Source organism: Diplocloster hominis (genome assembly GCF_032380655.1).
GTDB classification, from domain to species: domain Bacteria; phylum Bacillota; class Clostridia; order Lachnospirales; family Lachnospiraceae; genus Diplocloster; species Diplocloster hominis.
Genome location: NZ_JAWDIY010000008.1, coordinates 57,672 through 173,014, shown reverse-complemented (window position 1 = coordinate 173,014; position 115,343 = coordinate 57,672). Strand labels below are relative to the sequence as shown.

Below are 115,343 nucleotides of genomic sequence, written 5' to 3'. Positions count from 1 at the left end.
CGCTTCCACATGCTACCAGGGATAAGGTCATAACAGCTGCTAATAATAAACTGACTATTTTCTTTTTCATTCTTAACTGAATCCTCCTGATCTTTTTTTTGATCTTTTAAGGGGCCTGCAGGACTTCCTTTATCATGGTCTAAGGTTATCATAGGGCAGAGTAACTTTTCTACATTAGATATAGTAACTTTTTTGGTTTTGTGAATATTTTGTGTACGAGCTATATAGAAATTATAAGCGTGTTATCACTTTTCTTATATCAAAGGAGCTCCGCTCACACAGCTTAGCGTATTTTTCAAATAAAAACAAACTCAATGCGTAAGAAAACAAACAACTATCTATTTCATACATGTTATAATTAAATGAAATAGAAGTGTAAAATGACGGACATTTTATGTATTTAGATTACATTTCTGATCAGGGGTGAAGTTATGTTAAAAGTATTTTTAGTGGAAGACGAATTCGTAATCCGGGAAGGAATTAAAAACAACATTGACTGGAAATCCCATGGATATGACTTCTGTGGGGAAGCCAGCGACGGGGAACTGGCCTTTCCAATGATACAGAAGCTGAAACCGGATATTGTAATCACTGATATCCGCATGCCCTTTATGGATGGTTTAGTTTTAAGTAAACTGATCAAAAAGGAACTGCCCTACACGGAGATCATCATTCTGACCGGGTACGAGGAATTCGAGTACGCAAAGGAAGGAATCAAGATCGGCATCGCACAGTATCTAACCAAACCGATCAACGGAGAAGATCTTTTAAAAGAAGTCGACACTCTGGCTGCCAAAATAGAAGAAAAGCGCCAGGAGCGGAAAATCAGGGAAATGTATATGAAGGAAATGGAAGAGAACTTTCTCAAAGACAGAAAGGATCTGTTTCATTTTCTGGTTACAGGTTCCAAGTCCGCAGGCGAATTGCTGGAGATTGCAGACAAATTGGATATCGATCTGTCTTCCCTGTGGTATAATATCGTTTTGTTTAAGACACAGTCTCTGAAACATGGTCACAGCGAGTATTCCGACAGCCTGGTGGAAATCGAGCAGAAACTGGAAAAGCTGGAGGATGAGGCGCATCTGCTGATCTTTGACCGGAATCTGGAGGGAAAGGCGCTCTTATTCAAAGCGGATTCGAAGCCGGAGCTGGAAAGATTACAGAACGATTCTCTTTCCAAACTCAAGGACATATTGGAAAAATATGAAAATGTCCGCTATTTTGGAGGGATCGGGGAGCCGGTGAACCGGCTGAGGGAACTGCCCGCTTCCTTCGAAAGTGCGAGTCACGCGTTCGCGCACCGTTATCTGGTACAGGAAAGCTGCATCTTGGACCTCAGGGATATCGAGCGGCGGGTTTATCTGGAAAAAGAAGAATTCAGCATCTGCAATGTGGATCCGAGACAGATAGACAGAAGCAAAATCAGGGAATTTCTCAAATCCGGAGACAGAGAGGAAGCCATTTATTTTGTGGAAGAATTTTACAAAGGACTTGGCTCCAGCCTTATGAAATCGAATATATTCAGGCAATACATTACCATGGACGCTTACTTTTGTGTTGTCGATTTCCTGGAAGGGCTGCAGATACCGAAGGATGAGATCACCCCTTTCGATTCGAGATATTTACACAACCTGGAAAGCACTGTGGACTATGTGTCGAAGATCATCAAAAAGGCGCTGGAGCTGCGGGATAAAAGCGCCAGCAACCGATACGGCGATATTGTCTCGGAGGTGACGAAGTACATAGAGGAGCATTACGGCGAAGAAGAACTCTCCCTAAACCTGCTGGCCTCGCAGGTAAACTTTTCTCCCAACCATCTGAGTACGATCTTCAGCCAGCAGACCGGCCAGACCTTTACCAAGTACCTGACCGACTACAGAATGAGCAAGGCAAAAGAACTGCTTCGGTGCACCGGCAAAAGAAGCAGTGAAATCGGGATGGAAGTCGGCTACAAGGACCCACATTATTTTTCATATCTGTTCAAGAAAACACAGGGAATGACTCCGACCCAGTACCGGGGCGATAAAACACCCGAAGGAGACGTGTAAATGTTGAATCGGATCAAACAGTTTTATAATAATTCGACTCTCGCTACCAAGATCAGATATTCTTACCTGGTGCTGCTGGTCCCTATCGTTCTGTTTTTAATCTTTTGTTTCTATAATCTATGGTCCCTTAACCGCAATTATGAAAATATGATCAATTCAACATCCGTTGCCAGTGAGTTCAGTCTGGATTTCAAGAAAGATTTTGATTATGAAACCTATCTGTTAATCGTCGAGAACAAAACCATCGGGGAATCCAATCTGAACGGGATGCTGGACGAGGCCAACCGAATCGTGAACGGATTGGAGGAGCTGACAAACCTGCCGGAAAATGTCAACCGGCTGAACAGTGCTAAAAAATATCTGACAAATCTGAATATCTATACCGACCGAATTATGCAGAACCTGAGAGAGGGCAACAAATACGAGGAAAATATTGAGATCTGGGAAAATGATGTGCAAATCGTCACCTCCCTGCTCCGGGAAACTATTTTTGAATATATCTATTATGAAATCAGGGATATTCAGCGTTCACGCGAGGAGTACCAGAATTTCTTTATGTCTATGATCCGGTTCTCCATATTTGTATCCGCAGGTATTATCCTGCTGATCACCTTTCTGTCTTATTATATTCCGCTGAGCATCACACGCCCCATCAGGACGCTGATCGATGTGACCGACCAGGTGGCGAAGGGGGATCTCTCCGTGCGTTCGGACGTCAGGACCGGTGTGGAAGCCAGCGCGCTAAGCGATTCCCTGAACACCATGATCGATAAGATCAATGAGCTGCTGAACCAGGTGACAAAGGAACAGATCCGTATCCGAAAAGCGGAATTCCAGCTTCTGCAGTCACAGATCAACCCTCATTTCCTATACAACACTCTGGACGCTATCGTATGGCTGGCGGAAGCCGGTGAACAAAAGAAGGTCGTCAGCATGGTGGGCAGTCTGTCCGAGTTCTTCCGCACATCACTGAATCAGGGAAAGGACATCATCCCGATAAAAGAAGAGCTGCAGCATGTAAGAAGTTATCTCGAAATACAGCAGGTCCGCTACCAGGACATTTTAAAATATGAAATTCATGTACCGGAAGAACTGGATTCCCGCCTGATTCCCAAGATCACCATCCAACCGCTGGTGGAAAACGCTCTGTACCACGGCATCAAAAACAAACGTGGGTTTGGCCGTATCGTAATCAGAGGAAGTATGTCTGAAGATTTCTTCACGATACAAATCGAAGATAATGGGATCGGAATCAGCCCGGAACGTCTGCGGCAGCTCCAGGATGGCATACGGCGCAAGATAGCCACCGCAAACGATATCTATGGGCTGTATAACGTGAATGAGCGCATCCGGCTGAATTTCGGGGAGGACTACGGGATTTCCATACAGAGTACCTACAGGGAAGGGACTGTCGTCAGTATTCGGCTTCCTTATGAGGATGAGGACGAAACCGCTGTTCACCCGCATCAAGTATAAGATTTTCCCGGAATACGTACAATCCTATTGAATAAAAAAACAAACTTAAATAAGAGAATATTCAACTTATTTCCATTTCACTGAAAAATTCCAACTTTTGTGTGAGTTATCTGCATGGATTTACTGTCTGATCAGATTTAAGATAGAAACATCAAAAGAATAAATCTTTGAAACTCATAACAAAAGGAGGATTTTTAATGAAAAGGAAAATTTTAGCAGCTATGATGGCGGCGGCCATGGTAATCAGTTTGACAGCCTGCGGTTCGAAGACAGAGGAAGCGGCAGCCGATCCGGCTCCGGCGAAGACACAGGCTCCGGCAGCTCCGACAGCGGAAGCCCCGGCTGATGATGCAGGCGCAGCGGACGCGGCAGCTCCGGCGGCAGACTCCGGGGAACTGATTAAGGTTGGTATCATTAACAATGATCCGAATGAATCCGGATACCGGACCGCTAACGATAAGGACATGAAGGAAATGTTCACCGAAGCGAATGGGTATGAAGCCTCTTTTGCTTACAGCCTTAAAAATGACGAACAGATTACGGCGGCACAGAAGTTCATTCAGGACGGTGTGGATTATCTTCTTCTGTCCGCTGCGGACACCGCAGGTTGGGATTCGGTTCTGAAGGATGCACAGGACGAAGGAATCCGGGTGATCCTGTTTGACCGTACGATCGATGCGGACCCCAGCCTTTACGAAGCTTCCATTGTCTCCGATATGGCCAAAGAGGGACAGACGGCGGTCGACTGGCTGAAAGGGCAGGGATTCAGCGAGTATAATATCATCCACCTTCAGGGAGTTATGGGTTCCGCGGCGCAGCAGGGACGTACCGGCGCTCTGGATAAAGCAGTCAAAAATGACGGTTGGAAGCTGGTTACACAGCAGACCGCAGAGTGGAACGCGGAAAAGGCTCAGCAGATCGTTCAGTCCGTGATTGATTCCGGAGAATCCTTTAATGTCGTTTACGCAGAAAATGACGATATGGCCAAAGGTGCAGTAGCCGCTCTGGATAAAGCGAATATTTCCCATGGTGTCGGCAAAGACGTCATAATTATGGGATTTGACTGCAACAAATGGGCTTTGGAAGAACTGCTGAACCAGAATTGGAACTACGACGGACAGTGTAACCCGTTCCAGGCTTCCTACATAGATGAGATCATCAAAACCATCCAGGGCGGCGGAACGATCTCCGAAAAAACGATCATCATGGATGAGAAAGGATTCGACGCTTCTACCATTACTCAGGACGATGTAGATAAATACGGGATCTAAATCCTTAAAAGCTGGGCTACCATAAAGTACATAGTAAGCTTTAGTTAAGTTCATGGTTAAGAAAGTGATATAAGCGCGGCGCAGCGTAAACGAAGATTCGACGCTTGCTCTGCGCTTATTTTAAAAAAGAATTGAAGGGGTGAATACACGTTTGAATGAGAAACCCATACTGGAAATGAGAAATATTTACAAGAGTTTTCCCGGCGTACGCGCTTTACAGGGAGTGGATTTTACACTGCGGGAAGGGGAGATCCATGCGCTGATGGGCGAGAACGGTGCGGGAAAGTCGACCTTGATTAAAGTTCTGACCGGGGTTTACGGAAAAGATGAAGGCCAGATTTTCCTGAACGGAACGGATAAGGCGGCAGTCATACGTTCTCCGCAGGATGCCCAGAAGCTGGGGATCAGCACTGTCTATCAGGAAATTACCCTCTGTCCGAATCTTTCGGTCGCTGAGAATATGTACATAGGCAGAACCCACAGTCTGTATCAGAACTGGAAAAAAATCAATGCGGATGCGGATAAGATGCTTGCGGCGCTCGACATCCCCGCCAAAGCGGCACAGCAGCTGGCCAGCTGTTCGATTGCGGTCCAGCAGATGGTCGCCATCGCGCGGGCCGTGGATATGGACTGCAGAGTGCTGATCCTGGATGAGCCCACTTCTTCCCTGGATGAACAGGAGGTGGAGAAACTTTTCGTCCTGATGCGTGATCTGCGCGCCAGAGGCGTTGGAATTATCTTTGTCACCCATTTCCTGGATCAGGTGTATGAGGTGTGCGACAGGATTACGGTTCTGCGTGACGGAAAGCTGGTAGGCGAATATAAAATCAAGGATCTTCCCCGGGTTCAGTTGGTTTCCAAGATGCTGGGCAAAGAGCTGGACGATATGTCGGATATCCGGGGCGGACATGAGGATTATGAGGCGGATGATACATCGGTTCCTGTGTTTGAGGCAAACGGCCTGGTAAGCAACGCCGGAATCAAACCGTTTGATTTTACGATCCGGAAAGGTGAAGTGAACGGCTTCACCGGATTGCTGGGTTCCGGCCGCAGCGAATGCGTCCGCGCGATCTTCGGCGCAGACAGGGTACTGGGCGGAACGGTAAAGAAAAACGGCAAAACCATAAAGATATCGAAACCCATCGACGCCATGAGAAGCGGAATCGCTTACCTGCCGGAAGACCGCAAGGTGGACGGTATCATAGGCGATCTGTCGGTGAGGGAGAATATTATATTAGCTCTTCAGGTGCTTAAGGGATTCTTCAAGCCCTTTACCAGGGCAGAGGCCAACAAATTCGCGGACGATTATATCAAGCTTTTGGGGATCAAGACAGCCTCCGCCGACACACCGGTCAAGTCCCTGTCCGGCGGTAATCAGCAAAAGGTCATTCTGGCCCGCTGGCTGCTCACCAACCCGGAATATCTGATCCTGGATGAACCCACCCGCGGGATCGATGTGGGGACCAAAGTCGATATACAGAAATTAGTGCTGAAGCTGGCTTCCGAAGGTATGAGCATTACGTTCATCTCCTCTGAGACGGACGAGATGCTGCGAACCTGTTCACGTCTGATCGTGATGAGGGACCGCAAGGTCGTAGGTGAGTTGTCGGGCGAAGAGCTGACCCAGAATATGATTATGAGCACCATTGCCGGAGGTGAGAAAGAATAATGGGGAATCAAGAAATGAAAAAATCAAAAGTATCTGAATTTTTTGGAAGTCTGTTCAGACGGCAGATCTTTATTCCGATCGCGGCTTTGCTGCTGCTTGCCCTGTTTAATCTCATAACCGATCCCTCCTTCTTCAAGATTTCACTGGGCTATAACAGCGCGGGTGATCCTGTATTGTCCGGTTACCTGATGACGATCCTGGATTATGGTTCTGAGTTAGCGATTCTCGCCATCGGCATGACGCTGGTCACGGCTGCCACAGGAGGTCAGGATATCAGTGTGGGCGCTGCGATCGCCATCAGCGGGAGTGTGATTCTGCGGGTCCTCTGCGGCACGAATTCCAGACCGGAGACCCTTCAGGCGCCGATAATCGTGGCTTTTCTGATCAGCTGCCTGGTGGCTATGCTGTTTGGAGCGTTCAACGGGACGCTGGTGGCGTATTTTAAGATCCAGCCCATGGTGGCAACGCTCATTCTGTTTACAGCCGGGCGTTCCATCGCCGCCTGGATCAATAATAACGAGCTTCCGATCATCAGCGATCCCGCGTTTAGTTATTATGGGGGATTTATTCCTGGGATTCCGATTCCGACGCCATTTTTCATCGCAGTGGCCTGTATGATCGTAACTGCGCTCCTTCTGCGGTTTACGAATCTGGGCTTATATGTACAGGCGGTGGGTATCAATGGAAGTTCCTCCCGGTTAAATGGTCTGAATCCCGCCGTCATCAAGTTTATGACCTTTGTGATTCTCGGCCTGTGCGTGGCGGTGGCCAGTCTGATCAAGGTAAGCCGTCTGTCTTCCATCAATTATTCGGTCATCGCCAAAGATATAGAGATGGATGCCATTCTCGCCGTCGCGCTGGGCGGCAACGCGTTAAGCGGCGGTAAATTCAACATGGCCGCCTCGATCCTGGGCGCTTATGTGATTCAGTTCCTCACGACCACGCTCTATAAGTTCAATGTACAGTCCGATGCGCTCTCCGCTTACAAGGCTGTGGTGGTAATCCTGCTGGTCGTTTTAAGCGCGCCGGTGGTGAGGGATGGCCTCTCCGGCTTCTGGAAGAAATTAAAGTCAAAATCACACGGAAAGGAGGCCGCTTAATATGCCGTCATTCAAAAAGTCAACATCCGCCGGGAAACAGCCGGGCGGTAAAACGAACCGTATCACCGACACGAACCTGCTGCTGATTATTACTATCGTGGTTTTCTTTGTCATGTATATCGGCGCGATTCTGCTGCAGGGAAAGGGCTTTTTAAAACCCCAGACCTTTTTCAACATCCTGAACGCGAATGCCGCGTTGATCATAACTTCCTGTGGAATGAGCCTGGTCATGATCACCGGCGGCATCGACATCTCCGTTGGAGGCGTTGCGGCACTGGTGAGCATGTGCTGTGCTGTTTATCTGGATTTCCATGGCGGAAATGTGCTGGGCGCGGTAGCCATCGCACTGGCGATCGGTCTTGCATTTGGACTGGTACAGGGATTTCTGGTCGCCTACCTGGATATCCAGCCGTTTATCGTATCGCTGGCCGGAATGTTTTTTGCCCGGGGCATGACGACGATCGTCAATACGACCCCCTTTAATGTGGCCAACGAGCAGTTTGTCGCCGTAAAGGAAACCCGTATCCTGGTCCCCGGCGTCGGTTCCGTAAATAAACTCGGGAACTTCGTAAATGCCTATATTGAAATCGGCGTGGTGGTCGCGATATTGGTTGTAATCATACTGTTCTGTGTTCTTCGATGGGCAAAGCTGGGCCGCAGCTTTTACGCGGTCGGCGGCAATAAGACAAGTGCGCTGATGCTCGGGATCAATGTGAAAAGAACAAAATTCCTCTCCCATTTGATCTGCAGCCTTCTGGCCGGTATCGGTGGGTTTGTATATTTCATGCATGTAGGCTCCGGTTCCGCCTCACACGCCAGCGGGATGGAGATGAATGCCATCGCTTCGTCCATCATCGGCGGCACCATGCTGACCGGAGGGGTAGGCAATATCATTGGTACTTTCTTTGGTGTGCTCTCCCTCAGCACCATACAGAATATAGTATCATCGGCCGGACTGGATCAGGCCTGGTGGACAGGGATCACCATCGCCGCCATGCTCTGCCTGTTCCTGATCGTCCAGAGTATCGTCATGAGCCGTAAAAAAAAGAGTTTGAAAACAAAAACGGAATAGAGCAATTGTATTCGTGATTCTGAAAAGAGGAAGCCACAAAGCATACGGCTGCCTCTTTTTAGCCGCTTTTCAGACCGTTTCTGTGTACCTGGTGGACGGTATGGGGCAGGTAATGCAAAAAATATTTATGAGGGGCTTCCGAGTGCCACAATTTTTTAGTATACTTGAAAGGGTAGAATATAGGGTTTCTGAGTGTTATCTACAGTATCTTATTTGGGTCAGTCTAAGGAAGGTTCTATTGGGGAGGGTATGATTAAGAATGAGAAAAAAGTTGACCGGATTCATAATATTATCAGCGTTGTGCCTGCTGGCAATGGGCTGTGGACAACGGAACATTTCCAAAAGTGAACCTGCAGGCATACAAGAGGAAGTGTCAAGCGACCGGATTATCGTAGGTTTTTCACAGCTCGGCGCCGAATCTGACTGGAGAACCGCAAATACGGAATCCATGCGCTCCACATTTACGGCGGAAAACGGATATGAACTGCTCTACGAAAATGCGCAGCAGAAACAGGCCAACCAGATTATGGCGGTCCGCACCTTTATCCAGCAGGATGTAGATTATATTGTGCTTGCTCCCGTGATCGAGACAGGATGGGACACTGTTCTCCAGGAAGCGAAGGATGCCGGGATTCCTGTTATCATCGTGGACCGTATGGTGGATGTATCCGATGACCGCTTATTTACCTGCTGGGTGGGCTCAGATTTTGAGTTGGAAGGGATGAAAGCCGCCGAATGGCTGAATCAGTTCGCAACGGCAAAGGGCATTGTCCCGTCCGATCTTCATATTGTAAATGTCCAGGGTACCCTCGGGGCCTCCGCTCAGATCGGGCGCACCAAAGGTCTTATGGATGCAGAAAAGACGAACGGCTGGGACCTGATGGCCCAGGCCACAGGTGATTTCACCCAGGCAAAGGGAAAGGAAGTGATGGAATCCCTTTTAAAACAATATGATAATATTAATGTCGTTTATTGTGAGAATGATAATGAAGCCTTTGGTGTTATAGAAGCAATCGAGGCCGCCGGCAAGAAGGTCGGTTCCGATATCTATGGCGGTGAGATTATGGTGATTTCTTTTGACGGTGTCAATAAGGAAGCCATGAATTATATTTTAAAAGATAAGATCACCTGCATCATAGCGTGTAATCCCCTTCAGGGTCCTCTTGTTCAGTCGGTTATAGAAACTCTGGAAGAGGGCAAAACGCCCGATAAGTTCTCCTACATCGACGAAGGAATGTACGCGCATGATGATACTGTCCCGTCTGTAATCGTTGACGGTACGGAGTATCCTGTAACCGTAGTCACCCAGGAAACGCTGGGCAAACGCGGTTATTGATAAAAAGTGTCTTCGGCACTTCAACTCCCCAGCCCCCATTCATGGGGGATTTAGGGAGTTTTTTTTATGACCGGAAAATCACTTCAATGATAATACTGAAAAGCATCAGGAATACATACGGGAAAAATCATTCTTGACTGTCTCTTTCTTAAGGCTTACAATATTACATATTACATATGTAAGCATTATCCAGGAGGTCACAGGTAGAATAATCTAAAGCGTTACCTATTTTGCAGCTTCGGCTGCCCTTCTGCCCGCAGGGCATGCATTAAGTTACTTATCAAGTATACCTTTTGGTGCACTCATGCTGCGAACCTGCTGGAAGTCACAAATTAAGGCGGCAGCAGTATAATTATATGTGCGGTAAAATGCACGCATGGAGGAAAGAATGAAAGACTTACCACGGATATCCGATGCAGAATTAGAAGTGATGAAGATCGTATGGAACTGTGCACCTATCAGCACGACGGAAGTGATCGAGCGGCTCACAGCCACCACCAAGTGGAGCCCGAAAACCATTCAGACCATGCTTCTGCGTCTGGTAAAAAAAGGCGCACTCACTTATGAAAAAAGCAGCCGTGTATTTGTATATTCTCCGGCAGTGGCCAGAGAAGATTACGTCAACCGGGAAAGCGAATCGTTTCTCAATCGCTTTTACGGCGGAACTTTACGTTCTATGGTTGTCAATTTTCTGGAAGAAGAACGTCTATCTCCGGAGGAGATCGAAGAGTTGCGGCAGCTTCTAGAACAGAACCAGACCCATACCCAGAGCGGGAAATCCGCCGCCGGCAGTAGAGAAATTAAAGGTTGAATAAGATATTCACCCATACCTATATGTGCTGGAACACGCACAAATGGAGGAAACTATGTATGTCCTGCGATTTTTTATAATGAATCTGATACTCAGTGTTCTTTTACTAGCATTTCTGGGTATCCGCCGGCTTCTGTCCCGCTATTGGACCGCCGGATACCGTTACGCCCTTTGGGTTATCCCTGCCGCTGCCCTTCTGGTTGCTCTGCTCCCCTTCCGTCTGTTCCCGGCTTCTAATGCATCAGCCATAAGAAATTCGTATCCGTCAACCGACATCGCCGCCACGTCCGCTAACCGTGATCAAAGTCCTCCTGTTAACGGCGATTGGCTTCAGGATTTTACAGAAGCACTGGAGCGCCCGGATATGGCTGGTTTGAACCAGGGTATTGCGGTCCTATGGTGCCTGGGCATGATAACCGCCCTGGTATTCTATGTACTGGCACATATACAGATAAAAAAGATCTGCCGCAATTCCCATGCCCCTGATTCCAGGATTCTAGAGCTTTTCTACGGTAGTAAAAGGGAGTTGGATATCCACCGTAACGTTACATTACTGATTTCCGGGCAGGTGTCAACACCGCTAATTTATGGCGTTATACATCCCTGCCTGATCCTACCTTCCTGTCTTGTAAATGAGGGGAGTAATAAAGATGATAATGAAGATATCCGTTTTATTCTGCTTCATGAACTGACACATTATAGAAATCATGACCTTATTTACAATCAAATCCTCTTGCTGCTCAGTCTTCCCTATTGGTTCAACCCCATGATCCATATCGTTATCCGGGAGTTTCGGTCCGACCGGGAATTATACTGCGACGCCTGCCTTTTGCATGGAATGCGGCCCAGCGACCGCTTGAAATATGGCCATACGATCCTGAATTTTGCAGCCGGAACCAGTCGCTTTCTCTATCATCCTGTCACCACAGGTTTCTCCGGAACAAAAAAACAGCTCACCCGCAGAATCAAACAGATCGCCGCTTATCGGGTACCATCCGGTCATGACCGGCTCAGGAACGTGATCTCTTTTCTGCTGATCACACTTTTCCTGGCGGCTCAGCTTCCGTTCCTAAATGCCCAGGCGGCCGGCGGTTCGGCTGAGACTTTTTCCGTCTCCATACCGCCTTCTGCCGTTGGGTTTTCCATTCCTTCAGTCCCTGCATCCAACTCTTCTTCCCTTCTGGATGTACATGACTATTTCCGGGGCCTTGACGGCTGCATGGTATTGACCGATCTCAACTCCGGTCAATACAGGATCTACAATGAAGAAAAAAGTACCCGGCGTATCTCCCCGGATTCCACTTATAAGATCTATTCCGCGCTCAACGCATTGGAATCAGGAATCATTACACCGGAACAGAATACACTGTCCTGGAATGGGCGTTCTTATCCTTTCCCGGACTGGGAAAAGGATCAATCCTTCCAAACTGCTATGCAATACAGCGTAAACTGGTACTTTCAGGCACTGGATCAGGCAGCCGGTCTGGAGAATCTGCAAAGCTTTTATCGCAAAATCGGTTACGGTAATCAGGACCTCTCCGGCGGCACCGACCGTTACTGGCTGGAATCCTCACTTGCCATTTCTCCGCTGGAGCAGACCGAATTGCTCAAATCCTTCTATATGAATGAATTCGGCTTTCAACCGGAAAATATCGCTGCTGTAAAAGAAGCTCTCAGGCTATCTTCCAGTTCCCTGAACACGTTGTCCGGAAAGACCGGAACCGCAATGGTTAATGGGGTCTATGTATCCACTTGGTTTGTCGGTTATGTGGAAACTCCTGATAACACCTGGTTCTTTGCCACGAATATTTCCAATGCTGATAACGTGGGCGGGAATACTTCCGCTAAGGTGACGCTGCAGGTGCTGGAAGATATGGATATCTATACTTCTGACTGATCTATGCGTCAAACCGGATGACGGAAACATCGTTTTATTTTAATGAAACATCGCTTTATTTTAATTTCGCTGTGAAAGCTTTTATTTAAAATATTGATGTATAATACGCGTGGCTTTGTTTTTAGCATCGGCACCGGAAATACGGCTGCCCTTCGCAGCAGTCAGACGGACTGCAAAATAGTTGGTTTCCTCTCCATTCACTGCCATTCCCACGTACCAGGCATTGGCATGATTCCCGTTTTGGCCTGTCCCGGTTTTTCCATAGATACGGATACCACACTGGTCCTCATCCTCGGTCTGCATCAGCTCCCGAAGCATCGATATGTGTTCTTCCCGGAATTCCGTATTTCCATCGAAGATTCTGGCCAGTACTTCTGTCTGTTCCCGTGCGGATATTTCCAGAGAGGATTCCAGCCAGAAGCCATTCAGTTGTTCTGTACCTCCATTTACTGACCCGTCACCTTTCCATTGGCTGATATCACAGTTGCCGTAATGAAGGGCATCCACCCATTTTTTAACCTTCTCCTGTCCAACCTGGTCAAGAAGTTTGCGGTAATACCAGACACAGGATTTCTGAAATGCTTCCTTAAGATTTAAGTCCTGATTCCAGGCAGTATTCACGTAAATGGTCCCATCATATCCCATCTTCGATTCCTCTGACTCAACTACGCCTTCTTCCAGTCCGATCAGCGTGGAAACCACCTTGAATGTAGAACATGGAGAGACACGTACCGAGGCCATCTCTTCCTGGTATATATGATATGTGTTTGTCCTGCTGTTATAAAATACGGCGCAGCCGGTTTGTCCCTCAAAACAATCACTGTAATCTTCCTTTACAATAACAGGACTTTCCGGGGCGGTACCCTCATGTTCTGTATTTTCTGTCGGCTCTGTACTCTCGTGATCGGCAGGCAGGACCCCCTTGTCCCTTTCTATCCTTTCATCAGGCACTGCAGATGAGGGGTCCTCTGCAGACGCAGCAGTCCGGCTGCATCCTCCGCAAAATGTACCAAGACAGATAGCCAAAAGTACTATTATAAAACTGGATTTATTCATAGGTATCCTCCTAATATGCCTTTTCCTCTTTTCGTGTATCTTTATATAAGCTGTAAGCTGATTAAATCAGATTGCATTTAATATATTGCATTTATTCATTTTAAAGAATCAATTATTAAACTAAATACAAAAACATACTTTATAAATCCCATTGTTTTATAGATCGCTTGCTTAATAGATATCTTGTCTATTTGTTCTCTAATTTATAACCTAATATATCTCATGCTCATAGATCTCTTGCTTTATAATACTTTTGTAATTTCTACTTAGGTTAGGATAACATTTCATCGTGGAAATTGGCTGGCTTTGCTTAAATACAGGGCATACAGAGATATCAAGTCATGCGCAATTTCAAGAAAGAACCCCCTTTTGCTTTATATATCTCTCATTTTAGATCTTTTATTTTTATTTCACTTATTTTAAATATTACAACTGTAAGTATTATAAGTCAATCCTAATCTTTCTGTTTCCAAAACATTTAACTTTTATGGTTTTCATGTTCATTTGATCCTTATCATTTCATGTTCATCTGAGGCTCTTATGGTTTCGTGTTCATCCGATCTTTATCGTTTCTAGTTCATTTGACCCTATAGTTTCATGTTCATCTGAACCTTATAATTTCTTATTCATCTGATCCTTATAATTTCTTGTTCATCTGATCCTTATAATTTCTTGTTCATCTGATCCTTATAATTTCTTGTTCATCTGATCCTTATAATTTCTTGTTCATCTGATCCTTATAATTTCATGTTCATTTGACCCTTATAATTTCATATTCGTCTGAACCTTAATTTCATATTCATCTGAACCTTAATTTCATGTTCATCTGATCCTTAATTTCATGTTCATCTGATCCTTAATTTCATATTCATCTGTACCTTATAATTTCTTGTTCATCTGATCCTTATAGTTTCATATTCATCCGGCTCTTACGGTTTCAAGTCCATCTGACTCTAATGGTCTCAATCATCTCGTCCCCAGTATAAGCCAATTATCAAACCGCATCATTTTTCATAGAAACGAATAGTGCCCGTCCACTATCATTACATAATGCATTTTCAGTGAACAGGCGCCGTAATAATCAATTCATTATATTAAAAAAAGCTTCTAACTTCCCCCAGTCAAATACCGAACCAAACTGTTCCCCCTAACACTTAGTCAGTATATCACTGCTGCTCATTCCAACGATATTCTCCCTGCTCCTACACCCAGACTCAGAGCTCCACCCGCCCCTCCAGGGCCCGCAGAAGCGTCACTTCATCAATATATTCCAGGTCGCCTCCCACCGGAACTCCGCTGGCAATGCGGCTCACCTTCACCCCGGAAGGCTTGACCAGCTTACTGATATACATCGCCGTCGTCTCTCCTTCCAGACTGGAATTGGTAGCGATGATCACTTCGCCCACATCCCCCTGGAGCCTGGCCATCAGCTCTTTTAGCTTGATATCGCTGGGACCGATCCCCAGCATCGGAGAGATAGCCCCGTGAAGCACATGGTAGACCCCGTCGTACTTACCGGTCTTCTCATAAGCCGCCAGGTCCCTGGTATTCTCCACCACCATGATCGTATGCTGATCCCGCTTCGGGTTACTGCAGATGGGGCACAGTTCCTGGTCGGTCAGCGTATAGCACTGCTTGCAGTAACGCACGTTGTTCCTGGCCTCCACCATGGTGTCGGCCAGCCGCTGTACATCCTCCACCGGCATATGAATCAGATGAAAAGCCAGCCGGCCGGCTGACTTTGCACCAATTCCCGGAAGCCGGGAGAGTTCTTCGATTAAGCGGTTAATCTGATTGCTGTATATATCCACGATATCCTCCACTCTCTCTAGAAAGGAAAACCGCCGCCCATTCCGCCCATACCACCGGTCAGCTTTGACATAGCCGCGCCGTTCGCTTCTTCTACCTGGCGGAGCGCTTCATTGGTAGCGGCTACGATCAGATCCTCCAGCATTTCGATATCTTCGGGATCCACCACTTCTTCGGCCAGTTTTACCTTAACCACTTCTCTTTTGCCGGAAATAGTCACTTCCACCGCTCCGCCGCCGGCCGCCGCGGTAAATTCCTTCGTTTCCAGTTCCTTCTGGTTCTCTTCCATCTGACGCTGCATTTTCTGTGCCTGCTTCATCAGGTTATTCATATTGCCGGGCATACCTCCGCCCGGAAATCCTCCACGTTTTGCCATATTCATGTCCTCCTTATTCTTCCTCAACGGTAATATCCATGTGGATGATTTTCTCTAAATCAACAAAGCTGTCCTCAAAGGATCGCCCTGTATCAAGCATTTTCATATCGACTTCCACTTCTTTGCCAATCCGGTTGGAAATCAAAGCTTCCAGTTCTTCTTTATGTTCTTTGGAACCTACATAGGCAGCTCCCAGTTCATTTTCAAATACAATCTGCAGTTTATTTCCGCCGCCCAAGCTCAGCCTGGCTCCCTTCAGGAATACTTTGTCAGGTCCGGAAGCCTCATTGACAATACTCCGCCAGTTGGAGACCACCTGCTTGATATCTTCAGGTATCGCCTTTGGCATTGGCGGTTTCGGCCGCTCCGCCGAGGGTGTCTGCACGCCCGGCGCTGTGTTTGGAGCTGCCGGTGCTGCTGGGACGGTAACTCCTTTTTCCAGTTTCTCTTCCACCACCCGAAGGCGGTCCAGCAAGGATTCACTGTCCCTCTCCATGGCCGGCTTGCACAGTTTAATCAATGCAATCTCTATCAATATCCTCTTCTGTGAAGCGTAGCGGATCTGATTGGACAGATCCGACAGTACCCGGATATAGCGCATCAGGGTATCGGCATCCAGTTTCTGCGCCATACCGCTCATACGGGCCAGGGATTCTTTTGACGCGTCGATGACATCCCCCGCCTGGTCTGAAGTCTTAACCAGAAGCAGGTTGCGCAGATACCAGATAAAGTCTGTGACAAACTGCCCCATTTCCCGTCCGTCCATGACCAGCGCCTCTATGGATTTCATCACTCCGGTTACATCCTGCCCGATAATCTGGTCCAGCAGGCTGCCAAACACCTCGGTATCCACAGCTCCCAGCACTTCCAGCACATTTTCATAAGTAAGCTTCTGGCCCAGATAGAAAGCAAGGCACTGATCCAAAAGGCTTAACGCGTCACGCATGGAACCGTCCGCCGCTTTGGCCACATAACGGATGGCCTTTTCCTCCACCTGGGCGCCTTCCTGTTCCATCAGATCCTTTAGCCTGGCCGATATGGTTTCTATGGATATCCGCTTAAAATCATATCTCTGGCATCTGGACAGAATGGTAATCGGTATCTTATGAACCTCCGTGGTCGCCAGGATGAAGATCACGTAGGACGGCGGTTCCTCCAGCGTCTTTAAGAGCGCATTAAACGCACCTATCGATAACATATGCACTTCATCGATGATGTATACTTTGTACTTTCCTTCCGTGGGCGAATATGCCACTTCCTCGCGGATTTCACGGATATTGTCCACACCGTTGTTGGACGCCGCGTCGATCTCGATTACGTTCATGCTGGTCCCGGAGGCGATGGCCTTACAGGAGGCGCACTCACCACAGGGACTCCCGTCAACCGGATTCTCACAGTTCACTGTCTTTGCAAGGATCTTCGCCACCGTCGTCTTCCCGGTACCTCTCGTTCCGCAGAACAGATAGGCGTGCCCGATCCTCCCGGTGCGGACCTGGTTCTTTAATGTTGTAACGATTGCGTCCTGGCCCTTCACATCCTCAAAGCTGTCGGGACGGAATTTCCGGTATAACGCAGTATAAGACATAAGTTTACTCCTGTTCTAAGCCGGCGGTCAGTCGCCGAAACTGATACCGATTCTCTTCGCTTCCTTGATAATAGACGACTGGGGATCTACCATTTTCAGTTTACCGGCCACTTCCTGCAGCGGAACTTTCTTGGTTTCCCCGTTTACCATGCCGACCATATAGCCGTATTCCTCATTCATGATCAGCTTAGCCGCAGCCGATCCAAGCCTGGTAGCCAGTACCCTGTCATAGGGGCAGGGGCTTCCGCCTCTCTGGGTATGTCCGGGAACGGTAATTCGTACCTCCGACCCTGTGGCCTCCTCGATCTTAGCTGCGATCTCATAGGAAACGGAAGGATATTTGTTTTTCTTCTGCTTCTCCCGGAATTCCTTCTTCGATAATCTGGCATCCTCCTCGGAAATAGCTCCTTCCGCCACAGCCAGGATGGTAAATCTCTTTCCGGCTTTATTTCTGGCCTCGATGGCATTTACCACCTTCTTGATATCATAGGGGATCTCCGGCAGCAGAATGATGTCCGCTCCCCCGGCGATACCGGAGTGCAGGGTCAGCCAGCCGACCTTATGACCCATGACCTCCACGATGAATACACGCCCGTGGGAAGCCGCTGTGGTATGGATACAATCGATGGCATCCGTGGCTATATTGACCGCGCTGGTGAATCCGAATGTCATGTCGGTTCCCCACAGATCATTATCGATGGTTTTGGGAAGGGTCACGACATTCAGGCCCTCCTCCCGAAGCAGGTTCGCCGTCTTATGGGTGCCGTTGCCGCCCAGAATGACCAGGCAGTCCAGCCCTAATTTGTAATAGGTGTGTTTCATTCCCTCCACTTTGTCCAGTCCGTTCTCATCCGGCACACGCATCAGCTTAAACGGCTGGCGGGAGCTGCCCAGAATCGTTCCTCCTCTGGTTAGAATACCGGAGAAATCCGAAGATCCGAGCATTCTGTATTTGCTGTAGATCAGCCCTTTATATCCGTCATCAAAGCCAAAGATTTCCACATCGTCCAGGTTGGTGCACAGCCCCTTGACTACTCCCCGCATGGCCGCGTTTAACGCCTGGCAGTCACCGCCGCTGGTTAACATACCAATTCTTTTTTTCATTGACTCACACCCTATCTTTTAGATTTTCATTGTTTGGTGAATCCTGGAACTTGTCCTCATTTATTATATATTATTTGCCTGGGATCGTAAAGGGTTAAAGTTGGAGAGCCGGTAAGGCCGGACAGGGCCGCGAGGAGAGGCGAACGGGTTTCCAAACCGCGGAGGGGACCGGACTGTTGGAGGTTAATTCTTTGGCGGTAATCAGGTAATTATCACGGATAGCTTGTATCATGTACTTTTTGATCCGGGGAAGAATGCGGAAGAAAGATGAATCCGAACACACTCCTTCTATCGGAATGTTGTCCGGATCATCTTTATACAGAATCTTTTATGGATGTGGGAGACTGCGGAAGTTTACTATTTCAGTCCTATAGTAAAGGCTTCTCCGGCCTGCTGCCAGTTGCTTTCTGTGCGGCCGCTCTTTTGGGGCCGGGGCGAGACGTAAGGTGTGAGAGTCAGCGCACTTGCTTCCGGAGAGATCAGGCCTGTGAGGCGGTCGATGTTAAACCGCCCTCCGGATTTTTCAACGTGGGATACATAGAAGGAGACCGGGTTGCCAAGATCGTCGGTTCCGTCCAGTTTCATGTCATAGTCACTGCCGCCGTCTATTTTGTAATATATTTTCTGGCCGATGGGGCTTGTGGTATAGGCGGTCAGGTCCACCTGGGTTCCGTCGGGAAGGTTGTAATGAATATCGGTAGCGATTTCATGGGTCTGTTCTGAGAGCTGTTCCCCATTTGCGTTGAATTTGAACTTCCAATTGCCGTCCAGGGTACGGGAGGCATCCTCAAGGATCAGCTCAATGTCCATATCTTGTGTTTCAAATCGGTGCCCCAGATTATAACCGGTCAGGGACTCCTGGCCGCTTCCATCTTCCAGCGGCGCGGTGATGCCGCTGCTGCTGTTTTCGATGTATTTTCCGTTTATAAAGAGGCTGCCCAGAAGGGTTAATGTCTCCATATTCAGATCTGACTGCGGCTCTGCAGTCTCTGTCGTAGATACGTAGAGGATGTCTTCCTCCAGGATTACGGAGTTGAGGGTAATCGTTACATCGCCGTTGGTCACCGAATAGTTTACGATGTTTTCATATGGCGTGAGATCCTCATTGGTTCCGAGAAGTTCCCCGATATTATAGGTTAAAGTTTTGGCGGCGGCGCGGACTTCTGTATGGAAGGGGCCTGCGCCCAGGACCAGGAGGCAGACGGCGATGCCGGCTGCTATGGCAAATCCTTTGCCTGGGAATCCTTTGCGTCCGGTATGGAGCCGGCGGCGGAATTGGCGTTTATAGTGTCTGGCTTCCTCTTCTGACAGAGGGGTGGCGCCGTACTCGTAACAGTCGGTTTCTATATCATTGAGCATTTCATAGATGTTGGGTTTCATATGCGGACTTCTCCTTTCCGTTGCGGCTGAATAATTGTCGTATTTTCTTTTTTCCTCTGGATAAACGGTTGTAGATTACTTCTTTTTTCATGCCGGTATTCCGGCTGACCTGTTCGATATCCATATCTTCTCCATAGACGTCCAGAAATAACTTTTTGTCCATTTCGTTCAGACAGTCTAACATCCGGCCAACCTCTTCCGACAGCTCCTGTTCCACGGCTGCTGCCAGTCTTTCATCTTCTCCGGAGATGACCACTTCCTCCCAGCTTAGCTGTTCCAGCTCCCGCCTGTACTTGCGCAGATAGTCGATGGATTTGTACCGGGCCACTCCGGCTGCCCAATTTTGAAAGGTATTCCTGGATTCATCGAAGTCCTGGCTGTGGTTCCAGATGCCCAGCAGTACGTCGTTCATACACTCTTCCTGCCGGTCCGGAAGTGAAAACAGCTTTCTTCGAATAACTGACCGTAGCAATCCCCCGTATTCGTCAATCACATAGAGCAGCGCTTTTTCATTGCCCCGTCTCAGTTCTTTCACAAAGTTATCCTGGTTTATTTTCATAATGATACTCCTGATGCGGTTTGTAAGCTTACAAATGATTTGTTACATTATATACTTCGATCGTATGGTGTTGGTTTCTATCATTTTAGCAGATACTTTTTAAGATTTTTTTATTTTTCCCTGCAGTTTTTCTTGTTTTTTTGGGCTATGAGTACTGAGTTCCCTATTTCGGGCAATACGTGTGATACACGAAAAATTTCAAAAACTGACCGATTCAAGTGCTCTGGACACCTGGTCGAGTTAAGGAGTATAATGGGATTACTTACCAAAATGACCATGGCAGGCTCTCCTGAAATAGAATGAACAAAAGATAAAGAAGGTGGAATTATGTACATAGCGGATCTTCATATTCATTCAAAATATTCCCGCGCTACCAGCCGGGACTGTGAACCGGAAGCTTTGGATCTGTGGAGCAGGCGCAAAGGTATCGACCTGCTGGGAACCGGAGATTTCACCCATCCGGCCTGGCGGGCGCAGTTGAAAGATAAACTTGTCCCGGCGGAAGAAGGACTGTATGTTCTAAAGGATGACTATAGGATCAGGGATGAGATTACTTCCGAAGAAAGCAAACCCCGCTTCGTGATATCCGGTGAGATCAGTTCGATCTATAAAAAGAACGGAAAAACAAGGAAGGTCCATAACCTGATCCTGCTTCCGGGACTGGAAGCCGCGGAGGCACTGTCCTGCAAGCTGGAGACCATCGGCAATATCCACTCCGACGGAAGGCCCATCCTGGGTCTGGACAGCCGGGATCTTCTGGAAATCACACTGGATATCTGTCCCGAGGCCATCTTTATACCGGCCCATATCTGGACGCCGCATTTTTCCCTGTTTGGCGCATTTTCCGGTTTCGACACCATCGAGGAATGTTTTGAGGATCTGACTCCTCATATCCATGCGCTGGAGACTGGTTTGTCCTCGGACCCTCCGATGAATTGGAGGATCTCGGCCCTGGACGGCTATCAGCTCGTCTCGAATTCCGATGCCCATTCTCCTGGGAAGCTGGGGCGCGAGGCCAATCTGCTGGATACAGAACTTGGCTACTCCCATTTGTCGCGTGCTTTGCAGCAGGGAGAGGGGCTGGCTGGGACGCTGGAATTCTTTCCGGAAGAAGGGAAATATCATCTGGACGGACACCGGAAATGCAATCTCGCGCTGAGTCCGTCGGAAACGGCGGCTTACGGCGGTAAATGTCCTGTGTGCGGCAAAAAAATTACCATAGGCGTCCTGCACAGGGTGGAAGAACTGGCTGACCGGGAGGAGGGCTTCGTATCTGAAAACGGCAGGCACTATGAAAGTCTCGTTCCGCTGTCAGAGGTGATCGCCGCCTCCACCGGTAAGTCTTCCGGCAGCGCGAAGGTGGCCGCCGAGTATAAAAGCATGCTGGGGAAGCTGGGCCCGGAATTCTCCATTCTCCGGGATATCCCGCTTAAGGATATCAGACGGGCAGCCGGGCCATGTGTGGAAGAGGGAATAAAGAGGCTGCGCTCCGGCGACGTGACGCGGATTCCGGGTTATGACGGCGAGTACGGAACGGTCATGATCGTCAGTAAGGATGAGATCGATGAGTTATACGGGCAGATCAGCCTGTTTGAGAATTATATAGATCCGGCGGGAGAGACAGCTGCGGCCCGGTCTTTGGATAACAGCGGGATACCGGCAGTATCCGAAGGCTTATCTGCCGCCGGAGAACCCTCGGGAGAATTGGCTGGTACCAGGGAAACCACGGATGGATGGATCCGCACCGATGCCTCAGCGGCAGATAAGACCGGGGCCGTCAGAAGCGGTATATCCTGCGCTGAACCCGAGAGGAACGCCGGTGAGGGCGGAACCGCTGAACAGCACAAGCTGCCGGACGGTCTAAACCAGGAGCAGTATGACGCCGTAACCGCAGCCGAACCTGTGGTAGCTGTGATCGCAGGGCCAGGTACCGGTAAGACTAAAACATTGGTTTCCCGTATCGCCTGGCTGGTAAAAGAACAGCGGGTGGACCCCTCCCGGATCACCGCTGTAACCTTTACCAATAAAGCCGCACTGGAAATGCGCACCAGGCTTGAAAAAGAACTGGGCGGCAAACGGGCGGTACGCTCTATGACGATCGGTACCTTTCACTCCATCTGCCTGAACCTGCTGAAAGACTGGAAGAAGAATGTGGTACTGGCAGACGAGTACCAGTGCAGGGATGCCGCGGAGCATGTTATCCGGCAGGCAGGCCTTAAGCTGCGGCCCGCCCAGCTTGTTCAGGATATTTCCCGTCTGAAAAATGGTCTTGTTTCTGAGCATAAGCTGCCCGATGATGTAACCGCCCGTTATCAAGAGCAGCTGGAGAGGGACGGTCTGATGGATTTTGATGATCTGCTTCTGAATGTGCTGGAAATGATAAATGCAGGCCGTAATCCGCATAACAATACCGGCTGTTATCCGGATATGAATGCCGTCGGCTATCCGATTAGCAATCCCGGTAGCCATCCGGACAGCAATATTTCCGAACCTGATATGGAACAATCCTTGCTTCCCTTTTCCTATCTGCTCGCAGACGAATTCCAGGATATCAACGCTATCCAGTATCAGCTGGTAAAAGCCTGGTCTAAAGGTAATAAGAGCCTTTTCGTCATCGGGGACCCAGACCAGTCCATCTACGGCTTCCGTGGTTCGAATGCCGAATGTTTTCATCTTTTAAAAGAAGACTTTTCGAACGTCCGGGAAATCAAACTGACCAGGAATTATCGCTCTACCCCGGAGATACTTTCCTGCTCGCTGCCCGTGATCAACCGGAATCCCGGAGATGCCCGCATCCTAATCGCACAGCAGCCTACCGGTTTTCCGGTCAGTCTGCTGACCGCAGAAAGCGATCTGTCCGAAGGCATCTTTATAGCCAAGGAGATCAACCGCATGACAGGCGGGATCGATATGCTGGATGCCCAGAAGTATGCCATACATACGGACAAGCCCCGCAGCTTTCAGGATATTGCCGTCCTTTACCGGACCCACCGGCAGGCGAAGATGTTGGAGAATTGTCTGCGAAAAGAGGGAATTCCCTATGTGATAACCGGACGGGATGACTTTCTGGCTGACGAAGCGGTCCGCGGCGTTCTGGCTTTTTTCCGGTTTTTGTTATCTCCCGGGGATGAAGCTTCCGTGAAGATCTGTTTGAAAAACGTTTGGAATTATGACGAGGAACTGATCGGCGAGTTTCTGGATGTTCTAAAGCAAAATCAGGTAAAAGAATTGGATGCCGGCCAGCTTCAAAAACTGGACAGTCAATTATCGCCCGCGCTTGCGCTGGCTTCCTGCTGGCAGATGGTCCGCCGCTTCCTTCCCGTGGTCCGAAAGGAAAAACCGGCGGCTTTGATCGGGCAGTGGCTGGAGGCCAATGAGATCAGTATGTCAGAACCGCTTCAGCGTCTGCTTAATATGGCTGTGCTTCACAAAGATATGCCTGAATTCCTGCAGACTCTGTTACTGGGACAGGAAGGAGATCTGCAGAGAAGCTCGGAAAAAATATATACTTCCGGCGCGGTTACTCTAATGACTCTGCATGGATCTAAGGGATTAGAATTTCCGGTGGTTTTCCTGAGCGGTGTGAAAAAAGGCTGTCTGCCCTATGAATCCCTCAGCCATCCGGCTGACCCCATGGAGGAACGGCGGCTGTTCTATGTGGGAATGACCCGGGCCAGGGAAGAGTTGATATTGCTGACTTCCCGGGAGCCTTCGGAGTTTTTGGAAGATATTCCCGCCGGCTGCGTGGAAATGGGGGATGTTCATAAAAGGAAAGAAGAATGCGGGATGGAACAGTTAAGTCTCTTTGATCTGTGATCTGTGATCTTACCGGAATCGGGAAGATGCACACCGTATGGGTCAATGGAATAAAGGATTCATAAATTTAAGGGAAACCGTTCGTTCAAGCGGCGTGTTTCTGCTTCGTTTTCTGGAATTTCTCTTTTTCAAAATTATACTTTTTTTCTCGTAATATTTATGTTATAATGGGCGATGTGACCGGGTGCTCTCACCAGGGAGACGTAGCGAAGTGGTTGTAACGCGCCGCACTCGAAATGCGGTTGTCCTTTTTGGGCACGTGGGTTCGAATCCCACCGTCTCCGTTATGCAATAGAAAGCTTTCGATTGAATCGATAGCTTTTTATTTTTTTGTTGTTTGATAAGTCGAGGCCCTGCTCCATTTTTCTTGCTACCCGGAACTTTGCTTTTACATTGAGATGAGCATAAAACTTAGCTGTAGTCGCAAATTCACTATGGCGCAGCCATTCCTGCTGATAATCATCATACAATATATCTGTCGGATCTGGCGCATACGTTCTCTTCTTATGTATAGTCACCTCTCGCATAAGAACCGTACAACAAAGTTTCATATATCAATACATACTTACCTCAAAAAGGCATGGCTAACGTAATCAGCCATGCCTTTTCAAAATTATAACTGTTTCCATTCCTTATAGATTTCTTTCTGCATTTCTGCTGATTCCTTCTCACCCACTTTGATCGCTGGCATCACACACTCCTGCCAGATCCGTTCAAACGGTGTCAATGGCTGGAATACAATATAGCTGCCGGCCACATCCCTTAATTTAATGTCCGTAACCTTTTCAACTATTTGAACCGCTCTCGGGTTCGATACCACCTTGACGACGTCTGTCTGCGGGCCAATAATATAAGGATTCTCACAGAAGATCTCCACACTGACCGTCTGGGATATATCTGCGGAAGAATTCCCCACCAACAGCAAAAACTCTCCAGGCTCCGCAGCCCATTTGCCCAGCCGGCAGTCATAGCTTGCAAAGTCCTCTTTTTTCAGGGTGAGGAATATCTCTTTTTCCTCTCCCGCCTCCAGGTAAACCTTTTTAAAGGCCTTCAGTTCTTTTACAGGTTTTTCCAACGTAGCTTCCACATCATGAATATAGAGCTGCACTACCTCGGCTCCGGCCATGGTTCCGGTATTTTTCACAGAGACGGACACCCTGACATCGTCCTCGTCCACATTTACACTGTCAGGTGCACTTACGTTGGTGATATCGAAGGTGCTATAGGACATCCCGTATCCGAAGGGATACATGACCTCGATTCCTTTTCTCTCATAATAGCGGTACCCCACATAGATCCCTTCGCCGTACCAGACTTCGCTGTTATACCCCGGAAAATTGCCATAAGTCGGGCAGTCCCTATATTTCTTCGGGAAGGTCAGCGGCAGTTTTCCAGACGGATTGACTTTGCCGAACAGGATATCCATCGCCGCCTGTCCTCCCTGCATACCGGGAAGGAATAAGCACAGGATCGCAGCCGCCTTAGGTTCCCAATCTACGATCTGTACCGGCCCAGCCACATTAAGCAAAACAATTACCGGCAGATTCTTTTCCTCTGCCGCCTGAATTGCTGTGTCCAGAGCCGCCCTGTCCTCTGGCTCCATAAGCATATTCGGGCGGTCCGCACCCTCTTGTCCCCTGGCGCCAACCGTTACGATCACTGCACCCGTGTCTTCTTTTATCTCCCCAAAGCAGACGTTCTCTTCCCCAAGCGCGGCTGCAGCGCACTCATAAACGCTGATGTTCAGAGAAGTGTTCACCGCCGCGCTGCCGGCGCCGCAGGCGATTATCTGTTTACTGCACTCCCCATAGAAAGCAAGTCCGGTACCTTTTTTCAGCGGGAGAACCCCATCGTTTTTCAGCAGAGTAATGCCCTCTTTCGCTGCCTGATATGCAGCATCGATCCCCTCGCGCATATCAAACGCAGTTCTTCTTCCTTTCATGGCCGGAGTCTCCAGAACAATCTTCAGGAAATTTCTGACGCATTCATCCAGGTCTTCCTCTTTTAACGTTTTATTTTCCACCGCTTTGACCAGCGTACTGAATTGCCTCGGTCCCGGCATAACCAGATCATTTCCCGCGGCGCAAGCCTCAACCTGATCATATGCGGCGGACCAGTCCGTCACGACAAAGCCGTCAAATCCCCACTCTTTTCTCAGCACGTCCTGGAGCAGCCATCGGTTCTGCGCACAGGGCACGCCGTTGATCTTGTTGTATGCCGACATAACCGTTTTACAGCCAGCCTGAACACAAGCCTGAAAACCAGGCAGGTAGATTTCCCTTAAGGCGCGTTCCGATATATGTTCATTCACTCCCATGCGGTCCGTTTCCTGATTATTGGCTGCGAAATGTTTTACATTGGCGATGATTCCCTCATCCTGGATTCCTTTCACCAGTGACGGAGCCAGTTTGGAAACCAGGCACGGATCCTCGGAATATCCCTCAAACAGCCTTCCGTTCAAAGGGTCTCTGTGGATATTTACATTCGGGGAACCCAGCAGCACATCCACTCCCCGCATATTCGTTTCTTTTCCCAGAGCATGGCCGCACGCTTCGATGACGGAAGGATTCCAGGTAGCGCCCATGAGCATCCCCGGGGGATAACAGCCGTATTCTTTTTCTTTCAGTGACGCATTCGCATACTCAGATCGTTTTTGCCATAGATCCGGATCACTCAGTACGATCTCGAGGCCTCCCATCCGTCCGACGCACTCCTCATCGTCAATGGGATTTCCTTCCTGTTCCCGCTTTTTTGCATACTCCTGGAATACTTTCTCCAAATAGAACTGGTTGGTGTTAAACCCGGTACCGCCGTCCAGCAGCAGCAGTTTGGGTATTCCATACTTTTCCATAGATCTGGAGTAGAAAGAACTGCCCCCCGTAATACATGCCGCCTTCTCCTCCACTGACATCTCACTGATTATTTTTTCAATGGAACCCACATCTTTTAATTTTGTTGCCATACTATACATCGCCCTCCGTCTTAGAAATATACAAATGAAGGGTGCAGGCGCACTTTGCATGCCTGCACCCCGATCATGTATCAATCAGAATATTCTTCCGCTGCAAAAAGGAAGAAGAATCAATCCGTTAGCAGCAGTTCCATCACATACATTTCAAGTTTCTCGTAATTGCGTTCCTTAATGCACTCCGCCTGGAAAGCGCGGTCAAACTTCTCAACCTTCTGCTCCATCATCATTGCCAGCTTCATGGAATTCTGGATATGGCGGTATTGATCATCCGGCTTCTGGGTACGCATAGCCTTTACGTCCAGGCCCACCATCTCGCCGTTAGCGCCGTAATTATGATCACACAGTACTTTGATCTGGTTAAAAGCGTTTCTGAGGTTCTCGGAACCGAAGGTCTTATCCTGGTCATAGCGGCAGCCGTTCTGGTCGTTCAGATGGACGGAACCCAGTTTTCCGAACTTCAGAGCAAAGGCCATCTCATTGGCCGGATCCAGTCCTGCCAGAATCGCATGTGCGGACTCCAGCACGGCACCCACACGGGATGGATCCTTTGATGCGGCGGAAACTGCCATAACATGCCCGATGGTTCCGCAGTAACTGCGGTCGATAGGCTCATTGGGCTTGGATTCAATCAGGATCTTAATCTTGGGATCATAGGCCAGCATCTCATCGATGGATGTAATCAACTGTCCGATCTTCTCCACCGGGTCCTTGCTCTCCGCACAGAGGGTCCCCTCCCTGGCCAGCCACAGAACCACATTTTTTGCGCCCAGGGCATTCGCGATATCAATGGATCGTTTCGCCCGCCACATGGCAAATTCATAGTCCTCTTTGCTGTTAGATGTAAAGCCGCCGTCCGTGGTATGGGGATCCATCCACAGTCTGGGGGCTACGAATTCTGCTGTCATACCGTACTTATCCAGCATAGACTTCACGTCCTTCGCATAGTCGACGATCTGTTTTTCACTCATGTTATTCATATCCGGGACCGCATCATCGTCGTGAAACTGTACACCGGATAACCCGATCTCAGCAAACTTCTTCACCTTCGCTTCCAGATCTATCGTCTCTCGGACGCCCGGTCCAAAGGCCTCCACCCCTTCATTGACATTCCATGGACCTGCTGTAAATTTGAATCTTGATTTCATATCTGTTATCCTCCTTAATTTTTTTATATTCTTCCTTCTATTTTCGAATACTCTTCATTCGCTTGTTCCGCAATTCTTTTTCGCGACCGGATCCGTTCAAGCAGTCCTGCATTGGTAGAGTAGCTTACTACCACAAACAGGAATACACCGGTCAATATTCCCCTTATCTCAGAGCTGAAACCACAGGCAACCAGGCCGGCGCTCAGCATACGGATGGTAATGGTACCTATAATAATCGCAACATTATAATTAATATATCTGGCCAGAACCTGTGCCACGAATACTCCCATTATCCCATCAAAAATCATACTTGCAGAAGCAAAACCCGTAACTCCGGTAACCGATACATTTGCCGACATATGTACGATACCTGCGACTCCCAGGAATAACCCGGAAAGAACGAAAGAAATAAACTTCGTTTTGTCAATATTGATTCCCGCGCTATCCGCAATTTTTATATTTGCCCCGATTGCTCTCATATTTGCGCCCAGTGTCGTGCAGCTATTAATATAAGCGAATATGGCAAACATAAGAATCACAATGATGTAACACCAGGGCGCAGATCCCAGATAACCGTCCAGCAGACTGATCTTACCCGTACCGTCTTTTATAAAAATGCCGGGCAGAGCCTCCACCACCATGGCCACCCCCAGGGAAAGCACCAGGCAGGGAACCCGGAACTGCCGGTACAGGATTCCCATCAGCGTACACAGGATGATCCCGATCAGAATAGAAAATATGCACAAACCCGGGATACCCATATCCAACTTGCCTGCAAACATGGCTCCAAAGATGGCGCATGCATACACAACCGCGCCTGCCGAGAAATTCCACATGTTCATGGTCATCCCAAAGGACAAGGTCATGGCCAGTAACAGGGGAACTACTGCCGTTCTTAAGACGGACAGAATACTGGTCAGTGTCGCAAACCGTCCCGCAGTAATGATTGAAAAGATTGCCCATACAGCCAGAGGCAGAACAAACGCTTTACACCAATTAAATATCTTCGCTTTTTCTTTCATTTTGCATTCTCCATCTCATATCCGTCCGGGGCTATTTGCGTCCCCCACGCGGCATACTGATAACCTGTATTATTTCAGATAGGCCGATACACGTTCGTTAATCGCCGTAACATTCCAGTATTCCGGATTCTGATAATCCTTTAATAACTGCTCCCGTTCTTCCACGCTCATACCCGGATTGCACAGGGAATTCAGAGAGAGAAGCTCATCCGGCAATATCCCGCCGGGAACCTCGCCCATAGTACAATATTCCGCCAGATCCCACTCATCGACGCTGCTTACTACGAAGCCGTTAAACTGAGGAACAATCTTGGATCCTTCATTGAACAGACGGTCTGCGCCGGACATGGCGTTGAACAACTGCATATAAGCGCCCATCATATAGGTGGTACCTCCGGCCAGCGTGCCGGCCAGCAGCCCTGCTTCCATATACTCTCTGGTCTCGCTTGCCGCATCGATCTGGACCAGTTTCACTTTTCCGGACAGTCCGGCAGACTGAATCGCAGCTACCCCCTGGTCACCGCCGCCGGTCCAGGCAATGCCATCCAGATCATTTCCATAGGCTGCCAAAATATCTGAGAAACCGGTGGCAGCGTCGCTTCCACGGTAAGTAGCCAACACTTCCATTCCTGCTTCGGCGGCAGCAGCTTCCACTCCGGCCACACGTTCATCATTCATTGTCTCACCCTCGCTGCCCCCTATGACGGCGATTTTCTTACAGCCATCTTTTACCAGCACCTGTGCCAGGTCGTACCCGTTTTGGAAGTTAACTCCTTCCTCTCCGCCCAAATCGCCGACCCAGCCTGCACAAAAATCCGATGCATCTACTACTTTAGCCAGTTCTTCCGTATAGGAACGGGTCAGCCCTACATAATAAACCTCATTCTCATTCAGATACTCGTATAACGCCGGAGACGAACCCAAAACGCTGACGATACCGTCGCATCCATTGGATACTAATGTCTCAAAAGCAGTGCTGATATCTTCTGAGCTAAACGCGGTCATATCATAATATTCCATCTCGCAGTTGGTCAACTTCGCACAGTAATCCAATGCGTCACGGAAAGCCTGAGATGTCTTATCCGATGCCGGCAGATAGAAAAATCCGATCTTATAACCTCCCATTCCCTCTGCGCTTAAGGTGTCCTTACCTTCCGTTTTCCCGTCGATACCCTTATCTTCCGTATCCTTTTCTCCGGCAGTATCTGCGTTATCCGCCGGCGTACCTGTATCCGCAGCGGGCTCTGATTGTGTAGCGGACTTTCCAGCCTCTTCTCCCTTGCTTCCACATCCAAATAAAGACAGCACCATTACTCCCGCCATCAGCAGGGACAACATTTTCTTTTTCATACTCTTCTTCTCCTTTTCTTATTTTTACTTTTTTGTTAAGAGCACTTGGCGGCTGTCTTTTAGCCGCTTACTCCCAAATTCTCCTAATCAATCAGCTTCCCTTTACTCTTCTCATAGGTCAGCGCCACAACGATAATAAAGAGCAATCCCTTGATTCCATACCCCAGTGCATTCGCCTGCCCCATCATAGCCAGTCCGTTGGTCAGAACCGTAACCATCAGCGCACCGATCAGCGGAGCTGAAAATCTCGCATTAGCTCCTCCCGACAGCGGGAAACCTCCCAGCACAATCGCAATCATGACATTCAGGTTCATGCTGCTTCCCACCGAAGGGTCCACCGCGCCGCTTCTAGCTACCGTGAACAAAGCCGAAATTCCGATCATAACACCAATTAATATGTATGCCAGATAGGTAACCTTCTCTACTTTAATCCCGCTGATACGCGCCACCACGGGACTTCCTCCTATGGCTTTCAAAGACTTTCCGAATCCGGTATAGTTATACAACACATAGCCGATCAGGATCAGGGCTATGAGCACCAGCACCTTTGTAGACGTATTATTCAGCCATGGGGCTTTACTGTATGGGAATGTAATCTTACCTTGTTTTGCAACCGCCACTACGATCCCCGAACTGATATTGGATACACACAAAGATGCGATAAACGGGTTTAGTTTTAAATAATTCTTCGCCGTTGCCGTTATGCACATGAAGCCTACCGCCACCAGGATTCCCGCCAACAGACAGAACAGAATCGGCAGTCCCAGATTATATAATACCGCCAGCACCAGAGAAGATACGCCCAGCACCTGCCCAATGGCCATGTCCAGAGACCCGAGGGAATACAAGAAAATGGCACCCACCATCACGATCGCCATGGTAAAGCACTGGTTCAGCAGCAGCTTCAGATTCTCCACCGCCACAAAGCGTCCTCCCGTCGTCAGCGTAAAGAACGTAACCAGAAGTATAATTCCAACAAAAGGAAGAATCTGGGTAAACCGCTCTCTCTTCATTGCCTCTCGATTCAGGCTCTGCTGTATCAAATCCTCTGCCGCCTGCTTATTCGATGATTCCTGCATTGTTCTTCCCTCCTTATACCATGTACTCTATTAACTTTGTATCCGTGACTTCTTTGCTTCGTGTGACCTCTCCGGTGATCCTGCCTTCTTTCATGATAATCATCCTGTCGCTCATACCGATCAGTTCCGGCAGCTCTTCGGAAATCATAATAATCGCCTTGCCTTCCATCTTGAACTGATAGATCAGCTGATACATAGCGGCTTTCACTCCGATATCAATTCCTCTGGTCGGGCAGTCCAGGATATAGATTTCACTTCCCGCCGCCAACCATTTAGAAAAGGCTACCTTCTGCTTATTTCCGCCGGACAGCTGATTACAGAACTGTTTACCTGACAAACATTTGGTTCGCATGGTTTCGATCTGATTGTCGGACAGTCTCCTTTCCGCTTTAGGTGCTATGAACCCTCTCCTGGAAAGTTTTTTATATGAGGCCATCACGGTATTGTTCTGAATGCTGGCATTTAAAATGATGGATTCATTGTCACGGTCTTTGGATACATAACCTATATTATGCCGGATCGAATCATCGATTTTTGTTATCTTCGTTCCGGAAGGTACATGCACTACTTCACCGGTTACCGTCTTGTCCAGGCCAAAAATCATGCGTCCCACCTCGTGCATTCCGCAGCCCGCCAGACCGCCGAAGCCCAGGATCTCGCCTTTGTGAAGCTGAATGCTGAAATTTTGGACATACCCGTTTTCCGAAGTGATATGTCTGATATCCAGTACCACCTCGCCGGCGCTGGAACCATCCCAGTCTTCCCGGTAATAACTGCCCTCCAGCTCGCGTCCCACCATTAACGGGCGCATATTTGCAGTGGTGATATCTGCGCCTTCCAGATGCCCTACCAGAACCCCGTCACGCAGACAGGTGATCTTGTTACAGACCTCTTCCAGCTCCTCCAGATCATGTGAGATAAAGATGACCCCTTTCTTTTCACTGCGCATCTGATCGATCAGATGATAGATCAGTTGACGGCCCTTCTGGGCCAGAGCCGTAGTCGACTCGTCGATAATCAGGATCTCCGGCTGCAGATACATGGCACGGGCGATCTCTATGATCTTGCGGTCCTCAAAATTTAGTTCCGCCAGCAGCGTAGAACCTTTGATATCCTCGACTCCAATCTCTTTCAGAATCTTGTCGGCTTCCCGGTGCATTTTTTTCACATCCAGATGACCGTTCTTGCTGAACAGCTCATAATTGCCGATAAAGATATTGCTGGCTACATCAATCGTAGGCAGCGTGGCGGCCTCCTGTACTATCATGGCCACACCGGCTTTCTGTGCCTCCACCATATTTGCCGGTCTGTAGGGCTGTCCCGCCCGGAAGAGCTCTCCGCTCGTCTGAGGCTGTACACCGGCAAAAATCGATGTCAGTGTGGATTTGCCGCTGCCGTTCTCACCGATCAGTCCGCAGACCTCGCCCTGTCTCAGCTCAAAATCCACATGAATCAGCGCTCGGGTAGCTCCAAAGTTTTTACAGACATCTTTACAACTCAACAGCACCTCGCTATGATCGTCCATTTTCATCTTCCCCTTCCACTACATGGCTTTTTACTGAACTATATGTACTATAACAGTCTTTCCCGATTTATTGTTGTCAGTTTTTGCAAAATACGCTCTCATTTTCAGACTTTCCTGTTCAATCCGCAGAGACTATTTCGCTCACAGCCCATATATATCCGTCAATACTTCCAGCATTTTTTTATGCGGCAGGTGAATCATTCCAACATGTTCACCAAGTTCCATCGTCATATCCGGGCTTTCTGAAAATGGCAGCCATCTTTCCAGTCCCTGCGCATTTGGATCCCCATAACGCATAAATTGGAGCAGGTACCGGGTCATTCGGCGCGACAGTTCATAATCAGCAGCCTCCCAGACCGCTTCTGTACACGTAAGATTCTGATAGAAATATTTAAGAGCTGCCGAATGAAAAGCTCCGAATCCAACTTCCGGTACCGCTCTGTCAAAATAATACAGATAAGCGGGACATTTTCCATAGCGCGACTGCAGGACGGACCACACATACATGTTATGTTCAAAAATCCGGTCTCTTCTCTCATGATACCAAGCGTGCGGCATCCCGGTTTTCCCGTCAAAATAAAGCTCTGCCACAACCTTTGCCTTATCTCCGTACAACCTCTGTAATTCTTGCTTCAAACCAGGTTCATCCATATGAGGTTTAGTAAAAATTACCCCTTCGTCCGAATTGCTTCCCAACAGAAGCGGCACATCGTTCTGACTGTGGTTCTCAAACACTTCCCTGTAATCTCCCGGCAGAAGGTAACCATCGATTATGGGGCTCCATTCTCCAGTCAGTTCCATAAGCTTTTCCGCTGCCATCGCACGTATCTCTGCCGCAGTATACACCCCGGCCCTCCGTAACAGTTCCTCACCTTCCCGTTCCCTGTTCGCCAGATTCACCTCTCTTTGCCGGCTCATATCAACCCTTACATCAAAAAGCGCACAGCTTTGGGCAAAAGCCCGGTGGAACAGGCCTTTCGCCAGCGGCGACTGGTACAGTGCCAGTACGCTTCCCGCTCCCGCCGATTCACCCGCGATGGTGACACAGCCGGGATCGCCGCCAAAGCATTCTATATTTTCCTGTACCCACTGAAGCGCCGCGATTTGGTCTAAAATCCCGTAGTTTCCCGACACCTGATATTCGCTTTCTCTTGACAGCTCCGGATGCGCCAGGAAACCAAAGATACCGAGACGATAATTAACTGTGACAACAATCACGCCCTCTGAACTCAGATTACGTCCGTTCAGCACCGGCACGCTTCCCGCTCCGCTGTTGAATTTCCCCCCATGGATGATCACAATCACCGGCAGCTTTTCTGCACGTTCCAGGCCGCCGGCGGGCAGCCACAAATTCAGATACAGACAGTCCTCACTCACACCTTCCCGCCCGGATATAAAGAACTCCTGTCCATAGCACATCCATCGCTTACCTGGCGATATCGCGATCACTTTCTGCATGGCGGCCGGACCAAACGCACCGCATTTTTTCACTCCCTGCCATGGCCGCATCCGCTGTGGCGGTCTAAAACGCAGCTCCCCCACAGGAGGCTGCGCATAGGGAATCCCTGCAAAAAGCAGATGCTCTTCATCCCCATCAAAAATCCCCTCCACAATACCTAGTTTGGTTTTTACCTGTACCATCCTTTTTCTTCCTCCTTTCTACTACAATGTATGGTATAGTTTATTCTTCTTCTCTACGTTTCACATTGACAATCCTGCTCAGGCCCGCAGACAAATAAGCTTTTTTAATTCCACAAAACAGTACATAATCTTAAAACTCTTGAACTGCGTAAATCAATGCAAAGCCTTTAACCTTAATACTCCCCCTAAAAGTAATCACCTCTTTTCATGATCAGTTGAAGCAATTGAATACTGTCAGACCTAGAAATAATTCTCTGCGTGTTAATCAATCGTCCTGTACTTCTTTTTTGTACAGGTGTATCATGCGCTCTGCGATACTCCATCGGGGTATAACCCAACTGTTTTTGATAGATCCCATTCAAATAACGACAATCGGAAAATCCGCACTCCAGACTGATTTCCGTAATATTCCTACCGGTCTGCTCCACCAGCCTGCGGGCTTTTTCAAACCGAAGCAGCGTCAGATATTCCTGAAAAGATATCCCCAGATTATCTTTGAAAAAATGAGAAGCATAGGAAACGGAAATCCCTTCCCTGGAAGCCACCTCTTCCAGCAAAAGCTTCTCCGTATAGTGGCAGTCGATATAATCTGTAATCCGCTCCAGACGTTTTCCCCTGCAATATCTTTTGCTCTTCTCCTGCTCCGAGATACAATGCCAGGGCTGATGTCTTAAGAGTAGTCCGAAAATTTCATACAAGCAGGACAGGCAAAAAAAGCCATACTGTTCCCTGCCTTCAAAATAGTTCAGCGCCAGTTCAAATAATCTGTCATACACACTCTTTTCCCACCCAAAAGAATGAATATCCTCCAGATAATTCCTATCAAACTCGACATTGCACAGATCCGGATAAATCTTTCTGCAAAAACCGGCCGCCGCCTGTACAGACAATATAATGGCGTTCTCCGTCAGTGCGTGTATCTCGTGAGGTTGTCGGGGATTAATAATGATCACGTCCGATTTGTGGAATTCCCGCTGCCTCTGCCCATACAAAATCACAATCGTCCCGGCCAGTACAACCAACAGCTCAAATTCTTTGTGCACATGGGAGCACCGATAGGTCATCTCCACCAGAAAAACATTTAAGTCCTCCAAAGAAGCGTGCTCCACAATCTCATATTCTCTCATCCCTGCCCCTCTCCTTTCCCTCCTTCTCCCATCCTAATTTGCAGTGTACCAATCCCAGGGCAGCTTTTGTTGTCACATCAGACACGTTTTATTCTCATTTTTTGACTAATTTCTAAGAACATGGAACTTTGTATTAATTAGAGCAGGAGCGGTTCTCCCCATACACAAAAAATGAAACCCAGATGTCACTCCGGGTTTCATGATATATGCATGCTCAAAGGGCAAGCTCACTGCCAATCGCGCGCAGATGGTTTTGGTATTCATTCGTTCCATATAGGGCGTCTCTCATATTGATCAGCTCGACCCGGTTGCTCTTTAGCCATTCTTTTACTTGCGGTGAGCAGAGGGCATGTACGTCTACCGTACGGATGTCTTTGAAACAATAGGCAGCCGGGGTGTGGTCGCCACGGCGGTATACATAATAGTCCACATAGCCGGGATGCCATGCATGAACGGTTATGCTGTCCTCCGGAACTTCCAGCAGATGGCTTTCATCTTCTATATAGAATCGGATGGGATCGTATCGTTCCAGGGCTGTAATGGAATCTGTCCATCCTGCTGGGGTGAGAGGCTCTGCCCGAAGCGGAGCGCAATATTCCTGTATGCCGCGTACAAAGATCTTCCGGTCCGCCCATTTTTCTGAGGCGCTGTAGATTTTTGGGGAGGTTCCCAGATCTTTTCCCATAAAATCGGTAACTATATGATACTCCTCATGAACCTGCAGAAGAGCGCGGCCAAAGGGTGTGTCGGCGGATACCATGCTCCCCCCCACATCAGGGGCGCGTCCCAGAATTTTGACACACAGCTCCATCTGGGCACGGCACTCGGCCAATGCCTCATCGAAGCTGATATCGGAAGCGTCCAGATCGGTTCGGAATCCGTCTCTTGCCGGGTCGAAAAGAGTAGGGACATTTTCACCCCCGATAACCGGCGTTCCCCAGAAATGTGTATGCCACCCAATGGACAGCCAGGGATAATTCCGCAGTCTTTCCAGTGCATCCACCGTCCCCGGCGTGTCCAGCATGATATCCGCCGATGTTACGACACCATGGTCGATGGCTTCAAATGATCCAATATTACATACGTTACTGTAACCAATATCGTCAGCCCGAATCACTAATTTCATATTTACCTCCTTGTGTGCGTTTTTCCCTCTTTTTCATATGCACCATTTATCATAAATGAATCAATTCCCCTGTTTTGGGGTCCCTGGCGAATTGTCGCATAAACTCCCAGGTAAGCTCGGCCAATGCCATACTGGGCCAGTGGGGGGATTTTTCCATACAGATAAACCGTGCTAAGGTTTCACCGGACGGATTTACACAGTCTCCAACATAGTGGCTTCGTCCTTCCCGGTTCAGGACAAAGGTCTTTTCAAAAGGGAATCCCAGTTTCTCCGTTACGATATTCGGAGTAGTCCGTACTGTTTTTCTTACCTCTTCTTCCAGCAGCGGTTCACAGCCTGCTACACACCTCCAGTTGTTGACACAGGCTATTTTATTCTTTGATGTCAGATCCAGGTGAGGCGACGGATGGCCGTTAGGCGCTTCCCGGTTCAGATCCATTGTGGCCGGTTTATCCTCTGTCAGCGGGAGGATATTGATGAATTCCTGCTCCCCCATACAACCGCACATGGGGATTTTTACCCGGGCCGCATATTCTATCATCCCCTCTGTGATCGTCTCTCCCGGCCATGGGGTATCTTCCTGCCAGTATGTCTCAGCAGTACCATTGGCAAAGATCATGCCTCCCACACCCACCGCTGCAAAGCGTTCCGGCCAGCGAAGAGCATGCCGGCTGGTCATCCATCCGCCTCCGGAATAGCCCGCCATATACACTCTGCTCCAGTCCACCGGGTAATGTTCTTTGGCATAGTCCAGAAGACGGTCTGTATTTTCAGCCGATTCGTTTTCAGGGATAATAGTAATCAGTTCTTCTCTGGCCGCTATGTGTGTGTATCCATAAGTCTCAGCCAGGTAGATCGGATTATTATTCCCATGCATCACAAACAGCAACGGATATCTTTTTTCCAGCGTGATCCCGTCTGTCCAGCTCACCGGCAGATAGGATGTCCATTTGGCCGTAGGCTGATCCGCATCATGGATTTCCTTTTTCAGACCTCTCTGTCGCCAATATGCGATTGCCTCATTGCTGCCCTCATCCGGATAGCGAAGCATACATTCCATATTCCTGCAGATTCCCTTGTAGCTGTCGCTTTCGGCGTACGCCTGCAGATCAAATTCCTGGTTTCCCATCAATTTCAGAATTTCCTGAACCCGCATTTCAGCATTCTTTGTCATCATCTGCTTGTCTCCTGTGATCTGCGCTTATCCTTTATTTTCTTTCAAAAGCTCCGGGTTATACGAGAGTCTGGCATTCCCATAGCTCAACTCCATGAAATGATGTCCCAGGAACTCATACGGCTTTGGTGTTCCTTCTCCGTTCAATATGGTTTCACAGATATGGATCAGATCATCCGGAACACTTTTGGGCTGGCTCATACAGGTCGGCATTCCCACATATCCTACATGTCCATTAAAGTTTTGATCGAATCTTTCAGACAGCGCCCTGAATTTTCGTACTTCCATTAGAGTCTTTTCCACGCTGCAGTCAGGAGCCAGCAGATTCACATTACAGCAGTCACCGCTGAACATCAGGCGGTGCGCCACATCTAGGAATACACATCCACCGGGCGTATGACCGGCTATCTCATGCACCTCCACGACTCTGTCGCCCAGATCGAACCTCGACTTATCCCTAAGCGGTATGAACCTTGGCATCTGTATCTGTTCCGGCACGTCATCCGCCGAATATTCATATACCTGATAACTGCCTGCTTTTCCAAACGCATCCGCATAGCTGCGCAGTTCCTCATAGCTGAGCGCTCTTGCCAAATCATAGTCTTTCTCGTTCAGGTAAACTTCCTGAAAGCTGCCCATTCCTCCCACATGATCCATATGTCCATGTGTGATCGCCACCTTGCAGGGCTTATCCGTCAGTCCAGCCACAACCTGTTTCAAATCACAGATCCCGCAACCGGTGTCTATCAACAGAGCCTCTTTTTCTCCGACCAGCAGATACATGGCTGCCAGCCCGAATTCATTGATCGCATATGTATCCGGTGCAATTTCACAGATAAAGGGTGATTTGATTCCCATAGGTATACCTCCTCTTTCTCAATGCTATAGATAAGTTTATCTGTTTTCCACAGGAAGTGCACCGACAATTCGGCTGAAAACGGCCGACAAATAGGCTGCATTAAGATTTACAGGCTAATCACACCTCTTAGCAAATCTTCCGCCGCGCTGGAGGTCCCGATATAGATTTCATAATCCATGTGTTCCAGTTCAAAACGTTCCTGCGTCTCGTTATAATATTTAAGTCTCTCAATGGAACAGGTGATTTCTACACGCCTGGTCTCTCCTGGTTGCAGCCTCACCCGCTTGAATCCGCACAGAGTTTTCACAGGGCGGTCTATGCAGGATTTTTGAAAGCCGGCATACATCTGAAGGACTTCGCTCCCTGCCGTCTCACCCGTGTTCTTGATCACCACAGATGCCTCTATCCTGTCATCGGAGCATCGGAACCGTTCCCCGCTGAGTTCAAAAGTGGTATAGCTCATACCAAAACCATAGGGTCGGTATGGTACCTTATGATTTTTCTCAATCAATTGGTAACCATGATAATAGTTATAGCGCTGACTTTTGGCATCCCAGTTGATTTCCGGAAGGTCCGACTCCTCTTTGGGAAGCACAAACGGAAGTTTTCCTGAAGGGTTCACATCTCCAAACAGGATCTGCGCAACGGCGGTTCCTCCCTCCTGTCCCGGGTAATACGCAAATAAAATCGCCGGTACATACGTTTCCCACTCTGTCACCGTGATAGAACTTCCTCCCATCAGTACAGCAACAGAGTTTGGATTCACAGCCCCTACAGTCTTCAGCATTTCTACATCCTGCTCATGCAGCCCCAGATTCTTCCGGTCCCCGCCTCTAGTGACCCGTTTGGTATTCGATTCCTTTATGGGGTCAAATTCACCCTCATCCCGGTAATCCAACCCCACCGTAAAGATGACCGCATCCGACTTTTCAGCCAGGCGTTTCATATGTTCCACATCATCCCCATCGTAATAATATACTTCCGAATCGGCAGCAGACTCAACGATTCCCTCCAAAATAGTAACCACATGGGCTGGATAGACCTCGGAGGAACCGGTATCTCCTGTATTTGCCTTGGAGGCAAGCTTTCCAATAACAGCGATCCTCTTTGCTCCCCTGGATAACGGTAATATGTCCCTCTCATTCTTAATCAGAGTAATACCCTCCTGCGCTGCCCGCAATGCCAGTTCCGCATGTTCCTCACAGCCAATCACTTCTTCCGCACAGACACTGCGGCTCTCTATATCAGACTGTTCAAAGGCCAGCAGCGTCCTTACTATGCGGACCGCCGCATCATCGATAACCTCCTGTTTCACCTGACCGGAGTTTACTGCCTGGATCAGCTGTTTTCCATAATACCGGGTATGACACATTTCCACATCCATCCCTGCGTTGGCCGCCTCCACCGTATCGGTAATTCCCCAGAAAAAATCGGAGATTACAAAGCCGTCAAAGCCCCACTCTTCTTTTAATACCTTGCGCAGCAAATACTCGGAATGCCCGCAGATCACGCCCTTATATTTGTTATAGGCTGTCATCACCGCCGCTGCTCCGGCATCGATACAATCTTTAAAATGCGAAAGATACACTTCCCGTTCCGTGCGCTTATCGCAGTCAATGTCCACCTCAAACCGGCTGTTCTCCATAGAGTTAAACGCATAATGCTTCAGGCAGGCGATCACATGCTGGGACTGTACCCCCCGGACCAACGCGGAGCCCATAGCCCCCATGGCGAAACTGTCCTCCCCGTATACTTCCTGGCTGCGTCCCCAGCCAGGGTGATAGGGTAGATTAATGCAGACACCGCCAAAAAAATTTGCCCCGAAAGCACGCGCTTCCCGACCGATCGCCTCGCCGATCTCATCCTCCAGCTCCACGTCAAAGGCAGCTCCCCGCAGCATGGGAACCGGAAAGCAAGTCGCTTTTCCCTCCCCGCACACCACACCTCTGGGGCCGTCACAATAGCGAAGGTCCGGGACCTGCAGGCGTTTATTGCCTCCGGCTCCGAACGGAGTATAATTAAAATGAAATCCTGCCCGTTTTGCCTCTGTTATTTTTTGCAGCGAATGTTCACCGCTCATCAAAAACACTTTTTCCTCTAATGTCATCCGGCTTACCAGGCTCTCTGCCGCTTCCGTATATTTTAACCGATCTTCCCTCGTCATCCCCAATTGTCATTCCTCCAGTCCTGCCCAATGGCACAATAACGCCTCGACTCCGCATTCATCAAATGACAGATAATCCTGTATGTCGTTGCTGACCGCGTTTGCCTCCGCTCCTTTCCGGTATTCACCCGGAGTGATTCCCATCGCAGATCGGAATCTGCGGTAAAAGGTGGCCTCCCCTGAATAACCGCATTCATCGGAGACGATCTGCAGAGGAATGCTGCCGTCCTGAAGCAATGCGCATGCCCGCTCGATGCGGGCCGCATCAATCATTTCCTTCAAGGTCAGTCCCACGATCTCTTTCAGCAGCCGATAACTCCCCTTTTCGCTGAGTCCAAATGTACGGTAAATATCATCCGGCAGATTCTCCGACGACAGATTCCGGTCAATATAACCGCTGATCGCCATAACAAGCTCCGTATCCTTCTCGTTGTTCAGCGGAGCGGACCGCAGTTCATACTGTACACTTGCCAGAAAATCTGCCAGCAGCAGGTACAGCCCCGCGTTAACCCGCAGGTTGGTATCCGGTCCATCATTCCTCTGCGCTAGTGCTGTTCGGACCGCGATGTCCAGATAATGCCTGTAAGGTAATTTGGGAGGGTATTGTCCGTTGGCACTGTTCAGAAAAAAATGGTATTTCATCCCTGCCGTGATTGGCTCAAACAAGCTGGAGGGGAACTGGATCAGAAGGCAGATGTTATCCTGTTCAATCCCCCGTACCCCATGTACCCCCTTGGGATTTATCAGTATGATATCTCCTGCCGACAGCTTTTGAGGCTCCGGGCCATACAGGCCGTACAGCACCTCTATTTTCCCCTTCAAAACCGCTATGAACTCATAATCGTAGTGCCAGTGATATGCGGAACTGCGGACACCGGTAACAAAAATCTTCGCCGCCGAATTCATAAAGTGCTGAATACTTTCGTACATGCCAGGATTGTTTTTTTGCTTCATAGAACCCTCCCTGTTTTACTTCATAGCAATTAGATTATAAATGAGCAGCAAACGCTGCACCCCGCCCGAAGGGCATGCATTTAAGGATGCTGCAAAGTATATTTTAATTTTATCATAAAAGATTCGATTTTTGTGAAGCATGTACACAATCCGAATATGTATTCCCGCATCTACGATCTTGATATTGTATATTAACTATATCTTCTACACAAAATTTTTGTTATCATTTCAGATTAACCTGATTATCAAATCAGGCCCGGGTTTTTACAAAGTTACCCTTGCCCATAAAACAAGGTGGCTAGGGGTGCGGGTTCTGAGCCCGTAGGCGAGTGTTTTGCGCATAATAAAACGCCTCCTTAATCTTTGGCCTGTCTGGGCCTTAGACCATTATAAGGAGGCGTGGAATTATGTTTTTTGATATTATTGACTACGTTTAGCTAGTATTTGTTTTTCATTAATCTCATTCTCTCTCATATTCATTATTTATAAAGTCGAAGAGTTGTCCAATACGTAATAGAGTAATACCGTATTCTATAAAGCATCTACAAGTATCCGGCTAAACATAAGTTCCTCTATTTTGCACGAGGATATTGTTCTAACCTCTCCTCAACATACTCCGCGATCATTTTTACCATGACCCCAGCGTCCCCATCCTGATAATAGGCATCAAACGCCTCGTAATATCGTTTGCGATCCGCAAACTTCACATAGATGGGTGGGTAGCCGTTCTGCATGAGATGCAGATTCAAAATCAGCCTCCCGGTTCGCCCGTTGCCGTCTACAAACGGGTGGATCCCTTCAAATTGTAGATGGAACAAAGCGGCGCTCTCAATGGGATGCATCTTTGTATTCTTAAATTCCTTTACGAGCTTTTCCATCAGTTCGGGGATAAGCACCGGCTCTGACGGTGTATGGTAAGCACCCATGATGCGCACCGGGATTCGCCTGTAAATTCCCCGGTCTTCCGGCCGATCCATCAACACCAACGTGTGAATTTGTTTGATAACCGCCTCAGAGAAAGGTGTTTTGTCCTTGACCAGCTCCTGTACATACAAGAATGCATCTTTATGTCCTACAGCCTCCAGATGGTCTTTTAAGGGCTTCCGATCAATAGTAATCCCTTCCAGGACAAGGGCGGTTTCCCGCAAAGTGAGGGTGTTCCCCTCAATAGCGTTGGAATTGTAGGTATATTCAACCAGAAACTCGTCTCGTAGCCGCTGCAATTCACCAGTCGTCAGGGGGCACCGCTGATTCAATTGCTCCTTCAAGGCATCAATTTTTGAAAATAACACCCTGTATTGCTCAGAAACGATCTTATGGCGCAGTTTACGGCCGTCTGCCGGTTTTACCGCGTCAATAGGGATCAAGTAGGAACGTCCCTCCTGGATCACGCCTTCAATTTTTCCTTGCCTACATAAAGTGCGGACACGGCGGTCTGAAATACCCCAATGTTCCGCTGCCTGCGTTACTTTCATATATTCCAACACAAGCCACCGCCTAACGTTCAGTTTTTATTGCCTGTAGTATACCGCATCACCGGAATAATATCAACAAAAGTAATGTATCCGCCGTCTCTTTTGTTCCGATGTGTGCAAGCGTAATGCGTTTAACACCAGACTCTCGTACTAATATGGCGAACGGGATTAGCACGAATGTCTAATCGCATATTTTCAACATTAGTAAAAGGTGCTATACTTTGTAAGCAGCAAGGCTGATTGTTTTCTATAGTAGTATCAACGCGGAGGATTTATGAACAAGAGGATTAAGCCAAACCTATATACAGAAGAGAAAAGGAATCGGAACAATAGCCACCTTTCAACCGCCCAACAACATAATTATCTATTTTCTCATGGACGGTATCGTACAAAAATAACCGCAAATGATCTTCCAGTATGGTTTGTGAAAGGTTTATATTATCGGCATCCCGGTTACCTGTCTGCCAAGCGAGTCGTATCGTTGCTTTATCAGCCGAACTACGTCTTTAATCACATGTTCAAAGATGATTTTTTCTATATTTCCTATAATAAGCCCATCGTTCCGGTCCCAAGAGAGTAAAGTGTTTTTCGATGCGAAGGCTTTGACAATTAGCTTTTCTGATAATAACATAAGCCGAAAAACTTCAACAAAGTTATTATACCATACGTAATACCGTTTTTAAATACTACAAAACATGAAAACAGTTGTGCCTAATTTTCGTTCTTTGTAATACCATAGTAATTCATACAGGTCTGGTAAGCCGGATTCTCATACACCCCACGGATGGTATCGCTTACCGCATAATGCTGCATCGAGTCATAGGCAAAAATCATATAGCATTTGTCAAGGATTTCTTCCTGCATCTGAATATACAGCCTTTCCGCCGCGTCCTGATCAGCTGCGGTCAGTCTGACCGCTTCTTCATTCCGGGCGCCAAATACATCGTCATCCAGATAGCAGAAATTATAGCCGATAGAATCCTTAGCATCCATAAGCAGCGCGGAGAACCAGCCGGCGGGATCGGCATAATCCGGCCACCATTTCATCAGCATGATGTCCTGGCAGTCATCCGGATTGGGGCTCGCGGCAAGAGCCTTCTGCGCATCCCAGTCCATACTGAGAAGCTTTAGGGACACACCGATCTGTGCAAGATTTTCTTTATATAACTGCAGCATTTTGCCATATGTAACATCACTTCCCATGTAGGAAACCGTCACCGTAACATTGCTCAAGCCGGATTTTTCAAGATACTCCGCTGCTTTCTTCAGGTCACAGCTATACTGCATCAAATCATCGCTGTGCCCCCAAAGGCCGGCAGGTATCATACCGTGGGGCCGTGTGCCGTTTCCGTTTAAAATATCCCGGACCGTTTCTTCATAGGGGAAAGCATATGCCAAAGCTTTTCGGAAATCTGTATTCGAACAAGGCTCGCTCTTCGTATTTAACATCAGAATAATATTCGTAAAAGTATTCGCAGGCAAAATGGTAATTCCCTCTTCTTTGCCCAATGCTTCCAGATCCTCCGTTGAAAAATCAGAAGAGAGCTGAGCTTCCCCGTCCTCCAGAAGCTTACGGCGGGTGCCTGAATCAGAAACCTCCTGGATATAAATATACGAATACTGGTTATCTTTCCAACCGCCGCGGTAGCCTTCATAAGCGGACATGGTAACCGCCCTCGCCGAAACCGTCGCAATGGTATACGGCCCGCTTCCCCCGTCATTCCCTTCGTTAAACCATTCCGTATCTCGGGTAATCACATTAGGGCTCATGATATAAGCGCCATAGCTTGCGGATGCGATGAGCGGGATCACCGCGCTGTAGCTCAGATGAAAGGTCACTTCATATTCCCCGGTCACTTCGATCGAATCCACGCTGTCCCAGATGTAGGATGCGCCCTTACCAAGCGCGATCGTCCGGTCTATCGATTTTTTGACCGCTTCCGCATTCATTTTTTCTCCGTCATGAAAACAGACATCGTCTCTTAGTTCGAATACCCATTCCGTACCATCCTCATTGGCCGTCCATCTGGTGGCAAGTTTTGGTTCGACTTCTCCCGACTGATCATTGTAGTATGTCAGGGTTTCATATACATTATAGAGAATTTTAACTCCGTTGGACTGTTCTGTACTCGGATCTAATGACACATATGGTTCTGAATAATATGCATGGTACAGCACATCCTCATCCCCGCCGCTTTCCTTTGAGCGTCCGCCGCAGCCGGGAAGCAGGCTGACCGCCATCACGAATACCAGCAGAATCGTTAATGCTCTTTTAATTTTCATCAGATCTACCCTCTTTTTTTCTGGAAAGCCCTGATTTTCTCAGTTCCCCAAAAAGCTTTTTCAGATCAATCGGTTTCGCAGCATGGCCGTTCATTCCGGCTTCCAGGCAAGCCCGGATATCCTCAGCGAAAGCGTCCGCAGTCATGGCGATTATAGGAATCTCTCGTTTCTCTTCATCCTGTAACGCCCGAATAGCCATAGACGCTTCCTGGCCATTCATAACAGGCATCTGGATATCCATCAGAATGGCGTCATAGGTCCCTGCTTTTGCGCGGTTCAAAAGATCTACGCACACCTTTCCATTCACCGCTCTGGTTGCATCTATTTCATGGATTTTCAGCAGTTCTTCAATAATCTCCCAATTTAAATCATTGTCCTCCGCAACCAGGAGATGTAACCCCTGCAGTCCCTCCGCGCCGTTCTCCTCCGCCTCGATTGGCGCTTCGGAAAAATGCAGGAACTCATTTAGCTTATCATAGATAACAGACCGGAACACCGGCTTAAGGAGAAAGCCATTGACTCCTGCCGCCTTAGCGGCGTCTTCTATTCCGGCACTCTCATACGTGCTGATCAAAATAACGGGGACTTCAGCCCCGGCCCTGGCCCGGATCTCCCGCGCAGTCTGGAACCCATCCAGATCCGGCATCTTGAGATCCGCGATCACAACGGGATAATCCTCTCCTGCCTCATGTTTTGCCGCCGCCATTTCTATTGCCGCAGCCCCATTGCAGGCCCTGTCAACAGATGCCCCCATGGAGACCAGTATTTCCTCCGCTGTCTCCAGGAACCGTTCATCCCCGCCTGCGAGTAATACCTGAAGCGGCGGCAGCACTAATTCATCCGTGTTCTTTTCTGCAACCGGAAGCGTCAGAGTCACAGTAAATTTCGTTCCTCTTCCAAGTTCACTCTCACATTCGATCGTTCCGTTCATCAGATCAACCATCTGCCTGGTAATCGCCAGTCCGAGGCCGGAGCCCTGTACTTTATCTATCCGGGGATCCACTGCACGATGGAAATTTTGATACATATCTCTCATAAATTCCCCGGACATACCGATCCCGGTATCCTTTACGATATAGGTGAGAATCACTTTACTGCTGTCCTGCGGCATAAATGTCTCCGCAAGGTCTACGGCAATTTTCCCCCCCGGATTCGTGTACTTTACAGCGTTGGATAGAAGATTGATAAATATCTGATTCATCCGAAGCTCATCCGCATACAGATATTCATATTTTATATGATGCAGAGACACTTCAAATTCCAGCCCCTTTTCCCTGGTTTGCGGCCTGATAATATTCACAAGGTTGATACAGCATTCGGAAAGGGAAAACCGAACCGGGTGCAATGCCATCTTTCCCGCTTCGACTTGGGAAATATCCAATACGTCGTTGATCAGTGTAAGCAGATGGCTGCTGGACAATTTAATCTTGTTCAGGCAGTCCTGCACCTGAACGCGGTCCCCTATATGATTCGCGGCAATTGCAGTCATCCCAATGATCGCATTCATCGGCGTGCGGATATCATGTGACATGGAGGAAAGGAACCTGGTTTTCGCCATATTGGCATTTCGTGTATCCTCTATGCTCTTCCTGAGCTGTCTGTTAATGGACAGGATATAACAGCCATCCAGCAGCAGGAGGAGAAGGAAACCGACAGCTGCGTATAAAAACATGTGCCAGTCGAATCCCATATCAACCAGCTTCCCGGCCTGGATATAACCTACAAAAGTACAATTCGGCGTGTTCTCTATCTTGGAACTGACATAATAGGCATCTTCTCCGGCCTGATCCGACAGTTCCGCCAGACAGTGGTCTTCTTTCTGAAAAGCGCTCTGGTATTCGCCTATATCGACATAGGACAGATCGTTATTATGCTTGATAAAGGTCCAAAAGGTCTCCCCGCCCATTGAATCAGACGAAATGATATACTGCCCGTTTATATCGATCAGAGAAACCTCCGCCTCACGATAGGCACCGGGGAAAAGCCACTGGGCGTGCAGCATTTCGACCGGAATCGACTTCACAAGTATCGCCTTCGCATTTTGGCCGTTTTCGTCCTTTATCGTCAGCAAGCTGCAAAAACCTACGCTCTTGACCCCATTCAATGGATTCCTATATGCGGACGAAATGTAAATGGTTCCTTCTCCTCTGCTTCCGTTAACCATTTTCGGAAGAATATAAGTAAATGATTCTGTCACATGGGAATAGTCGACTTTGCTTTCCTCGTTATTTGAACTCACAGATAAACCGGATAATGTGTCATAATATAAGATATGTACGGAAACCTGGCTGTTTATATTGACTTCCTTCAGATATTCAATGGCCTCTTCCATGGTATACCCATGGTTTTCCAGATAGACTGCCCAGCTGTCGCACTCATTTTGCTGGCTGCTCATATATCCATACGATAACTGAGCAGTGGATTCCACGGCTGCGGTAAAGGATTCCCGTGCTGCCGCCTCCTTATCCCTTCGTACATTGGAAGCGTAGCCGACACAAAGAATCAGTATGAACGCCGCTATCGCAATATTTCCAAGAGCAAGCGCGATATATTTGGCTTTTCCCCGTTTATTTTTCATACACGCCCATCCCTCTCCTGACCCCTAACACTATTCACTATTATACTTTTATTCCGTCTGAAAAACAATAACGTCATTCACCAACGGTTATCCTTAAAATATGATTAATAGATTTATTTGAAAAAAATATTGCTGTCCGAGCTCCAAAAAAGGAACAGATTTATCTTAACTCTGTTCCTTTTTTACAAATACCCTTTGATAATCAGACTGCAATAGTATAACCTGCTATCACGGACTCCAGGGGCAAAGGCCACGCAAAAATACTCCAGCCGTATACCTATCTTACTTTATACTGGACTCCAGCGGGGACAGCGGGGAATGCGCACTCATATAGTCTTTCACCACATCCACCACCACTAATTCTGTTTCTTTCACTGAGCCCACACGGCCAATCTCTTCCGTAAAGCCTCCGAGGTCCACCGCCACGGTATAGGCTGCCGCCTCATCAAAAGAAGATCCGTCCTCCATGATGATTTGTTTCACCTTACCGTTCGTATCCTTCGTCACAATAATACCTGCAGGGATATATGGGAACCCGTCCACCCCTTCTGCTGTGACAAAGCCTGCTTCCAACAGCCCCTTGATGTCAGCGCCCAGGAGTTCCAAGACACAGATGGGATCATTATATAAACCAGGCACAACAGCGTTTATCTGATCCTGGGAGACTCCTCCCGCAAACAGTTTTCCGCAAACACCGGAATAATTCTCATAACCGTCGTGGTATCCGCCCAGGGAAACCAGACCGATCTCTGTTCCAGCCGCCTGCCGAAACGCCTCCGCCTGGAGCTGAGCGGTTTCTTCCATGGTGAAGTCCCGCGTGGCTGTGGTTATCACAGGCAGCGTACCGCTGAGGAATTCTGCCTGCATCTGATCTATCAGGGCCAGTACATCCTCACCGGTGCATTTTCCAGCTACCCAGTCGCGCACCTTATCACCCACCCCTATGAGAAGATGTTCATAGCCGGCATAGGCCAGATTGGAGGTATGACCGCTGCGGATAGTGTCGCTCACCTCATGGAATGGAGAGTTTTCCGGAATTATTTCATTTTTCAGAGGGGTGATATAATTATCCGGTTTCCTGATCAGGGATTTTTGCCCTTCCTCGGTGGACAGCACTTCCATGACCTTCAGCGCATCTTCCAGCTTCTGCTCATTGCCCGGTTCCTCCAGCGTTTTCGACAGGCCATAGTAACACAGAGGCGCTGAGATCAATACGGAGTTATCATCCTCTCCGCCATAAAACGGCATGATCCCATATTGGTCGCCGGTGCCGTCCTCGTTCTGCGTGAAACGAGGAATAACTCCGGCATTTAGGAGCATCGCCGCTTCCCTGCTGTAAAACCGCTGCATCCCTTCTTCATAGCTCCGCCCGGTGTCAGCCGCATCCAAAAACCCGCAGTCGATCAGCTCCTGGATCAGAGTCATAGCCTCATAAAGGCCTTCTGCGGCGGCAGCATTTCCGGCCTTAAAATCCTGTTCCCACTGCAGCCCTTTCGGCGTGGACAGGTAGTTGGTCTTAGCCATAGTGAATAAATCGAAAAAACCGTTACCCGATAACTCAAACTGGGCGGACACCGGATCAAGCCCCGCTTCTTTGATTTTGCCCGTCAGCGCTTTGAGTTCCTGAAAGTTTTGCGGAACTTCCCATCCGTGCTCCGTGAACAAGGTTTTGTTGTAATAAAGGCCGATGATGCTGGCGCTCATGGGAACCGCATAAACACTGCCGTCCAGTGTGACCTGATTGATATCGGCGGTTTTGTAGTTGCTTAGAAAGCTGCAGCCCGACAGGTCCAGCAAAAACTCCTGCTGCGCTTCCTGCAGACTGAATACATTCATGGGCATTATATCCGTGACCTCTCCGTTTTCCAGCAGATATTGGTAATAACCCGAGGTATTGCTGCCGGTATAGCTGACAATATCCAGCTGTACTTCCGGGTATTTTTCATGCATCAATGCCAGGAAGGGGGCGGACTGTATACTCCCCATCATAATAGTAAGCGGCTCATGCCTGCCGTTTTCCGGCTTCTTCGCTGCACCACAGCCTGCTAAAAGGCCGACACTCAGGGCAAGCGCCAATGCAATGGGAGCAAAGGAACGCATTATTTTCATCATAATCTCACTCCTTTTCAAATATTACCGGATTCGTTTTCTCTGGCTGCATATGTTTAACATTTTGCCTTCTCAATGCGCAGCCCGCTCAGCGTGCGGATCAGCGCATCCCGTTCAATGGGCTTCGTCAGATGCCGGTTCATCCCTGCCTCCAGAGCAGCCTTCCGATCCTCCTCAAAGGCGTTGGCCGTCATGGCTACGATGGGAACCCATGACGCGTCTTTTTTGCCGCTGAGGCGGATACGGCGGGCAGCCTCCAGGCCGTCCATGACCGGCATCATGACATCCATCAGAATGACGTCAAAGCTCCCTTCCGGCTGCCGTACAAAGGTATCAAGCGCTTCCTTCCCATTCCATGCGGGCGTAACCTGAATGCCTATGTCCTCCAGCATAAACCGGGCGATCTCCATGTTCAGTTCGTTGTCCTCCACCAGCAGCGCATGCATGCCTATAAGACTGACTTTATCAACGGCATTTTGCTCCTGCAGGGGGATGTCCTCCACCGGCAGCCGCAGCCTCACCGTAAACGCACTGCCTTTTCCGGGCGCGCTCTCTATCTCAATGGTTCCACCCATCAGATCGAGCAGTTGTTTTACAATGGACATTCCGAGTCCGGTGCCCTGATAATTGCTCCGGCTGATCTCCCCGGCCTGGACAAACGGCTCAAAGATCTTCTTTTGGAATTCCTCGCTTATACCAATGCCGTTGTCGCGTATGATGACGGCAAGATCGGCTTCCCGCCCGTCCGCAGAGACCTTGTTCCGGGCTGTAAATACCACTTTTCCGCCCTCGGGCGTGAACTTGACCGCATTGCCAAGAATGTTGATGAGAATCTGGCGCAGATGAAGCTCGTCCCCCCGTAAGATTACCTTAGCTGTCCCGGAAAAATCGGTCTGCAGGTCAAGCTTCTTCTCCAACGCTTGTCCTGCCACCACACTGTAGCAGCCGTCCAGCAGGCTGTCCAGATAAAAAGGCTTATCCTCCAGCTGTATTTTGCCGCTTTCGATGCGGGACATATCCAGTACGTCGTTGACCAGACTGAGCAGATGACGCGAAGCCGAGGTGATCTTCCCCAGACAGTCCGCCAATCGTACCGGGTCCGTCATACTGCGGGCAGCGATATCAGTCATGCCCATTATGCCGTTGATCGGGGTACGAATATCATGAGACATGTGTGAAAGAAATACCGTTTTTGCGCGGCTGGCCTCCTCCGCGGCCTCAGCTGCCGCACGCAGAGCTTCATTGGCCGCGGCCTGCTGCCTTAGCAGCTTTTGGCCCGACTGAAAGCGTACTACCAGAATGACAGCAAAGGAAACCACCATAACAATGACCAGCGCGATACTCCCCATACCGAAGAGAGTCTTTCTCATAAAGTCCTGCATCCGCATACTGACCACAGCCGAGGGGAGGATCGACAGCATAGACCAGCCGTTGTCCGTCATGGGCGAAGTGGTGACATAGTAGTATTTTCCTTCTTCGCTGCAAAACTCCATGCTGCTGCTTTCGCCTTCGGCGACGGTCCGACGGAGTTTTTCATACGAACCGTCGTATTGGAAGGTCAGCTTCTCCAGCGGTTTAAGCACATTGTAGACATCCCCGATCAGCTGGCTGGGCGTCTGCTCACGGTAGATTTTGGTGCCTTCACGGCTGATGATATAGTTTTCTCCCTGACCCGAAAAGCTCGTAATCTGAAATGCCTTATTGAATACGGCCATATCCCGCACCACCGCCACATGGGTTACGGTTACATCGGCCACCTGCAGGGTCAGCGGCTTCTCCATCCGATGTACAAAGACCATCTCGTCGGTTTGGGTGGTGGCGGTTGGCAATGTGGTGATCTCCACCTGACGTACCGCAGATGTCTGGTCGATCCGCACGATACTTCCCAGCCAGCGGGAATGATCTCCTGCCGCATTGTAATAATTTCCCTGTTCGTCAAAGGCCAGCAGGGAAAGTCCGTCCTGGGCATACATATTTTCTTCCTGTTTGATAAAGGCTGCCAGCGATTCTTCTGTCGTCAGAGGCTCCTCCTGCAGATGGTTGGCAAAAAATTCAGCAATATCATATTGGGCGGAGGACACCGAATCGGTGGTAACCACAATCTGTTCGGAAATTTCTTTCAGGTAGGCGACACGCTCTGTATAAATTTCCCGCTCCAAAGAGCGGTAAAACAAAGCGATTGCTGTACAGATGACAGCTACCAGCAACAGAACTGCCACAATCAGTACCGGGTTCCAGCTCTGTCTTTTATCATTGCTGCCGGCATTCTTATGTATTTTCAATCGACTCTCCTCCCCCCCAAGGCAAGTTATGGAACATGATCCTTTTCCAGGCGCGTTTTCTTACGTACTCTTATATTTTGAAATATCATGGCACGCCAGCAGGCAGGCATCCTGTTCCCCCCAGCGGACAAGTGATCCATCCGCGATCAGCCAGAGATTAAGAACCGGATTATATATCTCCAGCGACTGGCTGACAACACGTCTGATTTCGCTGGCCGGACACCGCTCACAAGGGACGTCCCGATGTAAAAACGCTTCATAGCAGCGCATGCCGGTCCGGGCTTCCGGTACAATACGCAGGGTTTGGGCATTGATATATTTCAGAACAAAGGTATCTGGGTCGATGACATAAATCCAGGAGTTCTGGTTGTCCAGAAGCATTCTCAGATCCCGGGCTGTGGAGACCATCCTATCCTGGGCCCGTTTCTTTAGCAGGAACGTGGCAAGCAGCTCCGAGATGAAGGTCAGCGCGTCGATCTGATCCTGGGTCCACGCGCGCAGCAAATTGCAGTCGTCGAAACCGACAAAACCGACAAATTTCCCTTTATCCCGCAGCGCGCACTGCAGCAGCGACCGAACACCCTGGGACACCAGAATCTCATATTGTTCCCTCGGAAGGCTTGAAACGTCCTGACAGAAAAAGATACCGTTCTCGTTGAAATTCTCCCGGTAATCACCGCCCATTTCGGTATAATCCACATACTGCAGATGATCGATGCACGGCTCGATTCCCACATTGCACCACTCAAAGGTATTCTTACACCAAAGTCCATCCTCCGAGTCCTCAAAGATATAGACCCGGCTTACGTTGTATTTGCGTCCCGCCATTTCTAAAATTGAGTTGACTGCCGACTCAATATCCCTGGATTCATAGAGCTTGCGGAACACCAGCGGCACGAGACTGTCCACGTCAAGTTTGATAGTATCATCCGATTCGATGCGGGTACCGGCGGCTATCTGCCGTACACTAAGCCCAAAAATCTTCTTCATGGTGACTGCATCATACAGGACAATCTGGTCTTTTCCCAGCTGTTTCGCCTCGTACAACGCTTGATCGCATTGCTGGAAAAGCGTTTGGAAATCATCTCCGTCCTCCGGGCAGCGGCTGATACCGATGCTGACAGTCAGCGGACAATCCTTTAGTTCGTCCACATACATGGAGTGAAATGTTTCCAGTATTTGTGCCGCTTTTTTACGCAGGAAGGCATCCGTGGCGGTGTGGTGAAAGAAAATTAAGAATTCATCTCCGCCAAACCTGGAAATGATGTCATCTGCCCGAAACAGGGTTTTGAGACGCAAAGCCGCCTCGGTCAGCACCGCGTCTCCAAACATGTGGCCGCGGGTGTCATTTATTTGTTTAAAGTTATCCAGATCGATCAGAAATAGGGCAAACTGATCCGTCTTGGTCTTTTCCTCCAGCATTTGCCGGATTCTTTCATTTGCGGTCGCTTTGTTAAAGAGCTGTGTCAGGGCGTCCCGCTCCGCTTTGTTGACGAGGACTTGTGTCCGGCGCTTTTCCGCATCGATATCCACGATAACGCCGACTGTCTTTAACGGCTGTCCGGCCTCATCAAACTGCGAGGTCGCCCGTATGCGGCACCACAGGTACTTTCCGTCAGCATTGGCAATCCGTATTTCTGCCTCCGCATAGGAGACGCCGGAAGAGGCATCTTCCATTAATTTTTTCAGATGCGGCAGATCCTCCGGTAGGATATGAGAGATTGTCCGTACCTGCGCACTTGAATCAAGCGGCACATATCCGAAGCGCTTTTCCCAGTTGGGGGAGTAAGTAATCTTATCTTGGCGGATGTTCCACTCAAAGATGATGTCATTGGTCTGGTTGAGGATGATCTGGTAGCGCTCCATACTCAGGCGTAGCGCCTCTTGGGCCTGCTTAACCTGGGTGATGTCAGTGAGCACGCAGTTGAGATATTCCCGACCGTCCTCACCGGAAAACATGCGGCATTTATCCAATACCCAGACTACCTGTCCCTGTTTGGAGATAACCCGGTATTCCAGTTCCTGGGAGCCGGAGGCGCTGACCTGTTCGAGAAATTTATGGCGCACCGCCTGCTGGTCCTCCGGGTGGATCATCTCGAAGAAGTGATTCCGGAAGCGGCTTTTAAGCTCCTGCTCATTGTAGCCGAACAAGGTGATGAACCCGGAATTGACATAAGTTATTGTAAACCACTGATCGCCGAGACATTGCTGGATTCCCACAGGCAGATTTTGTATGGTCGGAGCACCGGTCTTTTCTGTCCATGCAGCGTTATTCCCGGTGCCCGGCTCCAATAGTTTCCAGATAATGAGCAGCTTATGATCCTTGGGGCTGTCGACATTGACCCGCAGAGCGGTGGCCTCATACCGGACGTACTCACCGGTTGCCCGGTGCAGCACCCGATAGGTCCGGGTGTTTTTCATCAAACCCCGGCCAAAGAAGTCGTCTATGTAGCTGCTCAGAATTTCCAGAACGGCTGAGCGGTCTTCCGGGTGGACACAGTTTTCCACAAAAATGCGGAACGCTTCCTCAAACACTTCGCTGGAGCGAAGCTCCTGGAAATCCTCGTTCTGCTGATAAATCAGGTGGTAAGCACCCAGATTCAGATCTACCTCCATCACGGTACAATCAAGGTAGCGCAGAAGGGAAAAATACTTGGTATGTCCCGCTTCCGGTTCTGGTGGAAGAGCCCGCTCCATTAGATGATCAGACCGTGGAATCAGGCCGGAAATCTCCTGCAATGGCTGACCGTCCGAGTAGCTGAGGGCCAGAGAAGAGAATTGTTCCCCCACATTTTTGAAACACTCCAGCAGTTGGGGGGAGAACTGCCCGCATTCGCCATTCAGGATCATCGTGGCCGCTATTTGGGCAGGAAGCGCCTTGCGATAGATCCGGTCAGTGGTTAATGCGTCGTAGCAGTCGGCGATACCGACCGCCTGGGCATAGACGGGGATGTTATCGCCTATGAGCCCGTCCGGATATCCCCTGCCGTCCCACCGTTCATGATGATAGCGGCAGATATTGTAGGCGTAGGTCAGGTATTCCTGATCCCCCATACGCTCAAGCCTCTCCAGAATCTCACAGCCCTTCACCGAATGGGATTTCATTATCTCAAACTCTTCCGCCGTGAGCTTGCCCGGCTTATTGAGAATAGTATCCGGAATGGAGATTTTGCCGACGTCATGGAGGGCAGCTGCTTCCGCAATGATACCGATAGCGCGTTCGTTTAGATCGTATTCCGGGCAGCTTCGCATGACCTCCTCCAACAGTATCCTGGTGAACATACGGATGCGCAGGACATGCTGGCCGGTCTCAGCGCTGCGGTGTTCGATGACCGAGGAAAGCGTGTCCATGATGACGTCGCGCGACTCCCGCAGCTTAACGGCCTGCTCCTCCACCATCTCTTCCAAATGCAGCTTGTGGCGGTTCAGCTCTACTGTATTCTGTACCCGGCGGCGAACCACATGGGGTTCAAACGGTTTGATAATGATATCCGCCGCACCCAGATCAAAGGCCCGAACCTCGTTCTCTGTGGACTCATCTGAGGTGATAACGATAACCGGAATGCGGGTCATGAGACCGCTTTGAGTCATCTCCACCATGACTTCATAACCGTCCTTGATCGGCAGGACAAGATCCAACAGCACTGCCGCCAGTGAATCCCGATACTGCCGGATCAGCATCATGGCCTGCTCACCATTCTCGGCTTCTATAAAATTATATTCCTGATTAAACTGTGCACGGAGGATGGCGCGATTGACCTCCTCGTCATCCACAATTAAAAGTGTATCCTGCTTCCTCATACCGCCGTCCTCTTTTCCCCGGGGCAAGACCGCGTCTGCTCTGCTTCATGTATGGACATCCGCATCCGGTTCCCGCAGGTTTATTATAAAATCCTTATCCATTTATCCCCGCTTCACCCACTATGTTTTATTTACGGCAGGGTTCCCCAGCCTTACTCATTTACCAATAAAGTATAACAAAATCCCCGTTAATTATCAACTATATTAAGAAGTCCGAGTATTTAGATCTCCAAGGTCCGGATCTCCAATTCTTAGTCCTTAAAAAATGTATTTTATTTTCTTCCTATATGAAAATTGGTGCCGGGAACAGATTCCAGCACCAATTTTTTTTACAGTCTGTATAAATATAACGCCCATGCGGTTCTATGCCGCATGGGCCGGATCTAATCATTTAATACGCTATTGATATAATCACGAAATTCATTATTATTCAGCCCCAGCCAAAAGTACCTGCCATAAACAACATTATCTTTTACACTATAATTCAGTGTACTTTCTATTTCATTATCCTTATAAATATATAAATTTATCCCATTTTCGTTATTATTGATTAATTTACTAAATCTTCGAGGGTAAATAATGGTATCGTCTATAATAGAGGCTAAATCATTTTTATCATCGTAATCACTAATCATTATTTTCCTGGAATCTGATACAAGATTAATCCAATCATAATCTTTACGTTCTATATATTTGAATGATTTGCTGTCAGACGAATAATTAATATACAAATTAATTATGGTGAATAAAATCATCAAAATAATGATTCTAATTGTTACTTTAAATTTGGGTTTCACCATTATCACCGACTTTCATTACTATAAATTATATTTAGTTATATTAAGTATAATTTATTTCAAATCAACCGTCTACAGTAATCAGGTTCTTTCTGAGAGTTGGGTATAGCCTGGTAACCGGAATGCCCGTGTACTTATACATTAAGCCGGTTGCGGACAGACATTCCAATTACCAGGCTATACCCCAACTCTCAGAAAGAACCAGTAATCATCTATCCCAGCTGCAGGCGTATCAGTTGTCATCCCCAGACGGCAAAGTTTTCATGAGGGTAAAGTTTTCATGAGGGCAAAGAAATGTTTTGGCGCACCGGTGCTGAAATATTCATACCAGGCTTCCAGTGTGTCCGATTGAAAAACACCTAAATACTCAATAATTTGTTTCGCCCACAACAAACCTCCGGTGGAACTTGCTGTTATAAGGTTGTGATCCGCGACAGAAGGTTTGTCTATATAAAAACTTTGTCCTTTATAACCAGGAGAAACCATTTCAAGAAATCCCGGGCCATTGCTGGTATGCGGCCGCTGATCCAATAGCCCAAAGTTGGCAAGTAAAGCGGTCGCCCCGCAGATTGCGCACACCAAAGCTCCTGAGGAAAGGAATTCTCCTGCTTTTTCAATGATGGCGCCATGTTTTGGGTCGTTCCATGTATTAGCGCCCGGTAACAGCAGCCCGCTTGTTTCACTCACAACGATATCTTCAATTAAGCAGTCGGGTACTATGGTCAGCCCGCCCATTGTATGGACAGGCTCTTTGGAATCGCTGACTGTTTTGAGCGATACACGCTGCGCGCCCTTTTTGAAAAACCGGCCGGAATTCAGCTCCGGGATCACATGACCCAGTTCCCAGTCGGCTAATGTATCAAGAACATAAATATAGACAGTAAACATAAATTTCCTCCATTTTCATTGTTTTATTGATTTGTTTCCTTTTTTATTTTATCATTAATTGTTGACAACAGTATGGCCATAATCTGAATGGAAAGGCGGCTATTTATGAAAGTAGACAGACTTGTCAGTATTATTATGATACTCCTTGATAAAAAGCGTATCGGCGCACAGGAGTTAGCAGATCTGTTTGAAGTATCCCCCCGTACCATCTACCGTGACATAGATGCTATTAACATGGCGGGTATTCCTGTTCACGGGACATCGGGAGTGGGCGGCGGCTTTGAAATCATGCCGAATTACAAGTTGGATAAAAATGTTTTTTCAACTGCTGACCTTTCCGCTCTCCTGATGGGGCTTTCCAGTCTTTCCAACATGGTACGGGGGGATGAATTGGTACACGCGCTTGCGAAAGTCCGGAGTTTTATCCCCGCCGACAGAGCAAAAGACATTGAACTAAAAGTAAATCAGATATACATAGATTTAAGTCCGTGGACAGGCAGCACGGATATACAGTTATATTTAGAATTTATCAGGCAGGCTTTGCAGGAAAGAAGGCTGCTTTCCTTTGAATATGTAGCCCACCACGGCAATAAAACCGCACGAACAGCCGAGCCGTATCAGCTTGTATTGAAAAGCAGTCATTGGTATTTGCAGGGGTATTGTCATAAAAGAAATGATTTTCGCTTATTCCGAATATCCCGCATGTCCAACCTGCAATTACAGGAGGAAACTTTTACACCACGGGATTGTCCGAAACCGACTTTAGATTTTTCGGAAAATTTGGAAACGATGCAAACAAAAATCAAACTCCGTATTCACAAATCTGTCATGGACCGGTTACTGGATTTTTGCACTTATGAACACTTTTCGCCAGATGGCGATGAGCATTACATGGTCAGCTTTCCATTCATAGAGAACGATTACTACTACAATATTCTATTCAGTTTTGGGGATAAATGCGAGTGTTTGGAGCCGTTACCTATCCGTACGGAAATGAAGCGCAGAATACATGAGATAGCCGCCATATACGATCAGCCGCGCGGAAACAGCCTATCGGAAGATAACCGGTCTCATTTATGATACAGTTCGATATAGCGCTTTTCTATTGAAAAAGCACCGGCGAAAAAGCACCAGGCCCCCGGCCTGGTGCTTTTCACCCTAAAGGAAATGGCATCCCATTAACCGCCATTCACCGTTCCATACATCTGCACACATTCATCCGGCTTTAGAGAGCCGAACATCGGCACCGCGACATAATCCCCTGTCCCCGGAAGAACCGTATGAAACAGCATCTCCAGCAGAAACTTTCCTTCCCGGATCTGCAGTTCCCCGAAGGGGATCACCGCAGAATAGGTGCGGGCCGCCTGTCCCCGGATACTCTTCGTTTCCGGGAGTTCTCTCCTGATCAAATGTTTCACTTTAGGCTGGTTGTGAAACACCATGGTGACTTCCAGGATGTTCCGGATTTCCGGCGCCGCGCACACCCCCTCCTCTCCCGCCACAAAGGAGGGAGCCTGGGCATACATTGTCTCAGGAATGAGGAACATCATATCCCCGGCCGATATCTCCGGCATATCCGCCACGAATAATTCGACGCCGGAATGCAGATACGGTCTGTTCTGTACCTGGAAATTTCTTTTTTCAATGGGCGTCCCCTGCACGCCGCTGCCGGCATCGTCCGCCACCACGGCTTCGATCACCAGCTGATCCTTATAGCGGGCCAGCCGTACTTCAGCCGCCTTTTCTTTGTTGTGATACACCGGAATTACAGGAACACCGGCCAGAGCGGTCTCATGATATTGCTGATGGTATTGCTCAAGCTCTGTCAAATGTAACTCCACATCAAACAGGCACTCTGCCCGGCGGAATCCAAAATAGTCCGAATGGACACATGCCACGTACCGGTTCGGACGGAGTGTCCTCACATAGGTACAGGATGTCTGCTGAAGCGGGGCCAGCCGGAATGCCGTGTATGTTTCCTCCTGATCTGCCAGAGTGTCGGGCCATATTCCTATCCGTATGCGGCCCTCTGCCCTGTCCGAAGCCGACGTGTTTGTTAATATGACGTCGAATAGGATTGTCTCATAGCCGTTCGGCTGTCTTTCCCGTGACCGGATCGTGATCCTGCTGTCCACGATCGGGATCGGTAACGCCGGTCCGTCCGATTCGAAAGTAATATCATGAGTATACTCCAGACAGTCCAGTTGGCACTCGGCGGCGGAAGATATTTTTTTCCCCAGCACCTCGATGTTCTTAAAATAGATCTGTCCGACCGTATTCTCCTCCCCGTATCCCTGGATCCGTGATCTTTCGAAACAGCTCTTTATTTCTTTCCCCACATACTGAATGTTCTCAAAATAAATGTGATGGATTTTCCCCAGCCCTTTGCTTTCATTCCAGAAGGAAGGACGTATCCTGAGATCAAACAGCTGGGACCCTTCGGCCTCCTCGATCCTTATATTCCGGAAATAGATGTGATGGATATCGGCCCGGTCTCCTTCATGGATCCCCATAATAGGATAGCCGGACAGGGACCGGATCACCGTTATGTTTTCAAAACAGACATGGCTGATACTGTCCGCCCGGTTCTCATAGCCCACCTCCATCGGCCGGCCGAAATCATTCCAGATCGTGCAGTTTGTAAAACGGACCTGCTCCACGTCGCCTGTGTCAAATCCCTTTACAACCAGGCTGTCATCCCGGTTGCGTATGAAACAGGAGTCCACCTGGACATCCCGGGAACCGCAGATATCGATTCCGTCGGAATTTTCCCTCCAGCCAAAGATTTTTATATTTGAAATCTGAACCCTCCGGCACCCCATGATCCGGACCGTCCAGGTCGGGGAGTCATGAATGATAATGCCCGATATGGTAACATCCTCACAGTCAATGATATCCACACAGCGCTTGTCAAACCGCTCCAGCCGGGGTATTCTTTCAGCACTTAAAGTCCCCCTTCCGCAGATATGCAGGTTCCTCACATGATCCGCATGGATTTCGCCGTAGACCATGGCCCCTTCCGCCAGATAAACCGTCTGGCCGCTCTCCAGACGGATCACACCCGCTTCATGGACGCCGGGGCCAAAATAGAGCAGATCCTTTTCCTTCCGCTTTGCAGGCTCAGGCTCGCAGGGATTTGCAAACAGATGCAGGGTCTCATCCAGATTTTCATTCAGGGTAATCGCCAATTGGGCCGGATGATCGATCCGGAAATGCAGTTCCCTGCCGTCTGTTTGGTATTTGAGCACGCTATGGTATGGCTGGATAACGGCTGTCCTGATTTCAAAAGGAACCCGGACCCGGATGTCCGCACTGCCGTCCAGGTCAAAATAGGCGTACGGGAGCTTTTTGGCATGTTCATAGGGCGGGTAGAGCAGCTCACATGCATAGATATCCGTTTGATTCCCATTGATCCATACCTCATACTTGTTGACCTGACTGCCCAAATCCGATTTCCCTTCCCGCAGCTGCTGTTTAGTAATACTGTTTTTATACGTCATCCCTGATTCACTCCTTGCTCTCCAGGATCTCGTCTTTGATACAGGAATACAGGTATCCTTCCCATACATATGGGCAATACGTCTTTGCCGCAGCCATACAGGCGTCTGCCCCGGGCTGATCCCCGAAACCTAACAAGGCAAATGCTTTCAGCGCGTATCCGTTCACCAGGTTCGATTTCACGATATCATTCTCAAAAGGCATGGGCGAAGGAGAACCCACTCCGTAATAACTGCGCCGCTCTTTGTGTTCGATCCAGTCCTTTGCGGTCTGTATCATTTCGTCCAGCACCGCCTTTGCCTCACTGTACTTCCCGGTCTTTTGCAGCGCCAAAGCCCGGAACAAGGAGATCTCCGATACAGCGGCTTTATAGCCGGAGGCCTCTTCATACGCTTCGCCGGCTTTCTCCCTCTCCCCTTCCTGCTCGTACAGGCAGCCTAAATAGTAATACAGATGTGCCTCCTGGTTAAAAAAGGTTTTCGCTTCCCCATAGGATTTTGGAATCCGAGCGCCAGCCAGGTAGGCTTCTTCTGCCTCCTTAATCCTTCCCTGGCATTTCCGCTGTCTGCCCAGCAGTACATGAAGCCAGGCATGAAGTTTGGTCAGTTTTCCCTCACCGCCTTCATAGATATGGAAATGTCTGTTTTTTGCCAGACGGATGGCCTCCTCATATTGGCCGGTCATGCACTGCAGCGTAATATAGTCCAGATAACAGTCATCCCGTTTCTCCATATTTTCCCTGTTACATTCATAAATCTTCAGACGCCGTTCTGGGGATACATCCATGTTCTTTAACAGCTGCTGATATTCGAAAAGAATCCTGGAATCGCTCTTTCGGCATTCCATCGCTTTTTCCATGCACAGTCTGGCGCTTCTTTTATTATTTTGTTTGTCATAATAGGCGAGAGCCAGATTCCGGTATGCTTTTCCATGGCCTGGATCAATCCTGACACATTCCTCCCAGCACTTTACCGCTTCCGAATAGCGGAATTTATCATAGAACAGACAGCCGAGATAATAAAAAGCGTTGGCCCCTTCGGGATTATGCTTCACCGCTGCTTCCAGCATCCGCATTTCCTCCAGACGGGAAGGAAAGCAATACTTCGTATCCAACGCTTCCGCTTTCTCCAAAAGTCCCGCAATGTTCTGCTGTTCACCCATTTTATCATACAGGCCGGCCATCACATAATACGGCATCGGATGTCCTTTTGGCGCGTCCTGTAATACCTGCAGCGCCTCTTCATACATACCCGCGTGGATATACTCAAAGGCGGCATCCAGATAATTATCGGTCTTATGTCCGAAGATCCGGCCGACCGGATACTCCTCCTGTACGGACCGATTCCACTCCAGCATGGACAGCATATCCAGCCGGTCCAGTCTTTGGATGCCCTCCAACAGCTCTTTCGCCTCTTTTGTATTTCCCATCTTCCGGTACAGGATAGCCTTAAGGTTCATCGCCCTAATATGATCCGCATTTAAACTCAGGGAAATATCTAATTTTTCCAATGCCTCCCCGAACCTTCCCGCACGGCAGTCGAGCGCTGCCAGTTCAAAATAAGAAGCGCTCCGGTACCGGTAGTCCCAGCCCGCCATATGGAACACGCCGTATGCCTGGTCCGTCTTATCCTGATACAGAAGCGCCAGCCCCTTAAGGTACAGCGCCTGTGTATCGTCCGGATGCTGGTTCCTCATGGTCTGCCGTTCAAGCGCCTGGTCACAGTGCCGGATACATGCATCAAATTCCCCATTTTTCAGTTCCAGTCTGGCCATTGCCGTATTGCAGCGGATGTCTCCGGGATCTCTTCTTAACCCCTCCAAATAATAATCTCTGGCATCATAATTATGCTGCTTATACTGTTCCAGATGAAGGCCGTTGATATACAATTCTTCCACCGTGTTTATTTCATCTGCCGGGAGCACCGGCTTGCGCACACAGATGGGTTCTCTGACTCCCTTTGGGCAGAAGCGGTATGTAACCAGCTCCTCCCTCTCCCTGTAAAGGACCGCTGCACTGATTCTGCTGAACTCCATGTGGTTCATCGGAATATATCTGAGGTAAGCCGTCTCCGGGTCCATATCCACTCTTTCTTCGAATATGGTTTCCGTGCCGTACATTACCTTCACCATAGCGTCCGCGAACGTTCCCGTTGTGTTGACACCGATAAATAATCGGTCCCCCTTCTGTTCCACATTGATCGCAGCGTGCGCGGTCGCATTTTTAACATCGCCTATCTCACGGATCGGATACCAGATCTGTTCAAAATACCTGGTTTCATAGGGGCCGATCCAGGTAAAATCAGGCTGGTTATCGGTATAGACACCGGTCATCAGTTCTATGTACGGGCCGTTTTTGTCTGTCAGATTCGAGCACCACATATCGCCGAATTCCCCCGCTCCCCAGTGCCAGAGCTTCTTACCCGGAGCGATATGATGGTCGGCTACGGTAACGATCCCCTTTTGCTTTTCCCTGTCATAGCCCGCCACGAAATCCATGTCCGACTGCCCCTGGGACACCAGGAAGGAGGACGGCACCTTTATAGCAGTATAGTCCGACAGATCAGTCCCCTCACCGTAATCATAGGGGCGGGCCGTCTCATAGATCCCCTTGGCTATGGGCCAGCTCATGACCGCGCGCCGGTCATGGTCATTGACCCATTCTACATCCGGAGGAAATATCGTCTGATAGGAATCGCCCGCCGGAGCGGCCAGGTTCGCCCACCACATAAATACCTGCGGCTGGCTGGTCCGGTTATAGATCCGGATTTTGGCTTTGATATAGGATCTGCCGGGCTCGATGCTGATACCGGCCATCCCCTTCATCCGCTGAAATGGTTCGATCTCTCCGGTCCAGACGGTCTTGGAGCCGTCTTTTCCCTCTTCCGCCACCGCCTCCAGAGGCATATAAGTCGTCGGCCGGTGATGCTGGGGCCAGTTGAACTCGATACCGCCGGAGATCCAGGGTCCTGCCAGACCGACCAGCGCTGGTTTGATCACTTCATTATAGTAAACGAAATCATAGTTTCCGGTTTTGTCATAAGCCCTTAAGATTTTGCCGCCTATCTGCGGCAGAACCTGTACTTTAATATACTCATTTTCCAGCGTATAGACTTCATATTCCACATCTGTTTTTTCATCGTTTATGCTGTCCGAAAAAGGAAGCGGATAGAGTTTTCCCGAAGCACCCTGATATGGCTTGTTCTCAAAAAACATCGGCAGCTCCAATGCCTCTGCGGGCACATATGTCGGTATTTTTATATTTTCTTTCTTTAAACTGTTCATTATGAACATCCTCCCTGATTTCACTCTCCGGATTTATGCCTTTCCATTTTTGCTATTTTCATGTCTCTATTCGTCTTTACGGATAACCTGTTCCCGTTATCCCATCGGCTTGTCAGATTCACTCACAGTCAGAACCGCTCTCTGCCTGATATCCCTGCTGGAGCTGCCGATCAGGATCTCGAAGTCTCCCGCCTCCACCACTTCATGCAGCTGCTCATCTAACAGGCTCAGCATCTCTGGCGTGATGACAAATACAAGCTCCTTTGCTTCTCCTCTCTTCAGGAAAATCCGCTGAAAATCCTGAAGCTTACGTTCCGGAACCGTCACACTGGAGTATAAGTCATGAATATAGAGCTGGACTACTTCTTCCCCATCGCAGGCGCCGGTGTTCGTAACCGTTATCCGCGCGGTACAGGTCTCCCCTGCTGAAATGTTCCGGGAAGACAGGGTTAACTCTCCATAGGAAAATGCGGTATAACTCAATCCATAGCCAAACTCAAATAACGGCTGGTCACTCAGGTCATGATACCCGCTGTTTCTGCCCCGGGGTTCACTGTCATAATGAATCGGGACCTGGGCGATCTGTTCCGGGAACGAGATCGGCAGCCGTCCCGCCGGATTATAGTTTCCCCTCAGGACATCCGCCAAAGCCCTGCTGCCTTCCTGTCCCGGATACCAGGCATAAAGTACAGCACTTACACGGTCAATCCATCCTGACATCGTCACCGCGCTGCCCGCATAGATGATTACCACCACCTTCTTGCCCGCATCCGCCAGATCCGTGATCAGCCTTTGGGCTGTCTGGGGCAGATCCAGGTTCGCTCTGTCGCTCCCCTCGCCTTCTGTTACCCCGACCGCGTAGATACAGGTGTCATATCCACTGAACATCCGGGCATAATCCGGTTCAGAGGGAGCTTTACCGGCGACGTAATCCCAGGAGAATGATATTTTCGGATTGGAGCCCGAAGTGCTGAAGCCGATCACCACCGGATAGGTCTTTCCCTTTTCCAGATAGCAGCAGGCCGTCTGCCTGTCGGTAACTGTATCCTGGAAGCGGTCGATCAGCATCTGGGCATCGATCTCCAGGCGCACTCCTCCATTGGCTTCGATGCAAAAGGTATAATTGCCGCTTTCTGCCGGGCTAAGAAATCCTCTCCACTCCACGGAGAAGCCTTTGCCCACCTCAAAATCCGGGTGCTGGTCAACCGGCTGACTGCTCCAGTCAAACAAGATTTTATCGTCATACCGGATCAGTTTGGGACCAAAGCTGAATTCCTTATTATCCTTATAGATACCCTTCCAGCCGGGACAGCGGCCCTGGTCATCCAGGGAGAATACATAAGGATTCTCAACTATGTAAAACGCGTCATTGCTGCATACACCGGTATCGATATAATCCGCCTCCGTCAGCAGATCAGCCAGGGAGGGAACTTCGATGTCCCATGTGGAATATCCCCCCAATCTGGGATGGACCGCCAGCGTGCCGGTAAGCGCGATTTTTTGTGATTTAAGCGGCAGTACCCCGTCGTTCCTGAGTAATACCAGGCTCTTTTGGGCAGCCCGGTACGCTGTTTCCCTGTGCTTTTCACAGTCCGCTATTGCAGCCGCACAGTCCGGATCACAGAATAGGTCCCCGTCAAACAGGCCGATTTCAAATTTCGCTTTTAGAATATCCAGTACAAGAGCATCGATCTCTTCCTCTGTAATCAATCCTCTGCCAAGAGCCTCCTCAAGCTTCGTGTATCCGCCCTGGTCCGGCAGCTCCCGATTGACTCCGGCTTTGACCGCTTTTGCTGCTATAACGGTTAAATCATCCGAGATCTTTAACAGATTCCGCGCCTTTTCCATCATACCGTAGTCCGTTACCACAAAGCCGTCAAAGCCCATATACCCACGCAGCATATCTTTGATCAGCCATTGGTTCAGTCCGCACGGTACGCTGTCCAGGGTGTTGTAGGAGACCATGACTGATCTGGAGCCCGCTTTTGCGATACATTCCCGGTAGGGTTTAAAAAATACACTTTTCAATAATCTTTCACTGTAATATACAGGGGCAGAGTCACGGCCTCCCTCACCGCTGTTAGCCACAAAGGCTTTCGGAGTTGTGATTACCCCCTCCTTTTCAAAACTTCTGCAGTAGGCAACTGCCATCCGGGAAACCAGGCAGGGATCTTCCCCATAGGTTTCCTCCACCCTTCCCCATCTCAAATCCCTGGCAATATCCACACAGGGAGACAGTGCCTGGCGTATCCCTCTGGCCCGGCATTCCCGCGCGATGACAGCTGATGCTTCTTCCATCATTTCCACATCCCATGTAGCTGCCATCCCGATAGACTGCGGAAAGGAGACTGCGCCCTTCAGGCATAATCCATGCAGTGTCTCCGCATGGATCAGCGGCGGAATACCCATCCGGGAATTCTTCCGGATCTCGTCCGTCACTTCGTTGATCATTTGAACCTCCTGCTGTACGCTGTAATTCATACGAACCCGCTCAAAGGCCAGTCCGCCAATCCCTTCCGGCCCAATCCGGTCCTTTCCTGTATAGTTTCCATGTCCATCGATTATGTCCTGTACAAACTCACACCTGAGCTGGGCGGTTTTCTCCTTAAACGTCATCAATCGGACCAGCTCTTCTGCCCTTTGCCGGGCGGTCCTTTGTCGGGCGGTTCCTGCTCCCGGACTTTTACTCATCGTTGTTGTTCCTCCCCTATTCGATTAATAAGGGGCAGACCGTTGAACTCGCTCAAAGGCTGCCCCTATTAGATTTGTACTTATTTATTTGCCAGCCACTCGTCTATCTGTCTTTGCATTTCCTGAATAATGGTGTCCGCACCAGCCTGATTTAATTTATCCAGGAAGCTGTCAAGTTCCGTCTCCGGGTCCGCAGCCCCCACCATCAGGGCCGGTAACAGTTCGTCCGCCACCGAGGAACACTGGGCGATCTCAGAGTTGACCGGGGTGGCGTCAAAGGAGAACCCAATCAAAGGCGAGGTAAAAGCATCTTCATTTACCTTTCTGGTCTGCTCCCAGACATCATCCGGCGCATTTCCTGCCAGATAGCCGTTATATACACAGCCCAGCGCCCAGGAGGAATTGACAAAGTTGTAGGAATCGCCGGTCAGTTCGATCCGGTTATCGCTCACCTTGTTATAGTGTGTGCCTTCGATCCCGTATACCAGCAGATTATATAATTCTGTATCGTCCGGATCATTGATCAGCTCCAGCAGCATCATGGCCCTTTCCGGATTTTTGCTGGACTGGGGAATCGCGTTTAAGGTGGTCAGTATCCCGGACGTGGACAGGATCGGTTTTCCCCAGGCAGTCTCTTCGATCTCATAGCCCCGCATTAGGGACTGTTCCTGCGCACCGCCGGGTTTGATGTTGGTGTTGAGGGCTACCCCGATATTTTTAGCCTTGAAATCCGCTCCTGTTTCCTTATAGGAAGCCGCATCAGACCGGATATAGCCTTTCTGATACCATTCATGCATCAAATTGAAATATTCTTTCACTTCATCCATATTAAACTGATTGACTACCTGTACCTCATCGTTGAATACGTTGATCGCTCCCGGAATGAATTTTCCGGCGATCGTCTCGATACCGTAATACGCGTATATGCGGTCCAGGGCCGAGGCGGCGCCCACACCGGACAGGAACGGGATAAACGTTTCATTCTCGCTCTTTTTCATCTGTTCCAGCACCGGTTCCAGATCCCTAAGCTCCTTCGTATCCTTGATATTAAAATTATATTTCTCCTCATAATCCTTCGGCATCAATGGGCCGCTGGTCTTGGCAGATATCTGTTGATTCACCACCCCATAAATCTGTCCGGATATCCGGGTCGCATCCCAGAATTTTTCCGGCACGGAGGCTTTTAGCTTGGGCGCGTACTGGTCCAGCAGATCGTCCAGCGGCAGATAAGCACCTTTCGCCACATTCTGTACATAGTTATTGGACCAGTCGGAGGTAAAACAGATATCCAGCGGTTCACCCGTCGACAGCATCACGGAAACCTTGTCACTGTAGTCTCCAAAACTGACAACATTGAAATTAACTGTAGCATTGATCTTCTCTTTAATAATCTCATTTGCCTTTTCGAACACCATCTCCGCGTCTGTCTGAGCCACTCCCGGTATATACCAGGTCAGTTCCACCGGCTCCAGATCAGACTGTCCTTCCCCTGAATCCCCTGCATCGGTGGCGACCGGTGTCGCCTGGGCCGCGTCCTCCTGTTTGTTTTCCGGCGCTTTGGTACCACACCCTCCCAAAATCAGAACCGCTGCCATACAGAAAGAAATTACCCGCAATTTTGTTCTTTTCATTGATCCTCTCTCCTTCTCTTTGTTCATTTTAATGATATAATTTTTACGGAAGACAATCCACTTATTCTTCTATCCCTCCCTTTTTTATCTTCTCCTTCGTGGTGGTGTCTATCCTTTGACTGCCCCTACCGTTAAACCCCTGACAAAATATTTCTGGAAAAACGGGAAAACAAAAAGCATAGGTCCGGCAGCAATAATGCACATGGCCATTCTCGCCGATTCATTGGGAAATTTGGTCATATCAATGGTCACGGCACTGGCTACCTGTGATGTCAGGAACTGTATGTTGGACATGATCTTATATAACTGATACTGCAAAGGTACCAGGTGGGACGACGGGGATGTATACAGGAGTGCCTGATACCAGTCATTCCAAAATGTCAGCACCAGGAACAGACCTACGGTGGCCAGCGCCGGTTTCGCCAGCGGAATCACAATGGACCAAAGCGTTCTGACCTCATTGGCTCCGTCCAGCCTGGCGGACTCTATCAGGGATACCGGTATTTTGGCAAAAAATGTCCGCAGCAGGATAATGTACCAGGCGTTCGCCAAATGGGGTACCATCAGGGCCAGCATCGTATTCTGTATATGCAGCACCCTGGTAACCACCATGTATGTAGGAATCAATCCCCCGTTAAATATCATGGTAAAAAAAACATAGAACATAAGCGGCCGGCGCCATTTGAAATCAGACCGGGACAGCGGGTAGGCGATGAAGGTATCGATCACCAAAGCGCTGAGGGTACCGGCCACCGTTAAGGTAATCGACACTACGTAAGACCGCAATATCTGCGCACTGCCCTTAAACATGTAGGCATAAGCCTCGAAGCTTATTTTTTTGGGAATCAGGCTGTATCCGTTTTTCACAATATCCATCTCATCGGATAAAGAAATCGATATGATCGCAAGTATCGGAATTATACAAATAAAACAGAAAAACAATAAAATAACGATAGAAACAATTTTTCCAAAACTGATCTTCTTATTCATACTTCCCCTCCTAAAACAGTGCGTTGTCCGGGTCTTTTCTGCGCACGATCCAGTTGGCGGTAAATACCATCAGGAAGCCGACAATGGACTGTACAAAACCTGCCGCAGATGCCAGACCTACCTGTCCGGTCACCCGGAACGCCCGGAATACATAGGTATCAATCACATCAGTTGTGGAAAATAGCGCGCCGTTTTGCATGGGCAGATTTAAAAACATGCCAAAATCGGCAAATAGTATTTTTCCGATCTGAAGCAGTACCATAACAGTAATCAGCGGCTTCAGCAGCGGCAGGGAAATATATCTGATCTGCTGCCATTTTGTAGCGCCGTCGATGGATGCCGCTTCATAATATTCCGAGTCTATGCCCATCAGCCCCGCATAATAGATGACCGTATAATAACCGCCGTTTTTCCATACAAACGCCAGCACCATGATAAACGGCCAGTATTGGGCCTGTGCGTACCACATAATTTTCTCCTGGCCGATCAGGCCCAGAAAATTATTGACAATCCCCAGATCCATGTTCAGGAACGCGTACAACATATAGCTGGCCACTACCCAGGATAAAAAGTACGGAAAAAACATAACGGTCTGCACGCATTTAATGAATCCTCTGTGCTTGATCTCATTGAGCATCAGTGCAAATGTGACCGATATAAACAGAACCGTCACGATAAAGAGCAAGTTCAGTCCGATCGTGTTTCTGATAATACGGAACGCGTCCTGGGATGTAAAAAGGAACTCGAAATTCTTGAAACCCACAAATTCATTTTCCCAGATTTTTCTGTCGACCCTGAAATTCTGAAAGGCAATTCCTAATCCCAGCATCGGCAGATAATTATATAGTAATATAATCACTGCGGCGGGCAGGGTCATCAGCAGCAGTTGTATCTGACTGCGGCCTGCCCTCTTTCTTTTACCGCCTTTCCATGCTGTCAAAGTTTTCGTTTTCTCTTGTTTCATCCATCTATCATCCTCCCGCTTCGTCTTATAGGTACAGGATAATCCCCGCCGCTCCCATTTGTATACTGGACATATCTGATAACGCCGGAATTTACACTGCACTTTTTGATCACGGTTTAAAATGTCAGAATAATACATTATTCCGGACAAACCACTTATGCTATACTTATTAACAGGGAATGGCAGGCAGCGCCCTGGTTTTCGGACAGTCTCATGGGGGGAAAGGAAGATCTGATTTGAATAAGAAAAAAGAAAAATACAAGAAGAAAATATTTACTACTTTGGTCATTATCTGGATGTGTTTTCTGTTCGTTTCCTTTTTTATCACCTATTATATAACGGACAAAGCGACACGCGATAATTTTTATGAACAGAATGAGAAAACGCTGGAAAGCATCCAGCTTTTGGCTGAGAACAGCAATACGATGATCAAAAACATGTCAAACTCTATCACTATTAACCTGAATACAAAACTTATCATGTACGCCAAAGAGGATACCAGGCTGTACGAGATTCAGCGGTATATGGATAAGCTGCAGAATTCTCTGCTGGGTTTTAACTATCTGCATTCCTTTTCCATATATAATCCCACTACAGAACAGTTATACAATTCTTATATCTCCACTCTGACAAAGGATGATGTGGGCCTTGCGCTTCTCCGGGAAAAGGTCCCGATCGGGAGTCCCGTTTTCAGGGATATCTATGACAATTATGGGAATAAGCAGCGTGTGATTTCCTATTTCTACTATTCGAATTACTTCGAACCCTTAGACGGCGAATGCGTGATCGTGAATGTGGACCCGAAGATGTTCTTTTTGAACTCCGGCATGCTTCATTCCCTCTACATTCTGTCGGCCGATAACAAAGAACTGCTCTATCCGGGTCCCGACAGCAGTGTGCCATTTCCAGTGGATACAGCCAGGCTCGCGGATTCTGGCGCCGGGTATTATATCGCCTCTTCTGCGGACCACGGAAAATTGATTATTTTATATTCGAAAAGTTCGGATTTGAACTGGACCTTTTTTGAGACTGTTCCGTACAGTGAGATTACCAAAAATGTGCTGCGGACGAATATCCAGATTATTATCATATTCTTTATCTCAGGTATCATAAGCTTTGTCCTGTCCATTTACCTTTCTGATAAACTGTATCAACCTGTAAAGCAGCTGTTGATCCAGCTTCCTTTCCGGGAAAAAGAATATGAAAGCGTGAAGGATGAATTTGAATATCTCAAGAAAATCTATAATCCTGCGAACACCGTAAAGCTGCAGTATATATTGAGTTCTCCGCCGGATGTGAGTGATCTGCGCGGCGAACCGAACGCTTCAGATTTCTGGCAGCAGAATCTAACGCACTTTGACTTCCAATCCGGCTTCCAGATCGCTCTGATCAAATGCCTGAACATAAAGCAGGACGATTCCTATGAGAGCGATTGTCAGTATGTCCAGTCCAACATCCGGACCCTATTTCCGGATTGCTGTATCGATATCTCCGGTCAGCTGACACTGCTCTTTCTGACTGGCTCCGGGGACAATGAAGGCATATTGGCCGGACTCATAGAGGATCTGAAGGCGCAGCAGTATTTTATAACGGCTGCTGTCACTCCCTTGCTTCCATCGCCGGATCTGATATCCGCAGGCATCGGCCAATTACGCAATATTATCAAGTATTCTTTCGTGGAAGATTGTTCTCTGTTAAAGACAAAAGAATACCTGGCCACCCCGAAAGTGACCGATTTTACCGAATTCATCGCCCTGTGTAACAAACTCTCCAAAGCCCTGGCAAAATCGGAAATCGAACAGGCCAATAATATCTTTCATAAAATAATCGCCATAACTGCCAAAATGGAATTTAGTTCCATACAGATATCGGTTTCCTACATAACTCAGATTTTCTCCGGCTGGATACAATCCGACATAGAAAATGCCAATTACATCAATATCGAAAAGTTCAGCTCTTCGCTGAGCCATTTTGTCAATGACAGCACTATTTTTAACTTTTACGCCTATTTTTCCAACTGTTTGAGACAGTTAGGCGGCCAGGAGGCATCCGTCCTGAATTCCTCCCCCAGACAGGTTGGCCTGGTAAACCAGCTCTGTGAATTTATCCAGCTGAATTATTCCAATCCCGACCTGAACGTTTCGATGATCGCGGATCACTTTAAATTATCAACCGGACATATCAGCCGTCTGTTCAAAACGGGAATGCAGGTTACCATCAGCACCTATATTGTCAATTATCGGTTAGAAAAAGCTGCACAGCTGATTAAGTATGATTCTTCCATTAATATAGAGACGGTATCGTCTGCTGTGGGTATAGAGAATACGAATTACTTTTTCCGGCTGTTTAAAAAAACTTACGGTGTTACTCCCAGGCAGTTTTATAAATTAAATGAAAAAGCGGATACGGGTCTATAAGGCATTCTTCCGGACATCCATAGGCTTCTGCCCCGTTACCTTTTTAAACACGATATAAAAATAATTATAACTGGCAAACCCCACTTTCTCCGCCAGCTCGATCCCTTTATAATTTGTCGATACCAGCAGCTTTTCCGCTTTCCGTATCCGGAACGTGTTCAGGTAATCGATAAAGTTACTGCCAGTCTCCTTCTTAAAAAGCTTCCCCAGATAAGCGGTACTGATATGGAATTCATCAGCCAGATACTGGAGGGAGAGATCCTGGTCCGTATAATTGCTCTCAATATACTGGATCGAATCAAAGACCGGTTTGCTCCATGTTTTTTCCCGGCTCTTCTCTATCATTTCCATGACCTGGCCCAATATTTCAAGTATTTGGCTCTGTACCCCCTCGGGGGAGGTCTGAACCATAATTTTGCCCAGACTCCTGTTTTTCATGTCATAGATCTCATTCCGGTCAATAAATGCGTTTGCCGCCAGGCATTGAAAGGCCAGGACGCTTAATTCCAGGGCGCTGTTCTTCAGCACATAGATCTCCGCCAGAGGGTCCCGGCTGATCTGATCCAGAAACAGCTCCTTCACATAACTGCCCGCCAGCTCAAAACTGCCTTCCTTTATGATCTCTCTTAAGCGTTCGCCGTCAATTCTGACAGATCCCGGTGCTTTTTCGAAATATTCCTTGATCTCGTCGTAGTACAAGACGTTGCCGATGCCGAATATAAACCGGTACGACATGGTGTTCAACGCATTGATGTAGGACTCGTGCATCCTGCGGCTGCTGCCCGCCTGATTTCCCACAGATATGGTGACTTCCAGATCCATCTGCCGTTTTATCCCGCTGATGCATTTCCTCAGCAGTTGATTCAACTGGATATCCGCCGACCAGCCAAGATAGTCCTTAATGATCATACTCACCCGCCCGGAAGAGTCCGTAAACGCGATTCCCCTTCCTGACCCCATTAACATCTCTCCGCATATATTGCAGACCCCGAATATCTGCCCGGAGATATCATCCTCCTCGGCCCGGCTGCCATCCTGCTCGATCTCAACAGATGCCACGCCAAAAGGTCCCGCAGAAAAGTCCAGTTCCAGTAATTCCAGTTTCTCTTTCAGTTCCCTGGAAGAAATGGTCCCGGCAATCATCCGGTTCAGAACATTATTTTTCAGCAGCGCCAGATGTTCGTTATTCTCAAGCTTTGAGATAAGCCCATCTTCCAGGCTGTCGATGATCTCTTCTATGGTCCGGATGATTTCCTCTTTTCCGGAAGGCTTTAAGAGATAGTCAACCGCTCCGCATTTCATTGCCTGACGGACCAGCTCAAAATCATCATAGCCGCTTAATACGATAAATTTGCACTCGGGGTATCCCTGATGGAGTCTTTTCGCCAATTCCAGACCGTTCATAACCGGCATCTGGATGTCCAGCAAGATGATATCCGGGTGTTCTTCTTCTATGATTTCAAGCGCTTCCTGTCCATTCGTGGCTTCGCCGCAGATCGCAATCCCGTAATCCTGCCATGACAGCAGCCTCTTGATTCCTTCCCGGGTCTGTTTTTCGTCATCCACGATCAGTAATTTATACATCCGTCCTGCACATCCTTCTTTGTCAATATTGGAATGATCACTTTCACAGCGGTACCGACTCCTACGATACTTTTAATCATCAGTCCATATTCTTCGCCAAAAAGAAGCTTTAACCTGGCCTGAACGTTTTCGAGCCCGATACTGCTGAACTCATCCTGGGCTGCCTGCTGATATAATTTCTCATACATTTCCTGCAGGATATGCGGCTCAATCCCTTTGCCGTTGTCGAAGATGGTAATCTCCAGGCGTCTGCCTTCCTTTTCCCTGGCCACGATCCCGATCAGCCCCATGCCTTCCTTATCGGCAAGGGCATGTTTAATCACATTTTCCACCAGCGGCTGCAGGATCAGCTTCGGAATCACATCATCCAGATATTCATCCGGTACCCGGATATCTACATCCAGACGTTCTTCATACCGGTATTTCTGCAGTTTTAAGTAAGTGCCAATATATTCCAGCTCATCCTCCAGGGTGATAAACTTATCCGTTGTCCTGCTGCTCCAGCGGAACAGTTTTCCCAAAAGCACGATCATTTCCCCTGTCTTTTCATCATTTTCCGCCAGCGCCCTGGCCCGTATGCTGTCCAGAGTATTATACAGGAAATGGGGATCGATCTGCGTCTGAAGCGCGTTCAGTTCCGCGTTCTTGCGCTGGATCTCCGCCGCGTACACTTTTGAGATGTAGTCATTCAGCTTCTTGCACATCTCATTGAACGCCTGGCTGATGATGCCGATCTCATCTTTGGATTTGACCGGGATCTGCAAACTGAAATCCCCGGTCTGCAGCTGTTTCATGGAACGGATCAGGGTTTGGACCTGACGGTTGAAGATCCGGTATATGAGAAGGCATACGGTCATTGTAAATATGATGGCCACCGCCATAACCTTATAGATCTGATTTTTGATCTGCTGGATCTCTTTGATCAGATCCCGGGTGGAAAGAGTATACACCGCCTTCGCTTTGGAAGTCCCTATCTCTTTTGTCTTGACATACTGGTCTGTATCGGTCCAGGACTTCTGATCCGCCATTTTCCCCCATATCCCGTGGTTGGTGGAATACAGGATCTGTCCATGGCTGTTCACAAGCGTCAGTTCCCCGTCCATGGCCGTGTTCAGGGACGGGTCCTGTTTTTCGACCGCCTGCAGCGGCACGTTCATGATAAACAGCCCCACCAGTTCCTTTTTGGGAAATAGGGTGGAATCGAATATTTTACCCACAAATGAGAGGACAGGCTCCCTGTTCTTCAGGGTATAGGAGGAGGGATCGTCATAAATCATGCAGATCGTGTCCTCGGATTCCAGAAATTCTTCTATCGCAGGGTAATGGATGAAATCAAAGCTGGGCTTCACCGCCACGTAACCGTCTCCGGAAAAGGAATACACGATTCCATTCACGGAACTGATGATCACATCGCTGATATCAGGGTCGGCAGAAATGACGCCTTTGGAAAATACGCTCGTGATCTCAATGTTGTTGATCTGGTATCCGTCATCCGGATTCTGCACCGCCCTGGCAGTGATCTCTGAGATCGGTCCGCTGTGGATATAATTGTAAAGGCTGTATACCCTGTTGTATTTATCGTTACAGTAATTTACAAGCCTGTCCAGCTTCGCATCTCCCAGCATGATCTCTTTCTCTATCACTGTGTTGGAAAACCGTTCAATTATATAAGAGGAAGTCACGATGACGACGATTATGAGGATACACTCAAACAGAATGAGTATCTTCAGAAAAATGCCCGGATGCCTCAATTTTTCTTTCATTCTTCCGGCGCCCATATCGTTCCGCCTCCTGTTTTCATTCCCGTTTTCTAATCCCGTTGTTTATTCCCGTATTAATTATCGTTTTCCGCTCTTATTTTCTATTCTATTATAACGCCGATGTGATGCACTGGCAATCGGGTCGGGCCTATCCTTCTGCTATAAATCTTTCTGCTTTAAATCCTTCTACTGTACATCCTTCACTAAGTAAGCCGCCACGGCTTCATAGTCCTGTTCCAATTCCAACATCAGTCTGCCGTTCTCCAGTCTGATCCGGTGGTCCGTCTCCTCATAGGTCATTTTGATCCGGTATCCGGCGCCAACGGGCAGGCTGATCCTCTGCTGTGATGAGCCGGTGAACCGGTGAATCACACACAGCGCTTCCTCTTTGTCATCCGAATACCGGACGATCCCCTGCCATCCCTTAAGGAACCTTAAGCTTTTTTGTTTTGTTCCATAAAAACAGGTGTGTCCGTCACGTATGACAGGACTGACCGCCCGGTAGAATCCGATTCCCCTGTCTACCAGCTCCCATTGGGTTTTTGACAGCGCATACACATCTCCTGACAGGCACATGACCCCCAGAAAGGTATTTGCCATGGAATAAACGATCCTTTTTCCCGTATCGCCTGATCGCAGCACTGCCCATATCTGGCTTTGCCCCGGCGGAATCATCCGATGGACATTCGCCGCGATTACGGGAATCTCTTTTTCCTCATGCGCATCCGAAATGGAAACCATGTCGCACAGGCGGATCATGGAAGGCTCCATCCTGTGGCCTCCCGAGGCGCAGATTTCGATCACCAGATCCGGCAGTCTTTGCCGTATCTTTCTGAAAAATTCCTGGGTGGCCTGCATATTCTGACGCAGCCCCTCCCCCAGGCTTTCCGCCCCGTCACAGCCGATTCCAATGCTCTCGTTATAGTCTACTTTCAGATAACCGAATCCATATTTTTCCAGGAATCCAATTACCTTTTCCGACAGGTACTCCTGGGTCCATGGGTCCCGCATATCGAAGAAGCGGCGTCCCCCTGCCGTAATCACGTTTCCATTTCGTTTCAGCAGATGGTCTTCCAGCCAAAAGGCTTTGGAATCTTTCCCGCATATCTCCATCTCAAACCAGATCCCGGGAATAAAACCGGCGTCCCTGATTTGATCTGCCACAGTCATGAGACCGTCCGGGAAAAGTTCTTCGCAGACCTCCCAGTCACCCATATTGCTCTCCCAGCCCTTTACCGTATCCGCGTACCAGCCCGCGTCTATGACAAAATACCGGAAGGGCCGTTTACCCAGCACGTTCAGAATCCGGCTGATATTTTCCTGGGAAGGCTTTCCCCATGTGGTGCAGAATTCATTAAAGATGACCGGCAGTTCGCCGCCGTCTGCTATTTTCCACAGTTTCGTCAGTCTCTGGGAGGCGGTATCCACATCCCCCCGGCAGACAGTGACAGCAGCCGGAACCGTACGAAAGCTCTCCCCGGGCTTCAGCTCTTTTCGCCAGTGCCCAAAGTCATAGTCCGCGATGCCCCCTGACATACAAAGAGCCTCGTCCCTTCTGTAAAGCTCCATCTGCCAGCTTGAGGGACAGGCCAGACAGGCTGCCCAGACTGCCTTTCTCTTTTTATCTTCGACCGCCGCGAACGGATAATAACCGCGGACCGGAAGGGAGCCGGTCTGCCCGAATTTATCACTGTATACCCCGTGGCGCGACCAGGACGGTTCTAATAACAGTTCACCGGCCGTTCTCGACTCCAGCCGGCCTTCCGCACTCCATTTGCTCCGGATCTTATGGATTCTCAGACGGTCCGGCGCCTCATCTGCGGCGAACGGGGTGATCCCGCCCAGGGAAAAGCTGCTCAGCATCTCCAGGGTCACCGGTTTGCCGCCTGCGTTTGTGAACTCTGTCCAGATCCAGAAAGCGGGATCTTCGTCCCTGTATTCCAGTATATGTAAGATCCGGCTTCCCTGAGTGTCGCTAAGCGTCGTCGCTATGCGGACCCTTCCCTCCTTCTTCCAAGACTGCTGCCCGCTATATTTCATCTGGCTGACTGATTCACTGTTTCGCATGGTCATCCCGTTGGCAAACCCATAGGGGTACGCGTCCCCCTCCTTTTTCCACTGTACCAGCGGATCTGTCCGGCCCTTTCTGCCTTCTTCCACGAACCGCTCCATGGCGGCCGGGTATAGCTCCATTCCCGCCTGCCCTTCTTCATCCAGTACATATCTGACCAGCATATCACCCAGCCGGAATTCTGATATTTTATCCATATAAGTATCATCCTTTCAGCGCGCCGGCGGTCAATCCCTCGATGAACTGTCTCTGGGCCAGCAGATAAGCGATCACAATGGGCAGCGTAGCGAACATGACATAAGCGAACACACTCCCCCAGTCGGAGGCATACGGGCCGATCGCCGTGTAGATTCCCACGGTTATGGTTTTGATCTGGCCGATCAGCAGGGGGGTGAGGAAATCATTCCACATGGACAGCCCGATAAAAATAGCCACGGTTGTCGTGCATGGTTTTACTAACGGAAAGATAACGGAAGTAAATATTTTCAACTGCCCCGCGCCATCGATAATAGCCGCCTCCTCCAGTTCTACCGGCGTCGATTTGATAAAGCCCTGGTACATAAATACGGAAAAGGAGATACTGCCCGACACAAATACCATAATCAGCCCCGGCAGGTTGCCGATCAGCCCCACTCCCTTGAAGATGGATACCAGCGGGACGTAGACGATCGCGTAGGGAACCATCAGTCCCAGCAGGAAATAGATATAAAGTCCCTGCGATATTTTGGTTTTCATTCTCGCCAGATAATACCCCGCCAGAGCAGAGACCAGAATGCACAGGACCGCCCCAAAAATGGTAATGCACAACGAATTGAAGTACATCTCCCCCAGATTGACATTCGGGTTTTTTACCACCTTAATTATATTATCCAGGATCGGCGGAAGCGGAAACGACATGGGCGAGGAGGATATCTCCTTCGTGCTCTTGAATATGTTAATCAGCGTGATGTACAGCGGGGTGGCGAAAATCACCGCCAGTATTACCAGGAACAGTTTCAGGACGATGCCGGAAACATTTTTCTTTCTGCTTTCTCTATTCATCATCAGGACACCTCCAGTTTCTTCGATAGCTGGATCTGTAAAATCGAGACAGCGGCGATGATAAGAAACAGAAATACGGCGATGGCGGAGGAATATCCCAGCATATTATTTCCAAAGGCCTGGGTTACGATGTTATAGGTAACGGTCTCCGTAGAATATCCGGGCCCTCCGTTTGTAATTACCTTGACGATATCGTACTGTTTCATTTCGGTCATGATACTCATAATCACGGAAATCGTGATGCCGGGAATGATCATCGGAATCGTGATAAAGCGGAACTGCTGCCAGCGGTTTCCTCCATCCATGATACATGCTTCGTACAGTTCCCGGGGAACGGTCTGAATGGAAGCCAGATACAGCACCATGTGGAAGCCGAGCATTCTCCAGATTTCAATGATACAGATGCTTCGAATCGCATTTTTCGCGTTTCCTATGTAGTCTGCCGCCAGATTGCCAAGCCCCACCATATCCAGCAGGGAATTCAGCACCCCTGTGTAAGAAAGGATCGCCAGCCAGATAAAGGAGATGGCCACGGTGCTGAGTACATAGGGAAGGAAGAAAATACTCCTGAATACATTGGTCAGCCGTTTCGCCTGATTCAGCAGCATTGCGATAAACAGCCCCAGGATATTGACGGAAGCGGCCACCACCACGGTAATTTTCAAGGTAACAAATATGGCATTTCTAAGCCGCTGATCCGACAGCATGGCCGCATAGTTCTTAAGCCCCACGGTATGATAAGCCGCGCTGATCCCGTTCCAGTCCGTGAAGCTTAACAAAAACGCTCCGGCGATCGGTATAATCATCAGTACCGTATAGATCAAAAAAGCGGGCACTGTGAATAAGATTGATTTTTTCTTCATACAGATTCTCTCCTAAAATGATTTAGAGTACAAACTCAATATTCGATTTTGTACTCTAAATCTTTCTGAATTATCTAATTAAACTGCTTACTTCTGTGCTCCCAGCCTCTGCATTTCGGCATCCCATGTGGATAACTCGGTGTCCACATCCGCTCCTGTGAAGATATTCTGAAGAGATTTCAAGGTAAAATCTTCGAATCCGGTAGGGAATGCATCATCGCCGACTAACTTCATCGCTTCCGGAACAAGTTCGTAGCCTTCCAGATTTTTGATGAATTCCGTCTGTACCGGTCCCATCTCATAGGTTACAGGTGTTTTGGTGACGGAGAAGGTTCCGTCTGCCTGCAGATAATACTTGTAAATATCCGGGTTACCGCCCAGCACATATTCGCAGAACTGAAACGCTGCTTCTTTGTTCTTACAGGTTTCCGCCACTCCCCAATACTGAGGCATCGTGCAGTATGTCTTGGCTCCGGAAGGAGTCGGCATCATAAAGGTGCCAAAATCATCTGCGGAATACTCGCTGCTGTTATCGATCGTAGGCGCGCTCCAGGCACCGTCCATGAACATGGCCGCGCTGCCGCTCATAAATTCAGAGGTGGCCTGTGTATTGCTGAATGACATAGAGCCTTTGTGGTAATATTTGCTCAGGGTCTGCCAGCTCTTTAAAGTATCGGACAGAACCTTGTCGGTCCAGGATAATTTGCCGTCCAGGATATCCCGGTTAAAGTTAGGATATGCGGAATACAGTTCGGAATTCACGACACCGGTCCAGTATCCGAAGGCAGTTGCCCAGATATCGGAAGCGCCTACACCCATCAGCGGGGTGTACCCCTTTGCCTGCAGTTTGTCGCATGCAGCTGTGAATTCATCCCAGGTCTTAGGTGTCTGTGTGATGCCGGCGTCCGCAAACTGTGCTTTGTTATAGTAGACCTGTGTACGGTAAGCCTTGTAGGCGGGAACCAGGGTCTTTTTCCCGTCGAAGGATACCACCGAGCTGTCTTCATATTTCGCCAGGAGTTCTTCCGGAACTTCCGCGTAGACACCATCCGTACTGGCCAGATCCACCGGGTCGATGTTGATGTCCGGCATGTTGCCGGCGGACAGCATCGTCTTTAAGAACTGGGGTCTGGAATCCCCGGTCATCAACACTTTTTCGATCTTAATCCCGGGATTGTCGGCTTCAAACGCGTCAATGATGTGCTGCCACACTTCCGCCGTGTAGTTGTCCGTTTCAAACACGGCCCAGGTCAGTGTGATATCCCCTTCAGAATCTTCCTGATCCGCTGCGGCCTGAGGCTTCGCCGTCTCCTGCTGGCTGGCCGGCGCGCTGGTTTGCGCAGCCCCGGAAGTGTCCTCCCCGGCCTTTTTGTCCCCGCATCCGGTAATCATTGTGGCCGCCATTGCCACACAAAGAAGCATGCTCACTAATTTTTTCTTCATTTACTTATCCTCCTTATTTTTTTATATCAAGTATCCGTTTTGATTTCCCACCATATTCAGATTCATACAGATACTTTCCATCATAACACCTATAATGTCTTAGCGCTGACCATATCTTAGCGCTCATCCAGCTTCCGTTTTTTCCACAGGAAGAGGATCAGGCCCAGTGCCGCCGCGCAGCACAGAATCCAGAATGCGGGCATTGCATAATCGGCTGTCTGTGCCCCTTTTGCGCTGTTGTCCGGATTTTGGCTGTCCTGGCCGCCGCCATTTTCCTGCCGGTGCTGTTTTGACGCGTCCTTCCAGCTAACCGCAAATGTGCTGAAGCTGTCTAATGTAATCTTTAATCCACTGTCTGTCTTTTCAAATGTGGTGATCCTTTCCACCTGTCCGTCATCTTTTACATGGAAAATGATGAAGTCTTTGGCGGAATCCGAATTTTCAGGGTATGGAATGGTAAATACCAGCGTTCCCTGGGTATTGTGTACTGGCCTGCCTTCCTGATCATAAACGGAGATATCTGTAAATATCCTGTCTTTATCCGAAAACAGATCGCTGAACCCTTGATACTCCTGATTCTGCCCGAGAATAGATTTTGCCTCGTTTCTCTTATCTTCCGGCAGCGCAGACTGAAGTACATTGTATTTTATTCCCTCCGAACTGATCACAACCTGACCCGGGATTGGTGTGGGAACCGGCGTAGGTGTGGGGGTAGGGTTTGGGGTCGGTGTAGGGGGCGGTGTAGGCGTAGGTGTTGGTGTAGGCGTGGGTGTCGGTGTAGGCGTAGGTGTCGGGGTTGGGGTCGGTTCAGGTTCTTTTGATTTTACTTCTACCTTAAACTCCGCCGTCTTATCCTGATAAGATACCGTAATTGTTTTGGTCCCTTCCGTTTCCGAATCATATCCGGTAACCGTATAGGAATCACCGACCAGCAGTTCTTCACTTGTATCATTATATACCGCCGTAACCTGAAGTCCCGTAAGTTCCAGTTCTTCTCCGACAAAATACTCTGTCTTATCCGGCATCTGGTCTATCCTGATTTTCTGAAGGATTTTTTCCGGCGGTTCTTTCTCATTGACCTGAACGGTGAACTCTGCCGACTGACCCTTATATTGGATCGTGACTGTCTTAGTCCCTTTCGTCTCTGAGTCAAACCCCGCAGCCGAATACGAACCGTTTGCCAAAGGTTCTTCGCTGTCATCATCGTAGACGGCCGTTACCACCAGCCCTTCCAGATTAAGAGCTTCTCCGATCAGATACTCCGTCTTGTCCGGATTCTGGTCGATCCGGATTCCGGTAAGAACCTTTTCCGGTATTACAGCTTCTTTTACTTCTATGTCGAATTCCGCACAGAATTCCTGATAGGTTACTTTAATCGTCTGAGTGCCCACGGTTTCTGATGAGAATCCCTCGATCGTACAGTCAGACAGTACCACATCCTCTTCCGTATCATTGTCATATACGGCCTTCACAACCAGACCGGTCAGATCCAGCTCTTCTCCGGGTTCATATACCGTCTTATGAGGCGGCTGCGCAATCTTAATCCCCGTCATCGCCGGTGCTTTCGTGACCCGAACGGTGAATTCCGCTGAAAAACCGCGGTAGGATACCGTTATGGTCTTTTCTCCCTCTGCCGCAGAGTCAAAACCGGTCACTGTGTATGCTTCTTTGTCCAGCTCCTGTTTGCTTTCATCGTTATATACCGCATTGACCTTAAGGCCGGAAGCGTCGAATTCATCCCCTACATAATAGGTATCCTTCTCCGGTTCCGCTTTTATCTCTATGCCGGTCAGCCTTTTCTCTACATCCGCCGGGTCGAGGACTTCCACTTTTACATTGTCAAGGTACAAGGGCCGTCCGTCAGGATCATAGTAAGAGAAGTTCAGTCTGCACTCCTTGCCTGTCTGATCCTCCATCTCCCTGATCAGTTCCCAGTCTTTCGGTTCCTCAGCTGATTTTTCCCAGGCTTTCAGATAAAGGCTGTTACCCTTTACCATTGTTTTGCAGGTATACCAGACAGCATTTTTGATTTCTTTTCCAGGCAATGGCAGTTCACCGATATCTTTGAGATCCAGGAAATACTTATTGCGTTCCGCCGGCTTAATATTTACTCTGTAGACGGAACCGCCGGCGTCTCTTAGCACGTTATACATTCCGTTATAGGAACGCGATCCTTCCGGAAACTGGAAATCAAAGGTGGTAATATTTTCTCCGTACACACTGCGCTGTAAGTCGTTGTTCAAAAGGTCCAGCTCCAGATTTGGATCATTACCTTTGAGCAGGAGTACCCGGTTTTCATCATCCCCGGTTTCTTTCTCAATGCTTGCTTTTTCAGGTACGGATACCGTATATTGCGCTTCAAGCTGTTCCTGTGTCAGCGCGCTGAAATCTTCTTCATAATAGACTGCCGGAACCGGTATTTCCAAAACAATATCACTGTTGGACGTCATATTTTTACTTGTGGTGATATAAAATTCTCCATCCACAGCATTTTCCGGCTTTTTCCATTTGATCTGGGTATCGGTCCAAAGAAGGATATCCTGGCCGCTTACCGTATCTTGCCCATCTGCCGTTTTATAGGTAACACTGCCGGTCTCATCCGAGAATCCCAGTCCCTTAACGGTAATCATCTGATGGACAGGATCATAATCGGCCTCTTTGATCACCGGATTACTCTTTTCATCCGAATATTTGGATACGGATATATGATCGATTAAAATGCTCCTGCCGGACGGATCATAGAAAGAAAAGTTTAACAAACAATCTTTCTTTACTGTATCCGTCATCTTTTTTTCCACGTCCCATCCATCCGGTTCCGGATCTCCTTTTTTAAAGACGCTCACATATACGGTGTCCTGATAAACCACGGATCTGAATGTATACCATACGCCCGTCTCTATCACTTTATCATTGTTCTTGGCTTCATCCACCCCCTTCTCTTCGATGGATACCGGTGTGCCGAAGGCCGGCCGGACATTAGCCGTATACTCTTTGTTCTGATCTGTAATCCGAATGTAATTATAAAGCCCGGTATATCCGCTTAAGTTCTCCGGAAATTGAAAATCAAACTGCGTAACGTTATTGCCGAATGCAAACGTATTTCCGTCCTGATCTAATCTGGTAACGTTCAGATTTGGATCGTTCCCTTTCACTTCCAGGTATTTACCGGAATCTCCGGATACGATGGCAGCCTTGTCAGCTGCAGAGACCGACCAATCCGCCTCATTCAACCGGCCGTCCTGCTGGTCATCAAAATCTTCCGCAAGTATTTCCGTTGCCGTGTCGGCGATCACTCCTACCGAACATCCCTCTGAAGTGTTATGATCCTTTGTGGTAACCGTCACCGTATCCCCGCTGGCGACATTCTGGGGCAGAGCAAAGCTGATTTTTGTATCCGTCCAGGATTTTATGTCTCCTGACGTCAGTGAGATCGTTCCTGATCCGGTCTCTAATACCACTGTTCCGGCTTCCCTTCCGAATTTCCTGCCGGACAGCCTCAAAAGCCGGTAATAGGGATCATAATCCGCGCGGTCGAGGACTGGCCGGAACAGTTCCCCTTCGTCATATGACTCCTGTACGCCGGCTTTTTCCATGACCGCCTTTACTTTGCCCGTTGCAAATGCGGCATATCCGTCGTCAGTATCTTTCCCCCAGAAGGTATAATTCGTCTGCATGTTGTTAGGACCGGTGACATGCTGGCTGACTCCGTAACTGGATACCAGTACATTATCCGCTACCGTATATCCGGATGTCTGCTCATCCATGTAGATACCGTTCGCGCCATAATCCGCGCCTTCCGGAAGCAGATTGTCATGCATATAATTTTCCATTATCAGCGAGTCCGGTTCCTGGTTCGATAAGGTATAGATGGCGCCGCCGTCACATACGATCTGATTCACATGGTAGATTTCGTTCCGTGAAATATTGTTGCGCTTCATAGGGTTGGGTGTGGATGTCCATCCATAACCTACCGATATGCCGCTATAGGGGCAATCATAAACGGTGTTATTTCCGATCGTGATTCCCTGTACATACCCTGCCCCGATACCGACTGCTCCCTCATATTGGGTTCCAACAGTATGAATGGTATTGTTCAGGATTTTGTCATCGGTACAGACCTCTCTTAGATCAGAGGGGTTGTAAGCCGTGTGATAATCTGTATTTTCATCTACCGCGAATTTTCCGACTTCTATACCATTTCCAGCCGTCTCTTCCACCGTATTGTTAATCAATGTTACTTCCTTCGTTCCGGAAGCCAGCAGGATACCGGTAGCCCCCATGAAGCGGACGTGATTTCCGTCCAGTCTGATATGTGCGGCATTTTCTATACGGATACCCGCATCCGCGCGTTTTACCCCGATGTCGTTATTTGCAAACACGCCGTACGTCATATACTGGCATGCCTGCCCGCCTACCAGCCCTTCCACGCTGGGCTGCATCCAGGTGGAGTGCTCCACGGTCAGCCCTTTGAATTCGATGTCGTGAACCGGGTTGTCCAGGGTGCCCTGTACCGCGATTACTTCATTCAGCACAGGTACAATTGCAGATGCCGTTTTCATATCCATATCCGCGGGCGCTTTATAATAAAGCATATTCTTATCCGTATCCAGATACCATTCGGTGTCTTCGTCTATATACTGATACGCATTTTCATAGTAGAACGCATAGTGGGGGCCGCCCGCGTAATTATCAAGCCCCGGGTGGGGACGGTTAAATATCCTTTCCGCTTCCGGATTCTGGATTTTCACCCTATAACATGCGCCGTCCCAGTCCACTTCTTTCCCGGTATGCTGTGCTTCCGCCTGACAGTCATAGTGTTCTATTTTTTCCAGTGAATCTACACGCAGGATGTTTTCACTCCATGCGGTAAATATATGTAATTCCACCTGGCGCAGACCGTCCATATCTTCGGAGATCCGGCCGTCATCGGGAACGATTACACGTCCGTCGATCGCCTGCACTTTCGCGGCCTGGTTCCCCTGGTCCCTCCACCATTCCGGTATCACGTTTCCATTTTCATCCAGCCTGTCGGCTCCCTGAATCCTGGAGGAGCTGTCAAAGGTACCAGGTTCTCCTGTTCTCGCCCGGACTCCCTTCCCGCCGTTTACATAGAGCTGACGGAAATTCAATCCATCCGGCACCGGGATCTTATAAATATTCTGCTTTTCGTCATGAAGCTCCCATGTCCCTTCTAACTGCTTACCGCCGCTGATCTTTGGCGCGGCATCTTCATAAGCCTCATACCTTACCTTGAATCCATTTGTACCGGAATCTTCGGTTCCAAAGGTAAGTGTCTTGTCCTGATAGTAGATTCCATCCATCAGATACACGACAATATCTCCTGTCATGTTCTGATTAACTTTTGATACTTCCGCTCTCGCTCTTTCAATCGTTTGGAACGGCTCGTCCTTTGTTCCTGCATTGCTGTCGTTTCCGTCAGGGGATACATAAAATTCTTTCTCCGTCCCTGATGGAACTGTCTCATTTCCAGCCCGCGCTGTTGCCGGAAAAACACTCAGCAGCAAAGTCACGCTCAAAAGAATAGTGAAAAGCCTCCTCATTTCCCTTCCTCCTGTTCTGATTCCCATTAGTTGCTATATAAATATTATAAATGGCAGGTTCTTCCAGGCAAATATTAAAAATTAGGCATTTAGCTAATAATTTAGGAATGACAGAGAATTTTCATTTATGCATCAAAAAAGAAACCCTTCGCAAATGTGAAGGGTTCCTTTCTGTATTCTTCCATTACATATATTTTCTCCAGAACGCTGAGACTAAGAGCTTCACATCCTGAATATGCGTTCTGCTGGCATACAGCTGCTCTTTGTTGTCCAGCACGATTTCCAATCCTTTCATTCTCTGTATCCGGGAAATATTTATGATAATTCCTTTGTTTATATAGACAAATCCATCATGATGAAGCTCATCCATCACGCGGTTTAAACTACTTCTGACCACGCTTATTCCATGGTCTGTGACAAACACCGCATTCTTTTTCTCTTTATAAATATACAGTATCTCCTTATAAAATACTTTCTCACGGACCCCGCCCCTGTCAATGATGTAGCATTCACCGCTTTGAATACTCATCCGTTTTCCGATCTCCTCGAGAGCCTGCGGAAGCTTCTCCTCCATCTGATCCTTTAAAATATACCGGAAAATATCCAGTTCATAGCCATCCACCGCATATTCCGTATAATTCGTGATAAATATAACATACGATTCCCCATTTTTATTGGCCTTGATCACCTTAGCCAGATCCATTCCGTTCATTTCGCGGTCAGATAAGTCGATATCCAGCAGATAGACCTGAAACCTCTTACCTTCCTGCAATTCATAAACCAGATTACACCCCTTGGTAAATGTACTCAGCTTATATTCCACAAAATGTGAGGTAAAATATTTTTCCGATACTGCTTTCAGCTTGTCCAAATAGCTGTTATCGTCATCCACAATCGCCATATTTATCATATGTTTTGACCCCGCCATCTTAAAACTTGCCTTTCTCATCCTACCTTTATACCTATATACCTAGTATACCCTACGCAGAGGGGAGTAGTCAAAGTGGGTGCCCTCCGGTGTATGCCGCTTGTCAAAAAGTGGCATAATAATATCAGCCAGAGAGAAAGTGAGGGAACACATTTGATCGATTTAACAGAATACAAAATCTATCTGTACAGGGAAGAACGCAGCGTAAACACGATTGAAAAGTATATCCGGGATTTGAATGCTTTCTTTTCTTTTTTGGGAAACAGTGAGCTTTGCAAGGAGATGGTGGTCAGCTGGAAAGGACACCTGTCAAAATCCTATGCCCCGGCCAGTGTCAACTCTATGCTGGCTGCCGTGAACAGTTTTCTCGCATGGTCGGATCTGTCTCAGCTGAAAGTCAGGCCCCTTAAAATCCAACGGGAATTTTACACCAAACCGGAAAAAGAGCTGACCCGGGCCGAATATAACCGGCTGATACAAGCGGCGGAGAAAAAAAGGAACGAGCGGCTTGCCCTGCTCCTGCAAACCATCTGCGCTACGGGAATCCGTGTATCGGAGTTAAAGTTTATCACAGTGGACGCCGTGCGGACAGGCCGCGCAACTGTGGAATGCAAAGGCAAGACCCGTACGGTGTTTCTGCCAAAGGAACTGCGCTGCATGTTACAACGTTACCGCAGGCAACGCGGCATCCTAAGCGGGAGTATCTTCTGCACCACCAGCGGAAAACCCCTTGACCGCTCAAACATATGGCGGGATATGAAATCGCTCTGCAAGAGCGCGGATGTGGAACCGGAAAAGGTATTTCCCCATAATCTTCGCCATCTGTTCGCGAGAACCTGTTATCAATTGGAAAAGGATTTATCAAGGCTTGCCGATCTGCTGGGCCACAGCAGTGTGGCCACCACCCGGATCTACACGATGGAGAGCGGGACAGAACACGAAAAATTAATAAACCGCTTAGACCTTATTGTGGCAAAAAAAATGACAACATAACAGCAATTATGTAGTCATTGTACTGGATACGGATTACTATAATACATAAAAATTCTATCACAACCATTAAATAATTACAATATTCTTCATCCATCTTAAAATCTAACTTAAAAACCATTAAAAGTATTACAAACCAAACAGGCCGGAACCAAAGGCTTTCTTAACCGGCCTGTTTTGTATGCCATTTTTTCTTCTTCGCAAGCATCCGAAGCAGTCTGAAATTAAAAGATATGAGTGCGGCCGACTACATAATTGCTGTTATGTAGTCAATTAACCAGTCAGGAGGAATATCGTATGGATTTGTTGGACTATCTACAGTTTGGATGCAGTTTAACTTATCTGTCAGATTTAACTAACACTCATGTTAACACATGGAAGTATGTACTAAACACAATCGTTCCGGAGCAATTCCCTCTAAAAGATTGGAATGAAGCAATTCACTACCTTTGCAGGGAAAAGATCCAATTCCATTCAGCAAGAGAAGCAAAAGAATACTTATTAAACTACAATCCTCAAAAGACAGCCGCTCCTATTTGTTTTCATCATTTTAATCCTCCTCTTTGAAGATCAGATCATAAAGCGTCTGGTACATACGGTCCGGGTCAATAGGTTTGGCCAGATGGGCATCCATCCCGGCCGCCCTGCTCTTTTCAATATCGTCGTCAAAAGCATTGGCCGTCATGGCAATGATCGGGATCGTCAGCGCATCTTCATTGCTCAGATGGCGGATACTGGTGGTAGCTGTCAGCCCGTCCATCAGGGGCATGCGGATATCCATCAGGATAGCGGAGTAATAACCGGCGGGGGACTTGCTGAACATCTCCAGCGCCCGTATCCCGTTATCGGCTGTTTCCACCGTAAAGCCTTTGTTTTCCAGCAGCATCATTGCCACTTCCGTATTTAAGGCATTATCCTCTGCCAGCAGAATCCGTTTCCCGGCAAAATGATAATCCGTGACGGCGGTCTGCTGCGCCGCCTCCTCTTTTTCTCCCAGAGCTTTGGAAAATGCCGATACCAGCGTGGATTTGAACATCGGCTTGCTCATCAGCAGATTGACCCCGGCCAGCATGGCCTCATTTTCAATGGCTCCCCAATCGTAGGCCGTCACTATGATAATCGTCACCTCGGGGCCTACCAGGCTTCGAATCCGCCGGGCCGTCTCAATGCCGTCGATGTCAGGCATCTTCCAGTCAATGAGGATCATGTCAAAATACCGCCCGCTGTTTAAAAGCTCTTTTACCCGTTCAATGGCTTTGTAACCGCTGTCCACCCATTCGGCCACGACTCCCATTTCCTTTAAGGTGACTACCGCGCTCTCGCAGACCGCTACATCATCGTCCACCACCAGTGTTTTCAGGTGTGAGAAATTGTGCTGGGGTTTCTTCTGCCGGTGGGCAAGGCCGCCCTCCACGAGCCCCAGCTTTACGTCTATGGTAAATTCCGTTCCGATGCCTTTAATGGAGCGCACCGAGATTTTCCCGCCCATGAGATCTATGATATTTTTGGAGATAGCCAGTCCAAGCCCGGTGCCGCCGTAGAGCGCCGTGGTTCCGGTAATTTCCTGGGAAAAAGCCTCATAGATATGTGGAAGGAACTCTTCACTCATACCGACTCCCGTATCATTAATGACAAACCGCAGCGCGGCATGGTTTTTCGTGCTGTTCCGGTGCTCCACCGAAAAAGTTACTTTTCCCCCTTCTCCGGTAAACTTAATGGCATTGCTTAAAATATTCAGCAGAACCTGCTGCAGCTTCATGCTGTCACCCATATAGCAGTCGTCCAATACCGGGTCCACGATGCATTCGTAATCCACGTTCTTGGAATCCGCCTGGTTATAGCAGATTGAATTAATCCCGAACAGGAACTCCTCCATGGGGATATTCTGATTTTTCAGCAGCATTTTTCCACTTTCAATCCTGCTCATATCCAGGATGTCGTTGATCAGGGACAAAAGGAAACGGGAAGAAATCCCTATTTTCGAGATACAGTCCGCTACCTGCTCATCGTTTCCAATGGACTGGGCCGCTATGGTACTCATGCCGATAATCGCGTTCATGGGCGTGCGGATCTCATGGCTCATGCGGGACAGGAAATCCGACTTGGCGGCGTTGGCCTGTTCCGCCGCCACCAGGGCGGAAGCCAGCTCCTCTTTTTGTTTTTGTTCCTTTTCGATTACCTCCGTCACATCGCTGCGGGCGATACAAATCCGCCCCAGCCGTTTCTCCACGTAAAACACTTCCAGCCGTTTGATCCGATGATTCCCCTGCTCATCCTCAACGTCAGCCAGAAATGTATATACCGGTACCTCTTCCAGCTTCTCTTTCATGTAAGCATAATCCAGTTTGCTTATATACTCCTTACGGGAGATTTCACCCATAGTGCGCTCTGCTGTCCTGCGTACTTCCTCCTGGAACTCTCCTTGCATGGCGATTTCCTTTTCCCTGTCCGCTTTAAATGAGAGCACACGATATCTGTCCTGCCGGATATCCACCTCCGTCAGTTTGTCATAGTCCAGCCGGGCGATCTGATGGAGAAGCTGCTCCTTCATTTTCTGTTCGGTGATATCGGTCGTATAGAAAAATAATACGATATCACCGTTCTCCGGATTCACATAGGTACGCATTCTGGTACTGCTCCAGAAGAAACCGCCGCTGTTTTTCCGCCGCAGGAATACAAACTGGTAATCCGTCTTCCCGGCCGCATAGTCACGCAGAACTTTTTCCCTCTCCAGGGTACTGCGCATATCCTCCGCAATCTCCGGCTCCGCGGCAGACTCCGACAGTTTCATCACCGTCTTCCGATAAGAATCCCCCACCTTTGCGACCGCCACATCCGCAGTGGACACATAGCTTTCCAGCTGGTTTTTTGTTACATTGATCGTACCCTGAATCGTACCCTCGTAGGAAGATAATTCCGCAAAATGAGCCAGTTCCTGCTCATAAAGCTCCCGGTTACGGTCCTGAAGCTTTTTCTGCTCAGTAATATCGATGCAGACGGCCAGGACCGCGGGGCGTCCGTTTTCTGCGATAATCTTTTTCCCTACTTCATGGACCCAGATATAGGAACCATTTTTTTTGCGCATTTTATATTCCGCCGCGAACTCATCCGAATATTCCAGCTGCCCCAGAACGACATGCTCTACCATCTCCCGATGCTCCGGATGGATACAGTTGGCGATCCTGCCATCCACATCCGTCACGAATTCCTCTTCCGTCCGATACCCCAGGTATCGCAGCATCTGGCGGTTAATAAAATAGAACGGGAACTCTTTTTCATCCGTGTAGCCGCCCATCATGCCCCCGGGAACCGAATTGTCCAACAGTTCCTGTTTTTGCCGGGCCAGATTCTCCACCACCAGGGTCTGGGGATAATGCTCCTCCCCCTGCTGACTGCTTCCCGGCTCAGCAAAATGGAAGCTGCGTATTCTCCACTGGCCGTCGCCTTCCAGTACCAGAGTGAAAAAAGCCCGCAGGAACCACTGATACCACGAATTCTTCAGCCACATCTCCATGGCAAGGTTGCAAACCGTCTCCGCAATATCCTGTTGACGGATTTCCTTCAGTTCACACTGAAACGGTTCTTTCATCTCTTCTATATCCCGTTGAAGATATGCCTCCATTTCCGCCTTATTGTGAGCCGCTTCATTTCCCCCGGTACCCGCAAAATCTATATCCTCAGATAAAAAAGCTGCGGCGGCCTGTATGTCGCGCTGCACAAACCAGGCACTGCAGAATGCTTTCACCGTATCTTTCGCTGTTTTCTTCCCGTACATTTTGTTTCTTTCCTCCACCGACGTATCTCCCTATCCTGATTTTATCTCTTTGTAAAACGTATGCAGGTGTTTTTTTACCTTTTTCTAGTATAGCATGGATTCACAGAGTTTGTATGGTGTATCTTACGAATTTGGTTTAAAATCTTACAGCGCATAGTAACAAAATGACACAGAATCAGCTCATTTTTTATTAATAAGAAATCTCTAGTGTCAAACAGAGGATTCCGTTGTATGATTAAACAAAAGAGGAGGGCGGGTATCTATGAAAACCTTGCGGACCAGGCTGTTTGCCATTTGTATCGCGACAATTGTTATCCCTTTGAGTGTCATCAATGTGCTTCTGCCCCACTATTATAATGAACAGATCACCCGGGAGACTCAAAAGCTTACACAGACAAGTATAAAAATCCTTGCGCAAAACATCGATACATATCTTAGTGAACTTCAATACGCCTCTGCCTCTTATTTCATCTCCGACGATTATCTGTGGGCTCTGTCTCAAAGAGATACCGCCAACTATGATAAGCTGGACTACTATACACGCTTCAAGGTGGAGGATTCTATCCGTAATATGCTGGCGGGCTTTTTATTTAAAACCCGCAGCGATACGCTCAGCACCTTGCTGGTGACAAATGACGGCACGGGTTATCTGTCAACGCGAAAGCAGAGCTTTCGCCAGATCCCGGACACCGGTTACGATTTCCAGCAGCAGGAATGGTACGCCCAGGCGTCTGAACGGGCTGGAAGAGGGGTTTTGGTGGATACGGATATATTTGATACGCTTGACCCCCGCCGGGGCCTGTACTCTGATTTTACACTGGCAAGACAGATCCGCGAACCGATCAGCGGGCGTCCGCTGGGTGTTTTACTTGTAAATTTTAACACCCGGTATCTGGAAAGAATCTTACAGGATATCGAATTCAATGTAGATTCCATCATCGGTATAAACACCGGCAGCGGAACCATCGTATATTCCAACAGGCCGGTGGAAGAGGCGGTGCGCCGGCAGATGGCGGAATCAGAAGAAGTGCTGGCCGGAAGCGGCGATACTTATATTTTAAGCAGCAGTCCCATCGCCGATACCGGCTGGGAGCTGTTCGTGCTCATATCACAGACCCAGCTGAAAGCAAAGAACCACGCTCTTTTGCTGTTTGGCAATCTATGTGCGCTGGCTGTGGGACTGGCCGCATTTTTAATCTTCCTGCTTCTGTCAAGGTATATTACACGTCCTTTCCATAAGATCGTCCATACGATCCGGGAAGTGGAGCAGGGCAATATGCAGGCGCGCTGTCAGCTGACAGGGACCGACGAGATCTCTTCCATCGGCTGCAAATTAGACGGTATGCTCAGCGAAATCAATCATTCTATTGAGCGGGAATATAAAGCGGAAATAAACCGCAAAAACCTGGAATACCTTGCGCTGCAGTCACAAGTAAATCCTCACTTCCTGTTCAATACACTGAACAGCTTTGTAGCGCTCAACCGCCTGGACCAAAAGGAAATATTGGAACAGGCGATTTATGACCTGACGGGAATTATGCGCTATTCTTTAAACCAGAGGGAATCTTTTGTCACCTTGGCGGAGGAGCTGGATTTTATTGAAAAATACTGCAAGCTTCAGGAACTTCGCTGCCCGGGACGTTTCCAGTATGACATTTATTATGAAAATGAAGTGGCAAATTTCAGAATTCCCCGCATGCTGCTCCAGCCGCTGGTGGAAAACTCCGTAATCCATGGTTTGGAAGAAATGACGGATATGGGCCGCGTACACATAAGGGCAGTGTTAAATAAGCAGGCTGTGGAAATTCTGGTGCAGGATAACGGGGTGGGGTTTGACCAGCAGAAAGTCGACACCGTCCATTCGGTAGGACTGTCAAACGTACGGGAACGCTTACACTATACGTATCCGGATGCGGTATTTACCATAGAAAGCCGTATCGATGAAGGGACCAGGGTGTGGATTTATATTCCAGGGAGGAGAACCGATGATTAGGATCCTATTGGCGGACGACGAATATCTGGCACGTGAAAATCTAAAAATTACATTAAGCAGAGTCACCCTTCCGAACCAGGTGGTAGGGGAGGCGCAGAATGGTCGGGAACTGCTGGAGCTGGTAAACGAACGGAAACCTGACGCTGTATTAGTCGACATCCGAATGCCCGAAATGGATGGCTTGAAATCGATTCAATACGGGAAAAAACTCTCTCCCAAAACCCAGTGGATTATCATCTCCGGTTTTTCGGAATTTGACTATGCATCCAGGGCCATCGAGCTTTCCGTTTCGTCCTATCTGCTGAAACCGCTGAAAACCGATGAGCTGGAAAAAGCGCTGCGAAAAGTATTTGCCTCCAGCTGCTGGCAGGATCAGCAGCTGTTCCGGGAAAGTCTCCGGAAATATTTTGACGGCCTGGATACCAAAGAAACAGAAAAACAATTCGAAGATTATAAGGGTTTTTACGCGGCAATCTTTCTGATCGACAGCAGTTTGCCGGAAACCGTACAAAAGCAGATGAGCAGCAATTATTTCGAACAGCTTCAGAATCTTTTACAGAATCTGGAGATACAGCCGAATTCGCTGCTGTTCGCTCTACCCTCCGGGGAGATGACCCTTGTGCTGGGCTGGAAAGAAGCCACAGGCAAAGCGAACGTCAGTCATATCCGCGGCAAGATAGCCAGGTCGGTCCCGCAGTGGCAATATCCGGATTTTTCCGTTTCCGTATTGGAGACCGACGGTGCGGATTCGCTGCTGCAGTTACGGGAACGTATTTCATCCGTGCAGGAGTCAGCTTGTCTGCGTTTTATTACTTCGGAAACTGTGTTAAGCCTGCATGATCTGCAGCTTCTGTCCGGCAGTACGGCCAAGCTTAAGCAAGAGCTATGCGCTGCGGTCCAGGAGCTGGCCAACGCATACCGCATTCACTCTTTTCTCTTTTATTCCAAAGCGGTAGACAGCCTGAGGCAGGCCTTAGCCCGGGCGGAATTAACCATAACGGAAAAGCTGAATATCCTTCGTTCCTTAAAGCTGGTAACCGGAGTGCAGTCCGATCAGGCAGATCCTGCGGATGATATGGAAGCTTTTGTCCGTCTGCTGCTGAATAGGGGCCACACCATGATTCAGACCTCCATCTCCGATAACGAGAGCCTGATGGAGGACGTGATCACATACATAGATCAAAATTACATGAAGGAACTTAGTGTGAACGATCTGGCAGACCTTTTCCATATTTCTCCCAGTTATTTCAGTATTCTTTTTAAGAGGACGCGCAAAGAGACCTTTTTAAAATATCTTACCCGGGTGCGGATGATCAAGGCCAAAGAGCTTCTTCTGAACCAAAAACTCTCCATTCAAACGGTTGCCGAGATGGTAGGGTATCAGAGCGCCCGATATTTCACCAAGCTGTTCCATGAAAGCTATCATATCTATCCTTCCGATTACCGCAGCAGCAGGCAAAAGGATTAAAAAATGAATCCTTTCTGTGCGTTTTCTTTGCATACCCGGCAGCACAAGATTTTGTTAGACTGGTTGCAAAGGAGGCGAAAAGCATGAAAGGAAAAGGAAAAAAGATTTTAACGTTCGTATTAGCAATGGGGCTTGTGTTAGGAACATCTAAGGGGGCAGTGGTCTACGCTGGGGAGGAACCGCAGGATATCACGCTAAGCAGTTCCAATCAAAGCCTGGCGGAAGGCTTCGAATGGGCAAAAACGATGGCCCGAAGCAAGGTGGTGGCCCAAAACGGCAGTAACATCGCCTGCTATCAGGCTGCACTGCAGGACCGTCCGGTGTTCTGCCAGCGCGATTATGTACATCATATTCACGGTGCCCATTTATTGGGCCTGGATGAAGAAAATTATCAGATGATGAAAGCCTTTCCGCAGCATCAGACGGAGGCGAGGCAATGGTATACCGGATGGGAACTGTGTTATGACGGCAGCCTTTCCAGCATCGATTATGTGAATGATTCTAAGTTCTGGCGGTCTCTTCCGGGGATGTTTGAGCTTGTGGAAGGCGCTTATTGGCAATATCTCTGGACGGGGGACAGCCGTATTTTTGATGACCCTGAGCTTTGGGGATTTTATACCAGAATCGTGACTGACTTTGTCACCGTTCACGATGAAAACCAGAACGGCATCGCCCAGGAACATTCCTACGACGGTTGGAAAGGAACGGCTTCCTATAATGAAGCCGGCAAGGTTCCGCTGGCGGAATCGGCAGACTCCCTGGGCAGCCAGTATCAGGCCTTTTCGTCCTATGCCCGGATACTCCGTGCCCGCGGTGAGAGCGGCGAGGCAGATTTGTGGGATCAAAAAGCGGCGGAGCTTCGAACCATTTTTAATACGAATTGGTATTCGAGTGCAGAAGATACTTATATCCGGGCCTTTACCGAACCTGATTTTAGCCCGAAAACCGATTTTGCTTATGAAAGCAGTTGGTTCATTCCCTATAAAGAACTCTGCGAGCCCGGCAGCCGTGCCCAAAAATACCTGGACTTTTTAGCCAAGAGCTTTAACGAAAGTCCCAGCATCAACATCGAAGCATGGACTTATCTGCCGGAAACTTTCTATAAGTGGAACCAGAATGTACGGGCCAGAGGATATCTGGAGCGGCTCATAAACAGCCGGTCCGATTATCCCGAAGTGTCCTTTAACGTGATCAATCAAACGGTAACCGGAATGATGGGCGTATCACCGGACGCGGCTGCCCATCATGTGACGACTCTGGGTCACTTAACCGATACAGAGGAATGGGTACAGATTGACCAAATCCCCCTGGGGAACAGCCATTTTTCCATTCGGCATGAAAATGGGAACCACACTTCGGTATTTCGGAATACCGCAGGAACGCAGGATCTGACCTGGACAGCCTGCTTCCCCGGCAGCTATGGGGAATTATATGTAAACGGTACGGCATCAGCCGCTTATTCCGCGCAAAAAAACGGATTAACCGTGAGCTGTGTGGATATTAACGTGAGCCCCGGGACAGAAGTGTCTGTCTCCACAGGCGTTCAACGCACCATTCCTGCAGAACTGGTTGTAAACGGCTGCTTCGAGGATGGGACCACCGGCTGGTCCTTTGGAAAAGGGACCGGAATCGGAGAAAACAATCCTGTTCACGGCGCAAAGCACGCCTATATAGACAACGGCACCTCAAAACAATTTTCCCAAACAGTTACGATTCCAAAGACCGGTACGTATTGTGCCAGCGCCTGGATCTCTGCGAAAGGACCCCAGGGCAGGTTTACCGTTAAAGTTAATGGCACGGAACGCGGCAGTGCAGCCGTCCCCAATTATTCCGGTTATATGCGCCAGGAGATTCCCCATCTGCAGTTGAATGAGGGGGATCAGGCAGAAATCATTTTTAACGGCCCCCGCCTGCTGATCCATAATTGGGTCAATGTGGACGACGTGAGCCTGAAGCTTCAAGAAGAACCAGGATACCTACAGTAAAAAACAGGTACATTTTAAAAAGCTTTACCGCATTGTTCAAGTCAGAAGCCGCTGTTATACTGTAACTCAGGTTAACCGAAGAAATTGAAACTTAGTCCTGATTAAAGCAAGGGTAAGGTCGAATAGTAAGATGTTCACCCATACCTGTCTGTGCGTGGAAACGCGCGAAAGGAGGAAAATATGCATCCTATGAAAAAGTTCGTTGCTACAGCATTATCCCTGGTTCTTGCGGCAGGCACCTTAGCCGGCTGCAAAACGTCCGACGCGTCATCTGGTTCTGCTGATTCTTCTGCCCCGCCCGCGGCTGCGGAAGAAACTTCCAAGCCGGCGCAAAATACGGATTCGGCGGAAAAGGTCTATATATCGGTAGCCACCAACCTGGTCGGCGACCAGGCAGATGTTCTGGAAAGCCTGATGAATGATTACATGGATAGCCATTCCAACATAGTGATTGATTTTTCCGCTCCCGGTTCCGAATATGAAAATATGATGAAGGTGAAGATGGCCGGCAACGATCTTCCTGACCTTTGGACGACCCACGGCTGGGCCAAAGCGCGCTACGGGAATTACCTGGCAGACTTGCGCGACCGTGAATGGGCAGATAAGATTGATCCGTCTTTTAAAAATATCATTGCCGATGAAGACGGTAAAGTATATGCCCTGCCTTTTGACGAAGATAAGGGTATGATTGTTTATAACGTGGATGTATTTGAAAAGTATGGAATAACGGAAATGCCCAAAACCATGGATGAACTGCTTGCAGTCTGCGAGAAGATCAAGACCGGAAGCAACGGCACGGTGGCCCCCTTCACCGTTTCCTGCGAGGGTTGGGAAGAGGCCCAGTATTTTGATTACATGGGGGCCGCTATGTATCTGACTCCTGAAAACAACGACGCGGATGCGCTGCTGGACGGTTCGTTCGACTGGGCAAAATGGGAACCTCTCGCGCAGACCTGGAAGGATATGTATGACAAAGGATACATCAACAAGGACGCGCTCACCGCGAAATACGATGACAATGTACGCGCTTTTGCCACGGGCGAGGCGGCGATGGGATGGTTTGGACCTTATTTTATAGAAGAGGCGAAAAAAGTGAATCCTGATTTCCGCGGCGATATTATGCCGATCCCTGCCTGGGATGAAAACGGAACGGCTTCGTTCGCAGGCGGCGAACGCGTAACCCTGGGCGCATGGAAAGACTCTCCCAATCTGGATGTTGCTTTGGATATCATTGATTTTTGCGCACAGCCGGAAAATGTCAAGAAAATCTGTGAGTCTACACAGCTTCCGTCTGCTATCTTAGGCGTGAACCCCGATATCGGGCAGTTCGCGGAGTCCTTTGAGCGCTACAAGGATGTTCCTGCATACCCGTATCTGGACCGTGTATACCTGCCCAGCGGCATGTGGGACGTCATGTGTAAAAATTCCCAGAGTATCATGGCCGGCGATATTACCGCTAAGGATTTTGCAGATAATATGAGTGCCGAGTACAAACGTCTTCGGAGCATCACCGAGGAATAGTTCTCAAACTGGTAAGCGGTCAAGTCCGGGGCTGTTGGGAAATGAATCCCGACAGCCCCAATTCTTTCGAGGTGAATATATGAAACTAAAACGTCTTTGGAACCGGGCTTCAAGTACCGGCAGCATTTTAAATGTGCTATATATGCCCGCTCTTCTGCTGGTTTTTATGTTTATTTTTTATCCATTTGTCCAGGGTATCCTCATTTCCTTCCGGGAATGGAACGGCTACTCCCCTAATTACCTTTTCGTGGGACTGGAAAAATATAAAGCAATGTTCAAAGACCCCAACTTCTATACCGTACTGCGCAATACTCTGATCTACGGTATCGGCAGCACTTTTTTGCAGAATGTCTTCGGACTGCTGATGGCACTGCTTCTGGATCAGAAGCTCAGGGGCGAAAAATTCGTGCGCACCCTGGTCTATCTGCCGGTGGTCGTCAGCGCGATCATCATGGGCTATGTCTGGTACTTTTTCTTTAAATATAACGGCGGCGCCATTAATGACGTGACAGCTCTGTTCGGAGCGCAGCCGGTGGACTGGTTAAGCAGCGGCAAACGCTCGGTGCCCATCATCGTGCTGGTCAATACCTTCCAGTATGTAGGCAGTTCCATGATGATCTATCTGGCAGGGCTTCAGAATATCTCAACCGAGTACTTCGAAGCGGCGGAAATCGATGGCGCTTCCGGTTATAAAAAGTTTTTCAAAATCACGCTGCCGCTGCTGATGCCTTCTATCACCTTCAGTGTGGTATGGAACCTGATCGGCGGCCTGAAGTTATTTGACGTAATCCAGGCCCTCACCGGAGGCGGCCCGGGTTATGCCTCCGCCTCTATCTCCACCATGATGTATCAGGTATACTTCGTGCGTATGGACGCGGGCTACGCGGCGGCAATGGGTAACTTTATGTTCGTCCTCATTTCCGTTTTGAGTATTTACGCGCTTCGCTATCTGCGCGGAAAGGAGGTGGAACAATGAATCGTGTACAAAAAAAGCGGTCCCGCCGTGTGATGCAGGCCGGTGTGGTTCTGCTGGGCCTCCTGTATTCCGTTCCGTTTTATATCCTGATCCTGGTATCTTTAAAACCGGTTACGGACCTGTCGTCCTATTGGACTCCGCCTCTGGCGCCAACGCTTGAAAACTTTGCCAACGCCTGGTATAAAGCCCACTTAGGACGGGCTTTCCTGAATAATGTCATAATTACGGCTGTAGTGCTTCTGGTCGTTGTGCTGGTGGGAGCCATCGCGTCTTATCCCCTTGCCCGCTTCAAGACGAAATGGAACAACTTTATATACACACTGTTCGTTTCCTGTATGGTGGTACCCCCTCTTACCGCGCTGGTGCCTCTTTACCGGCTGATCGCGGACACTTTTGGTACCAGTACCTATGCCGGAATCATCTTCCCGCACATCGCATTTCAGCTGCCCATGACGATTTTCCTCTACACCGGCTTTATCACGTCCATTCCCAGGGAGCTGGACGAAGCGGCCATGATCGACGGCGCGTCCCGCTTCACACTGTTTTACCGCATCCTTTTCCCTTTACTTAAGCCCATTACGGCCACTGTGGTCATCATGGTCGGTGTCCAGATTTGGAATGACTACACCTTTTCCTTGTTTTTCCTGCAAAAGCCTGAGATGAAGACGATTACCACATCGCTCTCCATGTTCTTCTCCCAGTATTCCAACAATGTAAGCTGGGTGGCGGCCGGCTGTATCATGTGCGCCCTGCCGCTGGTGGTGGTATACCTGGCATTGCAGCAGTATTTTGTTAAGGGACTGTCGTCAGGCGCTGTAAAAGGATGAGAGCGGTATCTGTTAGCGCTGCTTTCAATCCAGCGGTAAAAACCGTTTAGAGCCAGTAACGGACCCGCCTTTATGAATAAAATACAAAAGCCGTACTATTTTACCTAAGTACGGCTTTTGATATCAAAAGTTTAGTTTTCCGCAACAAGTGAACCTTTATCGTGTCTCCGCTCACATGTCCATAACAAAAGCCTTATACCCCTTATACGCTTCGAACACATCCGCTTTGCTGGTAATCTCCCAGGGTGCGTGCATGCACAGCACCGCCACACCGCTGTCTACCACTTCCATCCCATAATTGGCCATAATATAGGCGATGGTACCGCCGCCCCCGGCGTCCACTTTGCCAAGCTCCGCGAACTGATAGGCTACCTGATGATCATCCATCACCTTCCGGATCAGGGCCAGGTATTCTGCATTGGCGTCGTTTGATCCGCTTTTTCCCCGGCTGCCTGTGAATTTGTTGAATACCAGCCCTTTGGCGAAGAACGCCGAACTTCTTTTTTCAAACGCCTCCGCGAACATGGGATCAAATGCAGCGCTCACATCGGAGGACAGCATCCTGGAATTCTGAAGGGCGCGGCGCACCTTCAGTTCCGACTCTCCGACCAGAAGTGCGGTCAGCTCCGCCACCATATTTTCAAAGAATTTGGAGTGCATGCCGGTGGCCCCGACACTGCCGATCTCTTCTTTGTCCACCAGGATACAGCAGGCCGTCTTCTTTACCTGCGGTACATCCAGCAGCGCGAACAGTGAGGTAAAGGCGCATACCCGGTCGTCCTGTCCGTAAGCCATGATCATGCTCCGGTCGATTCCGCAGTCCCTTGCTTTTCCTGCCGGAACGATCTCCAGCTCGGCCGATACGAAGTCCTCCTCCGTGATTCCATAGGTATCCTTCAGGATTTGGAGTACGTAAGCCTTTACCCGGTCCTTTTCTTCCTTCTTCAGATTCTCAGCCTCTTCCAGAGGACGGCTCCCGAACAGCAGGTCCAGCTTCTCTCCCTCGATCACCGCACTGGCCTTTTTTTCCATCTGCTGCGAAGCCAGATGGACCAGCAGATCCGTTACGGCGAATACCGGGTCCTCCTCCTTTTCCCCGATATGGATTTCCGTCAGCGTACCGTCTTTCCCTGCCACTACGCCATGGAGCGCCAGCGGGATCGTCACCCACTGATACTTTTTAATGCCTCCGTAATAATGGGTGTCCAGATAAGCCAGCTCTTCGTTTTCATAGAGCGGATTCTGTTTCACATCGATACGAGGGGAATCGATATGGGCACCCAGAATGTTCATCCCCCGCTCCAACGGCTCTGTCCCGATTCGGAACGCAGCCACGCTCTTATCCATGCACACCGCGTAAACCCCGTCGCCGGCCTGCAGACGCTCCTTATTTTCGATTATCTGATCCAGCCTGCGGAATCCCTTCTCCTCCAGCATACGGACCGCCAGCTTCACGCATTCCCGCTCCGTTTTCCCTTCATCCAGACATTCCTTGTAGGAACGGCTGATACGCTCTAATTCTTCCAGCTCCTCCGGCTTATATGTCTTCCATACATTTTCCCTGTCCACTGTACTGATTCTCCTTTCATTTTCATAATCCTCTTGCCTATAGTATTTTATTCTACCACATGTCACGGCAGAAAAACACATCTTGTATTTCTAAATCGTTATACCTAAATCGTTATACTTTATGGTATTGAAAGTTGTTCTAGTGTTCTGACACGTTTATATTCTAACGAACAGTGCTGTTCGTTGGAATAGGAACATGTCAGCACACTAGTATAGAATCTGCCGGTTTCGGGAATCTATTCTATTATTTACAGCAGTGTACGATAAAATGAAGGGCCAAATCCCCAAATTTAAGGAATTTGACCCTGTCCCGAACCGGCATTACCAATTATTTATAATCAGTCAGAAGCCGAATATAATGATTAGCCTCCCTCAACACATGATCGGCCAATAGCGGCAGGATCACCGACCGTATCCTGCATTCTTGGATTCCTTTTGTTCCCGCACTTTTAAAATCCCGGAACTTCAAGGTTTCATTAAGCGATACATTTGTGTCCATCGCAATTGATAAATCCATGGTCTCACGGCAGTCCGAAAGCAGCCTGGCATACTCTTTTGCAAAGGTATCGGAGGTTTCGATTAATTCATTTTCTGAGGGATCCAGCAGGCCGCGGATAAACATCGCGTGTTCCATCATGATCTGGTTCCAAAACTGTTCCGTCTGTTTTATATTCCGGTAATCAAAGTCCCTTCCGTTTTCCAGATTACTTACGTATGTACGGTATAACTTCGCTTCACGAATAATGTGTTCAATCAGCAGCGGGTAATTCATAGTAAACATTTTACAGCTGAGCACATTTTGCAGAATGCACTCTTTCAGCGCGATCAGTCCATCCAGCAATTCAATGGCATCCCGGTTCAATTGATGCACATTAGCGCACAGCTGCGCACTGACACAGGGATTCTCCCCATGGCGCAGACAGACTTCGTGAGCGGTAATTTCCTGGTTTATGCTGATTCCCGTGAACTGCTGTGTCTGCCATTCGGCACATGCTGTGAATTCCGTGATGATTTCACCGGAACATAGAACATTGCGGCTTACGACTCCATCGCTTAAATGAACCGCACAGTATAACAAATCTTCGAATTTTTGCTTAAATAGCTCAGCTTCGTTTGCAAAAGAGCTGTCCGCAGGGGTGAAGCCTGCCCTTAGAAACAAAGAGTGTTCTTTCATGATTCTTGAAAAGAACAGATGCAATTCAAGCGACAGAACTACAAATCTGCTGTCATTTGCCAAAGTCATACCTCCAATATGTTATTTTAAGTAACATTCCTTAAAATAATATGCTGGCTGCTTCAAATTATGTATGTTGACTTTTAGAGTTGAATGGAGTATTAGATTCCTTCATGTTCCTTGTCATAAAATGCCGGATATGCTAGAATTATAGTATATATGACAGACACGCTGCAAACTAATTATCTTACAATTATGAGGGAGGAATGAGAAATGAGAAAGATTCTGGCACTGTCACTTGCGCTCCTTATGGGATTCACTCTGGCTGCCTGCGGGGGTATCACGGTCACGCCGGCAGACAGCAGCTCCGGTACACAGGATGAAACGGCCACCCCTGCTCCTGTTCAGACCGAATCTCCTGGTCCTGTTAAAGCCCAGAGCGAAACTCCCGTGCCTCAGCAGGATGCCCTGTCCGGTACAGAAAAACCGGTGCAGGCATCCGGCACCGATACGGACAGTACGGGCACCCCCGGCAATACGGACAGCCAGGCTTCCGGAGCAACTGTGGGACAAAAAAATGCCCTTCAGAAAGCGCATTCCTATTTAGCCTACACGGCCTTTTCCTACAACGGTTTAGTCGATCAATTAGAGTTTGAAGGCTTTACCCATGAGGAGGCTGTATACGGCGCGGACAACTGCGGTGCGGACTGGGATGCTCAGGCTGTGGTAAAAGCGAAATCCTATCTGAACTTCTCCTCTTTTTCACATGACGGGTTAATCGACCAATTGGAATATGAAGGCTTTACCCATGACCAGGCAGTATACGGCGCGGACAACTGCGGACTGGAGGGCGGAAGCCAGGCGGTCGCAAAAGCGAAATCCTATTTAGAATTTTCCGCTTTTTCTTACGACGGGTTAGTGGAACAGCTGGAATATGAAGGATTCACACACGAAGACGCGGTAAACGCAGTAGACAATTGCGGTGCGGACTGGAATGAACAGGCGGCAATAAAAGCCAAGTCCTATTTAGATTTTTCTTCATTTTCCCGGAACAGTCTGATTGATCAGCTGGAATACGAAGGATTTACACACGAACAGGCCGTATATGGGGTTGAGGCAAATGGATTCTAAGTTTGAATAAATAACTAAGGATTTCATATTAATATGGATAAAAAGGGATGCCTTGAAATGCATCCCTTTTTTCAGCAGAATATATCATTTTACTCTGTTATCGATCGGAGTTAAAAATTAACTGTCGAAAAGATCCTGTGGGATCTGAAAGGATTTTCTGCTATAATGAAACAGGAAAGCATGGGATCGTGTCTGGTTGATTTTTTTGAAGGTAAATTTGGAAGGGAGCGGAATTATGGGGGTTTATTTGGATAGTAAGACCGCATATACACTTTATAGAAATGAGACTGCAAAACCGTATTTTGTTGACAAGTCTTTGTTATTAAAAGAACTGTTTCCCCTGGTGCGGGAAGGAAATAATCATATCTGCATTACCAGGCCCAGGCGGTTTGGGAAAACGGTCATGGCTAATATGATTGCCGCTTTTTTTTCCAGAGTATGTGATGCGCAGGATATTTTCCAGGGGCTGAAAATTTCGGGGGTGGATGAGTACGACAGATTTCGGAATCAATATTCAGTTATTCATATTTCATTTAATGATATATCAGGGCAATGCGCATCCTATCCGGAGTATATCGGCCGGATCGAAAAGCGTCTGATTAAGGATTTGAAGATCGCGTATCCGGATGTGGAGCTGGAAGGGGATGCGGTGGATGCTTTTATAGATATCTATGCTGCGGATGATAATGCAAGGTTTATTTTTGTTCTGGATGAATGGGATTTTATTTTTCATCAGGATTTTGTGACTGAAACTGATAAAAAAGCGTTTCTGGCCTTTCTGCGGAGTTTGTTAAAGGACAGGCCATATGTTCTTCTTGTTTATATGACAGGTATTCTTCCTATTGCAAAATATTCAAGCGGATCTGAGCTGAATATGTTTGTTGAGTATACGATGGTTACAGAAGAGCGATTTTCTGATTGTTTCGGTTTTACGGAAAAGGAAGTTGATTTATTGTTTGATCGTTATGTGAAGAATACCGCCAAATCCAGGCAAGTCACAAGAGAAGGTTTAAAGAGCTGGTATGACGGATATCATACACGGTCCGGAGAAAGACTTTATAATCCTCGTTCAGTAGTCACTTCTTTAACAAATAATAATCTTGGAAATTATTGGACCAGTTCAGGACCTTATGATGAAATCTATTATTATATAGAAAAGAATATAGCTGAAGTGAGAGACGATCTAGCAGTAATGGTTTCCGGAAGCGCAGTTCCCATAAAGATTTGGGAGTATGCAGCTACCTCTATGAATCTTAAGACAAAGGAAGAAATCTTTTCTGCCATGGTTGTTTATGGTTTCCTTAGCTATGAGAACGGTATGGTATCCATTCCCAATAAAGAATTGATGGGGAGATTTGTGGATATGCTCCGAAAGGAACCATCTCTTGGTTATATATATCGTCTGGCAAAAGAGTCAGAGCGGATGTTGAAAGCGACTCTTTCCGGAGATACGCGGACCATGTCTGAGATTCTGGAGATCGCACATGATACAGAAGTTCCAATGTTGAGTTACAACAATGAGACAGAGCTGGCTGCGATTGTCAATCTGGTTTATCTGGCCGCCAGAGATACGTACCGGGTAGAACGTGAAGACAAGGCAGGTGTGGGATATGCTGATTTTATTTTTTATCCTGATACAGATAAAAATGCTGATTGTATCATTCTTGAATTAAAAATCGATCACTCACCTGAGGACGCGATCCAGCAAATCAAGGATAAAAAGTATGACCTGCGCTTCTATGGAAAACTCGGAGAAGAATCCCGCTATCCCGGCCGTATACTGGGAGTGGGCATCAGTTATGACAGAGGACTGAAGAAACATCGCTGTATGATCGAGATTCTGAGGGGCCGGTGCAAGTAAGCGCCATCAGCCCCTCAACTTCCCTAACCTCTCATTCATAAGGGGAATCAGGGCTTTGTTACCAGATACCGGGAGATTGACATCCAAATCGACTGAAAGATTACTCTGTTATAGATCGGAGTTATAAAGCTACTCCACACCCATCAGCAGCCTCATCACATACATTTCCAGAGCTTCGAAGTTCCTCTCTTCCACACATTTTTTCTGGAAGTCATAATCAAACCTCCCGACCTTTTGCTCGAGTGCACGGAAAATATCCAGGCTGTTTTGCAGATGACGGTAGCTTTCCTCTTGGGTTGTGGTCCTCATAGCTTTCACATCCAGCCCGACATACTCCCCTTCTACTATCATTTTTATTATTTCGTTTTCTTTGATCAAATGTGTTCCTGCCGCAGCTCTTCACCGATGTTCCTCCTCACCCACCGCAGTCAGAGGGTAGTCGAAAAAATGCGGCCTGCCGTCACTGATGTAAGTATATTCGTACTTTCCTGCACAATAGTTTAACTTCGTTCCGGTCGGAAGCACAGCCCGGACAAAGATACGTCCCCGCTCCGGCTGTTGGGATAATTCTATCCGGCCGTCTCTGTAAGGGAGCCGACGGATTCCACATTTTTCCGGCATCGGATTCCACGCCACTTCGTGTTCCAGCGCGTAAGTACGGATTCCAAGAACCGTCTCGATCAGCAAGGTGGTATCCCCCAGCGCGGACCATCCATAGTCGTGCATGGAAATATTGCCCCGCGTACTCTTTTCACTGCAATAATTTTCCCAGATATCGCTCGTGGTCTCCAGGACCTCTGCCATACGGTATGCGTGATTCTCGGCCAGTTCCCTGGCAAACCCATCCTGTTTGCATATTTTAAGACCTTCTACAGCCATATAGATCAGAGGCGGCCAGACGGACCCTCTCCAGTATTCGCCTGTCCAGGGATGAACAGGAAATCATCCCCATTCTCAGGGAAGCACAGAAGCGGAATCCGGAACTAAAATTAATGCTGTCGCCCTGGTCGCCCCCCGCGTATATGAAGACCACCGCGGAACGCAACCAGGGGGGCAAACTGCTTCCCCAGTACCGGGAACGCTGGGCCCGCTATCTGTGCCGATACATACTGGAATACCAAAAACACGGACTTCAGGATGTTGTCGTCTTGGTCTGGGATCATAATAAGGAACGATTATTGGAACGTTTGGAAGCGGTGTGCGCGGACCCGCAGACCAACGCCTATGTGGGCAGCGGCGCTTTTCACTGGTATACCGGAGACCATTTTGAAGCCCTGGAACTGGTCCGCAGGCGTTTTCCTGAAAAAAAACTGTTTTTCACGGAAGGCTGCGTCGAGTACAGCCGTTTTCCCAGAGACCAAAAAGCCAGCGCCTATATGTACGCGCATGATATCATCGGCAATTTAAATGGAGGCGCCCATGTCAGCATCGACTGGAATATCGTGCTGGATCACCTGGGCGGACCGAACCATGTACATAATTATTGTGATGCGCCGGTCATGTGCAATATAGCCGCCGGCGAGGCTAAGGAGCAGATGTCTCTTAAGTATCTGGAACATTTCAGCCGCTATATCCTTCCGGGGGCTGTGAGGATCGGCTTCACCCGCTACACAGACCGTTTGGAGATGACCGCCTTTAAAAATCCGGACGGATCGTATGCGGCCGTTATCTGCAACGCCGGCAGCGAACCCCTGCCTGCAGTACTCAGATTTCAGGGCAGGGCGCTGAAACTTATATTCCCGCAGGAATCGCTGTCCACGCTTATATGGTAACGGACCCCTGTCACTATTTCACACGAAACGATACCGGCGCGCGGCGGTACACCGCCACCAGCGCGGCCAGTATATAAATAACGGTAAAGCACAGCACCGTCATGGTAAATGCAAAACCGCCCACCTCTATCTGAAGGCAGATAAAACACAGCATATACATGACACTGTTGAGGACCGAGAAAAATGGATTCTTCACCTTCAGGCTCTCAGAATAGGGCTGAAAGATATAGTAAAGGCAGAGGTGATGCACGGTAAACAGCACTGAAAGCAGAAGGATCGCGGAGCAAAACAGCAGCATATCCATGTCGAACACAGTTCCGGTGCACAGCAGCCGGAAACCTGCCGCTGCCAGGCAGACCGCCCCCGCTATAAAAAGGTCGTACAGCGCCACCCTCACAAAACGAAGCTGGAAATTCTTCAATATCGTCTCCGGCCGGCGGTACCAGGCATAATGGAGCAGATCCTTGTCGCAGTTGTAGAACATGGCCCGGCTGGCCTTGTCAGCCACGGTCATGAAGTACATGATAAAGATGAAGGAGGGAAGCATAGCTGTCATATTCTCACTGAGCCTGACCGCCAGCTCCCGGTTTGTAAACCAGAGGACTACCGACACGCCGAACAGCGCCGCCGCCAGCGCCAGCCGGAAGCACACGGGTTTCACCAGCTGGCGCTTATGCCGTGCAAAGAACAGGGCGTTCAGGTAAGCATAGCCCCTGAGATATCGGAATTTCTCTTTGTCCGCTTCTGATATAGCGATATCCTTTTCTTTCATCTCTACTTCTTTGAAGGTCGCCGCCGTTCCGGATGACGCTTTTACCAGGTTGGAGAACAGGAAGTTGATATCGATGGACCGGTGAAACTTCTTCTCATATCCTCTGTATCCGACCGTGATATACCAAAGGCACCATCCCCCAAGGGCGGCAAACGCCGTGACCGCAGCCGGATGTGTCAGTACGGATGCAAGCAGCGGTTTCCACCCGAATAGAAAAGGAAGAACGGCGCCTGCAAGGCCGCCTGTAATCAAAAACCAGCTATAGCCCATACTGCGGGAGATCACCTTCCCCGTACGGTCAAATATAATTAACTGAGCCGCCTCTCCCATCATGCGGAACGAAACCAGAAGCAGCCAGAGTAAGAATCCCTGCCAAACCGTTCCTCCCGACATGCGTGCGAAGATTAGCAGCCACAGCAGATAATAGATAAAAAAGGGAATGTACTTGAACGCCAGGGCGGCCCGGATATACGCAGCCGCATTCATATGTATGTATTTGATACAGATAATCTTATCCCTCGTAACCGCAAAAATCTGGCTGTCTCCCAAGGCGCCCAAAAAGCAGTTCAGGAAGAACAGGATCTGAGCCATGACAAGAAACCCCTGTCCCTCATACTGCGGGTTCCCGTACAAAAGCAGCATAAGGGGCAGCGTAACCACTGTGGCCAGATATATCGGTTTCCCACAAAAATCGATCAGCTGGCGGACTACAACAGCCACTATGCTAAGCCCTCTCTTCAACCCGTAATTCGAATAGACCGAATCCGGCACATATTTCCCTATAATCCAAAGCCTCTTAAAATAATAAAGAAAAGCATTCACCCACAGCGCGGCTTTCAGCTGTGTCATTTGTTTTAACGCGTTAATCATGGGCATCCTCATCTTTCAGCAGCTCGATAATCTGCTTCTCAAAGTCCTTGCTGCCCAGCATCTGGTGGTCAATCTGCTGCAGCCGGCCGTCACTGAGCACTACGATCTCATCACACAGATCGGTTGCGAGCTGTAAGATATGGGTGGAAAAGATGATGATATGATCGTTTTTAATTTCCCGCAAAAGCTGCTTGATCTCCAGAGCAACCACCACATCAAAGGAGGTCAGCGGCTCATCCAGCAGGATAACGGGAGGGCGCGCTATGATAAAGCAAAGCATCTGCACTTTATTCTTCATACCATGGGAATATCCTTTGATCAGCCGGTGCCGGTCCTCCGGCTCGATCTTAACCATATCAAAATATTCATCCACCGTTTTTTGCATGGGGATCTCTGTGTCGTGAATATCCATATAAAACTTAATAAATTCATAGCCGGTCAGAAAATCCGGCAGCACAGGCATAGAAAATACATAGCCGATCTGTTCCGGGGAAAGGGGCCGTCTCTCTTTGCCTTCCTTCTCAATAACCGCCTCTCCTCCATCCGTCTGCACCTCATCGGTCAGGCAGTTAAAGAGCGTGGTCTTACCTGCTCCGTTCCTGCCCAGAAGCCCGTAGATCTTCCCTTTCTCAAAAGTAAAGGAACAGTCCTTGAGCACTTCTTTGCTTCCGTAGGACTTTCTGATTCCTGTCAGTTTCAGTTCCATGAATACACTCCTTTTCTTGTATATTATCCGGTATAGAGAGAAAACAAAAAGCACAACCCACATCATTCGAATGCAGGTTATGCCTTATTCTTAAGTTCCGGTTGAATTCTCAAAACGTCGTCGTTTTGGTCTGTCTCACTGCTGGCGGCGTCATACATAGCGGCAGAAGATTTCCTTTCGCAAAACTATTTTGCAATATCATAGGGGATTTAAGCCTCTGTGTCAACCGTTTTCTACAAAACTTAACAAACTTTTAATAGGGTTCTTGAGGAGAACGCCCGCAAATCAGCAGTACTCTGCAAAAAACTCCCCGATCACACGATATACCTCCGCGCTCCAGAAATTATTCTCATGCCGTCCCCCGTCCACCTGATACGCAAAAGCCGTCACCCCGGAATCCAATAATCTATGGTACATATCCACCATCTGCTGAATGCCAACCAATTCGTCCCCGGTACCATGCATCAGTAGGAAGGCCGGATATGTTTTGCCCGGTTCCACCCGGTACAGCGGGCTCATCTCCCTGATCACCTCCGGCCACAAGTCCCTGTCCTTCCCCAGAATAGCAGGCAGCATCGAACGATCCACCGGACCTTTCGGCATCAGGCCGTCGAATTCCATCGGGCCGAAACAGCTGACCACCGCGTTGACGGAGTCCGAATAGCCGTCATGCTCCTTCGTCTCATACCTCGGATCATCCGCCGTCAGACCCACAAGCATCGCCGCGTTCCCCCCTGAGGAGGTGCCCCAGACTGCCACCCGCTCCGGGTCTATCCCATATTCCGCAGCTTGTCTTTTCAGATACCGGATCGCGCATTTTACATCGATCAGATACGCCGGAAAAGGATGTCCTTCCAGCGCGTTGCGATGACTCACCGTAGCCACTATATAACCCGCCCGCGCGATCTGCGCCAGCTGCGGTATCTCAAACTCCAGATTCGGCGTCTTAAAGCCGCATCCCTGTACAAAAACGATCAAGGGCTTTGGGCTCTTTTCTGTTTCGCCGGACTGCAGATTCCAGGGTAAAAATAGCGTTAGTTTTAATTCTTCTCCGGTAATCACGGAATATGTTATATTCTGTTTCAATAAATACTGTCCTTCCATATTGGGGTTATTTGCTATATGTGGAATATCCGGATATTTCATTTTTACCTCCCGCGGCGCGCTGCGCCATAAATTCTATAAAGAAATTATACGTTCCTGTCACCAGTATACCGTGATTTTATTCTAATCACAATAAAACTATATAAGGATTCGCTCCCCCATTCTACTGGATTTCCAAAATTACTCATGCTATAATAAAAATGCGCTAAAAACCCGGCCAAAAGGCCCTATTTATAGTCAAGGGGAATCTGCCATGGAATTTACTTACGATGAAAACGCCATCAGGAAATATAAAAATTCTTTTCTCAGAGGGGAACTCCTGGAAAAGGGTATCGTTTCTGAAAATATCTATCAGTCATGGGTGCGCTGCCGGCAGTCCAACGTAGACGCTTCTCAGAAGGTATTGATCCGGGAGGCCACTGACACCCACACATCCAACGATATCCTGGAAAGCTCCCGGTATGTCCGCAGGCAGTCGGAATTTATTTACCAGATGAAGTTCGACCTGCTTTCCAACATCGGCGTCGCTGTCTTTTATCTGAATCGGAATCTTTCGGTATTTTCCAAAGGAGGGAACCGCAAGCTTCTGGATGAACTGAAAAGTAAAAATTTAAGATTCTCTACCAATATGTCGGAAAATCTGGTAGGTACCAACGCGGCCGCCCTTGCTCTCCAGGGTAAAAAATCCTGCATGGTATTCGGCCAGGAACACTATGCCGATGCTCTGTCCGGCTATGTGACCATTGCTTTCCCCTATTTTCGTACTTTCCCGCAGAGCAAAATATTTGCCCAGGACGCGTTTATCAATATGTACGTGATGCCTGTGGAGCTGGCCGATGATCTTCATTTTTCCGTAATCCGCTATCTGGGTTCCCTGGATTTTTATACAGATCCTTCCCATGAGTTAAAAGATCTGATGTCTGAGTTTAACGCCAAGGCCAATCATTCCTGCTATATCCTGCTGGATCAGGCCGGCATTATCATGGATGTCAATATTCTGTTCTGCGAAGCCTTTGATATCTGTCAGGATGTGGTCTGCGGCAAGAGACCGGAACAACTGTATCCCGAGCTGGGGGATATCATGAAACGTCTGTACCGTCAGGAAAAAGTGAAGTCCTGTTCGATCGTGTTCAACAGCCTGTCCGCCGGGAAAAACGACTTCTATGTGGACGCTATGCCAATGACCAAAGATCAGAAGCTCGTGGGATATATCATAGTCCTGACCAATTCCAGGCACGTGCAGCGTTATGTCAATCGTCTTGTAAACAAGGGCGCTTACTATACTTTCGACAATCTGATCGGTAAAAACCGGGACTTTGAGATCAGTAAGCGAATGGCCGCCCGCATCGCAGCCGGTAACAGCAATGTACTGATCTGCGGAGAGAGCGGTACCGGAAAAGAACTGTTCGC

Annotated in this window: 75 protein-coding genes and 1 tRNA gene (2 of these 76 cut by a window edge); 25 read left to right on the top strand and 51 right to left on the bottom strand. The window is 48.6% G+C overall.

The annotated features are described in order from the left end of the window. On the bottom strand, positions 1–70 hold the start of the coding sequence (locus ABC831_RS09770) for an ABC transporter substrate-binding protein (RefSeq protein ID WP_343247958.1). The gene continues 1,295 nt to the left of window position 1, outside the view; 70 of the gene's 1,365 nt are visible here — the first part of the coding sequence; the start codon lies at positions 68–70; the stop codon falls past the left edge of the window. 361 nt (positions 71–431) lie between these two features. On the opposite strand from ABC831_RS09770, the gene ABC831_RS09765 reads away from it, so the two are divergent. The 9 genes from ABC831_RS09765 (at position 432) to ABC831_RS09725 (ending at position 12,680) form a co-directional block, all read left to right on the top strand. Further along, positions 432–2,048, top strand: a complete 1,617-nt coding sequence (locus tag ABC831_RS09765; protein WP_343247957.1) for a response regulator — start codon at positions 432–434, stop codon at positions 2,046–2,048. Continuing rightward, positions 2,049–3,524, top strand: coding sequence for a sensor histidine kinase (locus ABC831_RS09760; RefSeq protein WP_343247956.1), 1,476 nt, complete (start codon positions 2,049–2,051; stop codon positions 3,522–3,524). A gap of 197 nt (positions 3,525–3,721) precedes the next feature. Next, the gene (locus tag ABC831_RS09755) at positions 3,722–4,795 is read left to right on the top strand and encodes an ABC transporter substrate-binding protein (RefSeq protein ID WP_343247955.1); all 1,074 of its coding nucleotides are present in this window, start codon (positions 3,722–3,724) and stop codon (positions 4,793–4,795) included. A gap of 175 nt (positions 4,796–4,970) precedes the next feature. Continuing rightward, positions 4,971–6,464, top strand: a complete 1,494-nt coding sequence (locus ABC831_RS09750) for a sugar ABC transporter ATP-binding protein (protein WP_425524579.1) — start codon at positions 4,971–4,973, stop codon at positions 6,462–6,464. A 14-nt stretch (positions 6,465–6,478) separates the two neighbouring features. Then, the gene (locus tag ABC831_RS09745) at positions 6,479–7,564 is read left to right on the top strand and encodes an ABC transporter permease (protein ID WP_425524578.1); all 1,086 of its coding nucleotides are present in this window, start codon (positions 6,479–6,481) and stop codon (positions 7,562–7,564) included. 1 nt (position 7,565) lies between these two features. Then, a complete protein-coding gene (locus tag ABC831_RS09740) occupies positions 7,566–8,636 on the top strand; it encodes an ABC transporter permease subunit (protein WP_343247952.1) in 1,071 nt (356 codons plus the stop codon). Between the two features lie 259 nt (positions 8,637–8,895). Beyond that, complete coding sequence (locus ABC831_RS09735) at positions 8,896–9,972, top strand: ABC transporter substrate-binding protein (protein ID WP_343247951.1); 1,077 nt, start codon at positions 8,896–8,898, stop codon at positions 9,970–9,972. Positions 9,973–10,360: 388 nt separating this feature from the next. Then, complete coding sequence (locus ABC831_RS09730) at positions 10,361–10,783, top strand: BlaI/MecI/CopY family transcriptional regulator (RefSeq protein ID WP_343247950.1); 423 nt, start codon at positions 10,361–10,363, stop codon at positions 10,781–10,783. 79 nt (positions 10,784–10,862) lie between these two features. Then, complete coding sequence (locus ABC831_RS09725) at positions 10,863–12,680, top strand: BlaR1 family beta-lactam sensor/signal transducer (RefSeq protein WP_343247949.1); 1,818 nt, start codon at positions 10,863–10,865, stop codon at positions 12,678–12,680. An 81-nt stretch (positions 12,681–12,761) separates the two neighbouring features. Here the strand turns inward: ABC831_RS09725 and ABC831_RS09720 are convergent, their stop codons facing one another. The 7 genes from ABC831_RS09720 to ABC831_RS09690 all read right to left on the bottom strand — a co-directional run bounded on the left by ABC831_RS09720 (position 12,762) and on the right by ABC831_RS09690 (position 20,549). After that, positions 12,762–13,736, bottom strand: coding sequence for a penicillin-binding transpeptidase domain-containing protein (locus ABC831_RS09720; protein WP_343247948.1), 975 nt, complete (start codon positions 13,734–13,736; stop codon positions 12,762–12,764). 1,214 nt (positions 13,737–14,950) lie between these two features. After that, positions 14,951–15,547: a recombination mediator RecR gene (recR, locus tag ABC831_RS09715; protein ID WP_158351080.1), complete on the bottom strand. Its 597-nt coding sequence runs from the start codon at positions 15,545–15,547 to the stop codon at positions 14,951–14,953. A 17-nt stretch (positions 15,548–15,564) separates the two neighbouring features. Beyond that, the gene (locus ABC831_RS09710) at positions 15,565–15,921 is read right to left on the bottom strand and encodes a YbaB/EbfC family nucleoid-associated protein (protein WP_343247947.1); all 357 of its coding nucleotides are present in this window, start codon (positions 15,919–15,921) and stop codon (positions 15,565–15,567) included. Positions 15,922–15,934: 13 nt separating this feature from the next. Then, on the bottom strand, positions 15,935–17,506 hold the full coding sequence (gene dnaX / locus ABC831_RS09705; protein WP_343247946.1) for a DNA polymerase III subunit gamma/tau: 1,572 nt from the start codon (positions 17,504–17,506) through the stop codon (positions 15,935–15,937). A gap of 27 nt (positions 17,507–17,533) precedes the next feature. Then, a complete protein-coding gene (locus ABC831_RS09700) occupies positions 17,534–18,610 on the bottom strand; it encodes a 6-phosphofructokinase (RefSeq protein ID WP_343247945.1) in 1,077 nt (358 codons plus the stop codon). 357 nt (positions 18,611–18,967) lie between these two features. Continuing rightward, positions 18,968–19,990, bottom strand: a complete 1,023-nt coding sequence (locus ABC831_RS09695) for a DUF4179 domain-containing protein (RefSeq protein ID WP_343247944.1) — start codon at positions 19,988–19,990, stop codon at positions 18,968–18,970. Further along, positions 19,971–20,549, bottom strand: a complete 579-nt coding sequence (locus tag ABC831_RS09690; protein WP_343247943.1) for a sigma-70 family RNA polymerase sigma factor — start codon at positions 20,547–20,549, stop codon at positions 19,971–19,973. Before ABC831_RS09690 ends, ABC831_RS09695 begins: the two co-directional genes overlap by 20 nt. A 327-nt stretch (positions 20,550–20,876) precedes the next feature. Between ABC831_RS09690 and ABC831_RS09685 the strand changes: the two genes are divergently transcribed. Next, positions 20,877–24,365: a UvrD-helicase domain-containing protein gene (locus ABC831_RS09685; protein WP_343247942.1), complete on the top strand. Its 3,489-nt coding sequence runs from the start codon at positions 20,877–20,879 to the stop codon at positions 24,363–24,365. A gap of 197 nt (positions 24,366–24,562) precedes the next feature. Next, positions 24,563–24,649 (top strand) — tRNA-Ser (locus ABC831_RS09680). Here the strand turns inward: ABC831_RS09680 and ABC831_RS09675 are convergent. The 21 genes from ABC831_RS09675 to ABC831_RS09575 all read right to left on the bottom strand — a co-directional run bounded on the left by ABC831_RS09675 (position 24,650) and on the right by ABC831_RS09575 (position 58,715). After that, positions 24,650–24,892, bottom strand: coding sequence for a hypothetical protein (locus ABC831_RS09675; protein WP_343247941.1), 243 nt, complete (start codon positions 24,890–24,892; stop codon positions 24,650–24,652). An 86-nt stretch (positions 24,893–24,978) separates the two neighbouring features. Further along, on the bottom strand, positions 24,979–27,327 hold the full coding sequence (locus ABC831_RS09670; RefSeq protein WP_343247940.1) for a beta-glucosidase: 2,349 nt from the start codon (positions 27,325–27,327) through the stop codon (positions 24,979–24,981). A 119-nt stretch (positions 27,328–27,446) separates the two neighbouring features. Then, positions 27,447–28,481: a TIM barrel protein gene (locus ABC831_RS09665; protein WP_343247939.1), complete on the bottom strand. Its 1,035-nt coding sequence runs from the start codon at positions 28,479–28,481 to the stop codon at positions 27,447–27,449. Positions 28,482–28,504: 23 nt separating this feature from the next. Continuing rightward, positions 28,505–29,503 (bottom strand): ABC transporter permease, encoded by a 999-nt coding sequence (locus tag ABC831_RS09660; RefSeq protein ID WP_343247938.1) that lies wholly within the window; start codon positions 29,501–29,503, stop codon positions 28,505–28,507. A 69-nt stretch (positions 29,504–29,572) separates the two neighbouring features. After that, positions 29,573–30,853, bottom strand: coding sequence for a substrate-binding domain-containing protein (locus ABC831_RS09655; protein ID WP_343247937.1), 1,281 nt, complete (start codon positions 30,851–30,853; stop codon positions 29,573–29,575). 83 nt (positions 30,854–30,936) lie between these two features. Continuing rightward, on the bottom strand, positions 30,937–31,932 hold the full coding sequence (locus tag ABC831_RS09650; RefSeq protein ID WP_343247936.1) for an ABC transporter permease: 996 nt from the start codon (positions 31,930–31,932) through the stop codon (positions 30,937–30,939). Between the two features lie 13 nt (positions 31,933–31,945). Then, positions 31,946–33,457 (bottom strand): sugar ABC transporter ATP-binding protein, encoded by a 1,512-nt coding sequence (locus tag ABC831_RS09645; protein WP_343247935.1) that lies wholly within the window; start codon positions 33,455–33,457, stop codon positions 31,946–31,948. Positions 33,458–33,598: 141 nt separating this feature from the next. Beyond that, positions 33,599–35,098 (bottom strand): carboxylesterase/lipase family protein, encoded by a 1,500-nt coding sequence (locus tag ABC831_RS09640; protein ID WP_343247934.1) that lies wholly within the window; start codon positions 35,096–35,098, stop codon positions 33,599–33,601. A gap of 185 nt (positions 35,099–35,283) precedes the next feature. Continuing rightward, positions 35,284–36,225 (bottom strand): helix-turn-helix domain-containing protein, encoded by a 942-nt coding sequence (locus ABC831_RS09635; protein WP_343247933.1) that lies wholly within the window; start codon positions 36,223–36,225, stop codon positions 35,284–35,286. A gap of 214 nt (positions 36,226–36,439) precedes the next feature. Further along, complete coding sequence (locus ABC831_RS09630; protein ID WP_343247932.1) at positions 36,440–37,351, bottom strand: ChbG/HpnK family deacetylase; 912 nt, start codon at positions 37,349–37,351, stop codon at positions 36,440–36,442. A 49-nt stretch (positions 37,352–37,400) separates the two neighbouring features. Continuing rightward, positions 37,401–38,528 (bottom strand): alpha/beta hydrolase family protein, encoded by a 1,128-nt coding sequence (locus tag ABC831_RS09625; RefSeq protein ID WP_343247931.1) that lies wholly within the window; start codon positions 38,526–38,528, stop codon positions 37,401–37,403. A gap of 24 nt (positions 38,529–38,552) precedes the next feature. Further along, a complete protein-coding gene (locus ABC831_RS09620; protein ID WP_343247930.1) occupies positions 38,553–39,383 on the bottom strand; it encodes an MBL fold metallo-hydrolase in 831 nt (276 codons plus the stop codon). 107 nt (positions 39,384–39,490) lie between these two features. Next, a complete protein-coding gene (locus ABC831_RS09615) occupies positions 39,491–41,548 on the bottom strand; it encodes a beta-glucosidase family protein (protein ID WP_343247929.1) in 2,058 nt (685 codons plus the stop codon). 9 nt (positions 41,549–41,557) lie between these two features. After that, complete coding sequence (locus tag ABC831_RS09610) at positions 41,558–42,502, bottom strand: AraC family transcriptional regulator (protein WP_343247928.1); 945 nt, start codon at positions 42,500–42,502, stop codon at positions 41,558–41,560. Between the two features lie 572 nt (positions 42,503–43,074). Then, positions 43,075–43,977: a Fic family protein gene (locus tag ABC831_RS09605; RefSeq protein ID WP_343247927.1), complete on the bottom strand. Its 903-nt coding sequence runs from the start codon at positions 43,975–43,977 to the stop codon at positions 43,075–43,077. Positions 43,978–44,688: 711 nt separating this feature from the next. After that, positions 44,689–46,260 carry an ABC transporter substrate-binding protein gene (locus ABC831_RS09600; RefSeq protein WP_343247926.1) on the bottom strand — a complete coding sequence of 524 codons (1,572 nt, stop codon included), beginning with the start codon at positions 46,258–46,260 and terminating at the stop codon, positions 44,689–44,691. Then, on the bottom strand, positions 46,250–48,838 hold the full coding sequence (locus tag ABC831_RS09595) for a hybrid sensor histidine kinase/response regulator (RefSeq protein WP_343247925.1): 2,589 nt from the start codon (positions 48,836–48,838) through the stop codon (positions 46,250–46,252). Before ABC831_RS09595 ends, ABC831_RS09600 begins: the two co-directional genes overlap by 11 nt. 282 nt (positions 48,839–49,120) lie before the next feature. Further along, positions 49,121–50,950: an extracellular solute-binding protein gene (locus ABC831_RS09590; RefSeq protein ID WP_343247924.1), complete on the bottom strand. Its 1,830-nt coding sequence runs from the start codon at positions 50,948–50,950 to the stop codon at positions 49,121–49,123. Between the two features lie 53 nt (positions 50,951–51,003). Then, a complete protein-coding gene (locus ABC831_RS09585; RefSeq protein ID WP_343247923.1) occupies positions 51,004–53,229 on the bottom strand; it encodes an ATP-binding protein in 2,226 nt (741 codons plus the stop codon). Between the two features lie 60 nt (positions 53,230–53,289). Continuing rightward, complete coding sequence (locus tag ABC831_RS09580) at positions 53,290–57,030, bottom strand: diguanylate cyclase (protein WP_343247922.1); 3,741 nt, start codon at positions 57,028–57,030, stop codon at positions 53,290–53,292. Between the two features lie 1,058 nt (positions 57,031–58,088). Further along, on the bottom strand, positions 58,089–58,715 hold the full coding sequence (locus ABC831_RS09575; protein ID WP_343247921.1) for a type 1 glutamine amidotransferase family protein: 627 nt from the start codon (positions 58,713–58,715) through the stop codon (positions 58,089–58,091). Positions 58,716–58,820: 105 nt separating this feature from the next. Here ABC831_RS09575 and ABC831_RS09570 point away from each other — a divergent pair, with 105 nt between their 5' ends. Beyond that, entirely contained in the window at positions 58,821–59,795 is a 975-nt protein-coding gene (locus ABC831_RS09570) for a helix-turn-helix transcriptional regulator (protein WP_343247920.1), read from the top strand. Between the two features lie 98 nt (positions 59,796–59,893). Here the strand turns inward: ABC831_RS09570 and ABC831_RS09565 are convergent, their stop codons facing one another. From ABC831_RS09565 to ABC831_RS09540, 6 genes are all read right to left on the bottom strand, one after another. After that, the gene (locus tag ABC831_RS09565) at positions 59,894–62,215 is read right to left on the bottom strand and encodes a glycosyl hydrolase family 28 protein (protein ID WP_343247919.1); all 2,322 of its coding nucleotides are present in this window, start codon (positions 62,213–62,215) and stop codon (positions 59,894–59,896) included. Between the two features lie 7 nt (positions 62,216–62,222). Beyond that, complete coding sequence (locus ABC831_RS09560) at positions 62,223–65,495, bottom strand: DUF5107 domain-containing protein (RefSeq protein ID WP_343247918.1); 3,273 nt, start codon at positions 65,493–65,495, stop codon at positions 62,223–62,225. Positions 65,496–65,591: 96 nt separating this feature from the next. Next, positions 65,592–68,186: a glycoside hydrolase family 3 N-terminal domain-containing protein gene (locus tag ABC831_RS09555; RefSeq protein WP_343247917.1), complete on the bottom strand. Its 2,595-nt coding sequence runs from the start codon at positions 68,184–68,186 to the stop codon at positions 65,592–65,594. An 80-nt stretch (positions 68,187–68,266) separates the two neighbouring features. Further along, positions 68,267–69,817 carry an ABC transporter substrate-binding protein gene (locus ABC831_RS09550; protein WP_343247916.1) on the bottom strand — a complete coding sequence of 517 codons (1,551 nt, stop codon included), beginning with the start codon at positions 69,815–69,817 and terminating at the stop codon, positions 68,267–68,269. Between the two features lie 108 nt (positions 69,818–69,925). Beyond that, on the bottom strand, positions 69,926–70,807 hold the full coding sequence (locus tag ABC831_RS09545; RefSeq protein ID WP_343247915.1) for a carbohydrate ABC transporter permease: 882 nt from the start codon (positions 70,805–70,807) through the stop codon (positions 69,926–69,928). Positions 70,808–70,817: 10 nt separating this feature from the next. Continuing rightward, positions 70,818–71,771, bottom strand: a complete 954-nt coding sequence (locus tag ABC831_RS09540) for an ABC transporter permease (protein ID WP_343247914.1) — start codon at positions 71,769–71,771, stop codon at positions 70,818–70,820. Positions 71,772–72,007: 236 nt separating this feature from the next. Between ABC831_RS09540 and ABC831_RS09535 the strand changes: the two genes are divergently transcribed. Further along, the gene (locus ABC831_RS09535; RefSeq protein WP_343247913.1) at positions 72,008–74,188 is read left to right on the top strand and encodes a helix-turn-helix transcriptional regulator; all 2,181 of its coding nucleotides are present in this window, start codon (positions 72,008–72,010) and stop codon (positions 74,186–74,188) included. Here the strand turns inward: ABC831_RS09535 and ABC831_RS09530 are convergent. The 8 genes from ABC831_RS09530 to ABC831_RS09495 form a co-directional block, all read right to left on the bottom strand. Continuing rightward, positions 74,183–75,772 (bottom strand): response regulator transcription factor, encoded by a 1,590-nt coding sequence (locus ABC831_RS09530; protein WP_343247912.1) that lies wholly within the window; start codon positions 75,770–75,772, stop codon positions 74,183–74,185. The two genes, ABC831_RS09535 and ABC831_RS09530, sit on opposite strands and share 6 nt — an antisense overlap. Then, positions 75,757–77,535 carry a cache domain-containing sensor histidine kinase gene (locus tag ABC831_RS09525; RefSeq protein ID WP_343247911.1) on the bottom strand — a complete coding sequence of 593 codons (1,779 nt, stop codon included), beginning with the start codon at positions 77,533–77,535 and terminating at the stop codon, positions 75,757–75,759. Before ABC831_RS09525 ends, ABC831_RS09530 begins: the two co-directional genes overlap by 16 nt. A 183-nt stretch (positions 77,536–77,718) precedes the next feature. Then, positions 77,719–79,800, bottom strand: a complete 2,082-nt coding sequence (locus ABC831_RS09520) for a glycoside hydrolase family 36 protein (protein WP_343247910.1) — start codon at positions 79,798–79,800, stop codon at positions 77,719–77,721. Positions 79,801–79,807: 7 nt separating this feature from the next. Further along, on the bottom strand, positions 79,808–80,647 hold the full coding sequence (locus ABC831_RS09515) for a carbohydrate ABC transporter permease (RefSeq protein ID WP_343247909.1): 840 nt from the start codon (positions 80,645–80,647) through the stop codon (positions 79,808–79,810). Beyond that, complete coding sequence (locus ABC831_RS09510) at positions 80,647–81,507, bottom strand: carbohydrate ABC transporter permease (RefSeq protein ID WP_343247908.1); 861 nt, start codon at positions 81,505–81,507, stop codon at positions 80,647–80,649. Before ABC831_RS09510 ends, ABC831_RS09515 begins: the two co-directional genes overlap by 1 nt. Positions 81,508–81,594: 87 nt before the next feature. Next, positions 81,595–82,950 (bottom strand): ABC transporter substrate-binding protein, encoded by a 1,356-nt coding sequence (locus tag ABC831_RS09505; protein ID WP_343247907.1) that lies wholly within the window; start codon positions 82,948–82,950, stop codon positions 81,595–81,597. Positions 82,951–83,066: 116 nt separating this feature from the next. Beyond that, entirely contained in the window at positions 83,067–88,511 is a 5,445-nt protein-coding gene (locus ABC831_RS09500; RefSeq protein ID WP_343247906.1) for a bacterial Ig-like domain-containing protein, read from the bottom strand. Positions 88,512–88,695: 184 nt separating this feature from the next. Beyond that, positions 88,696–89,421: a LytR/AlgR family response regulator transcription factor gene (locus tag ABC831_RS09495; RefSeq protein ID WP_343247905.1), complete on the bottom strand. Its 726-nt coding sequence runs from the start codon at positions 89,419–89,421 to the stop codon at positions 88,696–88,698. A gap of 111 nt (positions 89,422–89,532) precedes the next feature. On the opposite strand from ABC831_RS09495, the gene ABC831_RS09490 reads away from it, so the two are divergent. After that, a complete protein-coding gene (locus ABC831_RS09490; protein ID WP_343247904.1) occupies positions 89,533–90,432 on the top strand; it encodes a tyrosine-type recombinase/integrase in 900 nt (299 codons plus the stop codon). Between the two features lie 294 nt (positions 90,433–90,726). Next, positions 90,727–90,996, top strand: a complete 270-nt coding sequence (locus ABC831_RS09485; protein WP_343247903.1) for a hypothetical protein — start codon at positions 90,727–90,729, stop codon at positions 90,994–90,996. On the opposite strand, the gene ABC831_RS09480 is transcribed toward ABC831_RS09485, so the two are convergent. Continuing rightward, entirely contained in the window at positions 90,980–94,204 is a 3,225-nt protein-coding gene (locus ABC831_RS09480; RefSeq protein ID WP_343247984.1) for a response regulator, read from the bottom strand. The genes ABC831_RS09485 and ABC831_RS09480 overlap by 17 nt on opposite strands. Before the next feature lie 262 nt (positions 94,205–94,466). On the opposite strand from ABC831_RS09480, the gene ABC831_RS09475 reads away from it, so the two are divergent. The 6 genes from ABC831_RS09475 (at position 94,467) to ABC831_RS09450 (ending at position 102,974) form a co-directional block, all read left to right on the top strand. Next, positions 94,467–96,197 carry a cache domain-containing sensor histidine kinase gene (locus ABC831_RS09475; RefSeq protein WP_343247902.1) on the top strand — a complete coding sequence of 577 codons (1,731 nt, stop codon included), beginning with the start codon at positions 94,467–94,469 and terminating at the stop codon, positions 96,195–96,197. Further along, positions 96,190–97,665: a response regulator transcription factor gene (locus tag ABC831_RS09470; RefSeq protein ID WP_343247901.1), complete on the top strand. Its 1,476-nt coding sequence runs from the start codon at positions 96,190–96,192 to the stop codon at positions 97,663–97,665. Before ABC831_RS09475 ends, ABC831_RS09470 begins: the two co-directional genes overlap by 8 nt. A gap of 83 nt (positions 97,666–97,748) precedes the next feature. Further along, complete coding sequence (locus ABC831_RS09465) at positions 97,749–99,650, top strand: carbohydrate binding domain-containing protein (RefSeq protein ID WP_343247900.1); 1,902 nt, start codon at positions 97,749–97,751, stop codon at positions 99,648–99,650. Positions 99,651–99,839: 189 nt separating this feature from the next. Continuing rightward, a complete protein-coding gene (locus ABC831_RS09460) occupies positions 99,840–101,171 on the top strand; it encodes an ABC transporter substrate-binding protein (protein WP_343247899.1) in 1,332 nt (443 codons plus the stop codon). Positions 101,172–101,250: 79 nt separating this feature from the next. Further along, complete coding sequence (locus ABC831_RS09455; RefSeq protein ID WP_343247898.1) at positions 101,251–102,147, top strand: carbohydrate ABC transporter permease; 897 nt, start codon at positions 101,251–101,253, stop codon at positions 102,145–102,147. Then, positions 102,144–102,974, top strand: a complete 831-nt coding sequence (locus ABC831_RS09450) for a carbohydrate ABC transporter permease (protein WP_343247897.1) — start codon at positions 102,144–102,146, stop codon at positions 102,972–102,974. Before ABC831_RS09455 ends, ABC831_RS09450 begins: the two co-directional genes overlap by 4 nt. Positions 102,975–103,145: 171 nt before the next feature. Here ABC831_RS09450 and ABC831_RS09445 read toward each other — a convergent pair whose 3' ends face one another. After that, entirely contained in the window at positions 103,146–104,543 is a 1,398-nt protein-coding gene (locus tag ABC831_RS09445) for an aminopeptidase (RefSeq protein WP_343247896.1), read from the bottom strand. 328 nt (positions 104,544–104,871) lie between these two features. Beyond that, positions 104,872–105,780, bottom strand: coding sequence for a DUF2935 domain-containing protein (locus ABC831_RS09440; RefSeq protein WP_343247895.1), 909 nt, complete (start codon positions 105,778–105,780; stop codon positions 104,872–104,874). A gap of 210 nt (positions 105,781–105,990) precedes the next feature. On the opposite strand from ABC831_RS09440, the gene ABC831_RS09435 reads away from it, so the two are divergent. Both ABC831_RS09435 and ABC831_RS09430 read left to right on the top strand, forming a co-directional pair. After that, positions 105,991–106,848, top strand: a complete 858-nt coding sequence (locus ABC831_RS09435; RefSeq protein WP_343247894.1) for an Ltp family lipoprotein — start codon at positions 105,991–105,993, stop codon at positions 106,846–106,848. A gap of 235 nt (positions 106,849–107,083) precedes the next feature. Further along, on the top strand, positions 107,084–108,709 hold the full coding sequence (locus ABC831_RS09430) for an AAA family ATPase (protein WP_343247893.1): 1,626 nt from the start codon (positions 107,084–107,086) through the stop codon (positions 108,707–108,709). 129 nt (positions 108,710–108,838) lie between these two features. On the opposite strand, the gene ABC831_RS09425 is transcribed toward ABC831_RS09430, so the two are convergent. Then, complete coding sequence (locus ABC831_RS09425; protein WP_343247892.1) at positions 108,839–109,060, bottom strand: hypothetical protein; 222 nt, start codon at positions 109,058–109,060, stop codon at positions 108,839–108,841. Between the two features lie 48 nt (positions 109,061–109,108). Further along, positions 109,109–109,588 carry a hypothetical protein gene (locus ABC831_RS09420; protein ID WP_343247891.1) on the bottom strand — a complete coding sequence of 160 codons (480 nt, stop codon included), beginning with the start codon at positions 109,586–109,588 and terminating at the stop codon, positions 109,109–109,111. Between the two features lie 35 nt (positions 109,589–109,623). Between ABC831_RS09420 and ABC831_RS09415 the strand changes: the two genes are divergently transcribed. Then, on the top strand, positions 109,624–110,481 hold the full coding sequence (locus ABC831_RS09415; protein ID WP_343247983.1) for a glycoside hydrolase family 30 protein: 858 nt from the start codon (positions 109,624–109,626) through the stop codon (positions 110,479–110,481). Between the two features lie 13 nt (positions 110,482–110,494). On the opposite strand, the gene ABC831_RS09410 is transcribed toward ABC831_RS09415, so the two are convergent. The 3 genes from ABC831_RS09410 to ABC831_RS09400 form a co-directional block, all read right to left on the bottom strand. After that, entirely contained in the window at positions 110,495–112,123 is a 1,629-nt protein-coding gene (locus ABC831_RS09410; protein WP_343247890.1) for a hypothetical protein, read from the bottom strand. Next, positions 112,116–112,829, bottom strand: coding sequence for an ABC transporter ATP-binding protein (locus ABC831_RS09405; RefSeq protein ID WP_343247889.1), 714 nt, complete (start codon positions 112,827–112,829; stop codon positions 112,116–112,118). Before ABC831_RS09405 ends, ABC831_RS09410 begins: the two co-directional genes overlap by 8 nt. Positions 112,830–113,114: 285 nt before the next feature. Next, positions 113,115–113,975: an alpha/beta hydrolase fold domain-containing protein gene (locus ABC831_RS09400; protein WP_343247888.1), complete on the bottom strand. Its 861-nt coding sequence runs from the start codon at positions 113,973–113,975 to the stop codon at positions 113,115–113,117. A 211-nt stretch (positions 113,976–114,186) separates the two neighbouring features. Here ABC831_RS09400 and ABC831_RS09395 point away from each other — a divergent pair, with 211 nt between their 5' ends. Continuing rightward, positions 114,187–115,343, top strand: partial view of a sigma-54 interaction domain-containing protein gene (locus ABC831_RS09395; RefSeq protein WP_343247887.1) — the 5' portion only. 862 nt of this gene lie beyond the right edge of the window; 1,157 of the gene's 2,019 nt are visible here — the first part of the coding sequence; the start codon lies at positions 114,187–114,189; its stop codon lies beyond the right edge, outside the window.

What these genes read in the sequence shown, in the direction of transcription:
- ABC831_RS09740 (WP_343247952.1), top strand. Translation starts at nt 7,566, where the DNA reads ATGCCGTCATTCAAAAAGTCAACATCCGCCGGGAAACAGCCGGGCGGT.
- ABC831_RS09565 (WP_343247919.1), bottom strand. Translation starts at nt 62,215, where the DNA reads ATGACGTATAAAAACAGTATTACTAAACAGCAGCTGCGGGAAGGGAAA.
- ABC831_RS09735 (WP_343247951.1), top strand. Translation starts at nt 8,896, where the DNA reads ATGAGAAAAAAGTTGACCGGATTCATAATATTATCAGCGTTGTGCCTG.
- ABC831_RS09515 (WP_343247909.1), bottom strand. Translation starts at nt 80,647, where the DNA reads ATGATGAATAGAGAAAGCAGAAAGAAAAATGTTTCCGGCATCGTCCTG.
- ABC831_RS09615 (WP_343247929.1), bottom strand. Translation starts at nt 41,548, where the DNA reads ATGACGAGGGAAGATCGGTTAAAATATACGGAAGCGGCAGAGAGCCTG.
- ABC831_RS09455 (WP_343247898.1), top strand. Translation starts at nt 101,251, where the DNA reads ATGAAACTAAAACGTCTTTGGAACCGGGCTTCAAGTACCGGCAGCATT.
- ABC831_RS09435 (WP_343247894.1), top strand. Translation starts at nt 105,991, where the DNA reads ATGAGAAAGATTCTGGCACTGTCACTTGCGCTCCTTATGGGATTCACT.
- ABC831_RS09580 (WP_343247922.1), bottom strand. Translation starts at nt 57,030, where the DNA reads ATGAGGAAGCAGGATACACTTTTAATTGTGGATGACGAGGAGGTCAAT.
- ABC831_RS09555 (WP_343247917.1), bottom strand. Translation starts at nt 68,186, where the DNA reads ATGAGTAAAAGTCCGGGAGCAGGAACCGCCCGACAAAGGACCGCCCGG.
- ABC831_RS09670 (WP_343247940.1), bottom strand. Translation starts at nt 27,327, where the DNA reads ATGGCAACAAAATTAAAAGATGTGGGTTCCATTGAAAAAATAATCAGT.
- ABC831_RS09495 (WP_343247905.1), bottom strand. Translation starts at nt 89,421, where the DNA reads ATGATAAATATGGCGATTGTGGATGACGATAACAGCTATTTGGACAAG.
- ABC831_RS09620 (WP_343247930.1), bottom strand. Translation starts at nt 39,383, where the DNA reads ATGGGAATCAAATCACCCTTTATCTGTGAAATTGCACCGGATACATAT.
- ABC831_RS09755 (WP_343247955.1), top strand. Translation starts at nt 3,722, where the DNA reads ATGAAAAGGAAAATTTTAGCAGCTATGATGGCGGCGGCCATGGTAATC.
- ABC831_RS09560 (WP_343247918.1), bottom strand. Translation starts at nt 65,495, where the DNA reads ATGAACAGTTTAAAGAAAGAAAATATAAAAATACCGACATATGTGCCC.
- ABC831_RS09545 (WP_343247915.1), bottom strand. Translation starts at nt 70,807, where the DNA reads ATGAATAAGAAGATCAGTTTTGGAAAAATTGTTTCTATCGTTATTTTA.
- ABC831_RS09600 (WP_343247926.1), bottom strand. Translation starts at nt 46,260, where the DNA reads ATGAAAATTAAAAGAGCATTAACGATTCTGCTGGTATTCGTGATGGCG.
- ABC831_RS09610 (WP_343247928.1), bottom strand. Translation starts at nt 42,502, where the DNA reads ATGAAGCAAAAAAACAATCCTGGCATGTACGAAAGTATTCAGCACTTT.
- dnaX (WP_343247946.1), bottom strand. Translation starts at nt 17,506, where the DNA reads ATGTCTTATACTGCGTTATACCGGAAATTCCGTCCCGACAGCTTTGAG.
- ABC831_RS09640 (WP_343247934.1), bottom strand. Translation starts at nt 35,098, where the DNA reads ATGGTACAGGTAAAAACCAAACTAGGTATTGTGGAGGGGATTTTTGAT.
- ABC831_RS09630 (WP_343247932.1), bottom strand. Translation starts at nt 37,351, where the DNA reads ATGAAATTAGTGATTCGGGCTGACGATATTGGTTACAGTAACGTATGT.
- ABC831_RS09410 (WP_343247890.1), bottom strand. Translation starts at nt 112,123, where the DNA reads ATGATTAACGCGTTAAAACAAATGACACAGCTGAAAGCCGCGCTGTGG.
- ABC831_RS09665 (WP_343247939.1), bottom strand. Translation starts at nt 28,481, where the DNA reads ATGAAATCAAGATTCAAATTTACAGCAGGTCCATGGAATGTCAATGAA.
- ABC831_RS09720 (WP_343247948.1), bottom strand. Translation starts at nt 13,736, where the DNA reads ATGAATAAATCCAGTTTTATAATAGTACTTTTGGCTATCTGTCTTGGT.
- ABC831_RS09500 (WP_343247906.1), bottom strand. Translation starts at nt 88,511, where the DNA reads ATGAGGAGGCTTTTCACTATTCTTTTGAGCGTGACTTTGCTGCTGAGT.
- ABC831_RS09725 (WP_343247949.1), top strand. Translation starts at nt 10,863, where the DNA reads ATGAATCTGATACTCAGTGTTCTTTTACTAGCATTTCTGGGTATCCGC.
- ABC831_RS09765 (WP_343247957.1), top strand. Translation starts at nt 432, where the DNA reads ATGTTAAAAGTATTTTTAGTGGAAGACGAATTCGTAATCCGGGAAGGA.
- ABC831_RS09505 (WP_343247907.1), bottom strand. Translation starts at nt 82,950, where the DNA reads ATGAAGAAAAAATTAGTGAGCATGCTTCTTTGTGTGGCAATGGCGGCC.
- ABC831_RS09650 (WP_343247936.1), bottom strand. Translation starts at nt 31,932, where the DNA reads ATGCAGGAATCATCGAATAAGCAGGCGGCAGAGGATTTGATACAGCAG.
- ABC831_RS09460 (WP_343247899.1), top strand. Translation starts at nt 99,840, where the DNA reads ATGAAAAAGTTCGTTGCTACAGCATTATCCCTGGTTCTTGCGGCAGGC.
- ABC831_RS09730 (WP_343247950.1), top strand. Translation starts at nt 10,361, where the DNA reads ATGAAAGACTTACCACGGATATCCGATGCAGAATTAGAAGTGATGAAG.
- ABC831_RS09520 (WP_343247910.1), bottom strand. Translation starts at nt 79,800, where the DNA reads ATGGATAAAATATCAGAATTCCGGCTGGGTGATATGCTGGTCAGATAT.
- ABC831_RS09530 (WP_343247912.1), bottom strand. Translation starts at nt 75,772, where the DNA reads ATGTATAAATTACTGATCGTGGATGACGAAAAACAGACCCGGGAAGGA.
- ABC831_RS09635 (WP_343247933.1), bottom strand. Translation starts at nt 36,225, where the DNA reads ATGAGAGAATATGAGATTGTGGAGCACGCTTCTTTGGAGGACTTAAAT.
- ABC831_RS09575 (WP_343247921.1), bottom strand. Translation starts at nt 58,715, where the DNA reads ATGTTTACTGTCTATATTTATGTTCTTGATACATTAGCCGACTGGGAA.
- ABC831_RS09590 (WP_343247924.1), bottom strand. Translation starts at nt 50,950, where the DNA reads ATGATGAAAATAATGCGTTCCTTTGCTCCCATTGCATTGGCGCTTGCC.
- ABC831_RS09605 (WP_343247927.1), bottom strand. Translation starts at nt 43,977, where the DNA reads ATGAAAGTAACGCAGGCAGCGGAACATTGGGGTATTTCAGACCGCCGT.
- ABC831_RS09675 (WP_343247941.1), bottom strand. Translation starts at nt 24,892, where the DNA reads ATGCGAGAGGTGACTATACATAAGAAGAGAACGTATGCGCCAGATCCG.
- ABC831_RS09540 (WP_343247914.1), bottom strand. Translation starts at nt 71,771, where the DNA reads ATGAAACAAGAGAAAACGAAAACTTTGACAGCATGGAAAGGCGGTAAA.
- ABC831_RS09710 (WP_343247947.1), bottom strand. Translation starts at nt 15,921, where the DNA reads ATGGCAAAACGTGGAGGATTTCCGGGCGGAGGTATGCCCGGCAATATG.
- ABC831_RS09430 (WP_343247893.1), top strand. Translation starts at nt 107,084, where the DNA reads ATGGGGGTTTATTTGGATAGTAAGACCGCATATACACTTTATAGAAAT.
- ABC831_RS09425 (WP_343247892.1), bottom strand. Translation starts at nt 109,060, where the DNA reads ATGATAGTAGAAGGGGAGTATGTCGGGCTGGATGTGAAAGCTATGAGG.
- ABC831_RS09400 (WP_343247888.1), bottom strand. Translation starts at nt 113,975, where the DNA reads ATGAAATATCCGGATATTCCACATATAGCAAATAACCCCAATATGGAA.
- ABC831_RS09750 (WP_425524579.1), top strand. Translation starts at nt 4,971, where the DNA reads ATGAGAAATATTTACAAGAGTTTTCCCGGCGTACGCGCTTTACAGGGA.
- ABC831_RS09645 (WP_343247935.1), bottom strand. Translation starts at nt 33,457, where the DNA reads ATGGACGATCATAGCGAGGTGCTGTTGAGTTGTAAAGATGTCTGTAAA.
- ABC831_RS09660 (WP_343247938.1), bottom strand. Translation starts at nt 29,503, where the DNA reads ATGAAAGAAAAAGCGAAGATATTTAATTGGTGTAAAGCGTTTGTTCTG.
- ABC831_RS09685 (WP_343247942.1), top strand. Translation starts at nt 20,877, where the DNA reads ATGTACATAGCGGATCTTCATATTCATTCAAAATATTCCCGCGCTACC.
- ABC831_RS09595 (WP_343247925.1), bottom strand. Translation starts at nt 48,838, where the DNA reads ATGAAAAATAAACGGGGAAAAGCCAAATATATCGCGCTTGCTCTTGGA.
- ABC831_RS09405 (WP_343247889.1), bottom strand. Translation starts at nt 112,829, where the DNA reads ATGGAACTGAAACTGACAGGAATCAGAAAGTCCTACGGAAGCAAAGAA.
- ABC831_RS09655 (WP_343247937.1), bottom strand. Translation starts at nt 30,853, where the DNA reads ATGAAAAAGAAAATGTTGTCCCTGCTGATGGCGGGAGTAATGGTGCTG.
- ABC831_RS09475 (WP_343247902.1), top strand. Translation starts at nt 94,467, where the DNA reads ATGAAAACCTTGCGGACCAGGCTGTTTGCCATTTGTATCGCGACAATT.
- ABC831_RS09745 (WP_425524578.1), top strand. Translation starts at nt 6,479, where the DNA reads ATGAAAAAATCAAAAGTATCTGAATTTTTTGGAAGTCTGTTCAGACGG.
- ABC831_RS09690 (WP_343247943.1), bottom strand. Translation starts at nt 20,549, where the DNA reads ATGAAAATAAACCAGGATAACTTTGTGAAAGAACTGAGACGGGGCAAT.
- ABC831_RS09485 (WP_343247903.1), top strand. Translation starts at nt 90,727, where the DNA reads ATGGATTTGTTGGACTATCTACAGTTTGGATGCAGTTTAACTTATCTG.
- ABC831_RS09470 (WP_343247901.1), top strand. Translation starts at nt 96,190, where the DNA reads ATGATTAGGATCCTATTGGCGGACGACGAATATCTGGCACGTGAAAAT.
- ABC831_RS09510 (WP_343247908.1), bottom strand. Translation starts at nt 81,507, where the DNA reads ATGAAGAAAAAATCAATCTTATTCACAGTGCCCGCTTTTTTGATCTAT.
- ABC831_RS09625 (WP_343247931.1), bottom strand. Translation starts at nt 38,528, where the DNA reads ATGATGACAAAGAATGCTGAAATGCGGGTTCAGGAAATTCTGAAATTG.
- ABC831_RS09480 (WP_343247984.1), bottom strand. Translation starts at nt 94,204, where the DNA reads ATGTACGGGAAGAAAACAGCGAAAGATACGGTGAAAGCATTCTGCAGT.
- ABC831_RS09570 (WP_343247920.1), top strand. Translation starts at nt 58,821, where the DNA reads ATGAAAGTAGACAGACTTGTCAGTATTATTATGATACTCCTTGATAAA.
- ABC831_RS09420 (WP_343247891.1), bottom strand. Translation starts at nt 109,588, where the DNA reads ATGGCTGTAGAAGGTCTTAAAATATGCAAACAGGATGGGTTTGCCAGG.
- ABC831_RS09450 (WP_343247897.1), top strand. Translation starts at nt 102,144, where the DNA reads ATGAATCGTGTACAAAAAAAGCGGTCCCGCCGTGTGATGCAGGCCGGT.
- ABC831_RS09525 (WP_343247911.1), bottom strand. Translation starts at nt 77,535, where the DNA reads ATGAAAGAAAAATTGAGGCATCCGGGCATTTTTCTGAAGATACTCATT.
- ABC831_RS09695 (WP_343247944.1), bottom strand. Translation starts at nt 19,990, where the DNA reads ATGAAACCCAACATCTATGAAATGCTCAATGATATAGAAACCGACTGT.
- ABC831_RS09700 (WP_343247945.1), bottom strand. Translation starts at nt 18,610, where the DNA reads ATGAAAAAAAGAATTGGTATGTTAACCAGCGGCGGTGACTGCCAGGCG.
- ABC831_RS09465 (WP_343247900.1), top strand. Translation starts at nt 97,749, where the DNA reads ATGAAAGGAAAAGGAAAAAAGATTTTAACGTTCGTATTAGCAATGGGG.
- ABC831_RS09490 (WP_343247904.1), top strand. Translation starts at nt 89,533, where the DNA reads ATGCCGCTTGTCAAAAAGTGGCATAATAATATCAGCCAGAGAGAAAGT.
- ABC831_RS09550 (WP_343247916.1), bottom strand. Translation starts at nt 69,817, where the DNA reads ATGAAAAGAACAAAATTGCGGGTAATTTCTTTCTGTATGGCAGCGGTT.
- ABC831_RS09760 (WP_343247956.1), top strand. Translation starts at nt 2,049, where the DNA reads ATGTTGAATCGGATCAAACAGTTTTATAATAATTCGACTCTCGCTACC.